This is a genomic window from Kribbella sp. DT2 (assembly GCF_049844575.1).
GTDB lineage: Bacteria > Actinomycetota > Actinomycetes > Propionibacteriales > Kribbellaceae > Kribbella.
On record NZ_JBNCLH010000002.1, the window covers coordinates 56,728 to 166,396 of the forward strand.

General features: G+C 69.6%; 115 protein-coding genes and 1 pseudogene (1 of these 116 cut by a window edge). 75 read left to right on the top strand and 41 right to left on the bottom strand.

What is annotated here, in order from left to right; genetic code table 11:
* The first annotated feature begins 48 nt into the window (after positions 1–48).
* The 4 genes from ACLQ2O_RS09020 to ACLQ2O_RS09035 all read left to right on the top strand — a co-directional run bounded on the left by ACLQ2O_RS09020 (position 49) and on the right by ACLQ2O_RS09035 (position 2,461).
* Positions 49–276, top strand: a complete 228-nt coding sequence (locus ACLQ2O_RS09020; protein WP_425829210.1) for a hypothetical protein — start codon at positions 49–51, stop codon at positions 274–276.
* The gene (locus ACLQ2O_RS09025; protein WP_425829212.1) at positions 273–773 is read left to right on the top strand and encodes a hypothetical protein; all 501 of its coding nucleotides are present in this window, start codon (positions 273–275) and stop codon (positions 771–773) included. The genes ACLQ2O_RS09020 and ACLQ2O_RS09025 overlap by 4 nt, the downstream gene beginning before the upstream one ends.
* A gap of 200 nt (positions 774–973) precedes the next feature.
* Positions 974–1,966 (top strand): oxidoreductase, encoded by a 993-nt coding sequence (locus tag ACLQ2O_RS09030; protein ID WP_425829214.1) that lies wholly within the window; start codon positions 974–976, stop codon positions 1,964–1,966.
* A gap of 3 nt (positions 1,967–1,969) precedes the next feature.
* The gene (locus tag ACLQ2O_RS09035; RefSeq protein WP_425829216.1) at positions 1,970–2,461 is read left to right on the top strand and encodes a metallophosphoesterase family protein; all 492 of its coding nucleotides are present in this window, start codon (positions 1,970–1,972) and stop codon (positions 2,459–2,461) included.
* On the opposite strand, the gene ACLQ2O_RS09040 is transcribed toward ACLQ2O_RS09035, so the two are convergent.
* Positions 2,458–2,613: a hypothetical protein gene (locus tag ACLQ2O_RS09040; RefSeq protein ID WP_425829218.1), complete on the bottom strand. Its 156-nt coding sequence runs from the start codon at positions 2,611–2,613 to the stop codon at positions 2,458–2,460. The two genes, ACLQ2O_RS09035 and ACLQ2O_RS09040, sit on opposite strands and share 4 nt — an antisense overlap.
* Positions 2,614–2,631: 18 nt before the next feature.
* On the opposite strand from ACLQ2O_RS09040, the gene ACLQ2O_RS09045 reads away from it, so the two are divergent.
* The 3 genes from ACLQ2O_RS09045 to pyrE all read left to right on the top strand — a co-directional run bounded on the left by ACLQ2O_RS09045 (position 2,632) and on the right by pyrE (position 5,128).
* Positions 2,632–3,264 carry a hypothetical protein gene (locus tag ACLQ2O_RS09045; RefSeq protein ID WP_425829220.1) on the top strand — a complete coding sequence of 211 codons (633 nt, stop codon included), beginning with the start codon at positions 2,632–2,634 and terminating at the stop codon, positions 3,262–3,264.
* Between the two features lie 85 nt (positions 3,265–3,349).
* Positions 3,350–4,597, top strand: coding sequence for an exonuclease domain-containing protein (locus ACLQ2O_RS09050; RefSeq protein WP_425829222.1), 1,248 nt, complete (start codon positions 3,350–3,352; stop codon positions 4,595–4,597).
* 15 nt (positions 4,598–4,612) lie between these two features.
* Entirely contained in the window at positions 4,613–5,128 is a 516-nt protein-coding gene (pyrE, locus tag ACLQ2O_RS09055; protein ID WP_425829224.1) for an orotate phosphoribosyltransferase, read from the top strand.
* Between the two features lie 247 nt (positions 5,129–5,375).
* On the opposite strand, the gene ACLQ2O_RS09060 is transcribed toward pyrE, so the two are convergent.
* The 3 genes from ACLQ2O_RS09060 to ACLQ2O_RS09070 form a co-directional block, all read right to left on the bottom strand.
* Entirely contained in the window at positions 5,376–6,173 is a 798-nt protein-coding gene (locus ACLQ2O_RS09060; protein WP_425829226.1) for a DUF429 domain-containing protein, read from the bottom strand.
* 115 nt (positions 6,174–6,288) lie between these two features.
* A complete protein-coding gene (locus ACLQ2O_RS09065) occupies positions 6,289–6,543 on the bottom strand; it encodes a hypothetical protein (RefSeq protein ID WP_425829228.1) in 255 nt (84 codons plus the stop codon).
* A gap of 91 nt (positions 6,544–6,634) precedes the next feature.
* Positions 6,635–7,123 carry an FBP domain-containing protein gene (locus ACLQ2O_RS09070; RefSeq protein ID WP_425829230.1) on the bottom strand — a complete coding sequence of 163 codons (489 nt, stop codon included), beginning with the start codon at positions 7,121–7,123 and terminating at the stop codon, positions 6,635–6,637.
* A 201-nt stretch (positions 7,124–7,324) separates the two neighbouring features.
* Between ACLQ2O_RS09070 and ACLQ2O_RS09075 the strand changes: the two genes are divergently transcribed.
* Together ACLQ2O_RS09075 and ACLQ2O_RS09080 are read left to right on the top strand one after the other, a co-directional pair.
* A complete protein-coding gene (locus ACLQ2O_RS09075) occupies positions 7,325–7,879 on the top strand; it encodes a YceI family protein (RefSeq protein ID WP_425829232.1) in 555 nt (184 codons plus the stop codon).
* Between the two features lie 213 nt (positions 7,880–8,092).
* Positions 8,093–8,599 (top strand): hypothetical protein, encoded by a 507-nt coding sequence (locus ACLQ2O_RS09080; protein WP_425829234.1) that lies wholly within the window; start codon positions 8,093–8,095, stop codon positions 8,597–8,599.
* 163 nt (positions 8,600–8,762) lie between these two features.
* On the opposite strand, the gene ACLQ2O_RS09085 is transcribed toward ACLQ2O_RS09080, so the two are convergent.
* Positions 8,763–9,329: a hypothetical protein gene (locus ACLQ2O_RS09085; protein WP_425829236.1), complete on the bottom strand. Its 567-nt coding sequence runs from the start codon at positions 9,327–9,329 to the stop codon at positions 8,763–8,765.
* 215 nt (positions 9,330–9,544) lie between these two features.
* On the opposite strand from ACLQ2O_RS09085, the gene ACLQ2O_RS09090 reads away from it, so the two are divergent.
* The 6 genes from ACLQ2O_RS09090 (at position 9,545) to pgm (ending at position 15,559) form a co-directional block, all read left to right on the top strand.
* Complete coding sequence (locus tag ACLQ2O_RS09090; RefSeq protein ID WP_425829238.1) at positions 9,545–9,973, top strand: hypothetical protein; 429 nt, start codon at positions 9,545–9,547, stop codon at positions 9,971–9,973.
* A 9-nt stretch (positions 9,974–9,982) separates the two neighbouring features.
* Complete coding sequence (locus ACLQ2O_RS09095; protein ID WP_425829240.1) at positions 9,983–11,125, top strand: sensor histidine kinase; 1,143 nt, start codon at positions 9,983–9,985, stop codon at positions 11,123–11,125.
* Positions 11,122–11,781, top strand: a complete 660-nt coding sequence (locus tag ACLQ2O_RS09100; protein WP_425829242.1) for a response regulator — start codon at positions 11,122–11,124, stop codon at positions 11,779–11,781. The genes ACLQ2O_RS09095 and ACLQ2O_RS09100 overlap by 4 nt, the downstream gene beginning before the upstream one ends.
* Positions 11,782–11,792: 11 nt before the next feature.
* A complete protein-coding gene (locus tag ACLQ2O_RS09105; protein ID WP_425829244.1) occupies positions 11,793–12,146 on the top strand; it encodes an MmcQ/YjbR family DNA-binding protein in 354 nt (117 codons plus the stop codon).
* Between the two features lie 232 nt (positions 12,147–12,378).
* On the top strand, positions 12,379–13,869 hold the full coding sequence (locus ACLQ2O_RS09110) for a fused MFS/spermidine synthase (RefSeq protein WP_425829246.1): 1,491 nt from the start codon (positions 12,379–12,381) through the stop codon (positions 13,867–13,869).
* A 64-nt stretch (positions 13,870–13,933) separates the two neighbouring features.
* Positions 13,934–15,559, top strand: a complete 1,626-nt coding sequence (gene pgm / locus ACLQ2O_RS09115) for a phosphoglucomutase (alpha-D-glucose-1,6-bisphosphate-dependent) (protein ID WP_425829248.1) — start codon at positions 13,934–13,936, stop codon at positions 15,557–15,559.
* Here pgm and ACLQ2O_RS09120 read toward each other — a convergent pair.
* Together ACLQ2O_RS09120 and ACLQ2O_RS09125 are read right to left on the bottom strand one after the other, a co-directional pair.
* Positions 15,556–15,942, bottom strand: a complete 387-nt coding sequence (locus ACLQ2O_RS09120; RefSeq protein ID WP_425829250.1) for a DUF3037 domain-containing protein — start codon at positions 15,940–15,942, stop codon at positions 15,556–15,558. The two genes, pgm and ACLQ2O_RS09120, sit on opposite strands and share 4 nt — an antisense overlap.
* A complete protein-coding gene (locus tag ACLQ2O_RS09125; RefSeq protein WP_425829252.1) occupies positions 15,939–16,676 on the bottom strand; it encodes a HipA family kinase in 738 nt (245 codons plus the stop codon). The genes ACLQ2O_RS09120 and ACLQ2O_RS09125 overlap by 4 nt, the downstream gene beginning before the upstream one ends.
* Before the next feature lie 70 nt (positions 16,677–16,746).
* On the opposite strand from ACLQ2O_RS09125, the gene ACLQ2O_RS09130 reads away from it, so the two are divergent.
* On the top strand, positions 16,747–17,787 hold the full coding sequence (locus ACLQ2O_RS09130; RefSeq protein WP_425829254.1) for a carboxylate-amine ligase: 1,041 nt from the start codon (positions 16,747–16,749) through the stop codon (positions 17,785–17,787).
* On the opposite strand, the gene ACLQ2O_RS09135 is transcribed toward ACLQ2O_RS09130, so the two are convergent.
* Both ACLQ2O_RS09135 and ACLQ2O_RS09140 read right to left on the bottom strand, forming a co-directional pair.
* Positions 17,781–18,629, bottom strand: coding sequence for a helix-turn-helix domain-containing protein (locus tag ACLQ2O_RS09135; RefSeq protein ID WP_425829256.1), 849 nt, complete (start codon positions 18,627–18,629; stop codon positions 17,781–17,783). The two genes, ACLQ2O_RS09130 and ACLQ2O_RS09135, sit on opposite strands and share 7 nt — an antisense overlap.
* Positions 18,626–19,480 (bottom strand): phytanoyl-CoA dioxygenase family protein, encoded by an 855-nt coding sequence (locus tag ACLQ2O_RS09140; protein ID WP_425829258.1) that lies wholly within the window; start codon positions 19,478–19,480, stop codon positions 18,626–18,628. Before ACLQ2O_RS09140 ends, ACLQ2O_RS09135 begins: the two co-directional genes overlap by 4 nt.
* 157 nt (positions 19,481–19,637) lie before the next feature.
* Here ACLQ2O_RS09140 and ACLQ2O_RS09145 point away from each other — a divergent pair, with 157 nt between their 5' ends.
* From ACLQ2O_RS09145 to ACLQ2O_RS09195, 11 genes are read left to right on the top strand one after another with little or no spacing between them, the layout of a single operon-like run.
* Positions 19,638–20,699 carry a LacI family DNA-binding transcriptional regulator gene (locus ACLQ2O_RS09145; RefSeq protein WP_425829260.1) on the top strand — a complete coding sequence of 354 codons (1,062 nt, stop codon included), beginning with the start codon at positions 19,638–19,640 and terminating at the stop codon, positions 20,697–20,699.
* Positions 20,696–21,625: an ABC transporter permease gene (locus tag ACLQ2O_RS09150; RefSeq protein ID WP_425829262.1), complete on the top strand. Its 930-nt coding sequence runs from the start codon at positions 20,696–20,698 to the stop codon at positions 21,623–21,625. The genes ACLQ2O_RS09145 and ACLQ2O_RS09150 overlap by 4 nt, the downstream gene beginning before the upstream one ends.
* Positions 21,622–22,494 (top strand): ABC transporter permease, encoded by an 873-nt coding sequence (locus tag ACLQ2O_RS09155; protein ID WP_425829264.1) that lies wholly within the window; start codon positions 21,622–21,624, stop codon positions 22,492–22,494. The genes ACLQ2O_RS09150 and ACLQ2O_RS09155 overlap by 4 nt, the downstream gene beginning before the upstream one ends.
* A gap of 35 nt (positions 22,495–22,529) precedes the next feature.
* Entirely contained in the window at positions 22,530–24,050 is a 1,521-nt protein-coding gene (locus ACLQ2O_RS09160; protein WP_425829266.1) for an ABC transporter substrate-binding protein, read from the top strand.
* Entirely contained in the window at positions 24,047–25,057 is a 1,011-nt protein-coding gene (locus ACLQ2O_RS09165) for an ABC transporter ATP-binding protein (protein WP_425829268.1), read from the top strand. The genes ACLQ2O_RS09160 and ACLQ2O_RS09165 overlap by 4 nt, the downstream gene beginning before the upstream one ends.
* Positions 25,050–25,868, top strand: coding sequence for an ABC transporter ATP-binding protein (locus tag ACLQ2O_RS09170; RefSeq protein WP_425829270.1), 819 nt, complete (start codon positions 25,050–25,052; stop codon positions 25,866–25,868). The genes ACLQ2O_RS09165 and ACLQ2O_RS09170 overlap by 8 nt, the downstream gene beginning before the upstream one ends.
* On the top strand, positions 25,865–27,895 hold the full coding sequence (locus tag ACLQ2O_RS09175) for an MGH1-like glycoside hydrolase domain-containing protein (protein ID WP_425829272.1): 2,031 nt from the start codon (positions 25,865–25,867) through the stop codon (positions 27,893–27,895). Before ACLQ2O_RS09170 ends, ACLQ2O_RS09175 begins: the two co-directional genes overlap by 4 nt.
* Complete coding sequence (locus tag ACLQ2O_RS09180; protein WP_425829274.1) at positions 27,892–29,505, top strand: FAD-dependent oxidoreductase; 1,614 nt, start codon at positions 27,892–27,894, stop codon at positions 29,503–29,505. Before ACLQ2O_RS09175 ends, ACLQ2O_RS09180 begins: the two co-directional genes overlap by 4 nt.
* Positions 29,505–30,410: a dihydrodipicolinate synthase family protein gene (locus ACLQ2O_RS09185; protein WP_425829276.1), complete on the top strand. Its 906-nt coding sequence runs from the start codon at positions 29,505–29,507 to the stop codon at positions 30,408–30,410. The genes ACLQ2O_RS09180 and ACLQ2O_RS09185 overlap by 1 nt, the downstream gene beginning before the upstream one ends.
* A 3-nt stretch (positions 30,411–30,413) precedes the next feature.
* Positions 30,414–32,516 (top strand): exo-alpha-sialidase, encoded by a 2,103-nt coding sequence (locus ACLQ2O_RS09190; protein ID WP_425829278.1) that lies wholly within the window; start codon positions 30,414–30,416, stop codon positions 32,514–32,516.
* Positions 32,517–32,542: 26 nt separating this feature from the next.
* Positions 32,543–33,046 carry a hypothetical protein gene (locus tag ACLQ2O_RS09195; RefSeq protein ID WP_425829280.1) on the top strand — a complete coding sequence of 168 codons (504 nt, stop codon included), beginning with the start codon at positions 32,543–32,545 and terminating at the stop codon, positions 33,044–33,046.
* On the opposite strand, the gene ACLQ2O_RS09200 is transcribed toward ACLQ2O_RS09195, so the two are convergent.
* On the bottom strand, positions 33,036–34,826 hold the full coding sequence (locus tag ACLQ2O_RS09200; protein ID WP_425829282.1) for a glycerophosphodiester phosphodiesterase family protein: 1,791 nt from the start codon (positions 34,824–34,826) through the stop codon (positions 33,036–33,038). The two genes, ACLQ2O_RS09195 and ACLQ2O_RS09200, sit on opposite strands and share 11 nt — an antisense overlap.
* Before the next feature lie 187 nt (positions 34,827–35,013).
* Positions 35,014–35,985: a helix-turn-helix domain-containing protein gene (locus ACLQ2O_RS09205; protein ID WP_425829284.1), complete on the bottom strand. Its 972-nt coding sequence runs from the start codon at positions 35,983–35,985 to the stop codon at positions 35,014–35,016.
* A 160-nt stretch (positions 35,986–36,145) separates the two neighbouring features.
* On the opposite strand from ACLQ2O_RS09205, the gene ACLQ2O_RS09210 reads away from it, so the two are divergent.
* Entirely contained in the window at positions 36,146–39,490 is a 3,345-nt protein-coding gene (locus tag ACLQ2O_RS09210; RefSeq protein WP_425829286.1) for a S8 family serine peptidase, read from the top strand.
* A gap of 269 nt (positions 39,491–39,759) precedes the next feature.
* On the opposite strand, the gene ACLQ2O_RS09215 is transcribed toward ACLQ2O_RS09210, so the two are convergent.
* Positions 39,760–40,368 carry a hypothetical protein gene (locus tag ACLQ2O_RS09215; RefSeq protein ID WP_425829288.1) on the bottom strand — a complete coding sequence of 203 codons (609 nt, stop codon included), beginning with the start codon at positions 40,366–40,368 and terminating at the stop codon, positions 39,760–39,762.
* Positions 40,369–40,667: 299 nt separating this feature from the next.
* Between ACLQ2O_RS09215 and ACLQ2O_RS09220 the strand changes: the two genes are divergently transcribed.
* The 8 genes from ACLQ2O_RS09220 (at position 40,668) to ACLQ2O_RS09255 (ending at position 48,783) form a co-directional block, all read left to right on the top strand.
* On the top strand, positions 40,668–41,072 hold the full coding sequence (locus tag ACLQ2O_RS09220; RefSeq protein ID WP_425829290.1) for a hypothetical protein: 405 nt from the start codon (positions 40,668–40,670) through the stop codon (positions 41,070–41,072).
* Between the two features lie 90 nt (positions 41,073–41,162).
* On the top strand, positions 41,163–42,281 hold the full coding sequence (locus ACLQ2O_RS09225) for a GNAT family N-acetyltransferase (RefSeq protein ID WP_425829293.1): 1,119 nt from the start codon (positions 41,163–41,165) through the stop codon (positions 42,279–42,281).
* Entirely contained in the window at positions 42,253–43,203 is a 951-nt protein-coding gene (locus tag ACLQ2O_RS09230) for a potassium channel family protein (RefSeq protein WP_425830931.1), read from the top strand. The genes ACLQ2O_RS09225 and ACLQ2O_RS09230 overlap by 29 nt, the downstream gene beginning before the upstream one ends.
* Positions 43,204–43,459: 256 nt before the next feature.
* Positions 43,460–44,575, top strand: coding sequence for a LacI family DNA-binding transcriptional regulator (locus ACLQ2O_RS09235; protein ID WP_425829295.1), 1,116 nt, complete (start codon positions 43,460–43,462; stop codon positions 44,573–44,575).
* Positions 44,572–45,510 (top strand): carbohydrate ABC transporter permease, encoded by a 939-nt coding sequence (locus ACLQ2O_RS09240; protein ID WP_425829297.1) that lies wholly within the window; start codon positions 44,572–44,574, stop codon positions 45,508–45,510. Before ACLQ2O_RS09235 ends, ACLQ2O_RS09240 begins: the two co-directional genes overlap by 4 nt.
* Complete coding sequence (locus ACLQ2O_RS09245; protein ID WP_425829299.1) at positions 45,507–46,340, top strand: carbohydrate ABC transporter permease; 834 nt, start codon at positions 45,507–45,509, stop codon at positions 46,338–46,340. The genes ACLQ2O_RS09240 and ACLQ2O_RS09245 overlap by 4 nt, the downstream gene beginning before the upstream one ends.
* A gap of 14 nt (positions 46,341–46,354) precedes the next feature.
* Positions 46,355–47,635 carry an ABC transporter substrate-binding protein gene (locus tag ACLQ2O_RS09250; RefSeq protein WP_425829301.1) on the top strand — a complete coding sequence of 427 codons (1,281 nt, stop codon included), beginning with the start codon at positions 46,355–46,357 and terminating at the stop codon, positions 47,633–47,635.
* On the top strand, positions 47,635–48,783 hold the full coding sequence (locus tag ACLQ2O_RS09255; RefSeq protein WP_425829303.1) for an ADP-ribosylglycohydrolase family protein: 1,149 nt from the start codon (positions 47,635–47,637) through the stop codon (positions 48,781–48,783). The genes ACLQ2O_RS09250 and ACLQ2O_RS09255 overlap by 1 nt, the downstream gene beginning before the upstream one ends.
* A gap of 7 nt (positions 48,784–48,790) precedes the next feature.
* Here ACLQ2O_RS09255 and ACLQ2O_RS09260 read toward each other — a convergent pair whose 3' ends face one another.
* Both ACLQ2O_RS09260 and ACLQ2O_RS09265 read right to left on the bottom strand, forming a co-directional pair.
* Positions 48,791–49,618: a discoidin domain-containing protein gene (locus ACLQ2O_RS09260; protein ID WP_425829305.1), complete on the bottom strand. Its 828-nt coding sequence runs from the start codon at positions 49,616–49,618 to the stop codon at positions 48,791–48,793.
* A 12-nt stretch (positions 49,619–49,630) separates the two neighbouring features.
* A complete protein-coding gene (locus ACLQ2O_RS09265; protein WP_425829307.1) occupies positions 49,631–51,223 on the bottom strand; it encodes an alkaline phosphatase D family protein in 1,593 nt (530 codons plus the stop codon).
* A gap of 74 nt (positions 51,224–51,297) precedes the next feature.
* On the opposite strand from ACLQ2O_RS09265, the gene ACLQ2O_RS09270 reads away from it, so the two are divergent.
* The 6 genes from ACLQ2O_RS09270 (at position 51,298) to ACLQ2O_RS09295 (ending at position 59,348) form a co-directional block, all read left to right on the top strand.
* On the top strand, positions 51,298–52,608 hold the full coding sequence (locus tag ACLQ2O_RS09270) for an ADP-ribosylglycohydrolase family protein (protein ID WP_425829309.1): 1,311 nt from the start codon (positions 51,298–51,300) through the stop codon (positions 52,606–52,608).
* Entirely contained in the window at positions 52,601–53,479 is an 879-nt protein-coding gene (locus ACLQ2O_RS09275) for a ribokinase (protein WP_425829311.1), read from the top strand. The genes ACLQ2O_RS09270 and ACLQ2O_RS09275 overlap by 8 nt, the downstream gene beginning before the upstream one ends.
* Positions 53,476–55,467, top strand: coding sequence for an SUMF1/EgtB/PvdO family nonheme iron enzyme (locus tag ACLQ2O_RS09280; RefSeq protein ID WP_425829313.1), 1,992 nt, complete (start codon positions 53,476–53,478; stop codon positions 55,465–55,467). The genes ACLQ2O_RS09275 and ACLQ2O_RS09280 overlap by 4 nt, the downstream gene beginning before the upstream one ends.
* The gene (locus ACLQ2O_RS09285; RefSeq protein WP_425829315.1) at positions 55,464–56,651 is read left to right on the top strand and encodes a CaiB/BaiF CoA transferase family protein; all 1,188 of its coding nucleotides are present in this window, start codon (positions 55,464–55,466) and stop codon (positions 56,649–56,651) included. The genes ACLQ2O_RS09280 and ACLQ2O_RS09285 overlap by 4 nt, the downstream gene beginning before the upstream one ends.
* Positions 56,652–56,654: 3 nt before the next feature.
* Positions 56,655–57,482, top strand: coding sequence for an HpcH/HpaI aldolase/citrate lyase family protein (locus tag ACLQ2O_RS09290; protein ID WP_425829317.1), 828 nt, complete (start codon positions 56,655–56,657; stop codon positions 57,480–57,482).
* 279 nt (positions 57,483–57,761) lie between these two features.
* Positions 57,762–59,348, top strand: coding sequence for a phytoene desaturase family protein (locus ACLQ2O_RS09295; RefSeq protein WP_425829319.1), 1,587 nt, complete (start codon positions 57,762–57,764; stop codon positions 59,346–59,348).
* 784 nt (positions 59,349–60,132) lie between these two features.
* On the opposite strand, the gene ACLQ2O_RS09300 is transcribed toward ACLQ2O_RS09295, so the two are convergent.
* On the bottom strand, positions 60,133–60,669 hold the full coding sequence (locus tag ACLQ2O_RS09300; protein WP_425829321.1) for a GNAT family N-acetyltransferase: 537 nt from the start codon (positions 60,667–60,669) through the stop codon (positions 60,133–60,135).
* 160 nt (positions 60,670–60,829) lie between these two features.
* Complete coding sequence (locus ACLQ2O_RS09305) at positions 60,830–62,593, bottom strand: ABC transporter ATP-binding protein (protein ID WP_425829324.1); 1,764 nt, start codon at positions 62,591–62,593, stop codon at positions 60,830–60,832.
* A 103-nt stretch (positions 62,594–62,696) separates the two neighbouring features.
* Between ACLQ2O_RS09305 and ACLQ2O_RS09310 the strand changes: the two genes are divergently transcribed.
* From ACLQ2O_RS09310 to ACLQ2O_RS09360, 11 genes are all read left to right on the top strand, one after another.
* A complete protein-coding gene (locus ACLQ2O_RS09310) occupies positions 62,697–63,296 on the top strand; it encodes a TetR/AcrR family transcriptional regulator (protein ID WP_425829326.1) in 600 nt (199 codons plus the stop codon).
* A complete protein-coding gene (locus tag ACLQ2O_RS09315) occupies positions 63,293–64,522 on the top strand; it encodes an RNA polymerase sigma factor (RefSeq protein ID WP_425829328.1) in 1,230 nt (409 codons plus the stop codon). Before ACLQ2O_RS09310 ends, ACLQ2O_RS09315 begins: the two co-directional genes overlap by 4 nt.
* An 86-nt stretch (positions 64,523–64,608) precedes the next feature.
* Positions 64,609–65,184: a winged helix-turn-helix domain-containing protein gene (locus tag ACLQ2O_RS09320; protein WP_425829330.1), complete on the top strand. Its 576-nt coding sequence runs from the start codon at positions 64,609–64,611 to the stop codon at positions 65,182–65,184.
* Complete coding sequence (locus ACLQ2O_RS09325; RefSeq protein WP_425829332.1) at positions 65,174–66,397, top strand: MFS transporter; 1,224 nt, start codon at positions 65,174–65,176, stop codon at positions 66,395–66,397. Before ACLQ2O_RS09320 ends, ACLQ2O_RS09325 begins: the two co-directional genes overlap by 11 nt.
* A gap of 32 nt (positions 66,398–66,429) precedes the next feature.
* Positions 66,430–67,746 (top strand): acyl-CoA dehydrogenase family protein, encoded by a 1,317-nt coding sequence (locus ACLQ2O_RS09330; RefSeq protein WP_425829334.1) that lies wholly within the window; start codon positions 66,430–66,432, stop codon positions 67,744–67,746.
* Positions 67,746–68,957 (top strand): acyl-CoA dehydrogenase family protein, encoded by a 1,212-nt coding sequence (locus ACLQ2O_RS09335; protein ID WP_425829336.1) that lies wholly within the window; start codon positions 67,746–67,748, stop codon positions 68,955–68,957. Before ACLQ2O_RS09330 ends, ACLQ2O_RS09335 begins: the two co-directional genes overlap by 1 nt.
* Positions 68,958–69,102: 145 nt before the next feature.
* Complete coding sequence (locus tag ACLQ2O_RS09340; protein ID WP_425829338.1) at positions 69,103–70,029, top strand: ABC transporter ATP-binding protein; 927 nt, start codon at positions 69,103–69,105, stop codon at positions 70,027–70,029.
* Positions 70,029–71,375: an ABC transporter permease gene (locus tag ACLQ2O_RS09345; protein WP_425829340.1), complete on the top strand. Its 1,347-nt coding sequence runs from the start codon at positions 70,029–70,031 to the stop codon at positions 71,373–71,375. Before ACLQ2O_RS09340 ends, ACLQ2O_RS09345 begins: the two co-directional genes overlap by 1 nt.
* Before the next feature lie 94 nt (positions 71,376–71,469).
* Positions 71,470–74,145 carry a phosphoesterase gene (locus tag ACLQ2O_RS09350; protein WP_425829342.1) on the top strand — a complete coding sequence of 892 codons (2,676 nt, stop codon included), beginning with the start codon at positions 71,470–71,472 and terminating at the stop codon, positions 74,143–74,145.
* Between the two features lie 6 nt (positions 74,146–74,151).
* Positions 74,152–74,526, top strand: a complete 375-nt coding sequence (locus tag ACLQ2O_RS09355; protein ID WP_425829344.1) for a BlaI/MecI/CopY family transcriptional regulator — start codon at positions 74,152–74,154, stop codon at positions 74,524–74,526.
* The gene (locus ACLQ2O_RS09360; protein ID WP_425829346.1) at positions 74,523–75,425 is read left to right on the top strand and encodes a M48 family metalloprotease; all 903 of its coding nucleotides are present in this window, start codon (positions 74,523–74,525) and stop codon (positions 75,423–75,425) included. Before ACLQ2O_RS09355 ends, ACLQ2O_RS09360 begins: the two co-directional genes overlap by 4 nt.
* A gap of 46 nt (positions 75,426–75,471) precedes the next feature.
* Here ACLQ2O_RS09360 and ACLQ2O_RS09365 read toward each other — a convergent pair whose 3' ends face one another.
* From ACLQ2O_RS09365 to ACLQ2O_RS09395, 7 genes and pseudogenes are all read right to left on the bottom strand, one after another.
* Positions 75,472–75,690, bottom strand: coding sequence for a DUF3253 domain-containing protein (locus ACLQ2O_RS09365; protein ID WP_425829348.1), 219 nt, complete (start codon positions 75,688–75,690; stop codon positions 75,472–75,474).
* Complete coding sequence (locus ACLQ2O_RS09370) at positions 75,603–75,992, bottom strand: hypothetical protein (protein ID WP_425830952.1); 390 nt, start codon at positions 75,990–75,992, stop codon at positions 75,603–75,605. Before ACLQ2O_RS09370 ends, ACLQ2O_RS09365 begins: the two co-directional genes overlap by 88 nt.
* On the bottom strand, positions 75,973–77,619 hold the full coding sequence (locus tag ACLQ2O_RS09375) for a cytochrome b (RefSeq protein ID WP_425829350.1): 1,647 nt from the start codon (positions 77,617–77,619) through the stop codon (positions 75,973–75,975). Before ACLQ2O_RS09375 ends, ACLQ2O_RS09370 begins: the two co-directional genes overlap by 20 nt.
* 159 nt (positions 77,620–77,778) lie before the next feature.
* Positions 77,779–79,083 carry an APC family permease gene (locus ACLQ2O_RS09380; RefSeq protein ID WP_425829352.1) on the bottom strand — a complete coding sequence of 435 codons (1,305 nt, stop codon included), beginning with the start codon at positions 79,081–79,083 and terminating at the stop codon, positions 77,779–77,781.
* Between the two features lie 158 nt (positions 79,084–79,241).
* Positions 79,242–80,279, bottom strand: a complete 1,038-nt coding sequence (locus ACLQ2O_RS09385; RefSeq protein ID WP_425830954.1) for a hypothetical protein — start codon at positions 80,277–80,279, stop codon at positions 79,242–79,244.
* A 13-nt stretch (positions 80,280–80,292) separates the two neighbouring features.
* Positions 80,293–80,346: pseudogene (locus tag ACLQ2O_RS09390) on the bottom strand (hypothetical protein); the annotation flags it as partial.
* The gene (locus tag ACLQ2O_RS09395; protein ID WP_425829354.1) at positions 80,346–80,504 is read right to left on the bottom strand and encodes a hypothetical protein; all 159 of its coding nucleotides are present in this window, start codon (positions 80,502–80,504) and stop codon (positions 80,346–80,348) included. The pseudogene ACLQ2O_RS09390 and the gene ACLQ2O_RS09395, both read right to left, overlap by 1 nt.
* Before the next feature lie 30 nt (positions 80,505–80,534).
* Between ACLQ2O_RS09395 and ACLQ2O_RS09400 the strand changes: the two genes are divergently transcribed.
* A complete protein-coding gene (locus tag ACLQ2O_RS09400) occupies positions 80,535–80,963 on the top strand; it encodes a hypothetical protein (RefSeq protein WP_425829356.1) in 429 nt (142 codons plus the stop codon).
* A 260-nt stretch (positions 80,964–81,223) separates the two neighbouring features.
* Positions 81,224–81,820: a hypothetical protein gene (locus ACLQ2O_RS09405; RefSeq protein ID WP_425829358.1), complete on the top strand. Its 597-nt coding sequence runs from the start codon at positions 81,224–81,226 to the stop codon at positions 81,818–81,820.
* On the opposite strand, the gene ACLQ2O_RS09410 is transcribed toward ACLQ2O_RS09405, so the two are convergent.
* Positions 81,817–82,038 (bottom strand): cryptochrome/photolyase family protein, encoded by a 222-nt coding sequence (locus tag ACLQ2O_RS09410; RefSeq protein WP_425829360.1) that lies wholly within the window; start codon positions 82,036–82,038, stop codon positions 81,817–81,819. The two genes, ACLQ2O_RS09405 and ACLQ2O_RS09410, sit on opposite strands and share 4 nt — an antisense overlap.
* A 695-nt stretch (positions 82,039–82,733) precedes the next feature.
* Here ACLQ2O_RS09410 and ACLQ2O_RS09415 point away from each other — a divergent pair.
* Together ACLQ2O_RS09415 and ACLQ2O_RS09420 are read left to right on the top strand one after the other, a co-directional pair.
* Positions 82,734–83,432, top strand: coding sequence for a GAF and ANTAR domain-containing protein (locus tag ACLQ2O_RS09415; protein WP_425829362.1), 699 nt, complete (start codon positions 82,734–82,736; stop codon positions 83,430–83,432).
* Between the two features lie 48 nt (positions 83,433–83,480).
* Positions 83,481–84,209, top strand: a complete 729-nt coding sequence (locus tag ACLQ2O_RS09420) for a GAF and ANTAR domain-containing protein (RefSeq protein ID WP_425829364.1) — start codon at positions 83,481–83,483, stop codon at positions 84,207–84,209.
* A gap of 220 nt (positions 84,210–84,429) precedes the next feature.
* Here ACLQ2O_RS09420 and ACLQ2O_RS09425 read toward each other — a convergent pair whose 3' ends face one another.
* A complete protein-coding gene (locus ACLQ2O_RS09425; RefSeq protein ID WP_425829366.1) occupies positions 84,430–85,101 on the bottom strand; it encodes a GAF and ANTAR domain-containing protein in 672 nt (223 codons plus the stop codon).
* Positions 85,102–85,286: 185 nt separating this feature from the next.
* Between ACLQ2O_RS09425 and ACLQ2O_RS09430 the strand changes: the two genes are divergently transcribed.
* Positions 85,287–86,234: a YihY/virulence factor BrkB family protein gene (locus ACLQ2O_RS09430; RefSeq protein ID WP_425829368.1), complete on the top strand. Its 948-nt coding sequence runs from the start codon at positions 85,287–85,289 to the stop codon at positions 86,232–86,234.
* A gap of 4 nt (positions 86,235–86,238) precedes the next feature.
* On the opposite strand, the gene ACLQ2O_RS09435 is transcribed toward ACLQ2O_RS09430, so the two are convergent.
* Complete coding sequence (locus tag ACLQ2O_RS09435) at positions 86,239–86,985, bottom strand: ANTAR domain-containing protein (RefSeq protein ID WP_425829370.1); 747 nt, start codon at positions 86,983–86,985, stop codon at positions 86,239–86,241.
* A 673-nt stretch (positions 86,986–87,658) separates the two neighbouring features.
* Here ACLQ2O_RS09435 and ACLQ2O_RS09440 point away from each other — a divergent pair.
* The 5 genes from ACLQ2O_RS09440 (at position 87,659) to ACLQ2O_RS09460 (ending at position 90,668) form a co-directional block, all read left to right on the top strand.
* Entirely contained in the window at positions 87,659–88,459 is an 801-nt protein-coding gene (locus ACLQ2O_RS09440) for a sigma-70 family RNA polymerase sigma factor (protein ID WP_425829372.1), read from the top strand.
* A gap of 93 nt (positions 88,460–88,552) precedes the next feature.
* A complete protein-coding gene (locus ACLQ2O_RS09445) occupies positions 88,553–89,314 on the top strand; it encodes a hypothetical protein (RefSeq protein ID WP_425829374.1) in 762 nt (253 codons plus the stop codon).
* Between the two features lies 1 nt (position 89,315).
* Positions 89,316–89,741, top strand: a complete 426-nt coding sequence (locus tag ACLQ2O_RS09450) for a phage holin family protein (protein ID WP_425829376.1) — start codon at positions 89,316–89,318, stop codon at positions 89,739–89,741.
* The gene (locus ACLQ2O_RS09455; RefSeq protein WP_425829378.1) at positions 89,717–90,340 is read left to right on the top strand and encodes a DUF3618 domain-containing protein; all 624 of its coding nucleotides are present in this window, start codon (positions 89,717–89,719) and stop codon (positions 90,338–90,340) included. Before ACLQ2O_RS09450 ends, ACLQ2O_RS09455 begins: the two co-directional genes overlap by 25 nt.
* An 85-nt stretch (positions 90,341–90,425) precedes the next feature.
* Positions 90,426–90,668: a hypothetical protein gene (locus tag ACLQ2O_RS09460; RefSeq protein ID WP_425829380.1), complete on the top strand. Its 243-nt coding sequence runs from the start codon at positions 90,426–90,428 to the stop codon at positions 90,666–90,668.
* A gap of 175 nt (positions 90,669–90,843) precedes the next feature.
* Here ACLQ2O_RS09460 and ACLQ2O_RS09465 read toward each other — a convergent pair whose 3' ends face one another.
* A complete protein-coding gene (locus tag ACLQ2O_RS09465) occupies positions 90,844–91,068 on the bottom strand; it encodes a hypothetical protein (protein ID WP_425829382.1) in 225 nt (74 codons plus the stop codon).
* A 9-nt stretch (positions 91,069–91,077) separates the two neighbouring features.
* Here ACLQ2O_RS09465 and ACLQ2O_RS09470 point away from each other — a divergent pair, with 9 nt between their 5' ends.
* On the top strand, positions 91,078–91,413 hold the full coding sequence (locus ACLQ2O_RS09470; RefSeq protein WP_425829384.1) for a hypothetical protein: 336 nt from the start codon (positions 91,078–91,080) through the stop codon (positions 91,411–91,413).
* 11 nt (positions 91,414–91,424) lie between these two features.
* Here the strand turns inward: ACLQ2O_RS09470 and ACLQ2O_RS09475 are convergent, their stop codons facing one another.
* Positions 91,425–92,012 (bottom strand): hypothetical protein, encoded by a 588-nt coding sequence (locus ACLQ2O_RS09475; RefSeq protein WP_425829386.1) that lies wholly within the window; start codon positions 92,010–92,012, stop codon positions 91,425–91,427.
* Between the two features lie 332 nt (positions 92,013–92,344).
* Here ACLQ2O_RS09475 and ACLQ2O_RS09480 point away from each other — a divergent pair, with 332 nt between their 5' ends.
* From ACLQ2O_RS09480 to ACLQ2O_RS09490, 3 genes are all read left to right on the top strand, one after another.
* Positions 92,345–93,214 carry a manganese catalase family protein gene (locus tag ACLQ2O_RS09480; RefSeq protein ID WP_425829388.1) on the top strand — a complete coding sequence of 290 codons (870 nt, stop codon included), beginning with the start codon at positions 92,345–92,347 and terminating at the stop codon, positions 93,212–93,214.
* Between the two features lie 61 nt (positions 93,215–93,275).
* Entirely contained in the window at positions 93,276–94,340 is a 1,065-nt protein-coding gene (locus tag ACLQ2O_RS09485; protein ID WP_425829390.1) for an NAD-dependent epimerase/dehydratase family protein, read from the top strand.
* Positions 94,337–95,002, top strand: coding sequence for a hypothetical protein (locus ACLQ2O_RS09490; RefSeq protein WP_425829392.1), 666 nt, complete (start codon positions 94,337–94,339; stop codon positions 95,000–95,002). Before ACLQ2O_RS09485 ends, ACLQ2O_RS09490 begins: the two co-directional genes overlap by 4 nt.
* Positions 95,003–95,037: 35 nt before the next feature.
* On the opposite strand, the gene ACLQ2O_RS09495 is transcribed toward ACLQ2O_RS09490, so the two are convergent.
* Positions 95,038–95,865 (bottom strand): SDR family NAD(P)-dependent oxidoreductase, encoded by an 828-nt coding sequence (locus ACLQ2O_RS09495; RefSeq protein WP_425829394.1) that lies wholly within the window; start codon positions 95,863–95,865, stop codon positions 95,038–95,040.
* Positions 95,862–96,299 (bottom strand): SRPBCC family protein, encoded by a 438-nt coding sequence (locus tag ACLQ2O_RS09500; RefSeq protein ID WP_425829396.1) that lies wholly within the window; start codon positions 96,297–96,299, stop codon positions 95,862–95,864. Before ACLQ2O_RS09500 ends, ACLQ2O_RS09495 begins: the two co-directional genes overlap by 4 nt.
* 55 nt (positions 96,300–96,354) lie before the next feature.
* Between ACLQ2O_RS09500 and ACLQ2O_RS09505 the strand changes: the two genes are divergently transcribed.
* Entirely contained in the window at positions 96,355–97,911 is a 1,557-nt protein-coding gene (locus tag ACLQ2O_RS09505; RefSeq protein WP_425829398.1) for a phytoene desaturase family protein, read from the top strand.
* Between the two features lie 79 nt (positions 97,912–97,990).
* Here the strand turns inward: ACLQ2O_RS09505 and ACLQ2O_RS09510 are convergent, their stop codons facing one another.
* On the bottom strand, positions 97,991–98,209 hold the full coding sequence (locus ACLQ2O_RS09510; protein ID WP_425829400.1) for a DUF2945 domain-containing protein: 219 nt from the start codon (positions 98,207–98,209) through the stop codon (positions 97,991–97,993).
* Positions 98,210–98,258: 49 nt separating this feature from the next.
* A complete protein-coding gene (locus ACLQ2O_RS09515) occupies positions 98,259–98,816 on the bottom strand; it encodes a hemerythrin domain-containing protein (RefSeq protein WP_425829402.1) in 558 nt (185 codons plus the stop codon).
* 161 nt (positions 98,817–98,977) lie between these two features.
* Between ACLQ2O_RS09515 and ACLQ2O_RS09520 the strand changes: the two genes are divergently transcribed.
* A complete protein-coding gene (locus ACLQ2O_RS09520) occupies positions 98,978–99,871 on the top strand; it encodes an SDR family oxidoreductase (protein WP_425829404.1) in 894 nt (297 codons plus the stop codon).
* 2 nt (positions 99,872–99,873) lie between these two features.
* Here the strand turns inward: ACLQ2O_RS09520 and ACLQ2O_RS09525 are convergent, their stop codons facing one another.
* From ACLQ2O_RS09525 to ACLQ2O_RS09540, 4 genes are all read right to left on the bottom strand, one after another.
* A complete protein-coding gene (locus ACLQ2O_RS09525; protein WP_425829406.1) occupies positions 99,874–100,077 on the bottom strand; it encodes a hypothetical protein in 204 nt (67 codons plus the stop codon).
* A 97-nt stretch (positions 100,078–100,174) separates the two neighbouring features.
* Positions 100,175–100,318, bottom strand: a complete 144-nt coding sequence (locus ACLQ2O_RS09530) for a hypothetical protein (RefSeq protein ID WP_425829408.1) — start codon at positions 100,316–100,318, stop codon at positions 100,175–100,177.
* Positions 100,319–100,444: 126 nt separating this feature from the next.
* Positions 100,445–101,107: a DUF6766 family protein gene (locus ACLQ2O_RS09535; protein WP_425829410.1), complete on the bottom strand. Its 663-nt coding sequence runs from the start codon at positions 101,105–101,107 to the stop codon at positions 100,445–100,447.
* A 27-nt stretch (positions 101,108–101,134) separates the two neighbouring features.
* Positions 101,135–101,323, bottom strand: coding sequence for a CinA family protein (locus ACLQ2O_RS09540; protein WP_425829412.1), 189 nt, complete (start codon positions 101,321–101,323; stop codon positions 101,135–101,137).
* A gap of 282 nt (positions 101,324–101,605) precedes the next feature.
* Here ACLQ2O_RS09540 and ACLQ2O_RS09545 point away from each other — a divergent pair, with 282 nt between their 5' ends.
* Together ACLQ2O_RS09545 and ACLQ2O_RS09550 are read left to right on the top strand one after the other, a co-directional pair.
* Positions 101,606–101,818 carry a hypothetical protein gene (locus ACLQ2O_RS09545; protein WP_425829414.1) on the top strand — a complete coding sequence of 71 codons (213 nt, stop codon included), beginning with the start codon at positions 101,606–101,608 and terminating at the stop codon, positions 101,816–101,818.
* A 92-nt stretch (positions 101,819–101,910) separates the two neighbouring features.
* The gene (locus tag ACLQ2O_RS09550; RefSeq protein ID WP_425829416.1) at positions 101,911–103,404 is read left to right on the top strand and encodes an FAD-dependent oxidoreductase; all 1,494 of its coding nucleotides are present in this window, start codon (positions 101,911–101,913) and stop codon (positions 103,402–103,404) included.
* Between the two features lie 123 nt (positions 103,405–103,527).
* On the opposite strand, the gene ACLQ2O_RS09555 is transcribed toward ACLQ2O_RS09550, so the two are convergent.
* Positions 103,528–103,737, bottom strand: coding sequence for a hypothetical protein (locus ACLQ2O_RS09555; protein ID WP_425829418.1), 210 nt, complete (start codon positions 103,735–103,737; stop codon positions 103,528–103,530).
* Between the two features lie 468 nt (positions 103,738–104,205).
* On the opposite strand from ACLQ2O_RS09555, the gene ACLQ2O_RS09560 reads away from it, so the two are divergent.
* Both ACLQ2O_RS09560 and ACLQ2O_RS09565 read left to right on the top strand, forming a co-directional pair.
* Positions 104,206–104,841 (top strand): alpha/beta fold hydrolase, encoded by a 636-nt coding sequence (locus ACLQ2O_RS09560; protein ID WP_425829420.1) that lies wholly within the window; start codon positions 104,206–104,208, stop codon positions 104,839–104,841.
* 181 nt (positions 104,842–105,022) lie between these two features.
* Positions 105,023–106,057, top strand: a complete 1,035-nt coding sequence (locus ACLQ2O_RS09565) for an SGNH/GDSL hydrolase family protein (protein ID WP_425829422.1) — start codon at positions 105,023–105,025, stop codon at positions 106,055–106,057.
* Between the two features lie 98 nt (positions 106,058–106,155).
* On the opposite strand, the gene ACLQ2O_RS09570 is transcribed toward ACLQ2O_RS09565, so the two are convergent.
* Both ACLQ2O_RS09570 and ACLQ2O_RS09575 read right to left on the bottom strand, forming a co-directional pair.
* On the bottom strand, positions 106,156–106,614 hold the full coding sequence (locus ACLQ2O_RS09570) for an SRPBCC family protein (RefSeq protein WP_425829424.1): 459 nt from the start codon (positions 106,612–106,614) through the stop codon (positions 106,156–106,158).
* A gap of 34 nt (positions 106,615–106,648) precedes the next feature.
* Entirely contained in the window at positions 106,649–107,164 is a 516-nt protein-coding gene (locus tag ACLQ2O_RS09575; protein ID WP_425829426.1) for a pyridoxamine 5'-phosphate oxidase family protein, read from the bottom strand.
* A gap of 309 nt (positions 107,165–107,473) precedes the next feature.
* Between ACLQ2O_RS09575 and ACLQ2O_RS09580 the strand changes: the two genes are divergently transcribed.
* The gene (locus ACLQ2O_RS09580; RefSeq protein WP_425829428.1) at positions 107,474–108,280 is read left to right on the top strand and encodes an inositol monophosphatase family protein; all 807 of its coding nucleotides are present in this window, start codon (positions 107,474–107,476) and stop codon (positions 108,278–108,280) included.
* Between the two features lie 32 nt (positions 108,281–108,312).
* Here ACLQ2O_RS09580 and ACLQ2O_RS09585 read toward each other — a convergent pair whose 3' ends face one another.
* Both ACLQ2O_RS09585 and ACLQ2O_RS09590 read right to left on the bottom strand, forming a co-directional pair.
* Positions 108,313–108,597 carry an NADPH-dependent FMN reductase gene (locus ACLQ2O_RS09585; protein ID WP_425829430.1) on the bottom strand — a complete coding sequence of 95 codons (285 nt, stop codon included), beginning with the start codon at positions 108,595–108,597 and terminating at the stop codon, positions 108,313–108,315.
* A gap of 158 nt (positions 108,598–108,755) precedes the next feature.
* Positions 108,756–109,013, bottom strand: a complete 258-nt coding sequence (locus tag ACLQ2O_RS09590) for a hypothetical protein (RefSeq protein WP_425829432.1) — start codon at positions 109,011–109,013, stop codon at positions 108,756–108,758.
* A 152-nt stretch (positions 109,014–109,165) separates the two neighbouring features.
* Between ACLQ2O_RS09590 and ACLQ2O_RS09595 the strand changes: the two genes are divergently transcribed.
* Positions 109,166–109,669, top strand: partial view of a TetR/AcrR family transcriptional regulator gene (locus ACLQ2O_RS09595; protein WP_425829434.1) — the 5' portion only. Its footprint extends 177 nt past the window's final position; only the first 504 of its 681 coding nucleotides appear in the window; its start codon is at positions 109,166–109,168; the stop codon falls past the right edge of the window.

The following is a 109,669-nucleotide window of genomic DNA, read 5'->3' on the forward strand; positions in this document are numbered from 1 at the left end:
TAGGTCATGGGGCGGATCTCGCCTCCTGGTTCTGCGTCGGGTGCACTGATGGGCGGGGACCATGCGGGGCCGCAACGGCGGCGGGTGCGGGTCTGGTTCGGGGAGCACGCGGTAGCGGACTACTGCGCTGAGGCGGAGCTGGCGGATCGGTACGCGGCGGCGATGTCGCGGCGGTTCGCGGGGCTTCGGGTGACCAGTGAGCCGGTGTCGGCGGCTGATCCGGGGACCGGGCGGCCGTTGCCGGGGGAGCGGTTGTGGGAGGTCGCGCCGAAATGAGATCTCGACGGTTTCGGTTGATGCGGTACGAGGACGTGTCCGGGGTGAGTGGGACCGGGCCCGTCGCGGAGGGGGTTCAGTTCACCGACGGGTCGGTCGCGCTGCGGTGGTACGGGGACTACCCGACGACCACCGTGTGGGACGGGATCGACTCGGTGATCGCGATCCACGGGCACGCGGGGGCCACCGAGGTCGAGTGGCTCGACCCTGATCCGGGACCCGACCCGGCGGTCACGCGGCGGGAGGACCTGCCGCCGCAGCCCTGGCCGGAGCTGCACCAGGCACCGGAGTCCGAGGACGAGGGGCCCGGGCCGAGTCTCACAAGATCCGAAGGCACGGAGGAGCAGCGAGCGACCAAACCGGTCTTTCCCCCTGAGCACGGCTCGTCGGGGCCGGTGTTTCCGGCCGAGCGGTCCGGGTTCTCGGAGCCGAAAGGGCTGTTCTCCGAGTTCATGGACAACCGGCTGACGGCCGGTACGGCGGTGCGCCGGCTCTGACCAGATGACCACGACCGGGTCCGGCGCCGCGGACCTGGTCCTCCCCCGAGCGGGCCGCGCACCGAACTCCCTCCGGTGCCGGCCCGCTCGTAGCGTCAGGGCTTGTACTTCCTGCGATGACTCGTTGTTGGTGGCAGGCAACCATCTGCTGTCAGCAGAGGTGCTGGGAATCGGTCCAGCGGCCTGCTTGGCTTGGGGGTATGCAGACTCTGGTACTGGGCGGCACAGCCTTTCTAGGGCGGGAAATCTCGGCGCAGGCACTGGCACGGGGACATGCGGTGACCTGTGTGGCGCGGGGCGAGAGCGGTGGGGTGGTGGACGGCGCAACGCTTGTCACGGCCGACAGGAGCAAGCCCAGTGCGTACGACGGCGTACCGGTGCAGGAGTGGGACGCGGTGTTCGAGGTCTCCTGGCAGCCGGGCTTTGTCAGGCAGGCGCTGGAAGCACTCGGCGGCCAGGCCAAGCACTGGACCTACGTGTCCACCGGCAACGTGTACGCCGAGTTCGGTACGCCGAGGGCCGACGAGTCCGCCGCGCTGCGCGAGCCGAGCCAGGGGGACACCGCTGACGGGGACCAGTACGGCGAAGCGAAGGTCGCCTGCGAGCAGGCCTCGCTGGCAGCGGTAGGGGACCGCCTGTTGATCGCACGCGCCGGTCTGATCGGCGGACCGGGCGACAGGAGCGACCGGGCCGGGGCCTGGGTCGCCCGCGCGGCCAGGGCGCCGCAGGAGCCGCTGCTGGTGCCGGACACACCGGAGCTTCCCACGTCGGTCATCGACGTACGGGACCTCGCCGCCTGGTTGCTGGACTGCGCTGAGCAGGGTGTGACCGGCACGTACGACGCTGTCGGGCCGGTAGTGCCGTTCGGTGAGTGGGTCGAGCTGTCGCGCGAGGTCGGTGGCCACGCTGGTCCGGTGGTCAGCGCGCCGAGGGTGTGGCTGGAGGAGCAGAAGGTCGAGCAGTACATGGGGCCGGAGTCACTGGCCATGTGGCTCACCGAGCCGGGCTGGGAGGGCTGGTCGAACCGCAGTGGCCAGGCAGCGCTCCAGGCCGGTCTGCAGCACCGGTCGCGGGAGGAGCTCCTCCGGGACACGCTGCAGTGGGAGCGTGAGCTGGGGCTGGACCGGGAGCGCAAGGCCGGACTCAGTACGGCGCGGGAGCAGGAACTGATCGCGCAGCTCGGCTCAGACTGAGGTATGAAGCTGCTGCTGATCTCCGACACCCACCTGCCGGTCAGGGCGAAGAAGCTGCCGGAGCCGGTCTGGGACGCGGTCGACGTCGCCGACGTGGTGATCCACGCAGGCGACTGGGTGAACGTCGAGCTGCTGGACGAGCTCACCGAGCGCGCGCGGAGGCTCGTCGGCTGCTGGGGGAACAACGACGGGCCGGAGCTGCGGAAGCGGCTGCCGGAGGTCGCCCGGGAGACGCTGGACGGGCTGCGGCTGGCCGTCGTACACGAGACTGGCGGTAAGCAGGGACGTGAGCTGCGGGCCGAGAAGGCCTACCCGGACACGGATCTGCTCGTGTTCGGGCACAGCCACATCCCGTGGGACACGACGTCACCGCGGGGGCTGCGCCTGCTCAACCCCGGGTCGCCGACGGATCGGCGCAGCCAGCCGTACTGCACCTACCAGACGGCCACGATCACCTCGGGCCGGCTGGAAAACGTTGCCTTACACAACCTTTAGGCGTTCGCTGCTTCCTTGACGCGCGCCTTGAGCCGGTCGCGGACCTCTTCAGGCGTGTAGGCGCGCCGCTTGCGCTCGCCCCGCGCGATCACCACACCGGTCGCCGCGACACCCACCAGGCCGGCGACTCCAAGGACCTTCCATACCTTCATGAGCACTAACCTAGCGACGTGGAGACGCGGATAACGCTGGACGACGCTACGGAACTGACACGAACAGGTGACATTTGGCTGTTTCGCGGGGAGTCCGCCGCGGACCGGGCGATTCAGCTGACGACCAACAGCCCGGTGAACCACGTCGGCATGGCGATCGTGATCGAGGACCTGCCGCCGCTGATGTGGCACGCCGAGCTCGGCCGTTCACTGCCCGACGTCTGGACGGGCAACCACCAGCGTGGCGCCCAGCTGCACGACCTGCGCGACGCGGTGACCACCTGGACCCACAAGTACCGCCAGCGGGCCTGGTTGCGGCAGCTGGACCCCGTGGTCGGCAAGGAGATGGAGGACGCCGTACTGCGGGTGGTCGCGCGCCTGGACGGTACGCCGTTCCCGTCGACGGCGCGGCTGGCGTCGCGGTGGGTCCGCGGCCGGGTGCCGGCGTTCCGCCGTGGGGATCGCGAGCTGGTGCTCGAGACGGCGTACTGCGCCGAGGTGGTCGCGCTGACGTACGAGGAGATGGGGCTGCTGCCGGGTGGGCGGCGGCCGAACTGGTACGACCCGGGGCGGTTCTGGAGCGGTGACGATCTGGATCTCGGCCTCGGGGCGACGCTCGGCGAGGAGATCGCGGTCGACGTACCTGCCTGACGTCGGGTGGACCGGAATTGTCGGTGGGCTGTGATTGGCTGGTCGCAGTAGGAAACCACGGACCGATTCCGAGGAGGCGTCGCCGATGTATGCCGTCATCGACACCGAGACGACCGGCCTGCTGCCCGGGCACCGGCACCGGGTGATCGAGATCGCCGTCGTGCTGCTGGACGCGCAGGGCCGGTTCGAGGACGAGTGGGTGACGCTGCTCAACCCGCAGCGTGACCTCGGGCCGCAGCACATTCACGGGATCCTGACCGCCGACGTGCTGGCCGCGCCGGAGTTCGTCGACGTCGCGCGGCGGCTCGGGGAGCTGCTCGCGGGACGGATGGTGGTGGGGCACAACGTCGAGTTCGATCTCGGGTTCCTGCGGGCGGAGTTCGCGCGGCTCGGGCACGTCGTACCGCTGATCACGGAGCGGTCGATGTGCACGATGGCCTTGGCCGGGTACCTGTTTCCCGGATCGCGGCGGACACTCGGGGCGTGTTGCGCGGCGGCCGGGATCACCTTGGAGGGTTGGCATTCCGCGCTTGCGGACACGCGGGCTACGGCCGAGTTGTTCAGTGCGTACTTGCGGTCGTTCCCGTCGCCGCCGCCTTGGCAGTGGGCGTACGACGAGATTCGGGACCTCCCGTGGCCGGAGTTGCCGGGGACTCATCGTGGGCCGACGGTGCGGCCGGTGCACGCGGGCGGGCGGCACGGGTGGATGAGTCGACTCGTCGATCAGTTGCCACGGGTTTCGGAGCCGCCGCAGGCCGATTCGTACCTTGCGGTGCTGGACACGTTGCTGGCGGATCGGGAGATCGACGCTGCCGGTGCTGACCTGTTGGTGCATGTGGCAACGGATCTGGGGTTGTCGCGGTCCCAGGTCGATCTGTTGCACGGGGTCTATCTGGATGAGCTGGCCGCTGCTGTGTGGCTGGACAGTGAGATCAGCGGGGAGCAGCGGGCGGATCTGGATCGGGTGGCGACGATGCTCGGGCGGCAGGCAGGTGACGTGGATGACGCGTTGGTTGCTGTTAGCAACGGGCGGTACGTCGTACCGGCGCGGCCGGGGGCCGGTGGGTTTCCGGCGGGGAGCACGGTGGTGTTCACGGGGGACATGGTGGAGCCGCGGGAGGTGTGGTGGGACCGGGCGGTGGCGGCCGGGTTCAGTCCGCAGGAAGCGGTGCGGGCGGAGACGACTTTTGTGGTGGCGGCCGATGTGGACAGTTTGTCGTTGAAGGCTCGGGCGGCGCGGGAGTTCGGGGTGCCGATCATCGCGGTGGAGGCGTTCCGGCGGTTGCTGCCGGCTGAGGTGCTGCCTGCTGATGACGAGCGGAAGGCGGGGTGAAATAGGGTCAGGGGCGTGGAGAGAGCAGAGCTGGGGCGGCGGATCTACGAGGTGGCGCACCTGACCGGGGAGTTCACTCTGCGGTCGGGGGTGACGACTGATCACTACTTCGACAAGTACCGCTTCGAAGCGGATCCGGTGCTGCTGGATGCGGTCGCGGAGGCGATGGTGCCGTTGGTGCCGGCCGAGGTCGAGGTGCTCGCGGGGCTCGAGATGGGCGGGATTCCGGTGGTGACCGCGTTGGGGCGGCACACCGGGTTGCCGTGTGCGTTCGTGCGGAAAGAGGCGAAGCAGTACGGGACCTGCCGGTTGGCCGAGGGGGCGGAGATCGAGGGGCGGCGGGTGCTGGTCGTCGAAGACGTGGTGACGAGTGGTGGACAGATCGTCTTGTCGACGCGGGAGCTGCGGGCGCTGGGGGCGGACGTGCGTGAGGCGCTGTGCGTGATCGACCGTGAGCAGGGCGGTGCGGAGGCGCTGAAGGAGATCGACCTCGGGCTGCTCTCGTTGCTGAGGGCTGCTGACCTCGGGTAGGCGAGTGCGCGTAGCTCGCGGGTGACCGGGGCGTTGCCGGAGGTGGGTCGAGCGCCTGTCGAAGCGCAAGGAAGGTGATCCGCGCGATTGCCGGGTGCGGGCGTTGGGTTCCGTCGGCTGGGGCCGGGTTGCCTGGGCTGGGATCAGTGGGGCCGCCGGCCTCCGGCGTGCCGAGGTCGCGGACTCGGGCGGGGCTGGTTGTAGCCGGTTGCCTGGGGCTGGGCGGTAGTTGGCTGCCGGGGTGGAGTCAGCGGGGCGGGGCCGGTGTCCGGGGTGGCGAGGTCGCGGGGTCGGGGTGGGTCTCGTCGTAGCGGGTTGCTTGGGCTGGGGTTACTGGGGCGAGGATCTGGCCGGTGTCCGGGGTGCCGAAGTGGCGGACTTGGGTGGGGTGGGTTGAGGCGTAGGCGGCGATGTAGGCGCAGACCACGCTGTCCAGGGCGTCCTCGACGCGTTTGAGGTCGACCTTGCGGGTGGCGGTGGTGAGAGCTTGGCGGAGTTGGTGCCAGGTGGGGCTGGAGTCCACGTGCAGTGGCGGGGTGGCGGTCGCTAGGGACTCGACGTACTGGGCCAGGCGGAGCATCTCGTGGTGGAGATGGGTGAAGTCGCGGCCGGGCTTCGACTTGTACTGCAGGATGCGGGGGAGGTCGAAGAGGGTGACCAGAGCGGGGTGGGGGTAGACCTCGACGGCTCGGCGTTCTGCGGCGGGGGCGAGGTCCAGGTCGAGGGCTTTGATCAGGCGGAGGGCGCGGGAGCCGTTGGTGAAGCTCGGGTTCGTGGTGTTGGCGGCGTGGCAGGACGCGCCGAAGCGCCCGTAGTACTGGGAGATCAGGCGCTCGCAGGGGCGGTGGCCGGTGGCGTTGTTGACGACGATCGGTGTGTCGAACGCCACGAAGCACGGGCCCGCGGTCCAGCGGCTCAGCCAGGTGAGGATCTCGTCGTCGGTCTGCTGGACGGTGACATCCTGCAGGCGGCCCGACGCGTCCAGTACGGCCAGGCCGGTGACGCCGCGTTGACCCCACGCGAGGTCGACCCCGACAAAATTCACTGACTCACCTCGAGCTCACCCGCGCCGGCGAGGGGGTGCGCACTCCGCGACCGGGCGAGGGGAGTGCGCTCCACGAGTGGCGGGGGGATGCGCACCCCACAACGGGAGCAGGGGTTCAGTCTTCTGCTTCCTCGCGTTCGATCTCGAAGCGGAGGCTTTTGCCGGAGCGGATGCGTTCGACCGCGGCCAGGCAGGCTTCGGGGCTCATGTGGACGCCGATCTCGCCGAGGCGGTTGCGCAGGACCAGTGCGGCGTCCTCGGCCGACCGGGCGCTCGACTCGTTGATCGCGTCGATCGTCGCGGTGGTCAGCTTCTCGCGGATGTCCGGGTGGACCTCGTGGATCTCGTGGGTGATTCTGAACTCCGACATCGCGACTTTCTCCTGTCCAGCGCCCGTGACCTGTGGTCAGACTAGTTCCCCGGACCAGTCCGGAGGGAGCATTCTGTCGCTCCCGGCGGTGCTAGGCGAGTACCCGCGCGACGAAACTCTCAAGCCGGTGCGCCAGGCGTTGGATCCGGGCCTCGGGGCCGACGGTCTCGCCCTGGGGGACCTCGGGGTCGCGCAGGCCGCGCAGGTAGAGCGAGCAGGCCAGGTCGGCGCAGATGTAGGTACCGACCGTGTTGCCGGCGCGGCCCGCCGAACCGGCGCGGCGGGCGGCGAAGAGCGCGACGTCGATGACCTTGTGGGCGGTGTGGCAGAGGTCGCACAGCCCGGTGCCGCGGCGGGGCTTGCCGGTGGCGGCGGTGTTGAGGGCGATGCCGAGGACGCCATCCGCACGCGGTACGACGAGGTACGCGCGCGCCGGCGCCTTCGGGTCGCGCCAGCCGAGGAAGTCCAGCGACTCCCACGGCAGCTCGGTCAGCCCGGCCGGCATCGTGACCGCCTTCACCTGGCTCTTGGACGAGTTGACGAACGATCGCCGGATCTCGTCCGCGTTGAGCGCCTGCACCACGAACTCCTCACCTCGACAGCTGACCGACCCACTCAAACCCGCCGCGATCGGTCCCGGCAACCGAATAAGAGGACTCCGGACCGTGACGGCTCGATCGCGATCCGGCAACATGCCGACCGAGGGAGTGGACTTATCAACCTAAATCTGCCACAGTAAGACGTACAAACTTCAACTAAGCGCCCTCGGAGGCCACCAGTTATGAGCACGACCGACTACGCCACCCTCACCGGCGACTACACGATCGACACCGCGCACAGCCGTACGGGCTTCGTCGCCCGGCACGCGATGGTGACCAAGGTCCGCGGGGCGTTCAACGAGTGGGAGGGTTCGGCCCACATCGACGGCGAGAACCCGGCGAACTCCTCGGTCAAGGTGACGATCCAGGCCAAGAGCATCGACACCCGCAACGCCCAGCGCGACGAGCACCTGCGCAGCAACGACTTCTTCGAGATGGACGAGCACCCGGAGATCACCTTCGTCTCGACCTCGGTCGCGGCCAAGGGTGACAGCGTCTTCGCGGTCACCGGTGACCTGACCATCAAGTCCATCACCAAGCCGGTCACGATCGACTTCGAGTACACCGGTACGGCGACCGACCCGTTCGGCAACACCCGGGTCGGCTTCGAAGGCGCGATCGCGATCAACCGCAAGGACTGGAACGTCAACTTCAACGCGGCCCTCGAAGGCGGCGGCGTCCTGGTCAGCGAGAAGATCACGCTCGAGATCGAGGTCTCGGCGATCAAGAACGCCTGAGCGTCGTACCAAGCACAACCGGGGTCACCGCTGGTCGGTCGCCCCGGTTCTGTCTGTCACGGCACCGCCTTTCGATAGGCGGCGCTGTTCTGGGTGTCGGGTTCGTCGCGGTGGGGTCACGATCGGCCTTCGGTGCGGGCGGGAAGGTTTTGCCACCGTCTCGCGCTGGGAAACTCCTGGCTGAGTGACGACCTAGGGCCAGGGGGTCCGCCGATGATCGACACCAGGCTCTACCGATGGTTCCTGCCGCTGATCGGGCGGCGCCGGCCGGTGCGCCGTACGCCGGAATCGTTCCGTCCACGGGGAACGAGTTCGCGGGTGAGCCGGCTCGCGGCCCGGTACGACGCGGACGTGGACGAGGCGCTGCAGCGGCTGTGGCCGAAGGCGCGGGTGTACCACGATCGGGAGTTCGCGCGGGACCGTGCGGACTTCCTGCTGGTGGTGCGTGGGCGGGGCGTGATGGTCGAGACGAAGGTCAAGAGTGATCCGGGGTTGTTCCGCGGATCGACCTTGCCGCCGTTGCTCGACCGGTTGCAGCGGGACGGCAGGCGCCTGGTGGTCCTGCTGAACCAGGGCGATCCGACGCCGGCCCGGGAGCTGGTCGCCGAGAAGCTCGGTGACAAGGCGCGGATCGTGGTGTGGTCCGGGCCGGACCAGGACGCCGAGCTGTGGTCGGCGGTCGAGGAGTTGATCGCGCAGGAGTCCCGGCATCCGTTGTGAGCGAGCCCGGGTGAGTGAGCCGCAGTGAGGTTGGGAAAAGCCGACAGCGCGGAGAGGTGGACTCTCCGCGCTGTCGGCTGACTCCGGGACGCGAGGTGTGCCCGAGGGCGGCGTCCAGGAGTCGTGTTCTCCTCCGGCAAGGCCCGGAGGTTGCTTCAGGTGGTCAGCACTTCTGTGCTGTGGTGCGGCCGCCGTCGACGACCCAGCGGCCGTCGTGCTGCTCGACGCGCATCTCGTCGACCCAGCGGGTCGGCGACTTGGCCGGGATGACGCTGCGGCCCTTGGTGTCGACCGTCCGGGCGGCCAATGTGTCGTAGCAGGCGCGGACGATCACGCCGGACGCGGCGACCGTGCGCTTCGCCCAGATCACCTTGGTCGCGCCGGTGTTGCGCAGCTTGCGGGCGCGGTAGTACTTGGCCTGCTGGCTGTACGCCTTCAACAGTCGCGGGGTCATCACCGGGGGCAGCTGCTTGGTGGCCTTGCCGCCGCTCTTCATCATCGTGTCGAGCGCGGCGCGGTAGTCGTAGTAGGCGTTGACGACCGGGTCGTCGGAGGCCGGCAGGCTTTCTGGCTGGGCGGCGCCGTCCCCGACCGGGACGTCGTTGTGCTTGGACGCCTTCTGGGCGCCGGGGGACGAGGCAGCCACGTCGGCCGACTCGTCGGCGCCGCAACCGGCGAGCATCAGGACCGGGATCAGCGTGGCGGTCACCGCCAGGTCACGAATGCGCATGGAAACGAACCTCCTGTCGAGTGCCGTCGGACGCGGGTTGCCGCTACCACCGGCACTGTTCGTGTAACGCTGCGACACGGACCGTGGTCACTGTGATCTGGGTCACAGCACACCCCCTACCGGGGTAGCTGGAGCGTGTTCGCTCCCTGGCCGGATGTGCCGAGGGCAGGAAATTTCTAGCCTCGATCTCGACCACTGAGACCGAGGAGAACCCGATGACGGACACCAGAACGAGCAGCACGGGCAGCACGGACAGCACGAGCGTCAGGAGCAACCCGTCCACGGCAGCGGTGACCATCCACCGATTCATCAGCGTCGTCCACGGACTGCTGGCGCTCTTCCTGATCGGCGTCTGGGGGCTCGCGATCGTCCGGGGACCGTTCTTCGGCCTGGTCGAGCACGGTCCGTTCGGGCCGGAAACCTGGGGTGGACCGACCCTGGCAGGAGCCTGGGCCGTCCATGCCGCGGTCGCGGTGCCGGTGATCGTGCTGATTCCTCTTGCCCTGTGGGGAATCCGCTCACTGCACGCCACGCTGACCAGAGGCCTGTACGGCGCGCCGCTCAGCTGGTGGGTCCGGCCGCTCGCAGTTCTGATCGCTGTGGCGGGAGCGGCGTTCTTCGTCGCCTGGGTCCGGCAGATCTAGGGTCGCTGGATGACGGGATGGCCGCAGGGCAGGTGGGCGTGGGTAGCCGGCGCCGGTACGGCGGTGCTGCTGGTGCTCACGACCATGGACCTGGGCCAGCACTACCAACTCCCACTGGGCGCGGCGCTCGCGCTGGGCGCCGCACGGGCTCTGAGCCTCGGACTGGCCTGGATCCGCCCCCGCATCAGCCTGCCTGCCTCACTGCTCACCTCAGTCCTGACCGCCGCGGTGAGCCTGCCGGTCTCCAACGACGAGCCGTGGCCGTGGCCGGTGACGAGCGTGTTCGGGCACTCGATCGTCCTGGCGATAACAACTGCACGTGGGGCGTCGCGCAAGCAGATCGCCGCCTGGTGGGTAGCCACGCAGCTCACCGGCGTGGTGGCGATGCTTCTGGCACCGGAGCGGGGCTCGTGGGTCGGACTGCTCACCATGGCCGTGCTGTCGCTGGTCGCTGTGGTCATCGGGGACCTGCAGAGTTCGCGCGCTCAGGCGCGGCAGCAGTTGGTGGAGCAGGAGGAGCTGACCGAGGCCGAGCGGGCGGAGCGGGCGCTGTGGCAGGAGCGGGCGCGGATCGCCCGGGAGCTGCACGACGTCGTGGCGCACCACTTGTCGGTGGTCGTCGTACGGGCTGACAGCGCGCCGCACCGGTTGCAGGCGCTGCCGGAGGAGGTCCAGGTCGAGTTCGCCGGCATCGCTGAGGAGGCCCGGTCGTCGCTGACCGAGATGCGGCGGGTGCTGCGGCTGCTGCGGGCGGAGCCGGGGGAGCTGGAGCCGCAGCCCGGGCTGGAGGATCTGCCGGGTCTGGTCGAGCGGGCTCGACAGGCGGGGGCGTCGATCGAGCTGGACGCGACGACAGCGGAGGTGGACCCAGCGGTGGGCTTGACGGCGTACCGGGTGGTGCAGGAGGGGATCAGCAACGCCGTACGGCATGCGCCGGGTGCACTGATCTCGGTGACAGTACGGCGGCAGGCGACCGAGCTCACGGTCACGGTGTCCAACGGCAGGGGAGCCGGCACCGAGAAGAGTGGATCAGGGCAGGGGCTGTTGGGGATGCGAGAGCGGGTGAGCCTGGTGGATGGGACGGTGAGGGCGGAGAGCACGCCGGACGGCGGGTTCGTGGTGGAGGCGGTTCTGCCGGTGCAGGCTCGATGATCAGGGTGATGGTGGTGGACGACCAGGAGATCGTCCGCGCCGGGTTCAGCGCGCTGCTGGGGGCGCAGGAGGATCTCGAGATCGTCGGGCAGGCCGGCAACGGCGCCGAGGCGGTGGCAACAGCCCGGGAGGTCCGGCCGGACGTGATCCTGATGGATGTGCGGATGCCCGTGCTGGACGGGATCGCGGCGACCCGCCAGATCCTCGAGAGCACCACAGAAGACCAGCCAAAGGTGATCGTGCTGACCACCTTCGACCTCGACGAGTACGTGTACGACGCGTTGCGCGCCGGTGCGAGCGGGTTCCTGCTCAAGCACGTCTCACCCGACGAGCTCGCCGCCGCCGTCCGGGTCGTCGCCGGGGGAGACGCACTGCTCGCGCCGTCGATCACCCGCCGCCTGGTCGAGGACTTCGCGAAGACCCGCCCGGTCCTCAAGGTCGCCGACGCGACGCTCACCCCGCGCGAGACCGACGTACTGCGACAGATCGCCCGCGGCCTGTCGAACCGCGAGATCGCCGCCGAGCTGGTGCTCGCCGAGCAGACGGTGAAGTCGCACGTCAGTCGCATCCTGACCAAGCTCGATCTGAGGGACCGGGCGCAAGCTGTCGTCTACGCGTACGAGGCCGGGGTCGTCGCCCCGGGACCAGCACGCTGAAAGGTGGAGACATGGACGGGTTGGAACGGTTACGGGCCCTGTGCCTGGCGTTGCCGGAGGTGACCGAGCGGCTGAGCCACGGCGAGCCGACCTGGTTCGTCCGGGACAAGAAGACGTTCGTCATGTTCGCCAACCAGCACCACGACGACCGGATCGGTTTCTGGTGCGCGGCCCCCGAAGGCGCCCAGCAGGAGCTGCTCACCACCGACCCGGACCGCTTCTTCCGGCCGCCGTACGTCGGTCACCGCGGCTGGCTCGGCGTCTACCTCGACATCGACGACGTCGACTGGGACCACCTCGCCGAGCTGGTCCGCGACGCCTACCGCCAGATCGCCCCCAAGTCCTTGGCCGCCCTGGTCGACTAGGTCGACCTCGGTCTGCGGAAGGAAGGTGGCCCTCCGGACAGGCCGGTACGACGCGCGCAAGGTCGGCGCGGGAGAAGTCGCGCGCCGCCGCGCAGATGCGGTCGCGCGTCGCGCCGTACAGGGCGGCGCTGGTGGTCGGGTCCATGGCAGATCTCCTTTCTGAGCCTGACGGACGAGAAGCACCGGAATCGACGAAGGCAGGCGGCCTGGAGTCCACCGATAGGGTGGCGCGGTGAGTGAGACTGAGGTCCAGGTGCGCGGCATCGGGGACAAGCTGGCCATCGGAATGTCGTTCGGGAGCTCGGCGGCGGTGATGGTGCTGGAGCTGGTCTCGCTGCGGCTGGTGGCGCCCTACCTGGGGCTGACGCTGGAGACGAACACGGCGATCATCGGCGTCGCGCTGGCGGCGATCGCGACCGGCGCGGCCCTGGGTGGGCGGTTCGCCGACACCGTGTCGCCGACCCGGACGCTGGGGCCGCTGATCCTCCTCGGCGGCGCCCTGGTCCTGCTGGTGCTGCCGGTCGTGCGATGGACGGGCGAAGCGGTGCGCGGTGGCGGCGAGAACGCGGTGTTCCTCGCGGTCGCGGTCGTGATGTTCGTGCCCGCGTCGTTGCTGGCGGCGGTGACGCCGATGGTGACCAAACTGCGGCTGTCGACGCTGGCCCAGACCGGCACGGTGGTCGGCCGGCTGTCGGCGTACGCGACGGTGGGCGGGATCTGCGGGACCGTGCTGACCGGGTTCGTGTTCGTGGCCAAGGTGCCGACGAGCGTGATCGTGCTCTGCCTCGGCGGGGTGCTCGTGGTCACCGGCGCGGTGCTGACGATCTTCCTGCGCGGCTTCCAGGCGGCGGTCAGGCCGCTGGCTCTCGCGCTGGTCGGGACCGGGCTCACGCTGGTCGCGCCGCGGCCGTGCGAGGTCGAGACGGCCTACCACTGCGCCCGGATCGAGGCCGATCCGGCCAGAGCGAACGGCCGGATCCTGTACCTGGACCAGCTGCGGCACTCGTACGTCGATCTCGAGGACCCGACCTACCTGCAGTTCGAGTACATCAAGAACTTCGCGGCCGTGATCGACGCCGAGTTCCCGGCCGGTCAGCGGATCGACGCGCTGCACGTCGGGGGCGGCGGCCTGACCATGCCGCGCTGGCTGACCGCGACCCGGCCGGGCAGTCACAACAAGGTCTACGAGATCGATCCCGGCGTCATCGCGCTGGACAAGGCCGAGCTCGGCGCGAAGGCCGGCCCGGAGCTCGACCTGCAGATCCGCGACGGGCGTCTCGGCGTCCGGTCCGAGCCGACCGACAGCCGCGACCTGGTGGTGATGGACGCGTTCGGCGGCGTCGCCGTGCCGTGGCACCTGACCACCCGCGAGATCGTCGCCGACGTCCACCGGGTGCTGCGCCCGGGCGGGATCTACGCGGCCAACATCATCGACTTCGGCCCGCAGAGCTTCCTCAAGGCGGAGATCCGGACCGTCGCCGAGGAGTTCAAGAACGTCGCGGTCGTCTCGACCCGGGAGGCGCTGGCCGGTGAGCAGGGCGGGAACTTCGTCGTGGTCGCCTCCGACCAGGAGCTGCCCGTCGCCGCGCTGCGGACCCGGCTCGGTGCCCGGGCCGAGGTCCTGGCAGGCCCTGACGACGTACGGCGGTTCGTCGGCGACGCACCGCTGCTGACCGACGACTTCGCGCCGGTCGACCAGCTGCTGACGCCCTTCGCGACCTGACCGGAACTTGGGCAACGGCGGGGGTGGAGTTGTGCTCCGCGCCGCGGGCTTGTTGCATGTGCACATGCACCCACGCGCAGGTCAGCCCGCCCAGCCCGAGGACCTCGTCGACGTCGACGCGCTGCTCGCGGCGTACGACGGGATCACCCCGGACGTCGACAACCCCGCCCAGAAGGTCGTCTTCGGTACGTCGGGCCACCGCGGCTCGAGCCTGGACGGCGCCTTCAACGAGGCCCACATCCTGGCGATCACGCAGGCCGTCTGCGAGTACCGCGCCGGTGAGGGCACCAGCGGACCGCTCCTGGTCGGCCGGGACAGCCACGGCCTGTCCGAGCCCGCCTGGCGGACCGTGCTCGAGGTGCTCGCGGGCAACGGCGTGCAGACCCTGGTCGACAGCGCCGACCGGCTGACCCCGACGCCCGCGGTGTCGCACGCGATCCTGCGCCTCAACCGCGGGGCCGGTGCGGGCGCGGACGGCATCGTCATCACCCCGTCGCACAACCCGCCGCGCGACGGCGGGATCAAGTACAACCCGCCGCACGGCGGCCCCGCCGACTCCGACGCGACCGGCTGGATCGCCACCCGGGCCAACGAGCTGATCGCGGACGGCAACCGCGAAGTACGCCGGACGCCGTTCGCGCAGGCGCGCAGCCAGGCCGGCGACTACGACTTCCTCGGCCACTACGTCGACGACCTGCCGTCGGTGATCAACCTGGACGCGATCCGCGCCTCCGGGCTGCGGATCGGCGCCGACCCGCTCGGCGGCGCGAGCGTCGACTACTGGGCCGCGATCGGTGAACGCCACCAGCTCGACCTGACCGTCGTCAACCCGCGGGTCGACCCGGCCTGGTCGTTCATGACGCTCGACCACGACGGCAAGATCCGGATGGACTGCTCCTCGCCGTACGCGATGGCCTCGCTGGTCGCGCAGAAGGACCGCTACGACCTGGCGACCGGGAACGACGCGGACGCCGACCGGCACGGCATCGTCACACCGGACGCCGGGCTGATGAATCCGAACCACTACCTCGCGGCCGCGATCTCGTACCTGTTCGCGAACCGCCAGTGGGGTCCGGACGTCGCGGTCGGCAAGACGCTGGTCTCGTCGTCGCTGATCGACCGCGTGGTCGCGGATCTCGGCCGGCGGCTGTGGGAGGTGCCGGTCGGGTTCAAGTGGTTCGTGCCGGGGCTGATCGACGGGTCGGTCGGGTTCGGTGGCGAGGAGTCGGCCGGGGCGAGCTTCCTGCGGTTCGACGGCAGCGTCTGGACGACCGACAAGGACGGGATCCTGCTCGCGCTGCTGGCCAGCGAAATCACCGCGGTGACCGGGGAGACGCCGTCGCAGGCCCACGCGAAGCTGGTCGAGCGGTTCGGCGCTTCGGCGTACTCGCGCGTGGACGCGCCCGCCAGCCGGGAGCAGAAGGCGAAGCTGGCCGGGCTGTCGGCCGATGCGGTGACGGCGACCGAGCTCGCGGGTGAGCCGATCCTGGACCGGCTGACCAGCGCGCCGGGCAACGGTGCCGCGGTCGGTGGGCTGAAGGTGACGACGGAGTCGGCATGGTTCGCCGCGCGGCCGTCGGGGACCGAGGACCTGTACAAGATCTACGGCGAGTCGTTCAAGGGCGCCGAACACCTGGAAGAGGTGTTCGTCCAGGCCCGCGAGGTCGTCTCCAACGCCTTGGAGGACTAGCGCACGAAGGCGTCCACCAACCGGTCCAGGTCCGTGGCGGGGCTCGTCGTGAGTCCGCTGTGGATCGGGCCGGGGTGGACGACCGTACTGCGGGGGGCCGCGAGCCAGCGGAAGCGCTCGCCGATCCGCGTGGCCGCGGCCGGTCCGCCCGCCGGGTCGCCCGCGCAGATCGCGCGGATGTGCTCCAGCGAGGCGCACACCACGTCGACGTCCACGGCCGGGTCGAGCGCGCGCAGCCGGGCCGGGTCGACGTCCCAGGCGGCGCCGAGGAAGCCCATCCCACGGCAGTAGATCACCGCGCCGACGTTGACGAACTCGCCGCGGTGGATCCGCGGCGCGGCGCGCAGGATCACGTAGTCGAAGGGGACCAGGTCGTCGGTCATCGCGCACCACCGGGAAGCCACGCGGACCGGTCGGCCAGCCGGGCGGTCAGGTGCCCGAAGTAGCGCTCGCGGTCGCCGTCGGCGATCCACTCGTCGGGGACCAGCGCGATCACCTCGGTCAGCAGCTCCGGCGTGACCTCGGCCGCCAGGGCCGCGTCGATCGCCGGTACGGCGGGCGCGTCGTCGCGGAAGACGTGGTCGTTCGCGTCGTACGGCAGCGCGGCGAAGCGCTCGGCCGACATCCAGGAGTGGTGGAAGTACAGGGCCGCGCCGTGGTCGATCAACCAGAGTTCCTTGTGCCAGACGAGCAGGTTGGGGTTGCGCCACGAGCGGTCGACGTTGGCGATGAACGCGTCCAGCCAGAGGATCCGCGCGCGGGTCGCGGCGTCCGGCGTACCGCTGGAACCGTCGTAGCCGAACGAGCCGGGCAGGAAGTCGACCGCGAGGTTGAGCCCGGCGCTGCGGACGAGCAGGTCCTGGATCTCCTCGTCCGGCTCGGACCTGCCGATCGCCGGGTCGAGCCGGCAGAGCTTGAGCTCGGGGATGCGCAGACCGAGCCGGCGGAACAGCTCGCCGGCGATGATCTCGGCGACCAGCGCCTTCGGGCCCTGGCCGGCGCCGTGGAACTTCAGCACGTAGGTGCCGAGATCGTTGCCTTCGACAACACCTGGCAGCGATCCGCCCTCGCGCAGCGGCAGCACGTAGCGGGTGGCGTTGACGGTCGGCAGACTCACCCGGCAGAGCCTAGAGGGCCGTTTCCGCGCGGATGGTGCCGGGTACCGACTCGGGGTGAAGCATCCGTCCATGGGCGTAGAGGAAGAGTTGCTGCTGGTCTCCGCCACCGGTCAGCCACTACCGAGAAGCAAGGCGGTCAAGGACGAGACCGAAGGGGTCGACGTCGAGCTGGAGCTGACCCGCGCGCAGGTGGAGACCAACTCGCCGGTGTGCGAGACCTCCGACGAACTGCATCGGCAGCTGAACGCGATGCGGGCCAAGCTGGCCGCCGCCGCGGCCGAGCACGGCGGGCGCCTGCTGGCGATCGCGGCGCCGCCGACCGGTGAGGCGGCGCACCTGGTGACGCAGAAGCCGCGGTACGAGGAGATGGAGCAGCGGTACGGCCTGCTCGCCCGCGAGCAGGCCGTCTGCGGGTGCCACGTGCACATCGACGTACCGGACAAGGAGGCTGCGATCCGGGTCAGCAACCACCTGCGTCCGTGGCTGCCGGCGTTGCTCGCGCTCAGCGCCAATTCCGCGATCTACCTCGGCGCCGACACCGGGTTCGCCAGCTGGCGGGCGATCATGTGGTCGCGCTGGCCGTGCGTCGGGCAGCCGCCGTACTTCGAGTCGGCCGCGCACTACGACACGCTGGTGGAGACGCACCTGGCGTCCGGCAGCATCATGGACGAACGCATGGTCTATTGGGACGTCCGGCCGTCGTCGCACCTGCCGACGGTCGAGGTGCGGGTGAGCGATGTACCGCTGACTGTCGCCGAGACCGTGCTGCACGCGACGCTCGTCCGCGCGCTGGTGATGACCGCGCTGGCCGAGGGTGACCTGGGCCCGGAGCTGCAGCCGGAGGTACTGCGGGCGGCGTACTGGCTGTCGGCGAAGAACGGGCTGACGGGGAAGAACCTCGACGTGCTGAACGCCGAGCCGATGCCGGTCGAGCAGGTGATGCGGAAGCTGGTCGATCACGCCCGGCCCGCACTGGAGCAGCTGGACGAGGTCGAGCGGGTCGAGACGACGATCCAGCGCCTGCTCACCGAGGGCAACGGCGCGGTCCGGCAGCGCAAGGCGTTCCAGGACGGCAGCGACCTGATCGACCTGGTCGAGGTCACTCAGTAGAGCGTCGTCGAGAGCGAGGTGAGACCGGCCGCCTCGAGCGGGGACGGTGGCGCGGTCTCGGGTGGGGCCTGGCGGAACGCTGTCGGGGCCAGTCCGTAGATCGCGCTGAAGCGCCGGGAGAAGTGGTAGGCGTCGGCAAATCCACACTGTACGGCGACCGCCTGGATCGACAGGTTGGTGTGCCAGAGCAGCGGTTCGGCGCGGGCCAGGCGCAGCAGCTCGACCGCGGCGACCGGGCCGACCGGGCCGACCGCGAAGTGGCGCCCGAACACGCGGCACAGCGTGCTCGGCGAAACCCCGGCGGCCGAGGCCAGCTCCTCCAGCGGGATCGGCCTCGCGACGCCGTCGGACCAGGCGACCCGGACGGCGTGCAGCATGGCGACGACGGGCTCAGGCAGCGCGACCGGCGGCGTCGCCGGGGTCGCGAGGAAGGTCAGCATCAGCATCCGCAAGGTCTCACGCGCGTGCAGCTCCCAGTCCGCCGGCGCCGTGCTGCCCAGCCAGACCAGATAGTTGCACAGGGCCCCCATCGGGTCCTGCCGTCCGGTCAGGTCGCGCACCAACGGACAGTCGTCCGGTACGGCGCTCTCGAGCGTGAAGTGCACGTACGCGTGCCGCGTCGACGTCCGCGGGTCCCAGTGGAACTCGTCCTGCATCCCCGGCCGGATCAGCAGCAGCTTGCCCGGGACCAAAGGGATCCGCGCGCCGTCGTACAGCCAGGTGGCGCTGCCCTTGAGCAGCCAGACGAACTGGTACCACCTGGCCCGGCGCGGTCCGAAGGTCGAGGCCGGCGGGTACTCCGCGACGGCCGGCCCCAACCGGTGGACGAGCTCGACGCTCACTTCCGGTCGCAGCCACCGTCACGATCGGGGCGGATCCGCGGGCGGCGCACCTCCTCGAGTCCCTTGTAGGCGTAGGGATCCGAGCCGGCCACGAGCACGACGTCGCGGAAGTCGGCCTGCGCGACCGGCGTCCCCTCGGCCGAGACGGCCCACGGCAGCAGGGACTCGGCGCTCATGTAGTGGTTCGCCAGGGCGCGGCGGTACCCGTGCTTGCCGGTGTTGGGCAGCGACTTGTGCAGCAGGTAGCCGTTGAACAGCAGCACCGAGCCGGCCTCCAGCTCGACCGGTACGGCGTCGGCGTCGTCGTACGGGAAGCCGTAGGACTCGACGGTGCAGTCGTACTTCGGGTCGTCGTGCTCGCGGTTGGGGTAGATGACGCCGCGGCGGTGCGATCCGGGCAGCACCCACAGGCAGCCGTTCTCGGTGGTGGCGTCGTCGAGCGCGATCCAGGCCGCGGTCAGCGAGCGGTCCCGGGTCGGGATGAACATCTCGTCCTGGTGCCAGGCCTGGCCCGGTTTGCCCTCGGACTTGATGAACAGCATCGACTGCATCCCCTTGACGTTCTCACCGATCACCGCGGTCAGCGCCGCCACGACCGCCGGATGGCGCATCGTGGCAAGCATCAGCTCGGAGAGCTTGTGCGGGTAGTGGATGCACAGGTAGCGGCGCAGCACGTCCTCGTCGGTCTCACCCGGTACGGCGGGCTGGGCGCCGTCGATCGCGCCGAGCTCGCCGCGGCAGATCCGGACCGCTTCGTCCAGTAGCTTGCCGACCTCGCCGGGACTGAGCGCCTGCTCCAGCACGACGTACCCGTCGCGGTCGAAGGACTTCTTCAGGTCAGTGGTCTCCATCGGTCGATCATCACCTCGCGCTACTGGGTCGGGCCATGGCGTGACGTGGCGTCCGGATGGCGAATCGACGCATCTCGCACGACACCTCTTGACGGCTCCCCGGAGCCGCTGGTTACATCGCTCCACCGCAGTCTAATACGTATAAGTGGGAGTTGACGTGGTTCCGTCCGCACCAGTTCCGCGCCGCCGCCGGGCCACCCAGGTGGACCTCGCCAAGCGGGCCGGCGTCTCGCAGGCGACCGTCTCGCTGGTGCTCAGCGGCGGTCCCGCGGCCGACCAGATCGCCGAGCCGACCCGGCAGGCGGTGCTGTCGGCGGCGGCCGAGCTGGGGTACTCGGTGAACATCGCGGCCCGGAGCCTCAAGGGCGGCCGCAACCACCTGCTCGGGCTCTACACCTTCGAGCCGGTCTTCCCGACCGACCAGCGCGACTTCTACTTCCCGTTCCTGCTCGGTGTCGAGGAGGAGACCGCGCGGCAGGGTTACGACCTGCTCCTGTTCAGCTCGGTCACCTCGGGCGACCGGGCGATCTACTCCAGCGGCGCGAACCGGCTGAAGCTCGCCGACGGCTGCGTCCTGCTCGGTCGCAACGTGCGCCGCGAGGAGCTCGCCGAGCTGGTCCGCGAGGACTTCCCGTTCGTGTTCATCGGCCGCCGCGAGCTCGAAGGCGCCGAACTCTCGTACGTCGGTGCCGACTACGTCACCGCCACCAGCAAGTTGGTCGGCGAGCTGACCGATCTCGGCCACGAGCGGATCCTCTACCTGCGGGCCGTCGAGGACACCGAGCCGACCCGCGACCGCGAGGTCGGCTACCGGCAGGGCCTGGCCGCGGCCGGCCTGACGGTGGACGAGTCCCTGATCCGCGAGCTCGAGGACCCGGCCGAGCTGTCCGCGGCCTTCGTCAAGCAACGGATCGCCGAGGACCGGATCACCGCGATCCTGGTCGAGCCGAGCGAGGACAACCGCCTGACCACGGCCCTCGACGCGGTCAGCGCGGCCGTGAGCTTCCCGGCGGACTGCTCGATCGCCCTGCTCGGTGACCCGCCGGCCTGGACGCCGGAGCTGCGTGACTGGACCCGTTTCTCCTTGCCCCGCGCAGAGATGGGCCGTACGGCGGTGCAACTGCTGATAGAGCTTCTGAAGGAGCCCCACAACAAGGCCCACCACGTGACGGTGCCGTGCGCTTTCGTCGCGGGCGACTCGATCGGCCCAGTCCGATGATCCGCCGAGTCGTTCGCCGCCTCCTGATCGGTGTGTTCGTGATGTGGGGCGCGGCCTCGGTCATCTTCGTCATCGTCCGGGCCGCACCTGGTGACCCGGTGACGGTGTTCCTCGGGTCGGACGCCGGCCCGGAGCAGATCGCCCGCCTGACCGAGTCGCTCGGGCTGAACGAGCCGCTGCACACGCAGTACTTCAAGTACCTCGGCGACGTGCTCCAGCTCGACTTCGGAGACTCCTTCCGGCTCGGTCGGCCGGCGATGGACGCCGTGCTGGAACGATTGCCCGCGACCCTCGACCTGACCGTCGCCGCGACCGTCATCGCCGTGGTCGCCGGCCTGATCCTGGGGCTCGTCGCAGGCAGCCGGCCGGGCGGTCCGGTGGACCGAATCGTGTCGGCCGCGACGATCGGCCTGCAGTCGTTCCCGACGTTCTGGGTCGGAATCATGCTGATCCTGACCTTCGCGCTCGGTCTGCGGCTGCTGCCCAGCGCGGGTGTCGGTACGCCGGCGCACCTGGTCCTGCCGGCCGTCACGCTCGCGCTCCCGTTCACGGCGATCGTCGCCCGGCTGACCCGCAGCAGCATCACCGAGTCGATGCGCGAGCAGTACATCCAGACCGCGCTGTCCAAGGGGCTCACCCAGCGGCAGGTCCTGCTCGGGCACGCGCTGCGTAACTCACTGATCCCGGTGGTCACGATCGTCGGGATGCAGTTCGGCGCGCTGATGGGCGGCGCCGTGATCGTGGAGAACGTCTTCGCCTGGCCGGGCCTCGGCTCGCTGGTCGTCGACTCGGTCGCCAACCGCGACTACGCCGTCGTCCAGGCGGTGACCCTGCTGATCGCCGGGATCGTGATGGTGCTCAACATCGTCGCGGACCTGCTCTACGCCCGGCTCGACCCGCGCATCCGGACGGAGGCCGGAGTATGACCGCGACAGTCCTTCCCCAGCAGGTCGCCACCCGCCGGTGGCGCCGCGGAGCGCTCGCTCGTACGCCGTACGTCGTGATCGGTCTCTACGTCCTGGTCGCGCTGATCGGCCCGCTCGTCATCCACTACGACCCGGTCCACACCCCGTTGACCGATCGCCTGCTCGCCCCGGGCGCCCACACGGAGTCGGGTGGAATCGCCTTGCTGGGCACGGACGCGCTCGGCCGGGATCTGCTCGCCCAGATCGTGTACGGCGCTCGCACGTCGCTCCTGATCGGCCTCACGACCGTGCTGGTCGCGTCGGTGGTCGGTGTGACGATCGGTGTCGTGGTCGGCTACGCCCGCGGCTGGGTGGACGCCGTACTGGCCCGGCTCATCGATGTGCTGCAGGCCTTTCCGGCGATTCTGCTCGCGATCGTGATCGCCGGGGTGCTGGCCCGCAGCGTCCTGGTAGTGGTGCTCGCGCTGTCGGTGACGGCGTGGATCTCCTTCGCCCGGGTGACCCGCGGTGTCGCGCTGTCGCTGCGCGAACGGCCGTGGGTCGACGCCGCCCGGGTGATGGGGGTGCCGGTCCGATCGATCATGGTGCGGCACATCCTGCCGTTCACGATCGGTCCGGTGGTCGCCCTGGCGACGCTCGAGTTCTCGCTCGTCGTCCTGGCCGAGGCGGGTCTGAGCTTCCTCGGCATCGGGCTGCCGACCACGGCCGTGTCGTGGGGGCAGACCATCGCGAACGGCCAGCAGTACCTGGAGACCGCCTGGTGGATCTCCACCCTGCCCGGTCTCGCACTGTCGGTGCTGATCATCAGCATCGGCATCCTCGGCGATCAGCTCACCGCCCGTCACGGGCACCGCGGCCGCCGGCTGTGACACGTCTCGTTCGATCTTCCCCGGGAGGGAACCCCATGACCAAGGTGAGCCCACGCAGGTTGCTCGCGGCAACGATCGCCGTCGGCCTGCTGCTGACCGGCTGCTCCACCACGACCGGTGGCAGCGCCGAGGAGAGCGGAGGTGACCGGGACCTGGTGGCCACGGGCACCTACCCGATCGAGAGCCTCGACCCGCACGGCGCCCAGGGCGCCTCGACCGGTACCCAGCTCGCCGCGAAGGCGATCTTCAGCCGGCTGGTGAAGCTGGAGGCCGACGGCAAGGTCAGCGGCGACCTGGCCGAGAAGTGGGAGCCTGGGGCAACTGCCGCCACCTGGACCTTCACCCTGCGCCAAGGCGTCACGTTCAGCGACGGCAAGCCGGTGACGAGTGCCGATGTCGTTGCCTCGTTCAACCGGATGATGACGCTGGACGGGCCGAACGCGGCGAACTTCCCGGATGCCAAGATGACCGCGCCGTCGGCGTCCGAGGTGGTGCTGACCGCGCCGGCACCCGACGCGTCGATCCCGCGCAAGCTCGGGCTGTTCTACGTGATCCCGGCGTCGGTGAAGGCCGACGACACCGCGTTCTTCAACGACCCGGTTGGCTCGGGGCCGTTCGCCGTGGAGCGGTTCAAGCCGAGCGAGGAGCTCGCGCTCGTCCCGAACGAGAAGTACTCCGGCGACAAGCCGCAGCTCGCGCACCTGCAGCTCCGCAACATCCCGGACCTCTCGGCGCGGCTGACCGCGTTGCGGACCGGCGAGGTGGACGTCGTCTGGGGCATCCCCGACGACCAGCTCGCGGTGCTGCGCGGCGAGAACAGCCTGACCGTGCAGACCGTCCCGAGCACCGCGGTGTTCACGATGTGGTTCAACTCCTCGGTCCCCGCGCTGAAGACCCCGGCGGTCCGCCGCGCGCTGTGGCAGGCCGTCGACTTCGAGAAGATCATCAAGGCCCTGTACGCCGAAACCGGCGCACTCGCCGACGCGCCGGTCGCGCCGTCCGTGCTCGGTTACGCCAAGCAGCAGCCGGTCGGCCACGACGCGCAGGCCGCCAAGGCCGCGCTGCAGAATGCGGGCTTCGACTTCGGCAAGAAGCTCCGGCTGCAGTTCTCCGACGCGGAGTTCCGGCCGTTCGTGCAGGCCGTCGCCTCGGCGCTGGCCGAGATCGGTGTCAAGGCCGACGTGCTGGAGAAGGAGAAGGCGGTCTTCACCAAGGACCTGCTCGCGCTCAACTTCGACCTCAACTTCCAGCAGCTCGCCACCCCGACGTACGACGCGGCGAGCAACCTCGGCCGGCTCTACCCGTGCAAGGCCAAGCGCACCGGCTACTGCAACCCCGAGCTCGACGCCCTGCTGGCCAAGGCGGGCGCGAGCCCGGACGACGCCGGGCGCGGCAAGCTCTACGCGCAGGCGAGCGAGATCATCTGGCGCGACGCGGTCGGCATGTTCCCGATGACCGTGCAGCTCGCCTACTCCTGGAAGAAGGGACTCGAGGGCTTCACGCCGGACCCGAGCGGCCTGCCCGACTTCGCCGGCATCAAGGTCGCCGGCTCGTGATCGACAGCCAACTGTCCGAGCGGTCCCCGGCGCTCACCGACGCGCAGCTGCAGGCTGACGAGCTGGTGGTCGACCTGCCGGGTCCGCGCGGTCCGGTCCGGGTGGTGGACGGCGTCTCCTTCGACGTCCCCGCCGGTACGACGGTGGGCCTGATCGGGGAGTCCGGCAGCGGCAAGACGATGACCGCACTCGCGGTGATCGGGCTGCTGCCGGAGGGCGCCGAGACCGGCGGTGAGCTGCGGTGGCAGGGCGAGGACCTGCTGCGGGTCTCCGACGAGCGGCGGCGCCGGGTGCGCGGTCACGAGATCTCGATGATCTTCCAGGACCCGCTGGCCGCGCTGAACCCGAGCCTCACCATCGGCCGTCAGGTCGGCGAGATCCTGCGCCGCGACGGCCGGTCGCGGGCGGACGTTCGCAGTACGGTGATCGACTTGCTGGACCGCGTCGGCGTACCGGAGCCTGCGCAGCGGATGAACAACTATCCGCACGAGTTCTCCGGCGGTCTGCGGCAGCGCGCGATGATCGCGCTGGCGTTGGCGGGCAGCCCGTCGCTGCTGCTCGCCGACGAGCCGACCACCGCGCTCGACGTCACCGTGCAGGCGCGGATCCTGCGGCTGCTGCGCTCGATCCAGCAGGAGGAGGGCCTGGCGATGCTGCTCGTCAGCCACGACCTCCGGGTGATCGCGCACGTCGCCGACCAGGTCGTCGTCATGTACGCCGGACGTGTGGCCGAGCGCGGCCCGGCCGCCGAGGTGCTGCGTCGCGCGGCGCATCCCTACACGCGTGCGCTGGTGGCGAGCGTTCCCGCCGTACGGACTCGTACGGCGCTGGCCGATCCGTTGCCGGGGGCACCGGCGACGCCGGCCAACCGGCCGTCCGGGTGCGCGTTCCACCCGCGGTGCCCGCGGGCCCAGGACCGGTGCCGGACCGAGGTGCCGCTGACGCGGGAGGTCGCGCCGGGCCGGTGGAGCGCGTGCCACTTCGCGGAGGAGGTGCTGGATGTCTGAGCCGCGCGAAAGCAGCGCCGGGGCAACAGTTGCTACGGGCAACTTGCTCGAGGTGTCCGACCTGCGAGTGAGCTTCGGGGCCAAGCGCCACCGGACGGTGGCCGTCGACGGTGTGAGTCTGCACGTCGCGCCGGAGGAGACCCTCGCGGTGGTGGGGGAGTCCGGTTCCGGGAAGACGACCGTCGCCCGGTGCGTGGTCGGGTTGCAGAAGCCCGACTCCGGGACGGTGACCTTCGAGGGTCAGCCGCTGGGACCGGTCGGACGGCGTCCGCCCGAGCGGCAGCGGGCGATCCAGATGGTCTTCCAGGACCCGCGGTCGTCGCTCAACCTGCGGATGACGGTGGCTCAGCTGATCGGCGAGGCGTGGCGGACGCATCCGGCGGCCGCGCCGCCGGGGGATCGGGACGCCGCGCTGCGCGGCGTACTGGCTGATGTCGGGCTCGATGCGGACGTCGCTGAGCGCACTGCTGGGGACCTGTCCGGTGGTCAGTGCCAGCGGGTCAGCATCGCCCGCGCGCTGGCGGTCGGGCCTCGGCTGCTGGTCTGCGACGAGGCCGTGTCCGCGCTCGACGTCTCCGTGCAGGCGCAGATCCTGCGGCTGCTGGTCGAGCTCCGGCGCAGTCACCACCTGGCGCTGCTGTTCATCTCGCACGACCTCGGAGTGGTGCACCAGATCGCCGATCGGGTGGCCGTGATGCGCAACGGCGCGGTCGTGGAAGAAGGACCTGCCAGTGACGTGCTCGGTGCGCCGCGGCACGAGTACACCCAAGCCCTGCTCGACGCCGCCCTGGATCTGGGAGTTGACGAATGACCGTCGGATGGAACACGTGGGACGTCGACACCCATACCGGGATGGTGCACCTGCCCTCGGGGTTGCGGGTGCGGTTCGGCGTACCGGGGTCTCCGGTCGACGGGTTCACTTGGCGCGACGGGCTCGTCCGGCTCGGCCATCACAGCGTGGACGGGCGCTTTGCGGAGGTCACGGTCGAGGCCGGTGGCGCGCAGTTGCGGCTGGTGATGGCCGGTGGTTCCGGCGAGGCGTTGTACGTGAGTGCCGAGGGGACCGCTGGGGTGGTCGCGGTGCTCGACGGCTGGCGGGACGCGGCGGTCGAGGTCGTGGACGAGTCGATCCGCGTCGACGGACGGCTGTGGCGGATCGAGAGCTCGACGCCTGCGCTGACGGCCGGACTGTCGTTGGAGTTCGCCGGCTCGGTCGACCTGGTGATCGCTCCCGAAGGCGTGCCCACCGAGGACCTGGGGTCTGTGCTCGAAAGCCGACGGGCCGAGGTCGACCGTACGGCGCTGCGCTCGGACGGCTGGCTGGGCGACGCGGCCGCGGCCGCGACCCGTGCGGTCACCTGGAACACGATCTACGCGCCGGACCTCGGCCGGGTTCTGACGCCGACCTCACGGGACTTCGTGTCCGTCCGCCGGAAGGGCTTCTACGGCACCTGGGCCCTGCACGCCTGGGACACGTTCTTCACCGGACTCGTGGCCTCCAGCATCGACCGTGACGAGGCGCGGCGGATCTTCGCGCAGATCCTGCCCTTCGCCGACGACGCGGGCATGATCCCGAACCGGATCTCCGACGAACGGGGCACCACCGCGGACCGGTCGCAACCACCGGTCGGCGCACTGACCGTCTTCAAGGCCTACCTCGCGAGCGGTCTGTCCTCCGCCACCCGCGACCGGGAGTTGCTGGAGGCAACCTTTCCGGCGCTGCTGGCCTGGCACGACTGGTGGCCGGGCGCGCGCCGCGGTCCGCACGGTCTGCTGACCTGGGGATCGGACCCGATCGAGGGCGACGAGGAGTCGGCGACCCTGGACCGGACCAAGCGGGAGTCCGGGCTCGACGACTCCCCGATGTACGACGACGCGCGGTACCTGCCGGCGACCCACACGATGGACCTGACCGATGTCGGCCTGGTCGCGCTGCACATCGCGGACGCGGAGGCACTCGCCGGGATCGCCGACGTACTGGGTGAGACCGCGACGGCCGAACGCCTGCGGGTCGAGGTCGGTGAGGCACGCGCGGCGGCCGAGAAGCTGCTGTGGGACGGCGACGGCTACCGCAACCTTCGGGCTGACGGCACGCACGATCAGCACGTCTCGCCGACGCTGCTCTACCCGCTGCTGGCCGGGCTCCCGGACGCCGAGCGAGCGGCCGAGCTCGCTGCCCGGTTGCTGAAGCCCGAGACCCTCGGCGGCGATCCGCCGTTGCCGAGCGTGGCCCGCGACGACCCGGGGTACGCGGCGACGTACTGGCGTGGACGGATCTGGGCGCCGATGGCGTACCTCGCGATCGAGGGCCTGCGGCGGTACGAACTCACCGATACGAGTCGTCCGTTGGTCACCGCGCTGCTGCGGCTGTTCCTGTCCGAGTGGGACAAGCACAGCCACGTCCGCGAGAACTACCCGGCGACCGTGGGCGAGGACGTTCGCGCCTTCGCGGCGCGCTCCGACGGGCTGATGGCCTGGGGCGGCCTGCTGGCCTACCTCGCGTACGGCGAACTGGCGGACGCGCGCGTGGACGGCTGGCGCTTCGCCCACCCGGGCGAGGCCGCCGAGCTGGTGAACCTGCCGCTGGGCGACGGGCGGCTGGCCGTCGTCGCAGGGGAGCGGCTGACCGTTTCGCTGGGCGACCAGGTGCTGCTCGTGGCCGATCCGGGCGTCGTGGTCACGGCGTACCGGCGTACGGGTGAAGAGGTCAGCGGTACGGCGCACGGCACCGGCGAGCTATTGGTCACGCCACCCGGAGGCGGTGAGCCGGTCCGGCTGACAGTTCAGGGCGCGCCTTGCCCTTTTCGATATGAGACAGACAGGGGAATCTCCGAGTGACAAGGCAATCCGAGACAGAGACCGACATCGTCGTCGCGGGCGGTGGGCTCGGCGGAGTGGCGGCCGCGCTGGCCGCGCTGCGGCGGGGACGGTCGGTGGTGCTCGTCGAGGAGACGGGCTGGATCGGCGGTCAGCTCACCAGTCAGGGCGTGCCGCCGGACGAGCACACCTGGATCGAGCAGTTCGGCTGCACCCGGTCCTACCGCGGGCTGCGGGACAAGATCCGCGACTACTACCGCACCTGGTACCCGCTGACCGACGAGGCGCGCGCCCGGCCGGACCTCAACCCGGGCGAGGGCCGGGTGTCGAGGCTCTGCCACGAGCCCAAGGTCGCCGTCGCGGTGCTGGAGGCGATGGTCGCGCCGTACGTCGGGTCCGGGCGCCTGCGCATCCTGTACGGCTCCCGCGTCGTCGCGGCGGACGTCGACGGGGACACCGTGCGGGCCGTCACCGTTGAAGGACCCGAGGGCGAGCAGCTGGTGGTGTCGGCGTCGTACGTGCTGGATGCGACCGAGCTGGGCGACCTGCTGCCGCTGACCGGCGCCGAGCACGTGACCGGCTTCGAGTCCGGCCGGGAGACCGGGGAGCCGAGTGCGCCCGACGAAGCGCAACCGGACAACATGCAGGCGTTCTCGTGGCTGTTCGCGATCGACCACCGCGCCGGTGAGGACCACACGATCGACCGCCCGGCCGGCTACTCCGACTGGGTGCGCTACCAGCCGCCGAAGTGGCCGAACCCGCTGCTGAGCCTGCACGCGCCGGACCCGCGGACGCTGGAGAACGTCCGCCGTGACTTCATCCCGAACGCCGAGTCGGGGCCCGTGGTCGCCGACCAGCGCGCGGATCCCGGCGACAAGGAGCTGTGGGCGTTCCGGCGGGTGCTGTCGCGCAAGGTGTTCCGGCCGGGCTTCGCGGCCAGCGACGTGACGATCGTGAACTGGCCGATGATCGACTACCTGCCCGGCCCGCTGATCGGAGTGAGCGACGACGAGCGCAACAAGCACCTCGCCGGCGCCCGGGAGCTGAGCCTGAGCATGCTGTACTGGCTGCAGACCGAGGCACCCCGGCTCGACGGCGGGACCGGCTGGCCCGGCCTCAGGCTGCGCGGCGACGTGCTGGGAACGGCCGACGGGTTGGCCAAGGCGCCGTACATCAGGGAATCGCGGCGGATCGAGGCGCGGTACCGGATCGTCGAGCAGGACCTGTCGATGCAGGTTCGCGGTGACCGCGGCGCGGTGAACTACCCGGACTCGATCGGCGTCGGGATGTACCGGATCGACCTGCACCCGTCGACCGGCGGCGACACCTACATCGACGTCGCGAGCTGCCCGTTCCAGATCCCGCTCGGCGCGCTGCTGCCGGTCCGGATGCGCAACCTGTTGGCGGCCGCGAAGAACATCGGGACGACGCACATCACCAACGGGTGCTACCGCCTGCACCCGGTGGAGTGGAACGTCGGCGAGGTGGCCGGCGCGCTCGCCGCGCACTGCCTCGACAACGCGCTGGAGCCCGAGCAGGTCCATGCCGACAGCAACCGGTTGCGCGCGTTCCAGGGCGAACTGGTGGCCGACGGCATCGAGCTCGCCTGGCCCGAGGTCAAGGGGTACTGATGCCGACCGACGGAAGACACCTGCTGTCCGGGGTGATGATCCCGCTCGTCACGCCGATGTCGGCACCGGGCCGGCCGAGCGATGCCGACGACCTGCTCCGGGCGATGGCCGGTACGGGGGCGCGCAGCCTGATGCTGTTCGGCAGCAACGGGGAAGGACCGCTGCTGCCGGTCTCGGCGCTCGCGGAGTTCGCCGTACGGACTGCTGCGTTGTGGCGGGAGCTCACGGGTGGGCCGGTGCTGTGCAACGTCACCGCGGCCGGAACCGCCGAGGTGCTGGAGCGTACGGAGGCCGTGGCCGCCGCGCGACCTGATGCGCTCGTGCTCAGTCCGCCGATCTACTTCCACCACCGCGAGGACGAGATCGCCGGTCACTACGCGGCGCTGGCCTCGGTCGGCGTACCGGTGGTGGCCTACAACGCGCCGCGCTACAGCAATCCGCTCAGCCCGGCCTTGATCGACGCGCTCGTCGCCATGCCGCACGTCGTCGGGATCAAGGACAGTTCGGGCGATCTCGATTTCTTCAAGCACCTGGTGGCTGCCCGCCGGCCGGACTTCGGCGTGAGCCAGGGGGCTGAGACCCAGTTGCTCGACGCGCTGCGGCTGGGTGCCGACGGGGTCGTCCCAGGCATCGCCAACCTCGCGCCCCGGCTGGCGGTCGAGCTCGTGGCGGCCTTCGAGACCGGTCGTGACGCCGACGCCGCCGAGGCCCAACGACGGCTCACCCATCTGCTGGCGCTGCACAAGATCCGGCCGGGGGTGCCGGCGATCAAGGCCGTGCTCGCCGACCGGGGACTCTGCCCGCCGTACGTCGCCGCACCGCTCGCGGCCTGCACCGAGACCGAACAGCGCGACCTGGTCGCGTCGCTCAGCACCGAGGAAGCTCATCTCTTGACCCGGAGGTAAGTCGTGAGGCACACCCCACCGAGCCGTATCGCCCGCAGAACCTTTGGACTCGGCGTCGCTGCCGTCACAGCGGCCGCCGCACTCAACGACCAGGCCCAAGCCGCTCCCGACCAGACCGTCCCGGGACACCGGCCGCACCGCCCGCGCCCGGTCACCTTCGACGACACCACCCTGTGGGACAACACCGTCGACCCGCTCGAGAGCTACCACGTGCACGGACTCGCGGTCCTGCCCGACGACACGATCCTGGTCGCCACCGAAGGCCGGCACGAGGTCTGCGACGCCGGACCGCGCGACCTCCTCGTCCGCCGAAGCTCGGACGGCGGCAACACCTGGGAGGCGACCCAGACCCTGGTCGCCTCGGTCGACGGCCAGTCGTGGGGCAACCCGGCCTTCGTCGTCGACCGGACCACCGGCGGGATCTTCCTGTTCTACATGCTGTCACTGCGGTTGCCCGAGAACACCACCTGCTCGGGCGACATCGGCGACCTCTACATGATCTCCAGCGCGGACGGCGGCCGGACCTGGACCGCGCCGCAGGAGATGTCGGGGCTCTTCGACCACTTCCCGTACGACTGGGCACTGCACGGTCCCGGCCCGGGGCACGGCATCCAGCTCGACAACGGCCGGCTGCTGCTGAACTGCTCGCACCGCCGCGTCATCATCGGCAACACCGTCGAGCAGCGGTTCTACGGCGTCGCCTCGATCTACAGCGACGACCACGGCGCCACCTGGAAGACCACCGGCGAGGTCCCGGTCTCGGTCGACTACCCGATCAACGAGGCCCGGGTCTTCCAGCGGTCCGACGGCACCGTGGTCGTCAACGGCCGGGCGGCGTCCGGCGGCAACCGGCAGCGGATCGTTGCCGTCAGCACCGATCGTGGGCTGACCTGGTCGCCGCCGCGGCTGGACGGTGCCACCGGTACCTTCAACGCGGTCGACGCCAGCCTGCTGCGCTACTCCGGCGGCGGGCACGAGGTCGACCGGTTGCTCTTCAGCCGGCCGGACTCGCCCGTCCGGACCAACATGACGGTGTCGGTGAGCTACGACGAGGGCCACTCGTTCCGCTACAGCAAGGTGATCAACCCGGGCCGGTCCTACTACTCCGAGCTCGCGCGGCTGTCCGACGGCACGATCCTGCTGGTCTACGGCTGCGACGGCGACAACCCGAGCTTCCCGCGCCGGGTCGCGATCTGCCGGTTCTCGCTGGAGTGGCTCACCTCGGGTCGCGACAGCCTGCTGAAGGGACCGGGTCTTACCGAGCAGGTGGTCGACCTCGCGCTCAACGGTTCCCCGTCCGCCGGGACGCTGGCGAGCGTCGCCGATCCGGTCGCCCGGCAGGGGAGCCGGGCCGTGTTCACGCCGAGCAAGGTCGGTGCGTACGTCGAGTACTCCGTCGACGTACGACGGACAGGCACGTACGAGTTGCTGCTCAGGTACTTCCGGGCCGACGCCGGTGGCCTGGTGACCGTCACGGTCGACGGTCAGCGTCCCGACATCGCGGTGCTCGACCTGACGGCGGATCGCTCGGACGGGTACGACGTCGTACAGCTCGGGAAGCTGCACCTGAAGGCCGGCCGGCGCAAGATCAGGTTCACCGCGTCGGGCGCCGGCCGGGGTGGCGGCTCGCTGATCTCGCTGGACGCGCTGAGCCTGATCACGGCGAGGGGTACGGCGGACGTCCGCAACGAGGTGATCGTCGACAACGACGAGCTCGGCTACTCGACCGTCGCCGGTGCGGCCTGGTCAGCGGCCACGGGCGTGGCCGGCTACCGGGGCGGCAACTACCGCTCGGTCCCGGCCGGTACCGGGTTGCGGTCCGTGCGCTGGACGCTGGTGGTCCCGCGCGAGGACGAGTACGAGGTCCAGGTGTCGTACACGATGCACGAGAACCGGGCGTCGAACGCGCCGTACAAGATCACGCACGCCCGGGGGACCACCATGGTGCCGGTCAACCAGCGGCTCGCGGGGACGACGGAGCCGCGCGGTGGGTCGTGGGCGTCGCTCGGGACGTTCCGCTTCCGTGAAGGACTGACCTCGATCGACCTGAGCGACGCCGGGAACGGGTTCGTGATCGCCGACGCGGTCCGGCTGATCCGGCGCTGAGCTCCCGGAGTCGATAGGCTGCCGCGATGTCAACGCGTGAGGCGGTTGAGTGGCGGCAGCCAGGCGACGGTACGTCGAGCCCGCCGCGGGTCAGCGCGGCCGGGCACTTCTTCTTCGGCCTGCTGTGCCTGGCGACGGCCCTGGCGGGCCCGGCCCTGCTCGGCTTCGCGTTCTGGATCGACAACGCGGACGTGGACGGGAAGCGGTGGTTGATCGTCCTGATCGCCGCGGTGCTGACCGTCTTCTTCGGCTGGATGAGCGCGGCCTGGTGGCGCGGCAGCGTGCGCGCGCGGCGGGACACGAAGGTGCTCGACGCGGCCGGCTCCCCGGCGACCGCCGAGATCCTGTCGGTCCGCTCCAGGTCCTGGCACGACGAGGACGGCGTCGAGCTCGGGCTGCGGGTGAGCGGTGACGGGTTCGCGCCGTTCGAGACGACCTGGCACTGGAGGAAGGACCGCGACTTCGTGGTGGGCGGACGGCTCGACGTACTGGTCGAGCCGTCCACCCGCCTGTTCGAGGTCAGGACCTGAGGAAGTCCTCGAGGCCGTGCAGGTCGTCGGTGTTGAGGTGGTCGACGCCAGCCGCGGCCAGCTCGGACCAGAGCGCCTCGCGGGCGGCGCCGCGGGTGTCGGGGGTCTCCCAGAAGCGCACCCGGTAGCCGGCGCGGTGCGCGGTGGTGACGATCTGCCGGAGCTTCTCGCGCTCCACGACCGGGAACGGGCCGACGCCGCGCCAGGTGAAGTTGTTCGACCAGTTGTCGCTGACCAGCGGCATCAGCGACGCCGGCAGCTTCGAGCTCAGGTCGGACAGGCGGCCGTCGTAGCCGGCGTACCGGATCTTCTGGGCCTTCAGCACGTCGAGCGGGCGGTTGCCGCTGATCACCGCGGTGACCGGGCCGCGGAAGGTGCGACCGTCGGCGAAGATCGTGCTGATCCCGCGGTACTTGCGCAGCGCGGCGTCGATCGCGGTGTACGTGGTCGGGCCGTCGCTCTTGATGTCGATCAGCAGCTGGAACTCCCGGCCGCGCTGGTAGACCTCACCGTGGTTGGCGCGGACCCGGTCGGCCAGCGGCTTCAGGTACAGGCTCTCCAGCGTCCGTCCCGGGACGGCGTCGTCCAGGTCGTGCGCGACCCGCAGCTCGCCGTCGATCAGCCAGACGTCGGCCTCGACCGAGTTGAACCCGCGGTCCAGCGCGTCCTGCAGCGGATGCCGGTGCTCGTAGTCGTTGTGCGCGTGCGCCGACGCCAGCGGCCGGATCGCCGGTGCGTCGTACGCCTTGGGCAGGCGGAAACCGTTGTCGCGCGCCACCTGACGCAGGCGGTCGGGGTAGTCGGAGATGATTCCGTCGACACCCTTGCCGATCAGCGACTCCATCGTCGCCGGGTCGTCGACGGTCCACGGAACGACCTTCATCCCGGCCTTGTGCGCAGACTTCACCATCGCCTCGGTCACGTACGGCTTGTACGCCGGGTCGCCGACCTTGCCGTCCTGCGGGAACCCGTGCACCGGGGAGATCGCGCTCGCGCCGAACGACTTGGTTGCCTTGACCAGGTCGCCGCCGAAGTCGTCGATGTCGATCCCGCCCAGCCACGGTGACTTGCCGGGCTGACCGGTCTGCAGGAAGTCGTAGTTGGTCAGCGCGACCAGCGGCAGCTCGGGCGCGACCTGGCGCATCCGCATCAGCGAGCCCCAGTCGAAGCTCTGGATCGTCACCTGCCGGCTGATCCGCGCCTTGCGGACCTCCTGCGAGACGACCTGGACGAACTGCTCGCGCGGCGCGGTCTCGGTCGGCGCGCCGGCCTCGACCTTGGTCTCGATGTTCAGCTTCACGTCGTTCGCGCGGAAACGCTGCACGAGCGCGAACACCTCGCGCAGCTCCGGCATCCGGGCGCCGGCGTCGGGCGTCTGGCCGGGGAAGCCCGCCTGGGGGAGCGAGCCGCAGTCGAGCTGGCGGACCTGGTTCAGCGTCAGCGTGTTGACGTACTTGCCGACGTACGGGTACTCGGGGTCTCCTGCGGTGTAGGGCGCGGTGTCCTTGCACTTGGACCCGGTGACCTTGCGGTCGTGCGTGACGACGGCATGGCCGTCCTCGGTGATCTGGACGTCGAGCTCGAGGGTGCTGACTCCGGTCTCGAGGCCGCGGGTGAACGACGCGATCGTGGACTCGACGGTGAGGCCGAGGCCACCGCGGTGGGCCTGCAGGTCGAGCGTGCGGCCGCGGTAGGCGGACGCCTCGACGGTGACCAGGCCCTGACCCAGCAGGGCGGCGGTGAGGGCGAGCGGGAGCAGCGCGCGGGGGAGGCGGCGCATGAGGGGATCCTGTTCGTCGGCGGAGGGGTCGGGTGGGCCCGATGCTTCAGGGCTTCGGGATACCCGGTGCCACCCGAAGGTAACCAACGAAAGGCCGACTGGTAACCGCCTGGCGCCGGTCACTTACCGTACGCAGCAGGCCGACGGGCCTGTACGGCGTGAGGCGGCGCCGCCGTACGGCCTCGCGTCAGAGCCAGCCGCGGCGGGCGGCGTGGTAGCCGAGCTGGAGGCGGGTGTCGGCCGAGACCAGGTCCATCAGCGCGCGGACCCGGCGCTGGACCGTGCGCATCGACAGGCCCAGCTGGTTCGCGGCGGCCTGGTCGGTGAGCCCGGCGAGCAGCAGCCCGAGGATCTGGGCGTCGAGCTCGGGCAGCCCGTCGGCGGTCGGACTCTCCTCGACGACGCCCTCGCTGCCGAACACCAGCGGCATCGCCTCCCGCCAGACCCGGTCGAACAGCGCCAGCAGGCCGTCGAGCATGCCGCTGCTGTGCACGATCAGCGCCCCGATGTCGCGGCGCGAACCCGACACGAGCGGGACCAGTGCGATCCGCCGGTCCACGATCAGCAGCCGGATCGGCAGCTCGGGCACCACCCGGACCTCTTCGCCGGCCCGCAGCGAGTCCGCGGCGGCGGGGAAGAAGCCGGGCCGGTCGAAGGAGTTGCGCTCGATCACCACGCGGTAGCGCACGCCGCGGGTGACGGCCGCGTCCTCGGCGGTGTTCTCCTCGGCCGCGACCGCCGCGACCTCCGCCTTGACGAAGCAGAGGACCTCCTCGCGGGCGGACATCTGGAGCTGCGTGAACCGCTGACCGACCGCCTTCGTGCCGCGGACCACGTCGACCACGTCGCTGACCGATCGATCGGTGTCGGTCCCGCGGTAGATCTCGGCGAGCGACTCGATCTCCCGCTGGGCCCGCCGGAGCTCCTCCTCGCGCTGCACGGCCAGAGCGGCCAGGGCCACCGACGGCGGCGAGGCGACGTACCGGTCGGTGCCGCTGCTGGAGCGGGCGGCCAGGCCGCCGCTCTCCAGGGCGGCCAGCGAGCGGGCGGCCTCCACCGGGTGACAGCCGAGCCGCTCGGCCAGTTCGTCGGCGTTGTACGACGGCACCTCGACCAGCGCGCGGTAGGCGAGTTCTTCGGTGTTTTCGAGTCCGAGCACGTCGAGCACGATGCCTCCCAGATCACCGGTGTGCGGCGGGCGGCCGCTGGCGGATTCCCGAATTGTCGCAATCCTGCCAGCTCATCGGCTGATTCCGCTGGCGGTTTTGCGATGAACTGACGGCCGACATCACCCTCCCTGCCCTCGAAGGTGGTCCCCGATGCTCTCCCGCTTCCTGGTCGGCGCAGCAGTCACCTCGCTGCTCGCCACCGCCCTCGTTCCCGCTGCGGCCGCTCCCGGCGCGGACCCTCCGAAGGGACTCCCGCTCGGCGTGGACAGCGCCAAGGTCGTCACGCTGCTCACCGGTGACAAGGTTCAGCTCACGCCCGCCGGTGAGGGCCGCAGCAACGTCCGGTTCGTCGCCGCCGATCCCTCCGCCGGCGGCTACGAGACGAGGACGGTCGGCAAGGACCTGTACGTCGTACCGGACAGTGCCGCGAAGCTCGTCCAGAGCGGCAAGGTCGACGACGCGCTGTTCAACGTGAGCGGTCTGATCCGGCAGGGCTTCGACGACGCCGGCACCGACCGCGTCTCGGTCATCACGACGTACAAGTCGACCCTGCGCTCCCAGCCCGCGGTGCCGGCCGGCTCCGTGCGCACCCGTTCGCTGCCGTCGGTCGGCGCCTCGGCGCTGCGCACCGACAAGAACCGGGCCAGGGAGACCTGGCGGGCGCTCACCTCGGCGTCCGACCCGGCCGGGCGCGAGCTGGACAAGATCTGGCTGGACGCGAAGGTCACCAAGACCCTCGACGAGAGCGTCCCGTACGTCGGTGCGCCGCAGGCCTGGCGCGCCGGCTTCGACGGCGCGGGCACGACGGTCGCCGTACTGGACTCCGGCGTGGACGCCGAGCACCCGGACCTGGCCGGTGCCGTCCGGGCGCAGAAGAACTTCACCGACAGCCCCGACGTCGCCGACCACGACGGGCACGGCACCCACACCTCCTCCACGGTCGCCGGACGCGGTACGGCGTCGGGCGGGCGCAACAAAGGGGTCGCGCCGGGCGCCGAACTGCTCTCCGGCAAGGTGCTGAACGACTCCGGCAGCGGTGACCTGTCCTGGATCATCGCCGGGATGGAGTGGGCCGTCGCCGAGGGCGCCGACGTGATCAGCATGAGCATCGGGACCTCCGAGCCGGTCGACTGCACCGATCCGATGGCCGAAGCCGTCGACCGGATCAGCGCCTCCTCCGGCGTCCTGTTCGTCGTCGCCGCGGGCAACCTGTACGGCCCGTCCGAGACGATCACCAGCCCGGGCTGCGCCGCGTCGGCGCTGACCGTGGCCGCGACCGACCTGAGCTCGAAGACCGCCGATTTCTCCAGCCGTGGTCCGGTGCTGACCAACCACGCGGTGAAGCCCGACATCGCCGCTCCCGGCGTCGACATCACCGCCGCGCGGGCCGGCGGACGCGGCGACACGGCGTACACCGACATGAGCGGTACGTCGATGGCGACGCCGCACGTCGCCGGTGCGGCCGCGATCCTCAAGCAGCAGCACCCGAGCTGGACCGGCCAGCAGCTCAAGGCCGCGCTGCAGAGCAGCGTGCGGTCGGCCTCGACCACCGGGGTCTACGACCAGGGCGCCGGTGAGCTGAACGTCGCCAACGCCGTCGCGCAGCAGGTGACCGGACCGGGCACGACCGACCTCGGCACGTTCGCGTGGCCGCACAAGCCGTCGGAGAAGGTCACCAAGCCGCTGACCTACACCAACTCCGGCAAGACGCCGGTGACGCTGCGGTTCTCCGCCGACGTCCGCGGCAACAACGGCAAACCGCTGCCGCGCTCGGCCGTCCAGCTCGGCGTCACGACGCTCAAGGTCCCGGCCGGAAAGTCGGCCGCACTCCCGCTCGAGATCGACCCGTCGGCCAAGATCGACCACGGCCTGTACGGCGCGGTCAGCGCGCGCATCGTTGCCACCAGCAACGACGGGCGGACCGCCGTCACCCCGGTCGGGTTCTACCTCGAGCCGCAGAGCGTCGACCTCACCGTCAAGCTGATCGACCGCACCGGCAAGCCCGCCGCGTCGATCACCGCGCTCGACGTCTTCGACCTCGACAGCATCGCCGCGCAGCGGATCGGCTTCGACGGCGCCGACCAGACCCTGCGCCTGCGCGCCGGGAGCTATTCTCTGGCCGCGACGATCGCGACCGAGGGCGCAGACGGTCAGATCGAGTCCTACGCCTTCCTCGGCGACCCCGAGCTGAAGCTCACGAAGAACACCACGATCACGTACGACGCCCGCAAGGCGGTGCAGACCAAGGTCACCACCGAACGGCCGAGCGAGCGGCGCGGGGGGAGCCTCACCTACGGCCGGGTGGTCGAGGGGTGGGTCCTGTCCAGCAGCCGCAACATCTTCCCGACGGTCAAGGCCGTCTACCTCGCCGACACCTCGACCAAGGCCAAGCGCGGCACCTTCGAGGTCGTCGAGGGCTGGCAGCTGGAGTCACCCGAGTGGGCGCCGGCGCCGTACCTCTACAGCCTGGCCTTCACGCACACCGGGCAGATCAAGGGCAACACAACGCACAAGGTGAAGGACCGTGCGCTGGCCTCGATCGACGCGACCTACTACACGCCGGGCAAGAACTACACCTACTCCGAGTACGTCGACGTCTGGCGGCCGTGGAGCCTGAACCTGATCCCCACCGGCGACCGGGGTCAGGTGGCCGCACCGAACCGGGTCGAGCACCTGGTCACGGCGGAGAAGAACACCAAGGTGAGCCAGATGGTCGGGCACTCCGACGCCATGGCCTGGCCGTTCGCGACGCTGATGACGTCGACCGCGAAGGCGTACAAGGCGGGCAGCCGGCAGCAGGAGAGCTGGTACAAGGCGGGGCTGCGGCCGGGCATGCTCCGGGACCAGGCGAGCGGGCTCGCCGTCGTACCGGCGGCCCGGAACGGGAACGCGATCTGGAGCAACTTCCCGACCTGGTCCGACACCGAGCCGGGGCACTTCTCGATGGGAGGGTTCCTCGACCAGGGGGCCACCGAGCTGCTCGCGGACGGCGTCTCGCTCGGCGACTACCAGTGGTTCGGGCAGGGGAACTGGGACGTCCCGGCGCAGCCGGCCGACCTGGAGCTGGTCTACAAGCTGAACCGCTGGCAGCGCGGCGAGTTCTCCTGGGAGTCGCCGACCGACACCGACACGCGCTGGCGGTTCAGGTCGTCGGCGGCTGACTCCGGCAAGCCGCTGCCGCTGCTGTGGCCCGACTACGACCTGAACGTCGACGTGAACGACCGGGCGCCGAAGGTGGCGAACTACCCGGTCACGATCACGGCCGGCGCGGGGGAGTGGTACCAGCCCGGGCGGATCACGGCGGCGAAGGTCTGGGCGTCGTACGACGACGGGGTGACCTGGGTGGAGGTGCCGGTGAAGAACAACGGCACGAAGGTGACCGCGACGGTCGACAACACTCCGGCGACCGGCAGCGTGTCGCTGAAGACCGAGCTGACCGATGCCGGTGGCAAGAGCGTCACGCAGGTCCTGAAGCGATTCTACGGAATTCGCTAGACGGGCCCGGACAAGAAGCTGCCGGGCATCCCAGGGGGCGCTGGGATGCCCGGCTCAGTCTTTCGAAGATTGTGGTGCCGGACCGGGAAGCGCCTCACGGCGCGTGGCCGCTCGGAGCGGCTATTTTTGGGACCCGGGGCTACCGCGGCCCGACACCTTCACCATTGTAACCGGTGCCCAAATGCCTTGTCCTGTTGAGTTTCCGGGGCAGGGATCGCTTAGCACCAACCCAGGATCTGTGCAAGTAGCGTGGCCGAACTGCCGGTGAACTACCAGAGTTGCCCGGCACGTTCCGAGCGGGCCGCGACCGCCAGCTGGTCGGCCATCTCGACCAGCTTGGACGCCGACCGGACCTGGTCGTGCCCGTCGTCGGCCAGGTGCGCCCGGCCGGTCGCCACGATCCGGGCGAACGCGGCCGCGCGGTCCAGCGTGGTCGCGAAATCGCCCGTCGCGACACCCCGCAGTACGGCGTCGACCATCGCGCGCACCTCGTCCGGGCCCGGCGGGTCGGCCACACCGGCCACCACCGCGTGGACCTCGGCGTACTCGCGGCCGGTCGCGTACTCCCGGGCGACGGCCTCGGCGCTCGAGTGCACCCAGGAGCGCAGCACGTAAAGCCGCCAGAGCGAGCCGGGCAGAGAGTCGGCGGGCGCGTCGGACCAGAGGTCGGCCAGCTCGTCCAGACCGTAGTCGTCGGCGAGCTTGACCACCCGCGCGACCACCTCCGCGTCCTCACTCGACCGGGCCCCCCGAACCAGCAGCTCGGCGGTCCGGTGCGCCACCTCGGCCACCTTCGCCGGGTCGGCCGCCGCACCGGGCAGCGACTCGAACAGCTGGTTACCCGGCAGAATCGGCCGGCGCGGAGTAGGAACGGTCACGCAGCCATGATCCCCGACGCCCGCCCACACCGCATTTCGACCCGACGCCCACCTCGACGCCACCCCCGACCTCGCCCACGACCCGGCCCACCCACGACCCGGCCCACCCCTCGACCCGGCCCACCCCCCGACCTCTCGCCGCCGCCCCCTTCGCCCCGCCCACCCTCCACCCCTCTCCGGCCGCCCCCGGTCGTTCCCGTCCGACTTTGTGCACCGCTCAGTCATGATTCGCACTCCGAGACGGCTGGGTGGTGCTCAAAGTCGCGGTGGGAGTGGGCGGCGGCCAGTACAGTCGACCTATGGCTGCTGCTGGAGCTGGGCGTGGGCGACTGGCGAAGAACCTGGTGAAGTACGGCGTGCGGTACGGGCCGATGGCGTTCGAGGCGGTCAAGCACGGGCGGGAACCGGCGCAGCAGGCGATCCAGGCCGCGCTGGCGAAGCGGTCGGGGCGCAAGAAAGCGGTCGAGCACGCGCTCACCGTGCGGGACGGGTCCTTGCTGAAAGTGATCAAGGACGGCTCGGCGATCTTCTTCGTGTTCAGCGGCGACGCGATCGTCACGACGTACCCGCCGGTGCCGCAGGCGACCTACCCGGAGCTGCTCCGGCACGCCGACCTGGACCGGCGTGAGCAGGCCGCCGTACTGGCTGCCGCGCAGCGCGCGAAGCTCACCGACCGGCTGCCGAAGCCTCGCCGCCGTAGGTGAGGTTTTGACAAACGCGTAACACGGCGGACCCGGCGCGGTCACACCCTCACCGCACAGTGGAGAGCACGATCCACGAGGGAGGGCGTCCGCATGCTCTGGAAGATCAGGACCGAACTCGCCGACCGGCCGGGTGCACTGGCCGAACTCGCCGCACGGTGTGGTGCGGACGACATCAACATCCTCAGCCTGGAGGTGTTCACCGCCGAGAGCGGAGCCGTCGACGAGCTGGTGGTCTCCACCGGCGTCGGCTGGACCTCTGACGACCTGGCCGCCCTCACCGCCGAGGCGGGCTGCGTCCGTACGACGGTCAGCCCGTGCCAGGCCGACGTACTGAGTGATGCCCCGACCAGGTACCTGCGGGCCGTGCTCCGCCTGATCGACGACCCACTGGCCGTCGACGAGGAGCTGGAGGCGCTGCAGGGGTTCGGCGAGTACACGCCGGCCGAGTGGGCTCGCGCCGACGTACTGGTCGAGATCGCCGGCCGCCTGTCCGTCCAGTACGCCGAAGAGGTGCAGGACGTCCCACGGCCCGGCGACGGCGCCCTGGTGGACCTGCGGCGGGCGACCGTCGAGGACGCCGAGGCTGTTGTCGCCATGCACGACCGGTGCTCGTACGAGAGCCGCACCCGGCGGTACCACGTGCCCATGCCGCGGCTGACGGCCCGGACCGCCCGCCACCTGTCCGCTCCGGCCGGAGGGGTGTCGGTGGTCGCGACGGTCGACGGTGCGGTGATCGGCATGGCCACGGCCGCGCCCTGGGAGGAGCTGGACGGCTCGGCGATGGAGATCGCCGTACTGGTCGAGGACGGGTGGCAAGGGCAAGGACTGGGCTCGCAACTGCTGCGCCAGGTGATCCGCGAGTCGCGACTGCTCGGCGCCGACCGGGTGCTCTGCATGGTCCAGCCGGACAACGCCGCGATGCTGCGGACCGTCGAGGGGCTGCGGATGCGGACGCGCGTCGTACCGGACGGCGACAACCTGATGGTGGCCATCGCACTGTCCGACCAGAGCCTGTCGCATTCCGTGGATCGGGGGCCGGTGCCCTATCGTCAGACCCGTGCCATCCCTGCCCACCGGTCGCAATCCGCACGGTCTACTGGTCAACCTGCCCGCGAGCACGCGCTCGCCGGTCCTGGAGCTGTTCCGCCGGCTCCTGATCGCGGTGGGGCTGCTGACCGTGATGGTGCTGATCGTGGTGGTCGACCGTGACGGCTACAAGGACACCTACGACGGTCGCGTCGACCTGATCGACAGCATCTACTACGCGACGGTGACGCTCACCACCACCGGGTACGGCGACATCACTCCGGTGACGCCCGCCGCCCGGCTGGTGAACGCGTTCATCGTCACCCCGCTGCGCATCTCGTTCCTGGTGGTTCTGGTCGGTACGACCCTGGAAGTCCTGGCGAACGAAGGTCGTCGCATCATGCGCGACACGCGGTGGAGGAAGCACATGAAGGACCACGTTGTCGTCGTCGGCTACGGCACCAAAGGCCGGGCGGCCGTACAGACCCTGCTGAGCAACGGGGTCAAGCGCGAGTCCATCGTCGTGATCGACCCGCGCGCCCAGGCGATCGGTGACGCGGGCAACGATCAGATGGCCGCCTTCCACGGCGACGCCACCAACCGCACGGTGCTGCGGCGGGCGGAGGTGTCGCTGGCCCGCGAGGTGATTGTGACCACGGATCGCGACGACTCCGCCGTACTGGTGACGCTGGCGGTCCGGCAGCTCAACCCCGACGCCCACATCGTGGTCGCGGTCCGCGAGGAGGACAACGTCCCGCTGCTGCGGCAGAGCGGCGCGGACGCGGTCGTCACGTCGTCGGAGGCCGTCGGCCGGCTGCTCGGCCTGTCCGCGGTCAGCCCGAACCTGGGTGAGGTGATGGAGGACCTGCTGACGTACGGCGAAGGCCTCGAGGTCGCCGAACGCCCGGTGCTCGGCCGCGAGGTCGGCAAGTCGCCGTCGTCGGTCCCCGACCGCGTCGTCTCGGTCGTCCGCGACGGCAAGGTGCACCGCTACTACGACTCCAACGTCTCGGTCCTGGCCGCGGGCGACAAGCTGATCGTCGTACGGCCGGCGAAGGAAACCCCCTGGGCCGAGCGCCCGGGCGCCGACGACCAGGACGAGTAACCCGCCACCCGCCACCGTCGTCGCCTCGCCACCCGCCAGGGCCGCCCGCCGGGACCTTGAACACCAAGCTGGGACCTCGGACACGTTATTTCGTGTCCTGGGTCCCAGTTTGCTGTTCATGGTGTCCGGTTCCGGCGGTTGGACGGTCGCGGAATGTGCGGACCAGGTGACGGAGTGGTCCGGTCTTGACTCGGCTTGTACGGCGACCTAAGGTCGGTTCTGTAAACGATTACAAGAACGATTACAGGAGCGCCGCGTGAGTCGTCCGACGATTGCCGCCGTGGCTCGGGCCGCGGGGGTTTCGGTGGCCTCGGTGTCGCGCGTGCTGAACGGTCTGCCGGCCACCGAGGAGATGGCCGAGCGCGTACGGCGCGCGGTCGCCGACCTCGCCTACGTGCCGGACTCGCGGGCGCGGTCACTGAAGGTCGGGCGGACCTTCCAGCTGACCCTCGCGGTCGCCGACGTCGGTAACCCCGTCTACGTGACGATGATGCGCGCGGTCGAGGAGGTCGTCTCCGCGGCCGGCTACCGGCTCGTGGTCACCACCACCGGCCCCGACGTCGTCGACGAGGTCGCCCTGGTCCGGGGCATGGCCCGCGGGTACGCCGACGGCCTGGTGATCAGCCCGCTGCGCGTCGACGACGACCTGATCAAGTCCATCCAGGAGTGCGACGTCCCGGTGGTCGTCGCCGGTAACGTCCCCGCGCGGGCCGGCGTCGACACCGTCCGCGCCAACTCCCCGAAGGGCATCCTGCTCGCGGTCGAGCACCTCCTCACCACCAAACGCCACAAGGTTGCCTTCGTCAACGGCCCGGTCGACACCGTCCCCGGCACCGCCCGCGCGAAGGGCTTCACCGACGCCATGAAGACGAACAACCTGAAGCCGGTAGCCCAGGTGGAAGCCGACGACTTCACCTTCGCCGCAGGCCGCGAAGCCGGCCGCCGCCTGCTGGACCAGCTCGGCCTCGGCGCTGCGGCGCCCTCCGGCGCGAGCGCGCCGGGCCAGCAAGCCTTGCCCGGCGCCGAAGGCGCCAGGGCCCCGGGCGAGCAGGCTTCCTCCCCCTCCTCCTTCCCCGCCGCCGCAGGCGGCGGGGTCGACGCGGTGATCGCGGCGAACGACTTGCTCGCGGTGGGCGTGATGCACGAGCTGGCGGCTCGTGGCCTGCGAGTGCCCGACGACGTCGCGGTGATCGGGATGGACGACAGCGAGTTGGCCGAGCAGACCTTCCCGCCGTTGACGAGTGTGAACCTGGGGTCGGCCGAGCGGGGACGCCGGGCGGCTGAGTTGCTGCTGGCAAGGATCGAGGACGACACCCGGACCCCGCGCCGGATCGTGGTGCAGCCGTCCCTGAGTGTGCGGAGATCTTCATGACCACCCAAGCTGTTCTCGCGCCGGAGAGCGCGGCCGGGAAACCGCCGGGCCGCGGCACCGGCCGCCCGAAGCAGAACCGGGAAGCGATCTTCCTGTTCCTGCCCGCGCTGCTCCCGGTGCTGCTGCTCAGCGTGTACCCCCTGGTGAGGGGTATCGCGCTCGGCTTCACCGACGCCCGCGCGGGCCTCAACGTCGACACGAACTTCATCGGCTTCGGCAACTTCGGCAAGCTGCTGCACAACGACCTGTTCTGGGACTCCTTCCGGATCGGCCTGATCTGGACCGTCTCGGTCACCGTCCTGCAGTTCGTCGCCGCGCTCGGTCTGGCCCTGCTGCTCAACACCAACATCAGGTTCCGCGGCATCGCGCGCACCCTCGCGCTGATCCCGTGGGCGATGCCACCGGTGGTCGTCGCGATCATGTGGCGCCTGCTGCTGGACCCGACCAAGGGCCCGGTCAACGACATCCTGCAGACCACCCACCTGACCGACCACCCGATCAACTTCCTCGGCGACTTCAGTACGGCGTTGCCCGCGGTGATCGTGGTCGGTATCTGGGTCGGCATGCCGATGACGACGGTCACGTTGCTGGCCGGCCTGCAGGGCATCGACCGTTCCCTGTACGAGGCGGCCGCGGTCGACGGCGCCGGCGCCTGGAGCCAGTTCCGCTACATCACGCTGCCGCAGCTGAAGACGGTGATCGTCGCGATCACCAGCCTGGACATGATCTGGAACTTCAACTCGTTCGGCCTGGTCTACGTGCTGACCGCGGGCGGCCCGGGCGGCAAGACGATGCTGCCGATGCTGTTCGCCTACAACGAGGCGTTCCGGTACGGAAACTTCGGGATGGCCGCCGCGATGGGCGACGTGATGGTCGTGATCATCATCGTGTTCCTGGCGTTCTACCTGCGCAACCGGCTGAGGAGCGAAGCATGAGAACGCGTCCGGTCACCCGCGCCGCCCAGTACGTCGCCGTACTGGCCTACCTGATCTTCCTCGGCTTCCCGCTGGTCTGGCTGATCTCCAGCTCGCTGAAGTCGCCGCGGGAGTTCGCCACCATCAACCCGACCTTCCTGCCCCAGACCCCGACGCTGTCGAACTTCACCGACGCGCTGGAGGAGCAGGGCCTGGTCCGCTCGATGCTGAACAGCCTGCAGATCTCGGTCGCGACGACGGTGCTGGTGCTGATCGTCTCGCTCCCGGTCGCGTACGCGCTGGCGCGGTTCCGCAGCCGGCTGCGGCCGATCACCAACGGCTGGATCCTGGTCAGCCAGGTCTTCCCGGTGATCCTGATCGTGATCCCGCTGTTCATGATCCTGCGCCCGCTGCACCTGACCAACACGATCCCCGGCGTGGTGATCGTGTACATGGTCTGGTCGATGCCGTTCGCCCTGTGGATGCTGCAGGGGTACGTCGCCGCCGTACCGCGGGAGCTGGAGGAAGCGGCGTCCGTGGACGGCGCGAGCCGGCTGCGCACGATCGTCTCGATCGTGATGCCGCTGCTGCGGCCGGGGCTGATCGCGACCGCGATGTTCACCTTCATCTCGGCGTGGAACGAGTTCTTCTTCGCCCTGGTCCTGCTGCAGGACCCCCAGCTCAAGACGCTGCCGCTGGTGCTCGCCCGCTTCGTCGGGGCCGAGGGCCAGGTCCAGTTCGGGCCGCTCGCGGCCGCGTCCGTCCTGGCCACCGTGCCAAGCCTCGTGTTCTTCGCTTTCCTGCAGCGCCGGCTCACGTCCGGCCTGCTGTCCGGCGCTGTCAAAGGTTAGAAGGAGTACTTCGCATGAAAAAGCTACTTGTAGGTTTCCTGGCGGCGGGCGCGCTGGTGGCGCTCGCGGCCTGTGGCAGCGGGAACGACAGCTCGGGCGATCCCGCGCCGGGCGAGAAGGTCACCCTGAAGTTCCAGAGCCTCGCCTTCCAGAAGACCACGGTCGCGGCGACCAAGAAGATCGTCGCCGACTGGAACGCCGCGCACCCCGACATCCAGGTCGAGTACGTGCAGGGCAGCTGGGACTCGGTGCACGACCAGTTGGTCACCCAGTTCCAGGGTTCGACCGCGCCGGACATCATCCACGACGAGTCGGCCGACATCACCGGCTTCGCGAACCAGGGCTACCTGGCCGACCTCACGCCGTACCTGAGCCAGGAGACGAAGGACGCCGTACCGGCCGGGGTCTGGGACACCGTGAAGTCGGGCGACGGCAAGATCATCGCCGCGCCGACCCTGCTGCAGTCGTACGTCGTGTTCGGCAACTCCGCGCTGCTCAAGCAGGCAGGCGTTTCCGCGACCGGTGACTCGCTCACCTGGGACCAGCTGCAGGCGGACGCGAAGAAGCTCACCACCGGCGGCAAGTTCGGGCTCGGCTGGGGCCTGAAGAGCCCGACCGCGACCGTGCTGAACCTCGGCATGAACTTCGACGCCGCGTTCTTCGACGGCACCGGCCGCGACGCCAAGGCCAAGATCGGCGACGCCGAGCTCGAGGTGCCGAAGCGGATCAACGCGATGGCCTACACCGACAAGTCGATCGACCCGACGTCGATGACCCAGAGCGGTTCGGACGTGCTGCCGGGCTTCTTCGGCGGCAAGTACGCGATGGTGGTCGCGGGCAACTACACCGCGCAGCAGATCGTCGAGCAGGCGCCGAAGGGCTTCCAGTGGGAGGTGCTGCCGCCGCTGAAGGGCACGTCGGAGAAGCAGGCCGCGAACCCGCAGACCCTGTCGGTCCCGGCCGAGGGCAAGCACGTCAAGCAGTCGGCGGAGTTCATCGACTTCTTCATGAAGGCCGAGAACCTGGCCGCGGTCGGTCAGGGCGACTGGCTGATCCCGACCACGCAGCCGGCCCGGGACGCGATCCAGAAGGCGACCGGTGGCAAGAACGGCTGGCAGCAGACGCTGGCCAGCGGTACCGAGCTGACCAAGGCGCCGTTCCAGAGCGTGGAGAACTACCCGAAGTGGAAGGACCAGATCGCCACTCCCGCGCTGCAGGAGTTCCTGGCGAACAAGATCGACCTCGCGACGCTCGGCCAGAAGCTGAACGACGGGTGGGGCCAGGTCAACAGCTGATGCCTGACCAAACGAAGTCACTGCTGGAGGACAAGTCGGTCGGGGCCCTGCTGGGCTCCGCCGCCGGCGACGCGATCGGCGGCGCGGTCGAGGGCTGGACGCCGGAGGCGATCCGGGAACGGCACGGCGGCTGGGTGACCGGCATCGTCGGCCCCTGGTACGACGACTGGCGCAACGCGCGCCCGATCGCGCCGTACCACAAGGGCGACGGGCACATCACCGACGACACCTTGATGACGCACGCGCTGGTCGAGGTGTACGACGAAAGCCGCGCGCACCTCGATGCCTACGCGATCGCCGAGCGGCTGGTGCCGAAGATGCTGGCCGGCAAGCGCTGGGTGCCGGAGCTCGAGGCGGACGCGTTGCTGCTGCAGCGGGTTTTCCTGGCCGAGAAGTGGCTGGTGGCCCGGTTGCACTACGGGCACATCGACCCGCGCGAGGCCGGCGTCGGCAACATCGTGAACTGCGGGGCGGCGATGTACGCCGCGCCGGTCGGGATCGCCAACGCCGGGGACCCGGCCGGCGCGTACGCCGAGGCGATCGACCTGGCCGGTGCGCACCAGTCGAGCTACGGACGGGAGGCGGCCGGGGTGTTCGCGGCCGCCGTCGCCGCGGCAATGGTGCCTGAGGCAACAGCTTCGTCGGCGGTCGAGGCGGCGCTGGAGCTGGCCAAGGACGGGACCCGGCTCGCAGTGGCCGCGGTCGCCGAGGTGGCCGAAGGTCTGGACGACTGGGAGCAGGCGATTCCCCTGCTGCGGAAGGCGATCGAGCCGTTCGACACGGTCGGCCCGGACTACCGCGACCAGTCGCTCGACGCGCGGCGCCCGAGCCGGACGAAAGCCATCGAGGAGCTGCCGGTCGCGCTAGGGTTCGTGCTCGTGTCCGGTGGAGATGTACGGCAGGCGGTGCTCGGTGGGACGAACTACGGCCGCGACGCCGACTCGATCGCGTCGATGGCCGGTGCCGTGACCGGCGCGCTGAGCGGGTGGGCCGGCGTACCGGAGGAGTGGACGACGCGGATCGCGGAGGCGAGCAAGACCGACCTGGTCGCGCCCGGCCTGGTGATGGCGTCGGTCGCACGGGACCTGCGCGCGGCCGACGCCGAGCGGTGGGCCCGGCGTACGGCCGCACTGGATGCGCTGGCCTGAGTCGATGTCAGCTGTCGAAGGCCTCGAGCTCGATGATCCGGGAGTAGCCGTGGTCGTTGGAGTCGAGGACCACCACCTGGACGGCGTCGGCCGGGACCGGGGCGAAGGACACCTCAACGTGTCCCTGCACGTTGCCCCGGAACTCGCGGACGGTCGTCCAGGTGCCGCCGGTGCGGACCTGGAGGTCGAAGTCGCGGATCCCCATCACGGCCGCCGGGTAGCGGGCCGAGTCGAGGGTCTGCAGCGTGATCCGGCCGACCGTGGTCGGCGCGGTGAAGTCGACGCCGTACGTGTCGGGGAAGACGCCCTTGGTCGCGTCGTGCCAGCCGCTGGCCCCCCACTGCTCGGAGTCGGCGTTGCCGTCGACCCCGCCGCAGAGCTTCATGTTGCCGTGGGTGCTGGAGGCAACGGCCTGCTCGCCGAGCAGGAGGTTGTCCCCGGCCCCCTTCGGCGGGACAGGCTTGACGACGACCGGCGCTTTGAGCTTCTCGCGACCGACGGTGAGGTCGACGGTGAACGTGCCCGGCGCGGTACCGCGGGGAACGGTGACGTCGAGCGGCGCCGTGACGAGCTGGTCGACGGGCAGGTAGCTGGAGAACTGGTGACGGGACAGCACGAGCGGGCTCGCGGCGCTGACGCGCAGGTCGGCGATGGTCGGTTTGCGACCGGTGTTGGTCATGCCCAGCGTGAGCCGGCCGGACGGGAAGCAGGGCAGCGGCACGACCTCGACGGGTTGCGGAGTGGCGCTGACGTCGACCGAGTCTTTGCCATGGGCAACAGCCGGTACGGCGGCGAGCAGCGGGACGACAGCGAGCAGAGCGAGGCTGCGTTTCATCGTGGGTTCCGTTCAGGCCTGGTGGATTCCGGGACGGCCGCTCTCGACGACCAGGGTGGTGCGGGTGCTCGGCGTCCCGCCGCGCGTCGTCACCTTGTCGACGACGCGGTACTCCGAGGTCCAGCGCCGCGCGTCGAGGTGGCAGCTGAGGTAGCCGCGCTGGACGTTCTGGAACTTGACGTGCGGGTTCTCGGCGAGCAGTGCCTTGCCGGTGGTGTCGACGTCGACACCGTCCTTGCCGGACGAGATCGACGTGGTGACGAACTCGCTGCCGACGACCGGGCTCGCCGGGTCGGCGAAGTCGGTCTTCAGGTCGGCGGCGACGCTGCGGTGCAGGTCCCCGGTCAGGACGACGAAGTTGTCGACGCCGCGGTCGCGGACGCCGGTGAGCACGCGGTTGCGCGAGGCGGCGTACCCGTTCCAGGTGTCCATCGGGAGCTCGAGGTCCGGGCCGGTCTTGCGGTCGAGCTGGGTCATCGCGACCTGCTGGGCGACCACGTTCCAGCGGCTGGGGGAGCGGCGCAGCGTGTCGAGCAGCCAGCGTTCCTGCTCGGCACCGGTGATCGTGCGGGCCGGGTCCTGGGAGACGGCGTCCGGCGGGAGCCAACTGCCGTCGCCGGGCTGGTCGTCCCGGAACTGCCGGGTGTCGAGCACGCTCAGGTCGGCGGTGCGGCCGAAGCGCAGGTGGCGGTGCAGGCGGATCGACGGGCCGTCGGCGGACTGGTCGAGGCGCAGCGGCATGTGCTCCCAGTACGCGCGGAAGCCGTTCGCCCGGCGCACGAGGAACTCGGCCTTGGGCAGTCCGTCCTCGGAGATGTCACCGGACCAGTTGCCCTCGACCTCGTGGTCGTCGAGCGTGACGACCCAGGCCGACGCGGCGTGGGCGGCCTGGAGGTCGGGATCGGTCTTGTGCAGGGCGTAGCGGGCGCGGTACTCGTCGAGCGTGAAGATCTCCCCGGCGAAGTCGACCCGGACCGGCTGGTTGCGGATGCCGGCGGTCGGGCCGACACCGACCTCGTAGATGTAGTCGCCGAGGAACACCACCACGTCGTGGTCGCGCCGGGCGACGTCCTGGTACGCCGTGTAGAAGCCGTCGTAGAAGGCCTGGCAGGACGCGACCGCCATCGTCATGGCCGGCAGGTCGTGCGGCGCCGGGGCGGTGCGGGTGCGGCCGGTCGGGCTGATCTGGCCGTTCGCGCGGAAGCGGTAGAAGTAGTGCCGCCACGACCGCAGACCGCGGACGTCGACGTGCACCGAATGGGCGTACTCAGGCCGCGCGGTGGCCTTGCCACGGCGCACGACGCGGCGGAAGTGCTCGTCCTCGGCGACCTCCCAGTCGACCGTGATCGGCCGGTCGTCGAGACCGCCGAACGGTTCGAGCGGGCCCGGCGCGAGGCGGGTCCAGATCACCACGGCGTCCGGCAGCGGATCGCCCGAGGCGACGCCGAGCGTGAACAGCGGACGGTTCGTGGGTTTGGGCGCACCGATCGGGAGGAGCCCAGGCAGCGTGCCGGAGAGCGCGAGCGCGGCAGCCGCGCCGGTCGCGCTGAGGAACGTACGACGAGTGGCTGTGGCGGCAGCGAGACCACGGGCGGCGGAGAGCATGGCACGGAGTATCGGGCTGTGAGGACAACACGAACCAGGCAGCTGTTTCACCTGGTGCAACAGGAGGATGAACGATGAGACTGACCTGGGTGCAGCCGGAAGACCTGCTGCCGCACCAGCTGGTCCAGTCCGCGGCCGAAGGCGCCGACGTCGAGGACGTCACCACCCGCTGGCTGACCGCCGGCGGGTCGGTGGAGGCCCCGGTCTCCGGAGCTTCAGCTACACCGGCAACACCTGAACTGCGGACCCTCGCCCGCCAACTGCTCGAAGAGTTGGACGAGCGGACTCCTGCATGGACCGCACCGGAGATCCCTGACCTTCCTCTGCTTTCCGGCGATTCGTTCCGCGGGGTGGAACGAAGGGTTCTGGATGGTTGGGTCGGGCGGGCGGCGGGCAATCTGCTCGGGAAGCCGGTGGAGAAGATTCCTCGGGTGGGGATTCGGGAGATCTTGGGGAGTTCGGGGCAGTGGCCTTTGCGGCAGTACGTGACGGCGGTGGGGGTGCCTGACGAGGTGCAGGCGCGCTGGCCGTGGAACCGGCGGTCCAAGCCCACGAGTCTGCGGGAAGTGATCTCCGGCATGCCCGAGGACGACGACCTGAACTTCGCGATCCTCGCCCTGCAGCTGGTCGAGAAGCACGGTGACGACCTGACCACCGAGGATGTCGCCCAGGCCTGGTTGAACGACCTGCCGGCCGGACGCGTGTTCACCGCCGAGCGCGTCGCCTACCGCAACCTGCTCGACGGCGTACCGCCGGAGAGCGCGGCTCTCGTCCGCAACCCGTTCCGCTGGTGGATCGGCGCCCAGATCCGGACCGACGTCTACGGCTGGGTCCACCCCGGAGACCGTACGGCGGCCGCCCGCCTCGCGTTGACCGACGCACGCCTGAGTCACACCGGCGCCGGTGTCGACGGTGCGATCTGGGTCGCCGCGATGTCCGCCGCCGCGCTCGTGCTCGACGACCCGCGGGAGATCGCCCTGGCCGGCCTCGAGGCGATCGCCGCCGACAGCGAGATCGCCCGCGCGGTCCACCTCGGTCTGTCCCTGGCCGACAAGGAGCTCGACGACGCGCTCGACGTACTGCACGCCGAGTACGGCCACCTGCACTGGGTCCACGCGATCAACAACAGCGCGCTCACGGCGTACGCGCTGACCGCCTCCGACTTCGCGACCGGTGTCGGCCGCGCGGTGATGGGCGGGTGGGACACCGACTCCGTCGGCGCGACGGTCGGGGCCGTGCTCGGCGCCGTACTGGGTGTTCCGGCAGAGTGGTCGGAACCGCTGGACAATCGGCTGGCCACCAGCCTGCCCGGGATGAACCAGGTCTCGTTCGACGAGCTCGCCGCGAGAACTCTGGCTGTGGTGAAGGAGGACCGGCGTGGCTGACGTCGTGGTCGTGGGCAGCGCGAACGTGGACCTGGTCCTCCCGGTCCAGCGGATCCCGCGCCCCGGCGAGACCGTGCTCGCGTCGGGTCTGACCCGCGGCCCGGGCGGCAAGGGCGCGAACCAGGCGGTCGCGTCGGCGCGCGCGGGTGCGTCGACCGCGTTCGTCGCGGCGCTCGGCGCGGACGACGGGGGAGCGCTGCTGCGGGAGGCCCTGGAGGGCGTCGACCTCTCGCTGGTGCGGACCGTCGACGCACCGACCGGTACGGCGATCATCACCGTCGACGCCGACGGTGAGAACGCGATCACGGTGGCGCCCTCCGCGAACGCTGAGCTGCGGTTGACGCCTGAAGCGCGCGCCGCCGTGGCCGAGGCGAAAATAGTGCTTTCCCAACTGGAGATTCCGTTCGGTACGGTGCAGGCGGCGGCCGAGGCGAGCAGGTACTTCATCCTGAACGCAGCGCCGGCCGCCGAGCTGTCCGACGAGTTGCTGGGGCACGTCGACCTGCTGGTCGTGAACGAGACGGAGGCCGAAGCGGTGGCTGGTGCGAAGCTGTCCGCCCTGCTGGACCGGGTGCCGGCCGCGGTGGTGACGCTGGGCGCCGAGGGCGCCGTGATCCTGACCCGCGGGGCGGACGAGGTCCGCGTCCCGGCGGTGCGGGTCGAGGTGGTCGACACGACCGCCGCGGGCGACACCTTCTGCGGAGTCCTTGCCGCGACACTTGCTGCGACGTCAACTACAGTGAGCGACCTGACGAATGCGGTCCGACGCGCTACCGTTGCTGCTTCATTGAGTGTCCAGACCGCGGGGGCGATCCCCTCGGTGCCTCACGGGGAAGCTATCGACGCACGCGCTGCGGAGGTGTACCTGTGAACCCGCTGGAGCCGAGGCCCATCGATCTGCCCGCGAAGGTCGATCTCGGCCTCCGGGCCGACCTGAGTTTCCTCGACGACGCCAAGATCCTCGGCGCGCCCGAGGACCCGTCCGACCTGCCGCGCTGGCGGGGCAAGCTCGCCGAGTGGCTGATGGGCGCCTACGGGCGCACGTCGTACGACGGTGGCTCGCACTACGAGGAGCCCGGTCGCGAGTGGACCCAGACGGCGTACTCGGTGGCGCTGGTCTGGCTGTGGGACGACCAGCTGTACGACGTCGCGACCGGGTCCTTCACCCCCGCGAAGTTCGTGCGGCACGGTGTCGAGGACTTCGGCGGGTACGACGCGGTCGTGCTCTGGCACGCCTACCCGGTGATCGGGATCGACGCGCGCAACCAGTTCGACTTCTACCGGGACGTTCCGGGCCTGAAGCAACTGGTCGACGACCTGCACGAGCTCGGCGTGAAGGTCTTCTTCGACTACAACCCGTGGGACGTCGGCACCCGGCGCGCGGACGGGCCGGACGCCGACGAGTTCGCCTCGCTGGTCGCCGAGTTCGGTGCCGACGGCGCCTTTCTCGACACGTTGAAGGAAGGCGACCCGAGGTTCACCCGGGCGCTGAACAAGGTCAACCCGGCGATCGCCTTCGAAGGCGAGTCACGGTTGCCGCTGGCAAGGATCTCGGACCACGCGCTGTCCTGGGCGCAGTGGTTCGCCGACACCCGGGCGCCCGGCGTACTGCGGGCGCACCTGTTCGAGCGCCGGCACATGATGCATCACACCCGCCGCTGGAACCGCGACCACAGCGACGAGTTGCAGTCGGCCTGGGTCAACGGCGTCGGCATCCTGGTCTGGGAGAGCGTGTTCGGGGCCTGGGTCGGGTGGAACGCCCGCGACCGGGCCACGCTGCGGCGGATGGTCGCGGCGCAGCGAGCGTTCTCCCCGGTGCTGATCAACGGCGACTGGATCCCGCTGACGCCGGAGATCCCGGACAAGGCCCGCGAGCACGGGGTTTTCGGATCGCGTTTCGAGCTGGCCGACGTCACGTTCTGGACGCTGATCAACCGCGACGACGAGGACTTCGACGGCGTCGTGCTGAAGTCGGAGGACCAGGTCGGCGACTGGTACGACGTGACCTCGGGCGTGCCGATCACGGCGGACGACGACGGCGTGCGGCTCGTCGTACCGGGGCGTGGTGTGGCTGGGATCGTGCGGGTCGGAGCGACCGCGGGCGCGACCTGCCGGGCGACCGCGCGGCGGCTCGGGACGATGTCGCGGCCGCACGTGAAGGACTCGGCGTTCCCCGTCGCTCCTGGGCGACGTGTGCCTGCTCCGATGCCGGTGGGCGAGGCGTCGTTCGGGCCTGTTGTCGTGGTGCCTGCTGGGGATCGCTCTCTGGTGGTGCGGCACCGGCGGCGTGAGACCGGGCTGTACGACACCGCGCCGTACGTGGAGGAATGGAAGCCGTTGCCTCCGCGTCTGCACGACCAGCAGACGCTGCAGCGGGACGTGTCGCTGGCGGAGGTTTCTGTTGCCGTGCGCGAGGTGACGAACGGTGAGTACTTCGACTTCGTGAAGGCCAGTGGGTATCGGCCGCTGGTGGCGAACCGCTTCCTGGCGCACTGGGTCGACGGCGCTCCGGTGCCGGGTACTGAGGACCAGCCGGTGACGTACGTCGAACTGGCCGATGCTCGCGCCTATGCCGAGTGGGCCGGCGGCCGGCTGCCGACCGAGGACGAGTGGCAGGTCGCTGCTTCGCTGGACGGGTTCACGCGGGCGGAGCCGCTGGTGTGGAACTGGACGGAGTCCGAGCACCGCGACGGGCGCAGCCGGTTCGCGATCCTGAAGGGTGGGTCCTTCTATCGTGCGGAAGGCTCCGACTGGTACGCCGACGGCGGGCCGCAGGAGCCGGAGGTCAGCTTCAAGCTGGTGCTGACCGGCGGCGGCCTCGACCGCTCGGAGACCATCGGCTTCCGGTGTGCCCGATGAGAAATGCACCTCTCACAGGGGTGAAGGTGGTAGAGGCTGCCACTCTCTTCGCCGGCCCTCTCGCAGCCACTTTCCTCGGCGACTTCGGCGCCGACGTCACCAAGATCGAGCACCCCGCCCGCCCCGACGCCGCCCGCGGGCACGGTGCTTCGAAAGACGGCATCGGGCTCTGGTTCAAGACGCTGGGTCGGAACAAGCGACTCGCCACCCTCGACCTGTCCCGCGGCCGCGAGGTCTTCCTCGACCTCATCCGCGACCAGGACGTCCTGGTCGAGAACTTCCGGCCCGGCACGCTGGAGCGCTGGGGCCTCGGCCCCGACGTACTGCTCGAGGCCAACCCGCGCCTCGTCATCGCCCGGGTGACAGCGTTCGGCCAGGTCGGCCCGTGGTCGAGCCGCCCCGGCTTCGGCTCCCTCGCCGAGGCGATGAGCGGTTTCGCCGCGGTCACCGGCGAACCCGACGGCCCGCCCACGCTCCCACCCTTCGGCCTGGCCGACGGCATCACCGCGCTCGCCACGGCGTACGCCGTACTGGTGGCTCTCCGCGAACGCGATCAGTCCGGCCAAGGCCAGGTGATCGACATGGCGATCATCGAGCCGATCCTGATGATGCTCGGCGGTGGCATCACGGCGTACCAGCAGACCGGCTACGTCCAGCCGCGCCTGGGCAACCGCTCGTCGAACAACGCGCCGCGCAACGTGTACCAGACCGCGGACGGCCGCTGGGTCGCCGTCTCGACCAGCTCCCAGAGCATCGCCGAACGCGTCGTCACGCTCGTCGGTCGTCCTGACCTGGTCGCCCAACCGTGGTTCGGCACCGGCCGCGAACGCGCCGAGCACGCCGACGAGCTCGACGACGCCGTCGGCACCTGGATCGCGGACCGCTCTCTCGACGAGGTCATGCTCGCCTTCGAGAAGGCCGAGGCCGCCGTCGGTCCCGTGCACGACGTCCGCGGCATCGTCGAGGACCCGCAGTACGCCGCGCTGAACACGATCACCACCATCGAGGACGAGGAGCTCGGCGGCCCGGTCGCCATGCAGAACGTGCTCTTCCGCCTCTCGGAGACACCAGGCGAAATCCGCTGGGCCGGCCGCCCCCACGGCGCCGACACCGACGCGGTCCTGTCCGAGATCGGCGTGACCCCGGAACAACTGGCCGCGCTACGCGCGTCGGGCGTGGTGTAGCCGATGCTCACTGCACTCTACGTACCGGCGAACCGGCCGGACCGTTTCGCCAAAGCTGTTGCCGCAGGCCCCGATCTGGTGGTGTTCGACCTCGAGGACGCCGTACCGGTGGACGACAAGGCCGACGCGCGCGGTTGGGCTGTCGCGTGGATCGCGGCGCGGGCGTCGGCGGGGTTCGAGGTGCGGGTGAACGCGCCGGGGACGCCGTGGATCGAGGACGACCTCGCCGCCCTGGCAGCAGTCCCCGACGTCCGCGTCCGCCTGCCCAAGGTCGAGAGCGCGTCCGACGTTCACGCCGTACTGGATCAGGTGCCCTCGGCAAGGATCACCGCACTCATCGAATCCCCCCTCGGCCTGGAGCGCGCCTTCGACATCGCCTCCGCCGACCCCCGCGTCACCGCGATCGCCCTGGGCGAAGCAGACCTCGCCAGCTCCCTGGGCGTAGACGGCCCCGCCGGCCTGTCCTGGGCTCGGGGCCGCCTGGTCTCCGCCTCCCGAGCAGCAGGCCTGGGCGCGCCGATGATGTCGGTCTACCCGCACGTCAACGACGAGGAAGGCCTACGCCGTACAAGCCTCGAAGGCCGAGCCCTGGGCTTCGTAGGCCGCACAGCGATCCACCCCCGCCAACTGGCCCCCATCGTCGAGTCCTTCACCCCCACGGCCACCCAGTTGGCCGACGCCGCCGACCTCCTCGCCGCCGTCGAAAAGGCCGGAGTAGCCGAAGGCGGCGTCATCGTCCTCCCCGACGGCCGCATGGTAGACCCCGCCATGCTCGGCCGAGCCCGAGAACTCACCACCCTCATGCAACAAATAGAATCCCGCCAAAGCTGACCTCCGTACGACGGACCTGCGCTACCGTCACCCGCCGCTGAAGGGCGCCAGCCACTCTGTCCCCGACTGCTGCTCTTAGCCACGCGTCGACGCCCACCACTGATCAACCGGGCTCCACCAGAGCTCGCGCCGCCTGGCGGCGGCCCGTGGTCGCGCTCAAACGGAGGTGATCAGTGCTGGGCGTCGACGGCTCGGCTGGTGCGGCCGACTGCTCGACGTACAGGGCTGAGGTGAGCGGCGTACGCGGTGTGACGGGCGGCATGCTTTAGGGTCGTAGGCATGCTTCCTCGCAGGGTGGACGCCGTGGTGATCGGCTCGGGGCCTAACGGGCTGGTGAGTGCGGTTGAGCTGGCTGATGCCGGCTGGGACGTGCTGGTGCTGGAGGCGGAGGAGACGTTCGGCGGGGCGGTGCGGTCGACCACCGAGGACGGGTGGGTGAGCGATCGGTACAGCTCGAACTACCCGTTGGGGATGGCGTCGCCGGTGTTTCGGGCGATGGAGCTGGAGAAGTTCGGGCTGAAGTGGGCGCACGCGCCGCTCGCGCTCGCGCACCTGCTCGATCCGGAGAGCTCCGTGGCGATCCACCCGGATCCCAACGACACCGCCGCCTCGATCTCCAAGGACCACCCGGCCGACGGCGATGCGTGGCTGGAGCTGTACTCCAAGTACGTGCAGATCCGCGAGCCGTTCCTGCAATCGCTGCTCACCACCTGGCCGCCCGTCCTGCCCGCGGCGCGGCTGACCCGCAAGCTCGGGTCGGCGGGGGAGCTGATCAGGTTCGCGCGGTTCATGGCGATGCCGATGCACCGGATGGCGCAGGAGCTGTTCGAAGGCCCCGGTGGTCGCGCGCTGCTTGCCGGGAACTCGTTCCACGCCGACGCTCCGCTCAGCGGCTCGGTCAGCGGCACGATGGGCTGGATGCTCGCGATGCTCGCGCAGGACGTCGGGTACCCGGTCGCCGAAGGCGGATCGAGCGCTCTGTCGAACGCGCTCCGCCGCCGCGCCGAGCGTGCCGGCGCCCTCTTCGTCTCCGGCACTCCGGTCACCGAGATCGAGCTGTCCGCCGGTCGCGCGTCCGCTGTCCGTACGGCGTCGGGGGAGCGGATCACGGTCAGTCGGGCGGTGATCGGCGACGTCTCCGCGACCACCCTGTACGACGTACTGTTGCCGGAGGCAAGCGTCCCGGCCGGGCTGCGGCGGGACCTGGCGCGGTTCGAGTGGGACTACCCGACGGTGAAGGTCAACTACCGGCTGCGTGGCCCGATCCCGTGGAACTCCGACGAGGCGCGCCGGGCCGGCGTCGTTCACCTCGGCGGTACGGCGGACGACCTGATCCACCTCTCGGCCGACCTGGAGACCGGACGGTTGCCCTCGGCACCGTTCATGCTGATCGGCCAGACCACGAAGGCCGACCCGAGCCGTTCACCGGAAGGCACCGAGGCGGTCTGGGCCTACTCGCACCTGCCGCGCGGCATCGCCGACGACGCCGCCGCCGAGAAGCTCGGCGACCGGATGGACCGGCACATCGAGCAGTACGCACCCGGCTTCTCCGAACTGGTGATCGACCGCGACCTGCAGCGCCCACTCGACTTCGCCGGCGAGAACGCGTCCCTAGGCCTCGGCGCCCTCGGCGGCGGCACCGCCCAGCTCCACCAGCAACTCATCTTCCGCCCGACGGTCGGCCTGGGCAGCCCCCGCACCTACGTCACCGGCCTGTACCTCGGCAGCTCCGCCATCCACCCCGGCCCCGGCGTCCACGGCGCCTGCGGCCACCTAGCAGCCCGCACAGCCCTCCGTGACGCCTCCCTGCTGGGCCCGATTACCCGGGCTTTCCCCACCGCCGCCCTCCGCCGCCTCCAACGCTGAGCCGTCCGCTGCCGAGGACGCCTCCGCGCTAGGCCCGCTCACCGGGCTTGCCGCTGAACCACCCGCTGGCCTCGGTCCGCGCGCCCCCACTGCAGGCCTCCGCCGCATTCGGCGCTGAGGCCTCTGCCGCTGCGTGCCTGGAACTGGAGTTGACCCGGGGGCTCCGGATCTATCTGGTGCCGGCCGACTGATCCGATCGAGGTCGCTGTCGGATGCGACCGGCAAGCCCGGCCGCCGCCAGTTGCCAGAGTCGGTGCCAGCTGGCGCCGGAGCACGTAGGTGCAGGTCGCGTGCATGCTGCCGAACTAGAGCACACCTCCGCGCTGGCTCCGCTCACCGAGCGCGGCGCACGACTAGGCGGGGCCGGAGCGCCGCCTGCCTCACCGCAGCGCTCCGTCGTCTCCAGTGCTGAGGCCGCCGCCGGAGGCGCCTACGTGCTCGGCCCGCTCACCGGGCTTCCCCACCGCAGCCGTCCTGCCTCCGGCGTCTCCAGCGCTGAGGTTTCCGCCGGACCTCAGGCGCGACGGCTGGTGCTCGCTGGCTCGTTCAGCAGTCGTTGGGCTTGGCTTGGCTGTGAAGCGGTGCTCCTGCCACAGCTCTTGGCTCGCTTCGAGCGCTGGTGGGCTGTCGACCAGGGCTGACTTGATGTTCTGGTGTGCTGGCGGCTCTGCGGTGAGCGAACCGCGCAGCGGGTGGGTGGCGTGCAGTTGGTTGCCGGCGAGCCCGTCTGCCGGGCTGGAGTTGGGGAGAGACCCGCTCCGACCCGACCGTCCGGCGTACGGCGTCAAGCGGGCGGGGTGGGTGGCGGCCGCAGGCCGAGCCACTGGTCGGCGTCCCAGGCGTAGAAGCGCTCCAGCTCAGCGAAACCCAGCTTGGCTGCTAAGCGCATCGAGCTGGTGTTGGCGGTTTGAGTGGCGAGTACGACCGGCTCGCCGGGGAGGACGTTGTCGAACCAGGCGAGGGCCGCAGCGCACGCCTCGGTGGCGTAGCCGTGGCCCCACGCGTGCGGCAGGAACAGGTAGCCGAGATCGACCTTGCCCACGGCAGCCGGGCGGTGCTCCGTCGGTCTCCTGAGCAGGATCAGGCCGATCATCGCGTCGTTGAGCTCGACGACGAAACTGCCGGGCGACTGGCCGGGGGCCTCCGGCAGTTCGCGCTCGAGCTCGTCGCGTGGCCGAGGGCCGCCGAGATAGGTGTGGACGTCCGACGACGCCAGTAGTTCGACGAACGCCGGACGGTCCCGGGCCTCGGACTCGCGCAGCACGAGGCGCTCGGTCCGAATCGGTTCAGGCGGCCAAGTGACAGGTCCGAGCTCATTCACGCCCGCCAGCCAATCAGCCGCCGCGACGGCGATCAAGCCGCGCCCACAGATCGAACCCATCTGCTCCGGTGTGCCGTGCACGCCGACTCGCAGAGGACGGGGGTCGACCTCGGAGGTCAGGCGCAGATCCGGCGGTCAGACGCAGGCGCAGGTCCGGCGGTCAGACGCTAGAGGCCGGGGATGGCACAGAGCTGATGCGGAGGGCGGCGATCAGGTCCTGGTAGAGGGTGTCCTCGGCGAGCAGTTCGTGGTGGTTGCCTCGGGCTCTTACCTGGCCGGCTTCGAGCACGAGGATCTGGTCGGCGTCGATGACGGTGCTGAGGCGGTGGGCGATGGTGAGCACGGCGCCGGAACGGGCGATCCGGTCGATGACCTCGTGCACGGCGGCTTCGGTGAGGCCGTCGAGCTGGGCGGTGGCTTCGTCCAGGAGCAGGATCTCGGGGTCGCCGACCAGCGCGCGGGCCAGTGCGATGCGTTGGCGTTCGCCGCCGGAGATGACGGCGGTGGACAACGAGGTGTCCAGACCGTCGGGCAACTCGCGGACCCGATCGTCCAGGCGGACGGCCCGTAGCGCCTCCCAGATCGCGTCCTCGTCGGCGGACTCGTGCGTGTACAGCAGGTTCTCTCGCAGGGTGCCGGGGACGAGCGGGGTGTCCTGCTCGACGTACACGACTCGGCGGCGGAGATCCTCCAAAGACCAGTCCTGCAAGGGAACGCCGTCGAGGATCAGGCGTCCGGTGTCGGGGTTCAGGAAGCGCAGCAGCAGCGAGAAGATCGTGGTTTTGCCCGCGCCCGACGGGCCGACGATCGCGGTGTGGCCGAGGCGGGGGATCTCCAGCGAGACGTCCTGGACGGCAGGTGAAGCGCCCGGCGCGTACCGGGCGGTGACGTTCTCGAAGACCAGCGTCGAGGTCGTGAGATCAGGGCGCCGTACAGACGCCGACCCTGCCGACTCGCTCGGCTCCAGCTCCAGGGCGTCGATCTCGCGGATGCGCTTCGCGGCCGCGATCCCGGTCTGCAGGCTGCTGAAGGTCGTCGCCAGCGTGCTGACCGGCTCCATCAGCTGGAAGGCGTACAGCAGGAAGGCGACCAGTGCCGACACCGTCAGCAGACCTTGGTCGACGCGCCAGGCGCCGAGCCCGAGGATCAGCATGATCGCCAGCCCGACCCCGAACCCCGCGGCGGTGAACGCGGCCGCCTGGTACCCGACGGCCCGGATCGCCTGCCGCGCCGACTCCTCCGCCTCGACGATCACCCGCTGACTCTCCCGACCCTCGGCCCGGCTGGCCTTCACCGTCCGGATCGCGCGCAAAGCACCTTCCAGTACGCCGCCCAGGCGGCCCACGGCGCCCTGGGCCCGCTCCTGCGCCTTGGCCATCTTCGGCATCAGCACCCCGACGACCGCACCGACCACGGCGAGCGCGGCGACCGTGGTCAGCAGCAGCATCCCGTCGAGCATCGCCATCAGGACCAGCGCACCGAACAGCCCGATGACTCCGTTCACCAACGAGACCAGGCTGGACGCCGCGGCCTCCCGCAGCAGCACCGTGTCCGACGTGACCCGGGTGACCAGCTCACCGGGGGAGCGGGACGCCAGTTCACCGATCCGTAGCCGGAACAGCCGGCGCACCATCGAGCTGCGCGCGTCGAGCACCACCCGCTCACCCATCCGGCCGAGCAGGATCCACTGCACCATCCCGATCAGCGAGCCCGCGACCAGCAGGACGACGAGCACTGCGACCGCCGGCGCGATCGACCGCGACGACGACAGCCCGTCGAGCACCGACTTGGTCACCAACGGCGTCGCCAGCGAGGCGCCGGTCGCCACCAGACCGAGCGCGACACCGATCCACAACGTTCGTCGATACGGCCGGACGAACGACCAGAGCAGACTCAGGTTCTGCCAACGCTTGCGATCACTCACGGGGTCCCCTCCCAGACTTGCGGCGAACCATCACTGTAGCGTAATCGGACATCACTGTCCTATTAATATACACAGCGGCCCCAGGCGTATAGGCTCGGAATCTATGACTGACACGGTCGAATCGGGCAGCCGCAGCCGCACCCGACGAGCGATCCTGGACGCCGCCGTACGGGTCTTCGCGCAGCGCCGGGCCGCGTCGTTGGCCGACGTCGCCGCCGAGGCGCAGGTCGCCCGCAGCACGCTGCACCGCTACTTCCCGGATCGCGCCGAGCTCGTCCAGGCCTTGGCCGACGACCTGCTGGCCGCCTTCGACCGGGTCATCACCGAGGCCGAGACCGCCAAGGGGCCGGCTCGCGAGGCGCTGCAGCGGTTGATCGGCGGCTACCTCGAGCTCGGGCAGCGGATCTACTTCCTGTACAGCGAACCGAGCTTCAACCAGCCCGACCCGGACTCCGAGGTGGCGAAGTTCTTCCTGAAGCTCGACAAGGTCTGCAAGCCGGTCGAGGCGTTGATCGTGCGCGGCCAGGACGAAGGCGTGATCGCCCGCAACATGACCGTCGACTGGATCATGCGGATGCTGCTCTGGATGGTGTTCATCGGCTGGGACGCGGTCGAGGACAAGGCGCTGTCACGGCTCCAGGCGCAGGCCACGGTGCTCCAGACGATCGAGTCCGGCATCCTCGCGCCGCAGGACAACCCGTGAGCGAGATCGAGCCGCTGCTGCGCGAGCTGACCCCTCAGGTCCTGGGCTTCCTCGCAAGGCGGTACGGGCAGTTCGACCTGTGCGAGGACGCCGTACAGGAGGCTCTGCTGGCCGCGGCGACGCAGTGGCCGACCGACGGCGTACCGGCGAACCCGCGCGGCTGGCTGATCACTGTCGCGTCCCGGCGGCTGACCGACCAGTTCCGGAGCGAGAGCGCTCGGCGCAAGCGCGAGGACTCGGTCGCGTTGATGGAGGAGGTGGTGTCGCCCGGTGCCGACCAGGACCAGCCGGCGGAGGCCGACGACACGCTGACGCTGCTGTTCCTGTGCTGCCACCCGGCGGTCACGCCCGCCTCGCAGGTCGCGTTGACGTTGCGTGCGGTCGGCGGTCTCGGTACGGCGGAGATCGCGCGCGCGTTCATGGTGCCCGAGGCAACGATGGCGCCGCGGATCAGCCGGGCCAAGAAGAGCATCAAGGCGGCCGGCAGCCGGTTCGTGCTGCCGCCGGAGGAGGAGCGCGCGGACCGGCTGCGCGTCGTGCTGCAAGTGCTCTACCTGATCTTCAACGAGGGCTACACGGCCAGTTCCGGCGAGGAGTTGCAGCGCGTCGAGCTGACCGCGGAGGCGATCCGGCTGACCCGGATGTTGCGCGAGTCGCTGCCGGACGAGGGTGAGGTCGCCGGGCTGCTCGCGCTGATGCTGCTCACCGACGCGCGGCGCGCCGCCCGGGCGACCGAGGGTGGCGAGCTGATCCCGATCGACGAGCAGGACCGGACGCTGTGGAACCGGAAGTCCATCGAAGAGGGCGCGGCGCTGACCCTGGAGACGCTGGCCGGCGGCGACGTCGGGTCGTACCAGCTGCAGGCCGCGATCGCCGCCGTTCACGCGGAGGCGCCGACGGCCGACGAGACCGACTGGCGGCAGATCCTCGGGCTGTACGTGCTGCTGGAGAAGCTCGCGCCGAACCCGATGGTCACGCTCAACCGCGCGATCGCGCTCGCCCAGGTCGAGGGACCGCAGGCCGGGCTCGACCTGCTTGCCACGCTGGACGACGACAAGCACCTGGCCGACAACCACCGGCTCGACGCCGTACGGGCTCACCTGCTGCAGCGGGCCGGTGATCCGGAGGCCGCACGGGAGCACTTCCTCGCGGCAGCACGCCGTACGACGAGCCTGCCGGAACAGCGCTACCTCACCGCGAAAGCCGCCGCGATCCCCGCCGGCTGATCCGCTTTCGCACCATGGGGCCGTCAGCTGCGACCAAAAGCAGAAGAGTTCTTCGCGAAGAACTCTTCTGGGTTACGCTGTGCCCCATGAGTGATCAGACACCGGCGGGCGACATCGTTCTGGACGTAACTGCTCTGCGGGTGCTCGCTCACCCGATGCGGCTGACTTTGCTGGAGCACCTGCGGCAGCGTGGTCCAGCGACGGCGCGACAGCTTGCGGAGCACTACGAGATCGACTCTGGTGCGGCGAGCTACCACCTGCGGCAGCTGGCGCACGGAGGTCTGATCGAGGAAGACACCCAGCGTGGCACCAAGCGCGACCGCTGGTGGCAGGCTCGGCACCAGTCATCAGTGCACGATCCTGCTAGCGGTGCTCCTGACGAGCGAGAGGACAGTCGCGGTTACCTGCATGCGGTGCTGCTCGCGTACAGCGAGCAGCTGCGACGGTTGGCGTACGCCGCGCCGCTGCTGCCCGACGAGTGGTACGAAGCGTCGACGTTCAGCAACTACACGCTGCGCTTGACCCCGGCCGAGCTCACCGCACTGAAGTCAGAGCTGGCTGCAGTCATCAAGAAGCACCGCCACGGCCACGACGAAGCTGGAACGCCGGTAGCCCTTCAGCTGCACGGGTTCCCACTGCTCGAGCCGGACGATGACGTATAGCGGCACCACCCCCACGGCTGCCTACCGGGACGGCAATGTTCTGCGCTGGGCGACGGCGTACGCCGCATCGGTCAGCGGTGACGTCGTCTTCTTCTTGACCCTGTCCTGGGCGGTGACCCGGGTTGCCGGGCCGGCTCAGGTCGGCGCGGTACTGGCCGTCGGAGCCGTTCCTCGGGCGCTGCTGATGCTGGTCGGCGGAGTGGTCGCCGACCGGTACGGACCGCGCCGAGTGGTGATCGGCAGCGACTTCGCCCGATGCGTGATCATCGCCTGCGCTGCCGCGCTGACGCAGTTCACCGCGGGCGGGCTGCCACTGCTGTACGCCGTCGCGCTGGTCTTCGGCGTGATCGACGCGCTGTTCATGCCGGCCGTGGGGGCTCTGGCGGCCCGCCTCACCGACCCAGGACAACTCGGCAGGGTGCAGGGACTGCGGGTGCTGGCGGTCCGGGTCAGCAACGCGGTCGGCCCGATGATCGCCGCGATCGTGCTGACCGCCGCCGGAGTCGCCGCGGGCTTCGGTCTGGCCGGGCTGCTGTTCAGCCTGTCCTTCGGTCTCCTCCTGGCCGTCCGCCTGAACAGGGGACAGGCCGCCGAGCGTTCGACCGGCTCACCGTTGGACGATCTGCGGGACGGGCTGCGGTACCTCCGGAGAAACCGGCAGCTGGCCCGCCTGGTCGTGGTGGTCGGGCTGAGCGAGCTGTGTTTCAGCGGTCCGTTAGGAATCGGTCTGGTCCTCCTGACCGCCGAACGGCATTGGGGTCCGGCCATCCTCGGCTGGGCCCTGAGCGTGTTCAGCATCGGCGGTGCGGTCAGCGGAATTCTGCTCACCGTTCTGCCCCGCATCCCGCGAGCGGGGGTCGCGCTCGTGGGTGCCCTGACAGCTACCGCCGTACTGGTTGGCGCCCTGGGCCAGGTCACGACCGCCGGCGCCCTGATCGTCGGTGCCGCCGCGCTCGGAACGATCAGCGGCCTGGCCATGGCTCTCGGCAACGCCTTGCTCCAACGCGCGACCGAACCTCGGTATCTCGGCAGAGTCGGCTCGGTGACTTCCCTGTGCACCATCGGCCTCAGCCCCCTGCTCTACCCGGTCGCAGGCCTGGTCGCGGCCGCGTGGGGAACAGGAGTCTTCTTCGCCGGATGCGCCGTGGTGTGCCTGCTGGCCGCGGTCACCGCCGCGACGTCGCATCCGGTCCGCGACAGTCGGCTCGCGTGACTTGGGTTGTAACTTCGGTTTACAGTTGCGGCATGAGTGACCAGGCGGTGCGCACCGGGCGGGACGCGATCGGGTACGGCGTCGCGCTGCTCAACAAGCTGGCCAGGTCACGGGCGATCGATCGGCTCGGGTTGCGAAAGCGGACCGAGAGGGTGGTGTTCGAGGCGACCCGGACCGGGTTCCGCACAGCCGGGGCGCTGACCAGGAGCTTCACCGCCGCGACCAAGCTGGGCAGGCCGGCGCGGCTGCCGTCGGCGCGGGGGACCGGGCGGTTCGACCTGACGCCGACCGAGGATCAGCAGATGGTGGTCGGCGTCGTCGCCGAGTTCGCCGCCGAGGTGCTGCGGCCGGCCGCGGCCGACGCCGACACAGCCGGTACGACGGACGCGAAGGTCCTGGAGCAGTCCGCCGAGCTCGGGTTGAGCCTGATCGAGGTCCCGGAGGAGCTCGGCGGGATCGTCACCGAGCGCTCCGCGATGACCGGCGTACTGGTCGCCGAGGCGATGGCGTACGGCGACATGGGCCAGGCGGTCGCGTGCCTCGCGCCGGCCGCGGTCAGTACGGCGATCTCGCTGTGGGGCGACGAGATCCAGCAGGCGACGTACCTTCCGCACTTCACCGTCGAGAACGTGCCGGCTGCCGCGCTGGCGATCGTGGAGCCGCGGCCGCTGTTCGACCCGTTCACGCTGAAGACCCGCGCGATTCGGCAACGCACCGGGTACCTGCTGAACGGGGTCAAGTCGCTCGTCCCGCGCGGCGCCGAGGCCGAGGTGTTCGTGATCGCGGCGCAACTGGAGGACCAGGGACCGGCGCTGTTCCTGATCGAGTCCGACCACCCCGGCGTGACGATCGAGGCCGAGCCGTCGATGGGACTGCGGGCCGCGTCGCTCAGCCGCGTGATCCTCCAGGACGTGCCGGCCACTCAGCTCGGGACCTTGGAGGACTACGCCGAGTGCGTGCGGCTGTCGCGCCTCGGCTGGTGCGCGTTGAGCCTCGGTACGGCGAAAGCGGTGCTCGACCACGTCACGCCGTACGTGAACGAACGGACCGCGTTCGGTGAGCCGATCAGCCACCGGCAGTCGGTCGCGTTCATGGTCGCGAACATCGCGATCGAGCTGGAAGGGATGCGGCTCGTCACGTACCGGGCCGGATCGCGCGCCGAACAAGGGCTTTCGTACGCCCGCGAGGTCGCGCTGGCGCGGCGGCTGTGCACGGACAAGGGTATGCGGATCGGCACCGACGGCGTCCAGCTGCTCGGCGGGCACGGCTTCGTCAAGGAACACCCGGTCGAGCGGTGGTACCGCGACCTGCGGGCCGTCGGCGTGATGGAAGGCGCGGTGCTGGTCTGATGATCAACCTGGAGACACCCCGCAAGTTCCGTGCCTTCGTCAACCAGGCGCACCAGGTCGCGGCCGAGATGCTGCGGCCGAACTCGCGGCGCTACGACCTGGCCGAGCACGAGTACCCGAAGGAGCTCGACCTGCTGGCCGCGCTTGTCGACGGGCTCGGTGCGAGCGGGACCGGTTCGGGTGCGGGAGCCGGCGGCGTACGGCGTACTGAAGGTGACGATGACGGCAAGGTGAAGAACGGCTCCAACCTGTCGTCGGTGCTCTCGATCATGGAGATGTGCTGGGGCGACGTCGGCCTGCTGCTGTCGATGCCGCGGCAGGGCCTGGGCAACTCGGCGATCGCGTCGGTCGCCTCGGACGAGCAGCTGCGCCGCTTCGACGGGGTGTGGGCCGCGATGGCGATCACCGAGCCCGGCTGCGGGTCGGACTCGGCGAGCATCCGGACCACCGCGCGGCGCGACGGCGACCACTACGTGATCGACGGCGAGAAGATCTTCGTCACCGCCGGCGCCCGCTGCGACGCGGTCGTGGTCTGGGCGACCGTCGACAAGTCGCTCGGCCGGGCCGCGATCAAGTCGTTCGTCATCCCGAAGGACACGCCGGGCCTGACGGTCGAACGCGTCGAGCACAAGCTCGGCATCCGTTCCTCCGACACCGCCACGATCCGCCTGACCGACTGCCGCGTCCCCGTCGAGAACCTGCTCGGCTCCCCGGACGTCGACCCCGACAAGGGTTTCGCGGGCGTCATGCAGACCTTCGACAACACGCGCCCCTTGGTCGCCGCGATGGCCGTCGGCTGCGCCCGAGCGTCCCTCGAACTCACCAAAGAGCTGCTCAAAGAGGCCGGCGTAGAGATCGACTACGACCGGTCGGTCCACCTGCAGACCTCGGCCGCCGCCACCTTCCTCCAGCTGGAAGCCGACTGGGAGGCCGCCTACCTGCTCACCCTGCAGGCCGCCTGGATGGCCGACAACGCCCGGCCCAACTCGCTGCAGGCCTCGATGGCCAAAGCCAAAGCAGGCCGTACGGCGAACGACGTCACCCTCCGCTGCGTGGAGCTGGCCGGCTCCGTCGGCTACTCCGAGCACGAGCTCCTGGAGAAGTGGGCCCGCGACTCCAAGATCCTCGACATCTTCGAGGGCACTCAGCAGATCCAGCAGCTGATCGTGGCACGCCGGCTGTTGGGGAAGACCTCGGCCGAGCTCAAATAGGTTGTTGTGTGGGCCGGCTGTTCGCCGAGCGCGGCCGACTCCTACATGGTGTAGGTCTGTTCCTCAGTTGTTCAACTGGCCGTCCTCGGCGGGGGATGTATTCGCGCCTAATGTTTCCTGGTCAACGGCCGCCAGGAAGGGAACCATGGACGCTCCACTCGCTGTCCGTGCTCGTGGGATCAAACAGACCTTCGGCGAGGTCGTCGCGCTCGATGGCGTCGAGTTGACCGTGCCCGCCGGGCAGATCCACGGCCTGGTCGGACCGAACGGTGCGGGAAAGACGACCTTGCTGGGGCTGCTGCTCGGGCTGGCCGTCGCCGACGACGGCAGTCTCGAGATTCTCGGTACGCCGGTCGGGCGTGCGCTCGCGGTCCCCGAAGGCGTCGCGGGCTTCGTCGACGGGCCAGGGCTCTACCCGTCGCTCACGGCGCGCCAGAACCTCGCCGCACTCGCCGCACTCCGTGGTGACGACGCCATGGCGAAGGGCATCGACGACGTCCTGGCGCAGGTCGGGCTCACCGATGTCGCCGACGACCGGACCCGCGGGTTCTCGCTCGGCATGCGCCAGCGCCTCGGGCTCGCGGCGGCGTTGCTCACCCGGCCGCGGTTGCTGATCCTCGACGAGCCGTCGAACGGTCTCGACCCGGCCGGCAAGAAGCACGTGTACGACGTACTGAAGCGGCTCGCCGCGGACGGGACCGCCGTGGTGCTGTCCAGCCACCGGATGGACGACGTCGAGGCGCTCTGCCACGAGGTCACGATCTTGTCGACCGGCCGGGTCGCGTTCTCCGGGCCGCTCAGCAAGCTCGCCGCGGAGAACAGCGAACTCGACTACCGGATCGTCACGTCCGACCAGGACGCCGCGAGGAAGGTGGCCGGCGACACCGACGGGCTCAGGGTCGGTGGCGAGCCGGGCGACGACGTGCTGGTGGTGTCCGGTCCGGTGCCTGTGCTCGACGAGCTGGTGAAACGACTTGTCCACGCGGACGTCGCAGTGCGGGAGCTGGCGCCGGTGATGTCGCCGCTCGAGGCCGCGTTCCTCGCCCTGACCTCCGAAGGGGAGACCAACTGATGGCCGCCGGAGTTGCCGAAGCGCCAGTCGTGTACCGGGTCTCGGTCGCTCGGGGCTACCGGTTCGAGCTGGTCAAGCTGTTGTCGCAGTGGCGGGTGCGCCTGCTGATCGTCGCCTGCTGGATCGCGCCCGCGGTGTTCGTCGCCGTGGTGAGCCGGCAGGCTTCGCTTCCGGTCGACACGTTGTTCGGCCGGTGGATGCACGCGACCGGGTGGGCCGGACCTCTTGTCCTGCTGGGATTCTCGGGCTCGTGGGCGCTGCCCCTGCTGACCTCGCTGGTCGCTGGGGACGTGTTCGCGTCCGAGGACCGGCTGGGGACCTGGCGGCACCTGCTGGTCGCCGTACGGTCGCCGCGGCGGATCTTCGTCTCCAAGGCGCTGGCGAGCCTCACCGTCATCCTGCTGCTCGTCGTCGGTCTGGTCGCGTCGAGCGCGCTCAGCGGGATCGTCGTCGTCGGCAACCGGACGCTGACCGGGCTCGACGGGCACCTGCTGTCACCCGGTGACGCGGCGGGCAAGGTCCTGCTGGCGTGGCTCTGCGCGCTCGCGCCGACGCTGGCGCTGGCCGCGATCGGTCTGCTCGGGTCGGTCGCGCTCGGCCGGTCCCCGATGGGTCTGCTACTGCCGGCCCTGGTTGCGTTGGCGATGCAGATCATCCAGATGCTGCCGGTGCCGGTCGCCGTGCGGCTTGCTCTGCCCGGCTACGGGTTCATCAGCTGGAACGGGCTGTTCACGAGTCCGGGGCAACTGAAACCACTCCTGATCGGCATCGTCGTCAGCCTGGTCTGGGCTGTGGTCGCGACGGGCCTGGCGTACTTCCTCTTCGTACGACGGGACTTCACCAACCCGACCCACGACGGCTCGGGCCGCCTGGCGCTCGTCGCCGGTGCGCTGCCGCTCGTCGTCCTGTTCGGGCTGACCGCGGCGGTCGTCGTACCGGCGACCGGGGCGACCGGCTCCGGCGTCGACCAGGACAAGGTCCAGCGCGCGCTCGCCACGGAGTTCGCGCACCTCTACCGCCTGCAGACCCAGCAGCTGAACCGTCCGGCCGTCACCGAGGAGCAGTTGCAGACCTCGGCGGCCTGCACCAAGGGCGGCGACCAGGTCGCCGCGGAAGGCCCCGGCAACGACTGGCGCTGCGTCGTGTCCTGGCACGTGCCGGATGTCGAGGCCGCCGGCTCGGCCATCTATCAGCTCGACATCAATCCGGTCGGGCGGTACGTCGCCGACGGGGACGGGCCGAAGGAAGTCAACGGCTACTTCCTGGTCCGCACCCCGAACGGCGACGAACCGAACCCGCTCTGGCAGTTCGACGGCTTGGTCGAACTGCTTCCGTCCACCCCCTGAAGGGACCAAACTCATGCAGGTAACACGCCGCAGGCGTGACAAGGAGGGCCGGTCAGGCCTCCTTGGCCGGCGATTCAGCCGGCGAGCGACCGTCGTGACGGCAGGGACGACGGCACTCGCCGCCGCCCTGGCCGGGACGGCCGTCGCCTCGACCCAGCAGTTCGGCACCGACCGCGTCGGTCAGGTGACCGGCGACGGCCAGGTCCTGTCCAGCGATCAGTACGTCGCGCCGTACGGCGACCGCCTGCTGCTGCAGAAGGGCAAGATCATGTCGTCGACGGTCAGCCCCGACGGCAGTCACCTGGCCGCGTCGATCACCGACGGCGGGATGGCCCTGACGGTCGTCGACCTGAAGAACTGGAAGGTGCAGCAGTACGTCGGCAACAACGCCGCCGCCGACCTGAAGATCCCGGGCAACGACATCGGTCAGGAAGGCCCGACGTACTCGCCCGACGGCACGCAGCTGTGGCTCGGCCAGACCGACGGTTACCGCCGGTTCACCGTGCAGCCGGACGGCTCGCTCGCCGACCCGACGTTCGTGACGATCGCCGCGGACGGCGCGCAGCACGCGCTGGTCGGCGAGGCGGTCTTCTCGGCCGACAGCGCGACCGTGTACTCGGCGGTGAACGGCCAGAACCGCGTCGTCGCCATCGACACCGCGACCGGCACGATCAAGCAGAGCTGGACGGTCGGCAACGCGCCGCGCGACCTGATCCAGGTCGGCTCGAAGCTGTACGTCAGCAACGAGGGCGGCCGCCCGGCCAGGCCGGGGGAGCCGACGATCAACTCGTACGGCACCCAGGTGCCGGCCTCGCAGATCACCGCGGCCACCACCACCGGTACGGTCAGCGTAATCGACCTGGCCAAGCCCACTGCGGCTCCGGCGAGCATCGCTGTCGGACTGCACCCGACCGCGCTCTACACCCGGAACGGCGCGGTGTTCGTCACGAACACGGCGACGAACTCCGTGTCGGTGATCGACACCAAGCGCGGCAAGGTGACGCAGACCATCGCGACGCAGCCGTGGACGGAGGCGTCCGTCGGCTACGAGCCCAACGGCGTCACCCTGACCGACGACGGTCACCTGCTGGTGACGCTGGGCCGCGCGAACGCGGTCGCCGTCTACAAGTACCGCAACGCTCTCGAGCCGGTCAGCTACGTCGGACTGCTGCCGACGGACTACTTCCCGGCCGAGATCACCACTGTCGGCAAGGACGTCGTGGTCTCCAACACCCGTGGTGTCGACGCCCGGCGGGACACCACCGCTGCCGGCCACGGTACGCACGACACGACCTCCAGCCTGACCAAGTTCCAGCTGCCCGACGACCACACGATCCGCGCGAGCACCGACAAGGTGTTCCAGCAGAACGGCTGGACGAAGAACGCGGCGCAGACGGCGAACAAGGGCCAGGGCAAGAAGAAGCCGGTCCCGGTCCCGGTGCGGATCGGCGACCCGTCGACGATCAAGCACGTCTTCCTGATCGTCAAGGAGAACCGCACGTACGACCAGCTGTTCGGTGACATTGCCGAGGGCAACGGTGACCCGGCGCTGGCGCAGTACGGCGAGAACGTCACGCCGAACCAGCACGCGATGACCGAGCAGTTCGGCCTGTACGACAACACCTACGACGTCGGCACGAACTCCGCCGAAGGGCACAACTGGCTGATGCAGGCGGACAACCCGGAGTACACCGAGTCGTCGGCCGGTGAGTACCTGCGCAGCTACGACACCGAGGACGATGCCCTCGGCCACCAGCGGACCGGGTTCATCTGGACCGGCGCGCAGGCGGCCGGCAAGACCGTGCGCGACTTCGGTGAGTTCCAGCAGTTCCTGACCAAGCCGGCCGACGCGACCTGGCAGAACCTGTACTGCGACACGAAGAACATGGCCGCGACCGGTCAGAACACGGCGTACCCGATGGTGTCGTCGTCGCCGATCCCGTCGCTGAACGACGTTTCCCTGCCCGGCTTCCCGAAGTTCGACACCGCCGTCCCGGACCTGTACCGCTACGAGATCTGGAAGCGGGAGTTCGAGAAGAAGGGCCCCGCCAGCCTGAACATGTTCTGGCTGTCCAGCGACCACACCGGTGGGCCGCCGAGCGGCGCCGCGCAGGTAGCAGACAACGACCTGGCCACCGGCAAGATCGTCGACGAGATCTCGCACAGCAAGTACTGGAAGGACTCGGCGATCTTCGTGGTCGAGGACGACTCCCAGGCCGGCACGGACCACGTCGACGGTCACCGGGCGCCGATCCAGATCATCAGCCCGTACGCGCGGCACGGTGTCGTGGACAGCCGGTACTACACGCAGATCACGATGATCCGCACGATCGAGCAGATCCTCGGGATCAAGCCGATGAACCAGAAGGACACCGCGGCCACGCCGATGGCCACGGCGTTCACCCAGACGCCCGACTTCACGCCGTTCCGGGCGGTGCCGAACCGGACGTCGCTGACCGCCGGCCTGCCGGCGCCGCCGCCGTGCGGTGCCGACGTGCCTGCCGCCCAGAACCCGAACGCGGCGCCCGCGCCGAAGGCCGTCGTACCGGCTTCTCAGCAGACGGTCGCGGCGCAGTGGGACAGCTGGAAGACGCAGCAGAAGCTCACCGGGCCCGACGCCCGGGCCGACTTCGCCAACCCGGCCCAGCTGAACCACTTCGACTGGTACCAGGCGCACGACTGGTCGACGCCGTACCCGGGGGAGAGCAGGATCTTCACCCCGGCCGACGTACCGGGTGCTGTGATCCCGTCGGCTGAGAACGACGGCTGACTCCTGATGACCGACAGGGGTGTGCGGAGAGGCGCCGGGGAGCTGGAGGCGCAGGTGATGGCCGCGCTCTGGGCCTCCCGCACGCCCTTGACGACGTCGGAGGTCCAGACGGAGACCGGCGGCGGGCTGGCGTACAACACGCTGCAGACCATCCTGACCCGGCTGACGGTGAAGGGGCTGGTGGAACGGGCCGAGCGCGGCCGGGCACACACCTACTGGCCGACGAAGGACGGGGCCGCTTCGGTCGCCGGGCAACTGCGGACGACGCTGAGCGGTGTCGAGGACCGGGCGGAGGTGCTCCGCGAATTCGCATCGGTTCTCGATGACGACGAGGCGCGGATCCTGCGGCAGTGGCTGTCGAGCAGGACGGAGGAGTCGTGAGGGTCTGGGTCTACCTGCCGCTGCTGCTGAGCATGCTGGTCCCGGTGGCCGCGGCGCGGATGGCCAGGTTGCTCCGCCCCACCGCGGCCGTCCGCATCGCGACGACCGGAGTGACGGTGGCCGCGCTGGCGTGCACGTGCAGCCTGACCCTGCTGTCGTTGACGTTGTTCGACGACCTGCCGCCGCTGTCCGCCTTCGACGACCGACCGGAGCTCGGCCTTCCTGAGCCGGTGCCCGACTGGTTGGGGTTGATCGCGGTCTCGCTTCTGGTGACCGGCCTGATCCGTCTGGTCCGTGAGCTCGTACGCCGTCGTCGGGTCGTCCACGAGCTGCAGGCGATCGGATCCCCGTACGCCGGACTGGCCGTCGCCGACCTGCCCGAACCGTTCGCTGCCGCGATCCCGGGCCGGCCGGGGCACGTGCTGGTCACCTCCGGAATGCTGCGCCTGCTCACCAGTGCCGAGCGACAGGTCCTGCTCGCGCACGAACAGTCCCACCTCGAGCGGCGCCACCACCGCGTCGTGGCGATCGCGGCCTGCTCGGCGGCGATGAACCCGCTGCTGTCCAAGCTCAGCACCCTGGTCACCTACCTCGTCGAGCGAGCGGCCGACGAGGACGCCGCCGCCAAGGTCGGCGACCGCACGGTCGTCGCCCGCGCGGTCGCCAAGGCTTCCCTGGCCGGGCCCGGCGGACCCGCGCCGGCGCTGGGGCTGCACGGCTCGAACGCGGTCGAAAGGGTCACGGCGATCGCGGCGCCGCAAGCCCCGAACCGCTGGCGGGCGACGACCGGGGTGGTGGGCTTGAGCGTCGTACAGCTCCTGGTCTGTGCTGTGGCGATCGAGAAGTTCACCACCCTCGCCGGCACCTGGCTGGGTCAGCTCGTTGACGCCGGCAGGTGAAGGTCGGCGGCGTGGTCCTCTGCGCGCCGGAGCGTTCGAGGCTGATCTACCATCGCGGGCCGCGTGCAAGACGGATCGGTCCGACCGCGGTGCCTACGTCGACATCAGCCCCCTGTTGACGAGCCACGATCAATCCCTCCCGAGACAGTTCGGCCGTCACTTCTCGTGTCGTGTCCATCAGCTCACGCCACGACTCACCTCCGACGACCCGGGCGGCATCGCTGGGGCAGATGGTGGCGTCGGGAGACCGATGGCGCAGCAACACGCGGATGGCCGCCGCCAGACGTGAACGTCGGCCATCGGGAGTGGGCGACCACCAGGGTCGCCTCGTTCCCCCAGCGCCACCTTCGCGTCCTGAACCCGAGGACGGGCCACCTCCGGATCGTCACGGACGAGCCGACGGGCGGCCATCAGCTCGCTCACCAACTCGCGGCGCAACGACTCCGGGATGGCCGGGTCCGCAGCGCGCCACCGCCGACCGGACACGATCAGGTACCGGCCGTCCTCGGTCTTCTCGCCGTCATCACTCACCACCGGGCCATCGTCCTCATCGATCGATCGTGCCATCCACCGAAGCTCTGCCGACCTCGACGTCGTCGTCGGGGACGTCATCGTGCCGGGACGCCTCCACCTCGTCGCGGGTCGGTGTCGGTACGACGTCCGCGAAGTAGAAACGAGCGAGCGCGGCGCGGAACCCGTCGCGGCGGCGTCGGGGTGCGGGCAGTCCGTTGCCGTCGGTCGCCGGTCCGAGTTCGAAGGGTGGTGGCTGCTCGTGGGCGGTCAAGGCGTAGGCCTCGTACGGCGAGATCGGGGTGTGCTTCTCGGCGTACCCACCATCCGGCGAGCGCGTGATCACGCCGCTTTCCAGCCCGTGCAGCACGCGATCGCGATCGGCGCGTTGCAGGGACAGTGCGATCCGGCGCGTGATCCAGAAGGCGGTCACCGGACCGAGGAAGATCAGGACGCGGCAGGCCCAGGTAATGGCGTTGATCGAGAGGTGGAACTGGGTGGCGACGATGTCGTTGCCGCTGTTGAGCCACAGGACGCCGTAGAAGGTGACGATGCCGGCGCCGATGCCGGTCCGCGTCGGGGCGTTGCGGGGCCGGTCGAGCAGGTGGTGCTCGCGCTTGTCGCCGGTGATCCACTGCTCGAGAAAGGGGTAGAGGGCAACGAATCCGATGAACAGCGGTGGCATCAGCAGGGCCGGTACGACGACGTTCCAGCTGATCGTGACGCCCCAGAAGTGCGACTCGACACCCGGCATCAGACGGACGGCGCCGTCCAGCCAGGCCATGTACCAATCGGGTTGCGAGCCGGCGGTGACTTCGGCGGGGTTGTAGGGGCCGTAGAGCCAGACCGGGTTGATCTGCAGGAGTGCGCCCATCAGGGCGAGGACGCCGAAGACCACGAAGAAGAAGCCGCCGGCCTTGGCGGCGTACACGGGCAGCAGCGGGTAGCCGACCACGTTCTTCTCGGTCCGGCCGGGGCCGGGGAACTGGGTGTGCTTGTGGTAGACGACCAGCATCAGGTGGACGGTGATCAGCGCGAGCAGAATCCCTGGGACGAGCAGGACGTGCACGGTGAAGAAGCGGGAGACGAACTCGTCGCCGGGGAACTCGCCGCCGAAGATGAAGAAGCTCATCCAGGTCCCAACCACGGGCGCGGCGAGGATCAGCCCCTCGGTGATCCGCAGGCCGGTGCCGGACAGCAGGTCGTCGGGCAGGCCGTACCCGATGAAGCCCTCGATGATGCCGAGGAACAGCATCACGACACCGATCAGCCAGTTGAGCTCGCGCGGCTTGCGGAACGCGCCGGTGAAGAAGATCCGGAGCAGGTGGACACTCATCGCCGCGACGAACAGGACGGCGGCCCAGTGGTGGATCTGGCGCATCAGCAGCCCGCCGCGGATGTCGAACGAAATGCGCAGCGTCGACTCGTAGGCCTCCGACATCGGCAGGCCCTTGAGCAGGCTGTACGAGCCCTGGTACTCGACCTCGGCCATCGACGGCCTGAACCACAGCGTGAGGAAGACCCCGGTCAGGATCAGGATCACGAAGCTGTAGAGCGCGATCTCACCGAGCATGAACGACCAGTGGTCGGGAAAGACCTTGCGCAGGTTCTTCTTGCCCAGCTTGGCGATCCCGGTCCGCTCGTCGACCCAGCGCACCGCTGTGGGCAGTTCTTGCCGGACCATTGATCGACCTCGAATCTGGGACCCCGGTTCGCTGGGAGCCCCGCCGAGAACTTATGCATAAGTGATGCAGTGCCTCGTGGCTACTGTAAGGCCGAATGCGGAGCCGAAGCGTCGTTGCACAACTTTCGGCCGGTTTCAGGGTCGCTGCGAATCAACCGGTCAGCGGCCTGCTCCATGACTGTTGCCAAACCGGCCCACCTGATGGACCCGGTTGGATTTGCGGGCGGCGACCACGCCGAGGATCAGGCCTGCGGCGACGAGGGCGCCGCCGCGGAGCCAGACGCCGGCTTCGATCTGGGTGAACAGCAGGAGGCAGGAGGCGATGCCGAGGACGGGGACGATGGTCGGCGCGCGGAAGTGGTCCTCGTCGACTGGTTCGCGTCGGAGTACGAGGACAGCAAGGTTGACCGAGGTGAAGACGACCAGCAGGAGCAGGACGAGGGTGGAGGCGAGCTGTGCGACCTCGCCGGTGAGGGCGAGCAGGAGTGAGAGCGCGCTGGTGATGGCGATGGCGACCCACGGTGTACCGCGGCCAGGGAGCAGCCTGGTGAGGGTGTGGGGGAGTAGCCCGTCGCGGGCCATTCCGTAGGCGAGTCTGGAGGACATGATGCCGGTGAGCAGGGCGCCGTTGGCGACTGCGACGAGGGCGATGGCGCTGAAGATCCAGGTCGGTACGCCGCCTGCGACGCGGACGACCTCCAGGAGAGGGCCGCTGGACTCCACGAGCTGGTTGGTCGGTACGGCGGCGCTCGCGACGATGCCGACCAGGAGGTAGACCAGGCCTGCGGTCGCGAGGGCGCCGAAGAGTGCGCGCGGGTAGGAACGGCGCGGATTCTTGGTCTCCTCGGCGATGTTGACGGAGGTCTCGAAGCCCACGAAGGAGTAGTAGGCGAGAACGGCGCCGCTGAGCGTCGCGGTGATCACCCCTCCGCTCGACGTACCGACTTCCGTGAGCCGACCGAGGTCCGAGTCGCCGCGGGCGATGACCCAGGCGCCGAGACCGATGACGAGCAGCAGGCCCGACACCTCGATGGCTGTTGCGACCACGTTGGCGCGGAGTGAGTCTTTGATGCCGTACGCGTTGAGCAAGGCGAGGGCGGCGAGGAAGATCAGGGCGACGAGTGCCGGCGGCGAGGTGACGAACTCGGCCAGGTACTCACCGCCGAAGGCACGGGCCAGCGCGGCGACCGAGACGATGCCTCCGGCAAGCATGCAGAATCCGGTGACGAATCCGACGAACGGGCCGAAGGCACGGTGAGCGTAGTACGAGGCACCGCCGGCGCGGGGGTACTTGGTCACCAGTTCGGCGTACGACGTCGCGGTGAGCAGCGCGAGGACGAGGGCGAGGACGAGTGGAAGCCAGACCGCGCCGCCGGATTCGGCTGCCACTTGGCCGACCAGGACGTAGACCCCGGCGCCGAGGATGTCGCCCAGGATGAACAGGTAGAGCAGCGGAGTGGTCACTTCTCGTCGCAGAGCCATACGTTCCTGTACCCAGTGCTTCACCGCCGAGTGCTGGCCGGGAAGACCTGTTTCAGGCGGGGCGAAGGTCACGTCCGCGGGGAGGCCGCCGCCTACGCTCGGGCCAAGGCCACCCGCGCTGTGCTCGTCCAGCTGCAGCGTCACCAGCAGGGGAGCGTCACGGGATGCTGTTTCCACGGGCTTCTTCCTGGTGGACGAGTTCGGGGAGGTCTTTGAGACGGGTGCGGGCGGTCAACTGCCGGGCGATGCGCTGGTTGCCCTGGAGGCGGTCGGCGTTGCGGTCGAGGAACCACCAGTAGCCTGCGGTGAAAAGGGCAGGCGTCGGGGCCGACGCGGAGACGGGGGTTGTAGCGGCAGTCGCCGCAGAAGTCGCTCATCTTGTCGATGTAGGCGCCGCCGGCGGCGTACGGCTTGGTCGCGAGCAGGCCGCCGTCGGCGTACTGGGACATCCCGACGACGTTGGCGACCATGACCCAGTCGTAGCCGTCGACGAAACTGCGGTGGAACCAGTCGGTGACTTCGTCGGGGCGCCAGCCGCGTTGCATGGCGTAGTTGCCGAGGACCATGAGCCGGGGGATGTGATGCACCCAGCCGTGTTCCCGTACGCCGCGCAGGACCTCGGACAGGCAGCGGGCCTCGACGGTGCCGTCGGCGTCGAGGGTCGTGAACCAGTCGGGCAGGTGCCGGCGGGCCTGCAACTTGTTGCTCTGGCGGTAGTCGTGGCCGAAGTGCCAGTACAGGTGCCACATGTAGTCGCGCCAGCCGATCAGTTGGCGGACGAATCCCTCGACGGACGCCAGTGGTGCGTCGCCGTTGCGGTAGGCGTCCTCGGCGCGCTCTACGACCTCCACCGGGTCGAGCAGCCCGAGGTTGATCGGTGCCGACAGCAACGAGTGGGCCATCCAGTCGTCCGCGGTGAGCATCGCGTCCTCGTGCGGACCGAACCCTGGTAGGCGGTTGGCCACGAAGTCGCGCAGGGCGTGCAGCGCTTCCCGCCGGGTCACGGCGAACCGGCGGGGACCGTCGTCACCGACGAAGCTGACGTCGCCGTCGCGCTCCCAGCGGTCCAGATCGGCTCGGACCTCCTCGTCGATCTCGTCCTCGGCCGGCCACCACGGCTCCGCCGTACCGAGCATCGGCTGCTTCGCGGTTGTCGTGGTCGAAGTTCCACCGGCCACCGACCGGGTTGCTGCCTTCCATCAGTACGTCGAGCCGGACGCGGGCCTCGCGGTAGAAGTCCTCCATCAGCAACCGTTCGAACCTCGTCGGCCGGCCCAGTCCTCGAAGTCCTCGCGGCTGGTGGCGAACCCCCGGGCCGGGAGCACCTCGACGCCGTCCAGGCCGCGTACGAACCGGTCGGCGGCGTACGAGGTGGGTTGGCAGACGCTGAGTTCTTCGGACACCTGGCTCAACGCCTCCCGGTAGGTGCCGGTGTGAACGAACGTGACGCGGTCACCTTCACTGAACTTGGCAAGTGCGCGCGGCCGGACCGCGTTCCGAACCATGGCGATCCCGCCATCTCATCGTTTGGCCGTGAGACCGATGATCGTTCCTTGCCCAATTCGGTGTCGATATCCCATCGCGGACTCCGACGTGCCCGATGTCAGGCGCCCGGATCGGGCGCCTCCGAGATGGGAGACCTGCTGATGGAACCGCTGATCATGATGGCGTCCCTGCGCCACACTGCGACCGATGTGGAGCAGTCCAACCCGCGCTATCCGATCGATCCCTGGCACCCCAGCCGCTGGCCCCTCCCGGAACGCCCCCGCGAACCAAGCGTTCAGGGTCGAGACCGTCGCCTTCCCCTGCTGACCTGGACGGCGTTCCTGCGGCGGTGCAGCAGGCCGTTCATGACCAGATGACTACAAGCTGCGCCAAACGCGGCGGAAGTCGACCATGCCGCCATGGTGGCGGTGGCATCCGAGCTGCTGGAACGACGAGCTTCGCTGAACCACTTGAGGCATACGCTGCGGTGGTGTCCCAGGCTTCCGGAACAGTTGACGCCCAACCAGTCCGAACTGTCCGGCAACTGGTCGCAGCGCAGTGCTCGAGAACCTTGGGTACTCGGGCCCTGGCTCGATGTCTGGGATTCGTCGTCTTGCTTTCTGCAGGTTCCACGGCTTTGAGCGTGGTCATGGACGGCAGCGAGGGGTTTGACCGGATTTACGACGAGATGACCTACGGCCCCGGATGGGCGAATGGGCTTGTTCCCCGGGCGATCCTGGCGATCTGGGCCGTGACTGTCGTCGCCGAGCGGCCGGCTGGCCGGGCGACGCGTGCGGAACTGTCGACTCGAGTGGGGATTGTCGCAGTATTCTCCGGAGTCGTCGCGCTCGTCGTGGCCGCCGCCGGATTCGGGTTCACGACCATGGTCGCAAGTCTGAACAGCGACTGGCTGCCATATGTCCTGCCGGCCGACCATCTACGTCAGTTCGCCGAGTACTCGCTGATCACCGTGTGGGTGTGCGTGGCCTCGGCCTTGATCGGAAGCGTGGTCCGGCACCGAGGCAGTGCCATCGCGGTGGCCATTGGGTGGCCCATCGTGTGGTACTGGCTGGTCATCACCTTCACCGAGCCCTACACGAAGCGCCACGAGTTCGTGAGCGACCTCGCATTGCCGTTGCAGATCGGCTGCACGATCGCACTGCTGATTGCCGCCATGCTGTCGGCCCGGAAGCCGAAGAATCAGCCCGGCTCACAGCAGAGTTCAGTCAACTAGTCGAGTTCGGCTGCGCGGTGCCGCAGCGCGGACAGCACCAGATGAGCCTTCTGACGATGGAACCGCCGCCGGGCGAAGACCGCTCTCGATTCGATCAGCAGGACCGGCTGGTCCCGCGAGTCCACGAAATGTGGTCCCAGCTGGTCTGCGAACAGCCACCGTGGCTTCACGAAGGGGAAGTACCCAATCGTCAGCGTCAGTGTCCGGCGCGGTTTCATGGTGTCGCGGACGGGTACCGCGTGGTGACAGCAGTCGCTGCCCCAGCCCCCGGCGGCGCTCCGAGGAGTGCCTGTCTGGGGGTCCCATGCTCCAATCAATCCATTCCGATGGTGACCCCCGATCGGGAACGGACGGTGTCGGCGAGTTGGCGGCGGAGCGCGGCGCCCTGCTGGAGGCTGCGGGCGACGGAAATCCACACGCCGTCGGTCAACTGTGTGATCGTCACGGCGCTGCGCTGATTTCCGTGGCTCGTGCGATCCTGGGCGACTCCGTGCGGGCCGAAACTGTCGTCGTCGAAGTCATCGCTCGTGCGTGTACCGATTCGGGGTCGACCGCTGCCGCCGCGGCAGCCTGCGGCGTGAGTTGGCCCGTCTGACCTACCTGCACGCGACCGGCTGTCTTGGCGGAACAGAACCGCCGGAGCGCGACTCGGCGATCGCGCTGGTGCGGTGCGGGGATCACACGCTCGCCGATGTCGCCGAAGTACTTGGTCGGCCCGAGCACGTTGTCGCGGCCCTGTTGTGCTCCGGTCTGAAGGACCTGGAAGACACGGACCGGCGCTCGTCGGAGAGCGCTTCTGCGAGTGCGCGACGCCGGAGCGGTGTCGCGGCGTGGCGTTCCCGGCGCGCGAGTCCCGGCACAGGGCGGTTGTGAGGCAGTGTCGTCACTTCGCGTACGGCAGATTCTGCTCGAGGTGCTGGAGGGCGATCAGCCTGATCCTCCGGGGCTCGACGGAGACACCGTTTGGCGTCGGTTGTGCGTATCGGCCGCCAGGGCGGTGCCGATCAGCGGTGCCGGAGTGGCGTTGATGACCGCGACCGGCCACGGCGGCACCCTTGCGGCGACCGACGGACCGGCCGCGGTGATGGAGAACCTCCAGCAGACCCTTGGTGAAGGTCCGTGCCTGAACGCGTTTCGTGACCGGAGACCGGTGCTGGAGCACGATCTGGCCCGGGCGGCAGCGCGCTGGCCCGGGTTTGCACCTGCTGCCGCCGAGTCGGGGATTGCGGCGGTCTTCGCGTTCCCGCTCCAGGTGGGCGCCATCCGGCTCGGCGTACTCGATCTCTCCCGCGACGTCCCCGGGCCGCTGGACAGTCTGCAGCTGGCCGAAGCACTCGATCATGCGGCCGCGGCGACGACCATGCTGCTCGATCTGCAGTACGACGTGTCGTCGGGTGGGCTGCATCCTCAGGTCGCCGAGGCGGCCGACAGCCACCGGGAGATCCATCAAGCCACCGGCATCATCACCGTCCAGGCGTCAGCGGGCCTCAACGAAGCCCTACTGCTCTTGCGCGCTCGCGCCTACGCGGAGGGACGCCCCATCCACGAACTCGCCGCGGATGTGGTGGCCCGACGAGTGACGTTCCGAGCCGAGGACGACCATCATGAATGAAGACCTCAAGTCCACAGGGCACCTCCGGGTCCGGAAAGGCGGTAGCAGATGAGCAGGGAGCAACGCCTCGCGGAGGTGTTCATCGAGCTCGCCGACACGCTCGTCGACGACTACGACGTCCTCGACCTTCTCCACACCCTGTGCGAGCGCAGTGTGGAACTCCTGCAGGCTGATGCGGCCGGCCTGATCCTGGCCGACCAGCGCAGCGTCCTGCACGTGATGGCCTCCACCACCGAGCAGGCCAACCTGCTGGAGCTGTTCGTCCTGCAGAACGACGAAGGACCGTGCCTGGACTGCTACTCGACCGGCGAACAGATGGTGAACATCGACCTGGGCGAGGTCGAGGAACGCTGGCCGAAGTTCCGCGCCGCGACCACCGCGGCAGGTTACCGCTCCACGCACGCCGTCCCACTGCGCCTTCGCGGGCAGGTGATTGGCGCGCTGAACCTGTTCTGCACCGACCGCGTTACCCTCACTGACGCCGACATCGCGCTGGCTCAGGCGCTCTGCGACATCGCGACTGTTGGCCTGTTGCAGGAGCGCACGGTACGCCGGAGTGAAGTGCTGGCCGAGCAGCTCCAGTCGGCGCTGAACAGCCGCATTCTGCTCGAGCAGGCCAAGGGGGTGCTGTCCGAGCGCGCCGGAATCGGTGTCGACGATGCGTTCGTCCTGATGCGGGCCCACGCCCGACGCAACCACCAACAACTCGGCGCTGTCGCACGCGGCGTCATCGACGGCAGCCTCCCGTCCTCCGAACTCACCGCCGACGGTCACTGACCCCGGCGCCCTCGCCAGGCGCTGACGCGGTCGGTCATGGGCCGTACAGGTGTTCAGCTGAGATCCAGGAGCGGTTGTGCCTGCGGTGGACGTCCAACGCAGGCACAACCCTCGGCAACCCGCTGGTCGCGCTACTTGGCAGAACGTCTCCAGACTCCGTGCGTGCCGCGTGCTCATTGTGCACCCTGCACAACTCTGCGCGGATGACCCCGTCAAGGTGCTACTGGGGGAGCGCGCCGGTGTCCATGACGCGGCGGGCGACCACGTTCAGACGTTGGTTGCTGTCCTGGGAGTAGCGCCGCAGGACGGCGAACGCCTGGACGGCGTCGAGGCCGTAGCGCTCCATCAGGCGGCCGACGGCCTGGCCGACTTCCTTGCGGGAGTCGACGGCCTGGTTGAGCGAGGCCTCCATGCGCGCCGAGGCGACCGCGATCGACGCGTGCAGCGATAGCAGCCGGGCGAGTTCGGCGTCGCCTTCGCTGAAGACGTAGGGCTGGGTCGACACCAGGTTCAGTACGCCGCTGGTCGAGTGCTCGGTGAAGAGGCGGATCGACAGTGCGCTGCGAATGCCGTTGGCTGCCGCGGTCGGTGCCCATTTGGGCCAGCGGTCGTCGGTGAGGGTGTCCTTGACGAGAACATCCTCGTGCTCGGCGATGGCCAGCAGGCTGGGGCCCTCGCCGAGATCGATCTGCAGCTGATCGGCGACGGAGACCAATTGGTCCGTGGCCGCGATCGCTTGGGGTTGCCGGCGGTGCATCAGCAGCACTGACGCGTGGTCGTAGTGCAACGTCTCGACGGCGAACTCCAGCACACCCTCGACTGTGGCCAGGACCCCGCTTTGATTGTGCAGGTTCATGGCCAGGTACCCGAAGCCGCCGGCTGTTTCAGTCATTGGTCCTCCCTCGCGCAGGCATGAAAAATTGCCCGGGCGCCGGTCTCTGGACGCTGACAGTGACGACCAGAATAGACCGATGAACAACTTCCGATCGCGCAGGTGGCCATCGGCACCGCCGGGTTTCGGGCGCGAACATGGTGCCAGAACCGTCAGCGGTGGCGCCAGGTGGGTACCGGCGCCCGATGAGTGCAGAGCGAGTACCGGGTGTAGAGGCCGAGAAGCCGACAGAGATCCCCGCGGCCGGGTGGTGGCAGGTCGTCCGGCGGGCCTGGAAGGAAGCGAAGGCCGACCAGGTCCCGTTGATGGCGGCGGGCGTGGCGTTCTTCGGGTTCCTGGCGCTGTTCCCGGCAGTCGCCGCCGCGGTGCTGACGTACGGGCTGGTCGCGGACCCGTCACAGATCCGGAACCAGGCGAACGAGCTCGGCTCCGCGATGCCGGCGGCAGGGCGGGACCTGTTGCTGCAGCAGATCGACGCGTTGGTGTCGGCGCCGCGGCAGAGTCTGGGGATCGGCCTGGTGATCGCGGTCGTGGCCGCGTTGTGGAGCGCGTCGGGCGGGGTCGGGAACCTGTTGACCGCGGTGAACCTGGCCTACGACGAGGAGGAGACCCGCGGCTTCGTACGCCGTAAGGGCCTGGCGCTGCTGCTGACGTTGGGCTCGATTGTCTTCGTGCTGCTCGCGGTCGCGTTGTTCTCGGTCGGTGCCGCGATCGGGGACGACGTGGCGACGCCGGTCCGGATCGCGCTGGGTGCCGGACGGCTCGTGCTCGCGGTCGTGCTGATCACGGTCGCGCTGGCCGTGATCTACCGGGTCGGCGCCGACCGGGACGCGCCGCGGATGCGGTGGGTGTCGACGGGCGCGATCGTGGCCACGATCATCTGGCTGGCCGCGTCGATCGGGTTCTCGCTGTACGTCGAGACGTTCGGCAACTACGCCAAGACGTACGGGAGTCTGGCGGCGATCGTGATCCTGATCCTGATGCTGTGGTTGTGGATCAGCGCGTACGTCGTACTGCTCGGCGCGGAGATCAACGCCGAGGCGGAACAGCAGACGGCCAAGGACACCACGAAGGGAGCGCCCGAGCCGCTGGGCCGGCGCGGCGCGGTCAAGGCCGACTCGACGCCCGAGTAGCGGGTCACTCCGGCAACTGACCGGTGTCGAGGACGTGCTGGGCGACGTCGCGCAGCTTGGTGTTGGTGTCCTGGGAGTAACGCCGCAGGACCTCGAAAGCGCCGGCTTCGTCGACGTGGAACCGTTGCCGGACGATGCCGATCGCCTGGCCGGTACGCCGGGCGGCCCGGACTCCTTCACGCAGCGAATCACGCTCCTGCGCGGAAGCGATGCCCACCGCGCCGTACGTCGCGAGGCGGGTGGCCTTGATGTCGCCGGCGTCGAACGTGTGGGGGTGCTCGCCGGTCAGCGTCAGCGCGCCCAGGGTCGCGCCGGACACCGTCAGCGGAATGCTGAAGATCGAGCGTCCGCGAGAGGTGACCTGGCGAGTCCATTCCGGCCACCGGGTTTCGGCAACGGTGTCGGGGACCAGAACGCTCAGACCGGTCCGGATCGCCGTGATAGAGGGCCCGTCACCGATCGCGAGCTGGGCAGCCAACGCGGCACGGGAGGTGTCATCGGTGGCCCCCGCGACCACGAGCGCCCGGCCCCGCCGCAGCGCGACGGTGGCGTGATCGCAGTCGAGGAAGTCAGCAGCGAACGCCACGAAGCGGTCGACGGCCTGCGCGGTGTCGACAGCCTCGTACAACTGCACAACGAGAGTCTCGAAGCGGTCCTCGTCGGGTACGTGGGCCGAACTGGCGACCGAGTGCGCCGCTGACGGAGCAGCTGCCACCTGCCCGTTCTCGGGAATACCTTCGGGAAAGGTCAACTGCCGGCTCCTTGCCGGAACCCTGTGGTTCCGTAGCGCTCGATGCCCATTCTGCACACACCGTCGGTGTCTGATGTGCCCGGGTCAGACGAGGCCAGAAGGCTCCGGCTGCCGATCGACTGACGTGGATCGGAAGACCCTTCCTTTGTACGCTCGATCGGTGCCGGAGTCGAGCATGTACTGCCCGGGTCGCTCCTGGGTACCAGGACCGTAGACAGCCGAAGGTCGATCGGAGCGGAACTGATGGCTGACCGTACGGCGTGGCTGGCCCGCCTGGCCGGTCTGCTGAGCCAGGGCGACCCGGGAGTGGTCAGCGTCTATCTGACCGCGACGTGACCGTTGTCCGAACCGGTGGAGCAGGCGCAGCTGATGACCGATGTGATCGGCTACGCGGCGGACACTACCCTCAGGGCCGCCGCCCGCCGGGTCCTGGACCGAAAGATCGACTTGCGGCACCAGTAGGGAACCTTCGCAGAACCTATGCAAACAGCCGTTCCGCGTGCGCTGGGCGTACGGTGAGTCCAATGGGTTGTCGAAGGACGGACAGCCTGGTTGCCCCAGACCTCGGCAGCGAAGTGGTCCTAGACCGCGGTCCGGAAAAGCGGCCGCGCCGTGACTTACTCCTCGAGAGGTCACGCTCGTGCGCACTGTTCAAGAACTCGATTCACCCGCTGTGCCCGTCAACTGTTCGTCGCCGCGCCAACGCGCAGAGCGCGAGGCGGCGACGCAAGAACTGCTGAGAGCCAGAGTTGTTGCCGTTGACAACGATGAACGGCAGCAGCTGCTGGAGAAGGTCGTGGAGCTCAATCTCGAGGTTGCCCGTGGAATCGCGCGGCGCTTCCGCGGCCGCGGTGCCGAGGACGACGATCTGGAACAGGTCGCCTGCCTCGGGCTGATGAAGGCCGCGACCAACTATCGCCCGGAGACCGGGGTGCCGTTCATCGGGTACGCCGTACCGACGATCCGTGGCGAGGTGAAGCGCTACTTCCGCGACTGCAGCTGGACGGTTCGCATCCCTCGCCGGCTGCAGGAGCTGCAGGGCCGAATCGCCCGGGTCCTGCCGTTACTGGTGCAGGAGCTGGGCCGTGAGCCCACCCCGATGGAAATCGCCGACCGGCTCGGTGTGGACTGCAGCGAAGTGCGCGAAGCCGATGCCGCCAGGGGATGCTTCAACGTGCTGTCGCTGGACCGGCCGGTTGGGGCCGGCGACGGCGACCTGCTGCTGGCCGACACGGTCGCGGACGACGAAGATCCCCATCTCAGCCGGATCGACACGATCGATCAGCTCGGCCCGTTGATCAGCGCCCTGGCCCCGCGCGATCAGCGCATTCTCGAACTCGCCTTCGTCGAGAACTGGCGCCAAGCCGACATCGGGGCCGACCTCGGCATCAGTCAGATGCAGGTTTCGCGACTGCTCACCAGAATTTTGGCCGGTCTACGGCAGCGTCTCGAGCCGATCGACATCGCGGCCTGATTCCGGAATCGTCCGAAATCCACGCAGCTGAAGGGGTTTCCCGCGCTGCGGAATGGCTACCGGGGCCTCTCCGAACGCACGAAGGAGCTGAGGATGACATCGACGACGAATCATCAGGCGGGCCTCGAAGGTTCGTCCGGTGCGGGGCAGGACGGCGTGGCCGGTACGGCGAAGGCCGAGGCGGGGCACGTGGCAGAGACGGCCGGCGAAGCCGCCCGTGACGTTGCGGGAACGGCGAAGGACAAGGCGTCCGAGGTGACGTCCGACGTCCGGGAGCAGACGGCCAAGCTGGTGGGGGAAACCCGGGATCAGCTGGCGGAGCAGGCCGGTCAGCAGAAGGACCGTGCGGCCGAGGGGCTGCGTTCGGTTGCCGGTGAGCTGCGAGGGATGGCCGAGCACGGCCAGTCCGGCTGGGGTGCGCAGCTTGCGGGCCACGGCGCGCAGTTCGGTGACCAGGCGGCGGACTTCCTGCAGAAGCACGAGCCTGCCGAGATTCTTGACGAGGTACGCCGGTACGCCCGGCGCAAGCCGGGGACCTTCCTCCTGGGCGCTGCGGTGCTTGGTGTTGTGGCGGGCCGGATGACGCGTGCGCTGGCCGGTGCGGCGCCGAGCTCGTCCGGTGAGCGGATGACTCCGGTCTCGACGGCGTACCCGACGCAGACCGATGACTACCTGGTGCCGCCGCCGGACGCGGCCGTGCAGGGATCGGCCGTGCGGAGGTCACCGATCGAGAGTGCGGGATCGAGCGCTCTGGACGGGCCGACGTCGGCGCCGCCGGTGCCGACTCCGTCCGTACCGGATCTCGACCCGGGTGCGCCCGTGACGCCGAGGTTCGAGCCTGGGGCGGAGCGCTGAGATGACGGCGAGTGGACCGCCGGTCGGGACGGATCCTGGTCGGCCGACGCCTGATGACTCGGTCGGAGCTCTGGTCTCGCACCTGACGAACGACTTCGGCAAGTTGACCCGCCAAGAGCTGGCGCTGGCGAAGGCCGAGCTGCGGGACGAGGCGAAGAAGGCCGGCAAGGGCGCGGGGCTGCTCGGCGGCGCGGCGCTGGCCGGCTGGATGGTCGCGCTGTTCCTGTCGTTGACGGTGATGTGGGCGCTGGGTGAGGCCATGGATCTCGTCTGGGCAGCGCTGATCGTGACCGCGCTGTGGGGCATCGCCGCCGCAGTGATGGCGGCCCGTGGCCGCAAGGAGCTGCAGGACGTGAGTCCGAAGCCCGATCAGACGATCGAATCTGTCAAGGAGGACGCGAAATGGCTGAAGACACAGAACAACTGAAGCGCGACATCGAGAACACCCGGCACGATCTCGGCCGTGACGTGAACGCCCTGACCGAGAAGGTCAGTCCCAGTGCGGCGGTAGGACGCCGGGTCGACCGCGTCCGTGGTGGCCTCGGCCAGTTGAAGGAGAACCTGATGGGCTCGGCGGATTCGGCCGGTACGACGATGAGTGACGCGGCAGGGTCGGCGGCCTCGTCGGTCTCCGACGCGGGCAGCGCGGTCGGGGAAGCGGTGACCTCGGCACCGGAGCGGGCTCGGTCGCAGACGCGTGGCGCTCCGCTCGCTGCCGGCTTGGTGGCTTTTGCCGCCGGCTGGATGGTCGCTGCCGCACTGCCGGCGTCGACGAAGGAGCGCGAGCTGGCGCACGAGGCGAAGGACAAGGCGGCCGGGCCCGTGAAGGAGCAGGCGACGCACCTGATGCAGGAGGCCAAGGACAACCTCCAGGAGCCTGCTCAGGAGGCCGTTGCCCACGTGCGCGACACGGCGCAAGAGGCAGTTTCGACCGTCAGCGAAGACGGTCGTGAAGCGGCACAGCACGTCGCGGACGAGTCCAAGGGCTCGGCCGACACCGTGAAGCAAGCCGGCTCGCAGAACTGAGCCGAGCGACGGAGTTGCGGCCGGCAACCAGCCGCAACTCCGTCGGCCTGCCAGATCCCGATCGAAGGGAACCAGCGTGTCTGTCATGGATCGCCTGAAAAGGTGGCGCCAGTCGCACCAACTGAACGAGGCGGATGCCCCCGCCGACACCGATGTCGCGATGACGCGCGAAACCGGCGGTAACCCGGACGGCGGTACCCGGTCCACGACCGGAACCGGCGAGAACGGGACCTTCGTCGGCCGAACCGCCGGCCAGGACGAGGGGTACGCGGGCGAGACCGGGGCAGAGGCCCGATCCGAAGCAGCAAGGCGGGACCACAAGGACTAGCCGGCAGGGGTCCTGGCACACCGCGGAGCGAGACCGGGCGTCAGCCTGCGGCCGTTCCCAGTTCGACGGTCTCGCCACGGGCGAGAGTCGCGAGCTGCCACGGCTCAGGGTTGTTCTTCACCCGCCGCATCGATGGGCGGGCAGCGCTCGCGGATCGTGTCGAGGTGGTCGCCGGTCAGAGCAGCGAGCCCATCACCGGGGGCAGCAAGGTCCGCAGGAGCCCGCGACCGTGAATGCCGGGCATCGACTCGATCGTCAGTGTCTCGTCGGCGTTCGTCAGCTTCCAGGACTCCCAGGTCGCCAGAGCGCAGGTGTCGAAGCCCGATCGCGCCGGCCTGCGCGCGGCATGCTGCGTGGTCAGCACCGCAACCAAGCGCATCTGGTCGGTCGTTTCGTTCATCAACTGTCCGTGCTCGCCGGTACGCCGGTGAGTGCCCGCCGGATTCCCGGGATCGGCGTCGACTGGCAGATCGCCTGGTCCGACGGGCCGGCGGTCGCCACGTTGCGGGCACGCGCCGAGGACCTCGGGGGGGCAGCGATCGATCACCCCGAACGAGGTGAGGCGGCGGACCTGGAACTCGCTGCACGCCTGATTCGCTTCACCGGGGATGACGAGACCGCGATGCTCGAGTTCCTGCTCAGCTACGGACTGACTGGACTGCGACAGGACCACCGTGGCGCCGACGTCATCGAGCTCCGTCCGCACCGCCCAGCATCACACGGCCCGGAGGTCGAGGTCTCCTGACCGGGGAACGGCTAGTCGGCTCTCGGTGCGAACCTTCGCAGGACGGCCTGGACCCCGCGGAGCAGAAGGTGGGGCAGGCGCAGGAAGCGCCCGGTCGCCGGACGGTCGGAGGTGCGGTCCGAGGTGAGCGCCTCGACTTGGCGGTGAGACAGGTCGCGCTCGAGCCGGCGCCCCCGTGGCCGCCCCGCCGGCCGCTCGCGCCGGCGGCGGGATCCGAGCGGTTGGTACGCCGTACCGGACGAGTGACGGACCACGACCCGGGCAGTCGCTGGCTCAGCGGGCTCTCGCGTCGTCCGCCGAAGACCGTAGTACGCCTCGAGGCGATCCTGGTCCGACGACGGCAGGGCGCCGTCGATCGTTAGCGTCGGCGCCCGCCGGACGAGACGGCGCAGAATGGCCAGGTGGACGCCGTCCTCCGCGATCCGGGCCCCGGCCAACGGGACCAGCGCCTCCGACGTCTTCGCGATCCCGCGAACCACTGTGGCCCACTCGATCGCGCCGGTGGCGGCACAACTGTGCAGAGCCATGATCACGCCGATCTTCGCGCCGTGCGCGTCGTACGCGGTCAACCCGAGCACCCGCTCGATGTCGTGCACCATGGCCTGCCCCGTTTCGCTCGCTCGACCGGCCGGTGCCCCGAGTCACGCTCCGCAAACGGAACGTGACTGTGCGGATTGCTGGGAACCTGGCGAGCGTGATGGCGATGTGGTTCAGAAGGTGTTCCACACAACGGCGCCTGGCGGGTGCTCCGCCAAGCGACGTCTCGGTGATGTCTACCGAGCGGTGTGAGCAGTCCTGGTACTGCGGAGGTCGCGGGACAGGGCGACGCCGAGGCCGATCATGCCGACGCCGAGGAAGAAGTGCAGCGTAGTTGCGGTCATGCTGTTCGTGCTGGGTACAGGGCCGCCTCCCCGAGGAAGTGGAGACAGTGATGTTTCGTCATACCAAGCGGTTGCAGTTCGAGGCGAAGCCGGAGAAGCCGGATCCTCTGTACGCGCGGAAGTTGCAGGAGTTGATCGGTGGTGCGTACGGCGAGATGTCGGTGACGATGCAGTACTTGTTCCAGGGGTGGAACTGCCGGGTCGAGGGCAAGTACAAGGATCTGATCATGGATACGGCGACCGAGGAGATCGGTCACGTGGAGATGCTGGCCACGATGGTGGCGCGGCTGCTCGAGGGCGCGCCGGCGACGATGACCGCCGAGGCCGTGAAGGATCCGATGACGGCGGCGATCATCGGCGGAATGGATCCCCAGCAGGCGATCGTCGCCGGCGGCGGAGCACTGTTGGCCGACAGTCAGGGCGTGCCCTGGAACGGCCGGTACATCGTTGCTAGTGGCAACCTGTTGGCCGATTTCCGGGCCAATGCGGCGGCCGAGGCGCAGGGCCGTCTTCAGACCGCGCGGCTGTACAACATGACCGATGACCCCGGTGTGAAGGCGATGCTGCAGTTCAACCTGGCGCGCGACACCGTGCACCAGAAGCAGTGGCTGAAGGCGATCGAGGAGCTGGAGACCGACGGGCTGGAAGGCCCGATCGTGCCGGACGCGTTGTTCGACGAGGAGGACCAGGAGCACAACCACACGATCTGGCGCCTGTCGGACGGGACCGACGGCAAGAAGGGCGGCTGGACCAAGGGCGACGACCCGTTGGACTACTTGGCCGATCCCGAACCGCTCGGCGGCCCGGGCACCGCTCCCGCGCCGGATCCGTTGCTGTACGGCACGTACTCGATGGTCCAGGACGTCAAGGGGACCGTGAAGGGCAAGGCGCAAGCCGCGGCGAAGAACGCCAAGAAGTAGAACTTCTCGGTCGCGCCGAGCGGGGCGGCGCGACCGGCGTGTGCACCGAGAGGAAGGACCCATGAGAGTAGTCATCACCGGTGCGAGCGGTAGCGTCGGGACAGCGCTGACCAGGCGGCTGCGCAGAGCCGGCGGGTACGACGTGGTCGGGGTCGCGCGACGAGTGCCCGACACCGTTCTCGGCGACGAAGTCGAATGGGTGTCGGCCGACCTGTCCAGCCCGGACTGTGGGTCCTCGCTGCGGCGGGCGATGCGGGGAGCGGACGCGGTGGTGCACCTGGCCTGGGCGTTCCAGCCGTCGCACCAGATCGGGTACCTCGAGGCGGTAGGCGTCGGTGGCACGCAACGGGTCCTTGACGCGGTCGCGAAGGAAGGCGTCGGGCAGCTGGTGCACATGTCGTCGGTCGGCGCGTACGCGCCGAAGGTCGACGGCGCTCCCGTGGACGAGAGTTGGCCGGTCGCGGCAGTGCCGACGTCGTCGTACAGCCGGCACAAGGTCGCGGCCGAGCGGCTGCTCGACAGCTTCGAGGACTCGGCGGATGCTCCCGTGGTCGCGCGGTTGCGGCCGGGCATCATCGGACAGGCTTCGGCGGGCAGCGCGCTGCTGCGGTACGGGCTGCCCGCGTTCGTCCCCGCCGCCGCGGTGAAGGGCCTGCCGGTGCTTCCGCTGCCGGACGGGATGACCGTGTCCATGGTCCATGCGGACGATGTCGCCGACGCGATCGCTGGGATCCTGGAGGCCGGGTCGACGGGTGCGTTGAACCTTGCGGCCGCCGTACCGGCTTCTGCGGAGATGATCGCCGAGGTGCTCGGAGCGCGACGGATTCCCGTGCCGTTCCAGGCACTGCGGACGGCGATGGCGGCGGCCTGGCACGCGCGGTTGCAGCCGGTCTCGCCCGGCTGGCTGGACCTCGGGTACGCCGTACCGTCGCTCGACTGCTCCCGCGCCCGCGACGAGCTCGGCTGGAAACCCACCAAGGACGCCCGAGCGGTGCTCGAGGAAACCGTCGCGGGACTGCGTCGCGGCGACTCCGGCACAACCGAGGTGTTGCGTCGCCGGACGATCCTGAGCGAGTTGTCGGAACTGGTCCGCCGCGGTCCTGTGAGCCATCGGCGGGAGCCGTGACCGGTCTGGTTCGCCTGCCTGGCTTCGGCGTCTCGTCCTTCTTCTCCGTGGTGGCCGTGCTGCGGCAGGCTCCGGGCGTCCATCCGCAGCGTGTCGGTTTCGCCGGCCGAGTCGTAGTCGGCAAGGTCAACGCGCTGCTGCCGAAAGGCGTCTACGCGGCCGACGTACAGCTGTCGAAGGGCGCCGGTACGCCGGGCCGCTGGCCCGACGTCCTCGGCGTCGCGCTCCGGATCCGGCCGACGGGTGACCCGTGGGACTTCCTGTTCTCCACCGCGGGACATGGGCGCCTGACCCGGTGGATCCCGATCCCGTCGCCGGACTGGAACGCCGTTCGCTACAACACGCTCGCGCCGTACGACGTCTCAGGCGCGCCGTGGTGGCTGATGCTCACACCGGAGACCGGGCGGGCCGGCCACGCCTCGTTGGCGGAGCTGGCCACGCGGGCGCCGTCGGGTTTCGTGCTGTCGATCGGTGGCGAACGGTCGGAATGGTTCGAGATCGGGACGGTGGAGGTGCTCTCGCCGGGGAGCGAGGTCCTGACCTTCGACCCCGTGCTCAACCATCCGGGGCACGCGATCCCGGGGCCGGCGTGGCTGCGGCAGTTGCGCGAACTCGCCTACCAGGGCAGTCGGCGGGGGCGCGGAGACGATGATGCTCCGTGAGGGCAGCGCCTCCGCACTGACCGTTGCCCGTGGCATCAGCTGGGGTCGAAGACGTTGCCCGGAGTGGGGTCGGTGCGGGTGCGGGACAGGCCGAGCCGCTTCATCAGCGGGACGACCAGGACGTCGTACGCGGCAGGGACGAAGCGGAAGCCGAAGACCATCAGCGCGTTGGCCGGGCCTACCGAGAGATCCCGGCGGGGGCGCTCGATCACGGACAGGATCGCCTTCGTGACCTTGTCGACGTCGCTGACCGGCGGCGGTGGCTGGCCGACGTGGCCGATGTAGTTGCCGGCGCGTTGGTAGACGGGAGTGTCGATGCTGCCGGGGGAGACCAGGCTGACGTCGACGCCGGGGACGGACCGGATTTCGGCCTGCAGGGCGCGGGCCAGGCCGTGGACGGCCCACTTGCTCATCACGTACGAGCTCATGAACGGCGGCGCCATCTTGCCGATGACCGAGCCGAGGAGGATCAGGTGTCCCGCGCCTTGCTCGGTGAAGCGCTGGAGCGCCGTACGGGCGACGTTGACGGTGCCGTCGATGTCGACTCGCAGGACGCGGTCGAAGACCTCGGGCGGGACTTGCGTGAACTCGCCGTACGCCATCACGGCCGCGCAGTGCAGCAGTACGTCGATGCGACCGCAGCGCGCGACGGTCAGGTCCACCAGTACCTCGACCTGCTTGGGGTCCGACACGTCCGTCGGCGCAACGACGGCGTCGCCGCCGAGGTCGCGGCACTCGGCGGCGACACGGTCGAGGCTGGTGCGGGACCGCCCGGCCAGTACGACGGTGTCGCCGCGCGCGGCGAGCGCGAGGGCAGCGGCTCGGCCGATGCCGCTCGAAGCACCGGTGATCGTGACGATCACGTCTGGCGTCCCTCGACGATGAGTCGCAGCCGGCGCAGGGTCTCGGTGTTCCGCAGACTCAGCACCGGGTCGATCACCACCTGGGGGATCAGCGCGGCAGGTCCCTTCACGGCGTGCTCGCGGATCACCAGGTGGCAGCCGCCGTCCTTCTCGGTCGCCTCGAACTCGACCTGGCCCTCGCCGGTCGGCCAGGCGCGGACCCGGAGCCGCAGGAAGGCCCCCGGGACGTACTCCTCGACGGTGGTGGTGTCGTCGATGAGCAGCGGCCAGGTCCCGACCGAGTGGTGGATGCTGAAGCCGGGCTGCGGCCAGCCCTCCTCCACGTCGCGCACGCGGGACGCGCCGACCACCCACCCGGCGTACGACCAGCCATCGGTCAGGACGGCGAACACGTCGTCGACGGACGCGTGGATCATGCACTCGTTCTCGCTCATCCCTGACCAGTACCCATCGCGCATGAGTCGACCACTTCGTGGACACCGGGCGGCCATGACAGACGCGATCGTGATCGGCGGCGGCCCGAACGGGCTGGTCGCGGCCAACCTGCTCGCCGACCAGGGCTGGGAGGTGGTGCTGCTCGAGGCCAACGACCAGGTCGGGGGCGCGGTCCGCAGCGCCGAGGACGTCGCGGACGGGTTCGTCCACGACACGTTCAGCTCGTTCTACCCGCTGGCCGCGGTCTCGCCGACGATCCAGGCGCTGGACCTTGGCCGATGGGGGCTGGAGTGGTCGAACGCGCCCGCTCCGGTCGGTAACCCGATGACCGACGGTGGCTGGGCGATCGTGCACAACGACCCCTTCGACACCGCCGCCGCGCTGGATCGGATGGCGCCCGGTGACGGCGAGAGCTGGTTGAAGATGTACGACGACTGGCGGCGGATCGAGCGCGGGATGGTCGGGCTGTTGCTCGATCCGTTTCCGCCGGTGCGTTCCGGGGCCGCGCTCGTGCGGCATCTGGTCGGACGGCGCGGGCTGGAGCGGATCCGGCTGCTTGCGTCGTCGGTGCGGTCGCTGGGGGACCGGACCTTCCAGGGCGATGCGGCGAAGATGCTGTTGGCAACGAACGCGCAGCACGCGGACATCAGTCCTGAGGGTGCCGGCTCCGGGCTGATGGGGTGGTTGCTGGTGATGCTCGGGCAGCAGTTCGGGTATCCGGTGCCGCGGGGTGGGGCCGGGCAGCTCAGTCTGGCGCTGGCTCGGCGGTTCGAGGCGCGCGGTGGGGTGATTCGTTGTGGCGAGCGTGTCACCGGGCTGGAGGTCAGCGGTGGGCGCGTCATCGGCGTACGGACGGCGGACGAACTGCTGTCCGTACGACGTGCTGTGCTGGCTGATGTCTCGGCACCTGCCCTGTACGGCGAACTGCTGCCGGCCGACGCGGTCCCGGCGAAGGTGAAACGGGCGATGCGTGGGTTCGAGTGGGATCCGGGGACGGTGAAGGTCGACTGGGCGCTCGACGGGTTGATCCCGTGGAAGGAGACGCCTTCGGCGTCCCCGGGAACCGTGCACCTGGCCGACTCGGTGGACTCGCTGAGCCTCGCGGCCGCGCAGATCGCTGCCGGGCAGGTGCCGGACGAGCCGTTCCTGCTGATGGGACAGATGACGACGGCCGATCCCACGCGGTCCCCGGCCGGGACCGAGTCGGTCTGGGCGTACACGCACGTGCCCCAACAGATCCGCGGCGACGCGGACTTCACCGGAGCCTGGACCCCCGACGAGGTCGAACGTTTCGCCGACCGCATCCAGGACCAGGTCGAACGCGCGGCGCCCGGCTTCACCAGCCGGATCATCCATCGGCGAATTCTTGCGCCGGCCGATCTGGAGTCCCGCAATGCCAACCTCGTGGGTGGCGCGGTCAACGGCGGGACCGCGGCTCTCCACCAGCAGCTCGTCTTCCGCCCGATCCCGGGACTCGGCCGCGCGGAAACCCCGGTCAAGGGTTTGTACCTGGCGTCGGCCTCCGCGCATCCCGGCGGCGGAGTCCACGGCGCCTGCGGGTCCAACGCTGCCCGTGCGGCGCTCGGCCACGCCCGTTTCGCTCGTCGCTGAGCCCAGCAGCAGGTGCTGCGGCTCGAAAGAGCCGCCGCCGACGGGGGATGAGGTCGGCGGCGGCTGCTCGGACGGTGGTTCAGTCGCTGAAGTGGCGGAGGGCCGACGGCTTGTGGACCGCGGTCCGCCCGGACTTCTCGCTCCGGACCAGGTACTGCGGTTCCTCGGGTGAGGCATCAACAGTGCGTTTGCCGGCGTACGTCCGTTCGGTGAGCTTCTTCTCGACAGTTCCCCGCGCCGTACCGCCGTGACTGTCCCACTCGACCTTGTCGCCCTGGTGGAACGTTGTGTCAGCCATGTCAGGTACCTCTCCTCGCGGCGGTCCTCTGTTCGAGGCCGTCCGTCGGCTACTCCTCGGACTCTTCCTGAAGCTTCTTCTTCAGGTCTTCCTTACCGAGGGACGAGACTCCGGTGACGTCGGCGTTACGGGCCTGCTGCAACAACTCCTCACGGGTGATGTCCTCGGGCTGGTCGCCGAGGTGCTCCTTGCGGCTGGCGGCGAAGGCTTCGCCGAGCTGGGCACGGCGTTCGTCGGTGAGGTTCTTGCGCATACCGGGCAGGACCTTGGTCTCTTCCTCCTCGACGTGGTGGGTGACCGCGTCGATGAGGTTCTGGAGGACCTTGTCGAAGGCTGCCGAGGTGGGGTCGGTCTTGCCGAGTTTCTCCAGCAGCTGGTCGGCCTCGACGTGCTCCTGCTGGCTGTGCGCGACGTCGTCGGCCTCGTCGGCTTCTTCGGCGGCGGCCGGGTAGACGGCGGACTCCTCGGCGCGGCTGTGGGCTGACAGGAGGGTGGTCAGCACCGGTACGAGGTTGGGCCGCTTCTCCGGGCTGTCCTTCAGCTCGTCGAACAGCCGCTCGACCTCGCGGTGGTCCTGCATGATCAGATCGACGACATCGCCCGCCATGGGGGTGATCCCTTCTCGCTCGTGTCTTCGGCGCGACAGCACCGAACGTGAGGCTCAGGTACCCCCCGAACCAGCCCGGTACGCGTCCTGCGGGACTACAGGGTGATCGCCTGGGTACCGCGTGGCTGGACCATTGCGCCGTACGTCGAAGGAGCCTGACGATGTCTGACCAGCACCAGCCGGACGACCCGACCACCCAGCACCCCGGTGCCGAGGCTCAGGGGCCGGAGCAGATCGCGCATCCCGGCCGGACCGGGGAGATGGACCAGCAGCCGGATCATGGCGAGGAGAGCTACCGGGGCTCAGGGAAGCTGACCGGGAAACGCGCGGTGATCACGGGTGGGGACTCCGGGATCGGCCGCGCGGTGGCGCTCGCGTTCGCGCGGGAAGGCGCCGACGTGCTGGTCTCGTACCTGGAGTCGGAGGAGGCGGACGCGCAGGAGACCCGCAAGCTGGTCGAGGCCGAGGGGCGCAAGGCGGTCCTGGTCCCGGGGGACATCTGCGAGGAGCCGCACTGCCAGGAGATCATCACCCGGGCTGTCGACGAGCTCGGTGGCCTCGACATCCTGGTCAACAACGCGGCGTACCAGATGGCGCAGGACGGCATCGAGGAGATCAGCACCGAGCAGTTCGATCGGGTGCTGAAGACCAACCTGTACGCGATGTTCTGGCTCTGCAAGGCGGCCGTACCGCACTTGAAGCCGGGCAGCAGCATCATCAACACCTCGTCGATCCAGGCCTACCAGCCGTCGCCGAACCTGCTCGACTACGCCACCACCAAGGCCGGCATCGTGAACTTCACGAAGGGGCTGGCCCAGGAGCTGGCGCCGAAGGGCGTCCGGGTGAACACTGTCGCGCCGGGCCCGATCTGGACTCCGTTGATCCCGGCCACGATGCCGGCGGAGAAGGTGGACGAGTTCGGGGCGGACACCCCGCTGGGCCGCGCCGGGCAGCCGGCCGAGCTGGCGCCGGCGTACGTGTTCCTGGCCTCGCAGGAGTCGAGCTATATCACCGGTGAACGGATCGGCGTCACCGGCGGGCAGCCGTTGCCCTAGGGTTACCGGCGGAGGTCGCGGACCGTGAGTGCGGCGAGGCCGGCGACGGCGCAGGCCGCGGCCGAGATCGCGAGGATCACCGAAGGAGAGAGGTGATCGATGCCCAAGGCACCGACCGCGGCTCCCAAGGGCGCGGCGATCGCGAGCAGAGCCCGCTGGGTGCCGAAGATCCGGCCGTGGTCGGCGCCTTGGGCAGCGATCGTCACGACGTGTCGACCGCGCAGCTGGGGCAGGCCGACCAGTCGCACAGGCGGCAGGTCGCGTCGGTGTCCACGCGCAGACGGTCCGGTCCGGCTGGAAGAGTCAGCCGTACGGCGCGACCTGCTCGTGCGCGGGGCCGAGGCCCTCGAGTCGATCGATCAACCGGGCCGTCCCCGACAGGGTCAGTCCGATCCGCGCGAGCAACCAGTCCACTGAGCGGTCCGGGTGACTCTCGATCAGCGTCAACGCGGTAGCATCCCGAAGCACGTGGCCGTTCGGCAGCGCCGCCGTCAGGACGTCGTGACTGCGCAGCGGCCAGGCATCCAGAGATTGCTCTCCTGCAGAGGTGTTACCGCAACGGTCCGGCTGGGTTCAGTCGCCGGTCTCGGCGTGCGGCGCGTGAACGGGTTTCGACTGGGACGATGAGCGCTGGCGCAGATAGATGGACCCGCCGATGATCGCGGCGACGGCGAGGAACTCGCTCTGCCAGTTCTGGAACGACTCGAACCAGAACTGGGAGGTGCCGAGGTACTGCGCCGCGGTGACGGCCTCGCCGCCGTGGAGTTGCTGGTCCTGGCTGTAGGCGCGGGCGCCGGTGACGGCGTGCAGCCAGATGGAGAGCAGGAAACAGAGACCGAAGGCGATCGCGAGGGAGTTCTCGTACAGCTTGAGGACGAGCGGTGAGCCGCGGCGGACCGGCCAGGGTGCGTCGGGATCGTTGCGGTGGGCCCGCGGATCCTCGTCCTGGCGAGCGGGCTTGTCGAGCGGCCGGGACTCCGACGAGCCCTTCTGGACCAGGAAGACCGTCAGCAGGACGTACATGCCCATCTGGAGGAACTCCGACTCCCAGTTCTCGAAGACGGTCTCCCCGAAGGACGACGAGCCGGCGTACTGGACGAGGGTCTGGGTCGGTTGGCCGTGCTCGGACAGCTCGTCGTTCTCGTGAGCGTGACCGGTCAGCAGGACACCGATGAAGAACAGGCCGAACAGCAGGAGGTTGGCCAGCAGCAGAGCTCGTAACCGGATCCATCGCATGCCGTCATCATGCACTCTCTGCAGCTGTCAGGCGGTCACGACGGGGCCGGGATCGACGCCGAGGACGCCGACCTTGACTGCCGTGGTGTAGGCAACGACACCGCCGGCGAACCAGTCGCTCGCGTCCGTGGCCGCGCCCAGTTGGCAGGCGAGGCTCCCGCTGGTCAACGACTCCGCGACCGCGACGGTGAGTTGTTCGGAGTACGACCACACCATGCTTCCCGGAGGTTGTGCGGTCTATACGCACCTGATGTCACGGTCCTCGGTGAAGTGGGTTGCGGCCGGGCTGCGGTCGTGCGTCCACCCAGACGCGGCAGTTCGGCGATCGTGTTGCGCTGTGACCTTGCAGGCGTGGGAAGGTCACGGTGGACTGGCAGGTCGTTGCCATTGGCATCTAGTGGCAGTTGCCGGTGCTCGCCGGGTCGGAACTACTGAGGGTGGCGAATCGAGCCGGAGCAGTTGGAGGCGGCCGAGTTCGGCGGAACCCGGGAGGGTGGTGTGGGCCTGTTGCGCGATCTGCAGGATCTGTACGCGCTGGCGTCGTTCGTCGACATCACCTGGACCGTTGTCGAGCAGGCCGCTCAAGCCCTCAGGGATCGGGAACTGCTGGACGTCGTCGACGCCTGCGAGCAGGAGACGACGCAGCAGCTGACCTGGCTGAAGACCCGGATCAAGCAAGCGGCACCACAAGCGCTGATCGCGGCCCGGTGAACGTCAGACGCTGACCGCGCCCGCTGGTTCGGCCTGGGTACCTGCCAGGTATGGATGACACAGCCCGCAGTGTCTGGCTCGCGACTGCGCACATGCCTCGCTTCGGACCAGCGGCCGGTGCTCTCACGGCCGATGTGGTGGTGATCGGCGCCGGCCTGGTCGGGTTGTCGACCGCGTTGATGCTGGCCGACGACGGCGCGGACGTGATCGTGCTCGAAGCGCACGGGGTCGGGGCCCGGACCAGTGGACACACGACGGGCAAGGTGACGTCGCAGCACGGTGCGATCTACACCGAGCTGGTCAGCAAGCACGGACGGGACAAGGCTGCTCTGTACGGCGCCGCCAATGAAGCGGCCATGCTGCAGATCGCCGGCCTGGTGGAAGCGCTGGCGATCGACTGCGAGCTGACCACGGCGCCGTCGTACGTGTACAGCACCGATCCCGGTCGGCTCGAGTCGCTGAAGAAGGAGGTCACGACCGCTGCCGACCTCGGTCTGCCGGCCACGCTGGCCGGCCCGAACGAGATCGGTGTTCCGGGTGCGGCAGCTGGGGTGCGGTTCGCCGAGCAGTTGCATCTCCATCCGGCGAAGTACCTGGCGGGTCTGGCCGCGGCGTTCGTGGAGCGCGGTGGCCGGATCTTCGATCGGTCACGGGCGGTGGACGTCGCGTCCGGCGCCGACACGGTGGCGGTGAGCACCGCGGACGGAGCGACCGTCATCGCGGGCCACGCGGTGATGGCGACCCTTTCGCCGGTCGGCGTCACCGGTGGATTCTTCGCGCGGGTCCGACCGCGTCGATCGTCGGGAATCGCCGTACGGCTGCCCGTCCAGGCGCCGGCCGGGATGGCGATCACTGTCGACGACCCGGTCCGCTCGACCCGGCCTTGGCCCGGCGGGGGACCGAACGGCCTGATCGTGGTCGGCTCCGGCCCTGCCACCACAAGCCCGAGCGATGCCGGCAGCAACGCGCAAGCCGACACCGGCGCGAACGAAGAGGCCCTGCTGAACTGGGTCCGCTCCACGTGGGACACCGGCGACATCGCCGCGGAGTACTTCTGGTCTGCCCACGACTACAGCACTCCCGACCTTCTCCCGTACGTGGGAAGGGTTCCCGGCAGCGACCGCATCCTCGTCGCCACCGGGATGAACAAATGGGGCCTCACCCAGGGGACGGTCGCCGCGGAGATCCTCTCCGACCACATCGCCGGCCATGCCAACCCCTACGCCGACCTGTACAGCTCAACCAGAATCGGCGGACCGGCCGCGGTCGCGGAGTTGATCAAGGGCAACCTGAGCGTCGGAAAGGACTTCGCCACCGGCCACGCCAAACGCCTCGCCGGCGGCGCTGACCATCTCGAGCCCGGCGACGGTGGCCTCCTCGACCACGAAGGCGCCACGGTCGGCGCCTACCGCGACTCGACCGGTGAGCTGCATCTGGTGAAACCCGTCTGCACCCACCTGGGCTGTGCGTTGATCTGGAACCGCGCCGAAACCACCTGGGACTGCTCCTGCCACGGCTCCCGCTTCACTCCTGACGGCGACGTACTCGACGGACCTGCCACCACGCCGCTGCATCGACCCAACTAATGGCTCGTCCATCGCTTGCCCCTCCTCGGAGCGGACCAGTACGTCGAGAGGCGCCGGCTCGACTCCTCGCACTCGCCGTCCTGCTCCCGGCCGCCGAAACGGCAGCACGCCTCCGGGAGGCGCTCACGGATTCGGCGTCATGAGCGAGTCGACCGACCAGATCTCCTCCAGCAGCTCGGGGTAGCGCTCGCCGTACGTGTTGATTGCTGCCCACACCGAGTCCAGGGAGGCCTTCAGCGGATCGGGGTCTGCGGCCGCGAAGATCGCGGGAAGGGCCATGTTCGGCTGGAGGACCTCGCCGGGGACGTTCGGGGCGGCGGGCGTGACCAGCACTGGTTCGGACCGAACGCCGGGGGGCGCTGTCGCCGGGCGGTACGGCGGTCGCTCGGGAGGGACTGCCTCGACGACGGTCCGGGACCCGCGGGTCGGAGCGCAGAGTTGCGTAGGTCAAGTCCCAGTCGTCGAACGGTGGCGGCAGCGGACGGCTCTCCGTCAACGCGGTGAGCGCCTCGTCGACCCACGGCACGCCGGTCAGACCGGACACCTCGCAGGCTCGCCGCGCGGCAAGCTGGGCCACCGCCCGCTGCACGTCGGGATCCGCGGCACCGAGGGTGTGCGCCAGAGCGCTGTCGAAGGTCCGGTTCTCGCGTCCTGCGGCGGGTGAGTTCGTAGCCGGGAGTGCGATGGATGGGTGGCTGGCCGGATCTGCACAGATAGCGAACTTTCGTGGTCCGGCCGCGTCCGGGCGCGGTGGCGGGGGTACCGGCGCGCCACTGGGGTCGTTCGCGAAATGCACGAGGAGTGCTGACGTCTGAAGTGAAGGTCAACTCACGACTGCTCGGTCTGAAGGACGTGAAGGTTCACGTCGACGACCACGGTGGCTCCGGCCGGCCGGTGGTGCTGATCCACGGGTGGCCGCTGTCGGGGGAGTCCTGGAGCGAGCAGATCGCCGCGCTGAGTGGCGCCGGCCTTCGGGTGATCACCTACGACCGTCGTGGTTTCGGGCGGAGTGACAAACCCAAGGCCGGCTACGGCTACGACACGCTCGCCGACGACCTGGCCGGCCTGCTGGAGGAGCTCGACCTGCGGGACGTCTCGCTGGTGGGGTTCTCGATGGGAGGCGGCGAGGTCGCCCGGTACGTCGCCAAGTACGGCGAGGAACGGCTGCACAGCGTGGTGTTCGCCGCGGCGGTGACGCCGATGATGATGAACACGCCGGGCAACCCCGATGGACCGCTGGACAAGTCGAAGGCGGCGCAGATGACGACGCAGCTGACCGCGGACCAGGACAAGTTCTACGACCAGTTCGTCACCGACTTCTTCTCAGCTGATGCCGACGGCAACGTCCTGGTCGCGGAGGAGCAGCGGCAGGACGCCGTACGGATGTGTCATCAGGCCGACAAGGCGGCGGCGCTGGAAGCGATGCAGGGTTTCTGAAGTGCCCTGTTGTGCGTCAGGTAAACGAGCTGTCCTGAATTGCCGGAGAACAGCTACAGATCGGCGACATTGTTGATCAGGCTGTAGCGGAACTCTTCTGATCGCTTGGCGAAAAGCGCTCTACAGTTGCAGGCGACATCGTCGGTGGGCCGCCTCCCGCCACCAGCGAACGGAGGCCCTGATGAATGTCCTGCGCTTGATCGCCCCACTCACGGTGGTGGCCCTGATCTCTTCCGGTACGGCGAGTGCGTCCGCGCGCGAGGCGGCACCGACGTTCAAGGAGTACGTCGCGCTCGGCGACTCCTACACCGCAGCACCGCTCGTCCCACCGCTCGACCTCGCCAATCTCGGGTGTCTGCGGTCGGGTGGCGGGAACTACCCGGCGCTGGCCGCACCCAAGCTGAAGGTCCCGAAGGTGACCGACGTCAGCTGCGGTGGCGCCGACACAACTCACGTGAAGACCGCGCAGGCGACGTCGACCGGGTTCGTGCCGCCGCAGATGAACGCGCTGACCAAGAAGACGGACCTGGTCACCATCGGGCTCGGCGCGAACGACTTCGGGCTGTTCGCCGATCTGCTCGCCGTGTGCCCGGGCCTGCAGAAGTCGGACCCGGACGGGGCGCCGTGCAAGAAACAGTTCACCGCCGGCGGCAAGGACCAACTGAAGGAGAACGTCGCCAAGACCAAGACGCGGTTGACCGAGCTGCTCAAGACTGTCAAGGCCAAGATCGCGCCCAAGGCAACGATCGTGCTGGTCGGTTACCCGCGGATCGCGCCGGCGAAGGGCAACTGTCCTGATCTCCCGCTGGCCAAGGGCGACTACGCCTACCTCAACTCCACCGAGACCGAGCTGAACACGGCGATCCAGGCCGCTGCCAAGGCCGGCGGCGCGAAGTACCTCGACCTCTTCAAGCCTTCCGAAGGCCATGACGTCTGCGCCAAGGACAAGGCCTGGATCCAGGGCGCCGAGGTCGACCTCATGAAGGCGGCCAGCTACCACCCGCGCGCCGAGGAGCAGACCGCTGTCGCCGACCTGCTGGTCAAGCTGGTCTCCGGCAGCAAGCAGACCGTCACCGCAGCCGATCAGGAGTCCTGGACGCCGACGCTGGCAACGCTTCACCAGCGCTCGGTCGCCACGCTCGCCGACCCGGCCTCGCGCCGGAGCATCACCGACCGCCTGGCGAAGGGCAACCTGTTCCCGCGCCAGTCGCAGTAACCCGTACGCCGTACTGCCGGCTGCGAGAACCGCAGGCGGCGACTAGCGGTCGTGCCAGCGGAGGTCGCAGCCGGCGGCGGCTGCCTGGGTGGTCAGGCTCAGCTGTCGTGGCTGACGTCTCCGCGCCAGCTGCCGGTCTCGCTGCCGCGGGCTTCGATGAAGGTCTTGAAGCGCTGCATGTCGCCCTTGATCCGGTGGGAGATGACGCCGGTCTTGTCGGCGACGGTCTCGGCGATGCCTTCGGGATCGACGTCGATCTGAGCGGTGACGCGGGTCTGCTGGTCGCTGAGCCGGTGAAAGGTGATCACGCCCGCGTGGCTGGTGCCGTCGACGGACTTCCAGGCGACTCGCTCGTCGGGGTGCTGCTCGGTGATGGTGGCGTCGAACTCCCGCGTCACCCCGCCGATGCTCGTCTTCCAGTGGGTGCTGGTGTCGTCGAGCTGACGGATCTCGTCGACACCGTCCATGAACTGCGGGAAGGACTCGAACTGCGTCCACTGGTTGTAGGCGGTGGACACGTCGACATCGACGTCGACCGACTCGGTGGTGTTGCTCATCAGGGCCTCTCTTCCAAGAGTGTGGATGGGTGGGTCACGGGTTCGTGGTCTTGCCGCGAAGGTCGACCGTCTCGTTGTCGGCCGGGAACTTGTCCGGGTCCTTGGAGATCAGGGCGCGGGCGGCGCCGAAGACCTGGGCGACCTTGCTGCTCGGGGCGTCCCAGTACTCGGCGGTCTCGGCGCGGACCTTGAGCAGGACCAGCTCGGGGGTGTCGAGGCCGTCAGGGAACCAGGTCTTCAGGGGCGCCGACCACAGCTCTTCGGCTTTCTGGCGGTCCTCGACGACTTCGGCGGTGCCGGCGATCGAGGTCCACTCGCTGGCCTTGTCGTTGGAGAAGCTCACGTTCACCTGACGGTTGGCCATGATCTCGGCCACCTTCGCCGAGTCCGACGAGGCGAAGAACCACAGGTCACCGTCGAACTCGACGTCCTGCACGGCCATCGGCCGCGCGACGTGCCGCCCGTCGAGCGTCATCGTGGTCAGCATGCAGATTCTGGCCCGCTCGACCAGCTCGGCGATCCGGGTCACGGGGTCGGTCTGTTCGGTCATCTCAGGTGCACACCTTTGCGCTCAGCGGACTCTTGCTCCGTCCGCCCGGTACCCCCGAAGCAGTGCCGGCGACGGTGCAGAACTTATGCAAAAGTCACTCGGACCTGTAGTCGTGGCCGATGTGTCGCTGTGACCCTCAGTCTGCGCCGGGGACACCCGGCAGGTCGAACACGAACCACGTACTCGTCACCCGACCGGTAGGCGTCCATCGGCATCGGGTTCGGCTTCGACCAGGTCCCCGGGCGAGCTACCTCCTCCCGTACGGTGGCTGTGCTTCGATTCCGATTGCGATTCCGGGGAGTGGATGCAGTGACGTCAGATCTGTCGGACAGCGTGCTGGCGCTGGTGCAGGAGGCCGGTGAACGGTTCGTCCGGCCGAGGTTTCGTGCGCTTGCCGACGCGGAGATGGCGGAGAAGTCGCCGGGGGACTGGGTGACGATCGCCGATCGGGAGGCAGAGACGTTCCTGGAGTCCGCGTTGCGCGCCGTACGGCCTGACCTGCCGGTGGTCGGTGAAGAGGCCGTGGCGGCCGACCCGTCGGTGCTGGACGTGCTGTACCCCGGTGGGTCCTGCTGGTTGGTGGACCCGGTCGACGGCACGGGCAACTTCGTGCGCGGTGATCCGGCGTACGGGATGGCGGTCGCTCTGGTCGAGCGCGGTGAGGCGGTGGCGAGCTGGATCTGGCAGCCGGAGTTCGGCGTCGCCTGGCAGGCCGAGGCCGGGGCGGGGACGTTCCGCAACGGCGAGCGGGTCCGCGTCGGTACGACGGCGGCAGCGATCTCGGACCTGCGCGGTGTCTTCCACACCCGCTTCTTCCCGGCCGAGCAGCACGCCTCGATGGAGTCGCGACCGGTTCCGTACCAGCGGACGCCCGGGAGCCTGAACTCGGCGTGCGACTACCCGGCCCTGATCGAGGGATCCATCGACTTCATCTGCTGGGGACGGATCCTTCCCTGGGACCATGCCCCGGGATCGCTGCTCCTGGCCGAAGCCGGCGGGGTGAGCCGCCGGCTGGACGGCACGAACTACCGGGCCGATGCCACCGGCCTCGGGACGCTCGCCGCGACAACGCACCAGGCCTGGGAGCTCGCCCGGAGCACCTGGCCTTTCGACTAGTCCACCCGCGGACGAGCCGCGATCCCCATCATTCAGGAAGCGACCGCGGGGACGGTGCCGCGGACGTGGGTCAGGGCGGTGGTCAAGGACAGCAGGCGGTCGAGAAGGACCGTCAGGGCTTGGTCCTGATGTTCGCCGGGGGAGAAGAAGGCGCCGAAGTCGCTGAAGTCGGTGCGGAGGTTCAAGGCGACCGGGGCGGGGACGTGCGCGAGCTGCAGAGCGCTGAAGACCGGTCGCAGTGCATCGACGGCACGGACTCCGCCGTCGATGCCGTAGGAGACCACACCGACGGCCTTGTTGTTCCACTCGGCGTACACACGGTCCAGAGCGTTCTTGAGAACGCCGGGAGAGGAGTAGTTGTACTCGGCGCCTGCTCCAGCACTCAGTCGGCGACTGCGGCGCCGGCCCGTCCGGTGCGGGTGCTTCCGAGAATGATGGCGATCTTTGTCATTTCAGCTCCTGAAGGCGGTGGGGGTCAGGGCGTGACCGGCGCGGGCGCGGCGGGCTTGCCGCGAAGCGGTGTCTCTTCGATGAACGCGGCGGCGGCGAGCGCGACCAGGGCGATGCACACACCGGTCAGGAAGATGAGGTGGGTGGCGTGGGCGACTTCCTGGACGTAGAGGTCGCGGGCTGCTGACGGCAGGTGACCGGTGGCGTCACCAGCGCTCGATCCTTCGCCGGCGGTCTGCTGGACGCGGCCGGCCAAGCTGCCGCTGAGCCTGGAGGCGTTCACCGAAGCGGCTCTTGTCCGGCACCCCGGCCGCCCCGCACGCCTGGGCTTTCGACGTGCTGCTGGCGGGGATCGTCGGCGCTGGAGAACCGGACGTTTCACCGAGCTGATCCGAACACGTTCGCGCCGAACATGTTCGCCCGTATGCTCGTGGCGTGCCTACCCCGCAGAGCCGCCGCGAGCGTCCCGCCAAGCCGGCCCTCACCCGTGAGGGCATCGTCGACACCGCTGTCGCGCTGATGGAGCACGAGGGCCTGCAGCGCGTCACCATGCGCCGTCTTGCTCAGGCGCTGGACACCGGACCGGCCTCGCTGTACGTGTACGTCGCCAACACCGCTGAGCTGCACGCGGCGATCCTGGATCGACTCCTGGGCCGCGTCGATCTGCAGGTGGCCCGTGCTGGGGCTGACTGGCGCGAGCGGTTGGACGCCGTACTGGCCAGCTACGAGGAGGTCCTCTTCGCCCACCCGGCGCTCGCCCAGTCGGCACTCACCGCACGCCCGGCGGGCGAGAACTACTTGGCCCTGCTCGAAGCTCTGCTGGCCTTGCTCGCCGAGGGCGCCGTACCCGATCTTCAGGCCGCATGGGGCGTCGACATCCTGCTGCTGACCGCCACTGCCTCTGCGGCGGAGCACTCCGCCCGCGGCGAGGACAGCAAT

What these genes read in the sequence shown, in the direction of transcription:
- ACLQ2O_RS09540 (WP_425829412.1), bottom strand. Translation starts at nt 101,323, where the DNA reads ATGGTGTGGTCGTACTCCGAACAACTCACCGTCGCGGTCGCGGAGTCG.
- ACLQ2O_RS09500 (WP_425829396.1), bottom strand. Translation starts at nt 96,299, where the DNA reads ATGAGCGAGAACGAGTGCATGATCCACGCGTCCGTCGACGACGTGTTC.
- ACLQ2O_RS09270 (WP_425829309.1), top strand. Translation starts at nt 51,298, where the DNA reads ATGAGACTGACCTGGGTGCAGCCGGAAGACCTGCTGCCGCACCAGCTG.
- ACLQ2O_RS09515 (WP_425829402.1), bottom strand. Translation starts at nt 98,816, where the DNA reads ATGGCGGGCGATGTCGTCGATCTGATCATGCAGGACCACCGCGAGGTC.
- ACLQ2O_RS09480 (WP_425829388.1), top strand. Translation starts at nt 92,345, where the DNA reads ATGTTTCGTCATACCAAGCGGTTGCAGTTCGAGGCGAAGCCGGAGAAG.
- ACLQ2O_RS09065 (WP_425829228.1), bottom strand. Translation starts at nt 6,543, where the DNA reads ATGTCGGAGTTCAGAATCACCCACGAGATCCACGAGGTCCACCCGGAC.
- ACLQ2O_RS09175 (WP_425829272.1), top strand. Translation starts at nt 25,865, where the DNA reads ATGACCGTCGGATGGAACACGTGGGACGTCGACACCCATACCGGGATG.
- ACLQ2O_RS09450 (WP_425829376.1), top strand. Translation starts at nt 89,316, where the DNA reads ATGACGGCGAGTGGACCGCCGGTCGGGACGGATCCTGGTCGGCCGACG.
- ACLQ2O_RS09325 (WP_425829332.1), top strand. Translation starts at nt 65,174, where the DNA reads ATGACGTATAGCGGCACCACCCCCACGGCTGCCTACCGGGACGGCAAT.
- ACLQ2O_RS09245 (WP_425829299.1), top strand. Translation starts at nt 45,507, where the DNA reads ATGAGAACGCGTCCGGTCACCCGCGCCGCCCAGTACGTCGCCGTACTG.
- ACLQ2O_RS09085 (WP_425829236.1), bottom strand. Translation starts at nt 9,329, where the DNA reads ATGCGCATTCGTGACCTGGCGGTGACCGCCACGCTGATCCCGGTCCTG.
- ACLQ2O_RS09425 (WP_425829366.1), bottom strand. Translation starts at nt 85,101, where the DNA reads ATGACTGAAACAGCCGGCGGCTTCGGGTACCTGGCCATGAACCTGCAC.
- ACLQ2O_RS09030 (WP_425829214.1), top strand. Translation starts at nt 974, where the DNA reads ATGCAGACTCTGGTACTGGGCGGCACAGCCTTTCTAGGGCGGGAAATC.
- ACLQ2O_RS09475 (WP_425829386.1), bottom strand. Translation starts at nt 92,012, where the DNA reads ATGGTGCACGACATCGAGCGGGTGCTCGGGTTGACCGCGTACGACGCG.
- ACLQ2O_RS09485 (WP_425829390.1), top strand. Translation starts at nt 93,276, where the DNA reads ATGAGAGTAGTCATCACCGGTGCGAGCGGTAGCGTCGGGACAGCGCTG.
- ACLQ2O_RS09225 (WP_425829293.1), top strand. Translation starts at nt 41,163, where the DNA reads ATGCTCTGGAAGATCAGGACCGAACTCGCCGACCGGCCGGGTGCACTG.
- ACLQ2O_RS09130 (WP_425829254.1), top strand. Translation starts at nt 16,747, where the DNA reads ATGGGCGTAGAGGAAGAGTTGCTGCTGGTCTCCGCCACCGGTCAGCCA.
- ACLQ2O_RS09090 (WP_425829238.1), top strand. Translation starts at nt 9,545, where the DNA reads ATGACGGACACCAGAACGAGCAGCACGGGCAGCACGGACAGCACGAGC.
- ACLQ2O_RS09505 (WP_425829398.1), top strand. Translation starts at nt 96,355, where the DNA reads ATGACAGACGCGATCGTGATCGGCGGCGGCCCGAACGGGCTGGTCGCG.
- ACLQ2O_RS09370 (WP_425830952.1), bottom strand. Translation starts at nt 75,992, where the DNA reads ATGGCACGATCGATCGATGAGGACGATGGCCCGGTGGTGAGTGATGAC.
- ACLQ2O_RS09170 (WP_425829270.1), top strand. Translation starts at nt 25,050, where the DNA reads ATGTCTGAGCCGCGCGAAAGCAGCGCCGGGGCAACAGTTGCTACGGGC.
- ACLQ2O_RS09150 (WP_425829262.1), top strand. Translation starts at nt 20,696, where the DNA reads ATGATCCGCCGAGTCGTTCGCCGCCTCCTGATCGGTGTGTTCGTGATG.
- ACLQ2O_RS09355 (WP_425829344.1), top strand. Translation starts at nt 74,152, where the DNA reads ATGACCGACAGGGGTGTGCGGAGAGGCGCCGGGGAGCTGGAGGCGCAG.
- ACLQ2O_RS09160 (WP_425829266.1), top strand. Translation starts at nt 22,530, where the DNA reads ATGACCAAGGTGAGCCCACGCAGGTTGCTCGCGGCAACGATCGCCGTC.
- ACLQ2O_RS09320 (WP_425829330.1), top strand. Translation starts at nt 64,609, where the DNA reads ATGAGTGATCAGACACCGGCGGGCGACATCGTTCTGGACGTAACTGCT.
- ACLQ2O_RS09230 (WP_425830931.1), top strand. Translation starts at nt 42,253, where the DNA reads ATGGTGCTGATCGTGGTGGTCGACCGTGACGGCTACAAGGACACCTAC.
- ACLQ2O_RS09080 (WP_425829234.1), top strand. Translation starts at nt 8,093, where the DNA reads ATGATCGACACCAGGCTCTACCGATGGTTCCTGCCGCTGATCGGGCGG.
- ACLQ2O_RS09195 (WP_425829280.1), top strand. Translation starts at nt 32,543, where the DNA reads ATGTCAACGCGTGAGGCGGTTGAGTGGCGGCAGCCAGGCGACGGTACG.
- ACLQ2O_RS09100 (WP_425829242.1), top strand. Translation starts at nt 11,122, where the DNA reads ATGATCAGGGTGATGGTGGTGGACGACCAGGAGATCGTCCGCGCCGGG.
- ACLQ2O_RS09460 (WP_425829380.1), top strand. Translation starts at nt 90,426, where the DNA reads ATGGATCGCCTGAAAAGGTGGCGCCAGTCGCACCAACTGAACGAGGCG.
- ACLQ2O_RS09120 (WP_425829250.1), bottom strand. Translation starts at nt 15,942, where the DNA reads ATGACCGACGACCTGGTCCCCTTCGACTACGTGATCCTGCGCGCCGCG.
- ACLQ2O_RS09375 (WP_425829350.1), bottom strand. Translation starts at nt 77,619, where the DNA reads ATGGTCCGGCAAGAACTGCCCACAGCGGTGCGCTGGGTCGACGAGCGG.
- ACLQ2O_RS09335 (WP_425829336.1), top strand. Translation starts at nt 67,746, where the DNA reads ATGATCAACCTGGAGACACCCCGCAAGTTCCGTGCCTTCGTCAACCAG.
- ACLQ2O_RS09510 (WP_425829400.1), bottom strand. Translation starts at nt 98,209, where the DNA reads ATGGCTGACACAACGTTCCACCAGGGCGACAAGGTCGAGTGGGACAGT.
- ACLQ2O_RS09105 (WP_425829244.1), top strand. Translation starts at nt 11,793, where the DNA reads ATGGACGGGTTGGAACGGTTACGGGCCCTGTGCCTGGCGTTGCCGGAG.
- ACLQ2O_RS09265 (WP_425829307.1), bottom strand. Translation starts at nt 51,223, where the DNA reads ATGCTCTCCGCCGCCCGTGGTCTCGCTGCCGCCACAGCCACTCGTCGT.
- ACLQ2O_RS09075 (WP_425829232.1), top strand. Translation starts at nt 7,325, where the DNA reads ATGAGCACGACCGACTACGCCACCCTCACCGGCGACTACACGATCGAC.
- pgm (WP_425829248.1), top strand. Translation starts at nt 13,934, where the DNA reads ATGCACCCACGCGCAGGTCAGCCCGCCCAGCCCGAGGACCTCGTCGAC.
- ACLQ2O_RS09410 (WP_425829360.1), bottom strand. Translation starts at nt 82,038, where the DNA reads ATGAAACCGCGCCGGACACTGACGCTGACGATTGGGTACTTCCCCTTC.
- ACLQ2O_RS09250 (WP_425829301.1), top strand. Translation starts at nt 46,355, where the DNA reads ATGAAAAAGCTACTTGTAGGTTTCCTGGCGGCGGGCGCGCTGGTGGCG.
- ACLQ2O_RS09330 (WP_425829334.1), top strand. Translation starts at nt 66,430, where the DNA reads ATGAGTGACCAGGCGGTGCGCACCGGGCGGGACGCGATCGGGTACGGC.
- ACLQ2O_RS09340 (WP_425829338.1), top strand. Translation starts at nt 69,103, where the DNA reads ATGGACGCTCCACTCGCTGTCCGTGCTCGTGGGATCAAACAGACCTTC.
- ACLQ2O_RS09200 (WP_425829282.1), bottom strand. Translation starts at nt 34,826, where the DNA reads ATGCGCCGCCTCCCCCGCGCGCTGCTCCCGCTCGCCCTCACCGCCGCC.
- ACLQ2O_RS09220 (WP_425829290.1), top strand. Translation starts at nt 40,668, where the DNA reads ATGGCTGCTGCTGGAGCTGGGCGTGGGCGACTGGCGAAGAACCTGGTG.
- ACLQ2O_RS09210 (WP_425829286.1), top strand. Translation starts at nt 36,146, where the DNA reads ATGCTCTCCCGCTTCCTGGTCGGCGCAGCAGTCACCTCGCTGCTCGCC.
- ACLQ2O_RS09040 (WP_425829218.1), bottom strand. Translation starts at nt 2,613, where the DNA reads ATGAAGGTATGGAAGGTCCTTGGAGTCGCCGGCCTGGTGGGTGTCGCG.
- ACLQ2O_RS09535 (WP_425829410.1), bottom strand. Translation starts at nt 101,107, where the DNA reads ATGCGATGGATCCGGTTACGAGCTCTGCTGCTGGCCAACCTCCTGCTG.
- ACLQ2O_RS09035 (WP_425829216.1), top strand. Translation starts at nt 1,970, where the DNA reads ATGAAGCTGCTGCTGATCTCCGACACCCACCTGCCGGTCAGGGCGAAG.
- ACLQ2O_RS09550 (WP_425829416.1), top strand. Translation starts at nt 101,911, where the DNA reads ATGCCTCGCTTCGGACCAGCGGCCGGTGCTCTCACGGCCGATGTGGTG.
- ACLQ2O_RS09285 (WP_425829315.1), top strand. Translation starts at nt 55,464, where the DNA reads ATGAGAAATGCACCTCTCACAGGGGTGAAGGTGGTAGAGGCTGCCACT.
- ACLQ2O_RS09565 (WP_425829422.1), top strand. Translation starts at nt 105,023, where the DNA reads ATGAATGTCCTGCGCTTGATCGCCCCACTCACGGTGGTGGCCCTGATC.
- ACLQ2O_RS09345 (WP_425829340.1), top strand. Translation starts at nt 70,029, where the DNA reads ATGGCCGCCGGAGTTGCCGAAGCGCCAGTCGTGTACCGGGTCTCGGTC.
- ACLQ2O_RS09520 (WP_425829404.1), top strand. Translation starts at nt 98,978, where the DNA reads ATGTCTGACCAGCACCAGCCGGACGACCCGACCACCCAGCACCCCGGT.
- ACLQ2O_RS09025 (WP_425829212.1), top strand. Translation starts at nt 273, where the DNA reads ATGAGATCTCGACGGTTTCGGTTGATGCGGTACGAGGACGTGTCCGGG.
- ACLQ2O_RS09575 (WP_425829426.1), bottom strand. Translation starts at nt 107,164, where the DNA reads ATGACCGAACAGACCGACCCCGTGACCCGGATCGCCGAGCTGGTCGAG.
- ACLQ2O_RS09260 (WP_425829305.1), bottom strand. Translation starts at nt 49,618, where the DNA reads ATGAAACGCAGCCTCGCTCTGCTCGCTGTCGTCCCGCTGCTCGCCGCC.
- ACLQ2O_RS09420 (WP_425829364.1), top strand. Translation starts at nt 83,481, where the DNA reads ATGAGCAGGGAGCAACGCCTCGCGGAGGTGTTCATCGAGCTCGCCGAC.
- ACLQ2O_RS09020 (WP_425829210.1), top strand. Translation starts at nt 49, where the DNA reads ATGGGCGGGGACCATGCGGGGCCGCAACGGCGGCGGGTGCGGGTCTGG.
- ACLQ2O_RS09455 (WP_425829378.1), top strand. Translation starts at nt 89,717, where the DNA reads ATGGCTGAAGACACAGAACAACTGAAGCGCGACATCGAGAACACCCGG.
- ACLQ2O_RS09140 (WP_425829258.1), bottom strand. Translation starts at nt 19,480, where the DNA reads ATGGAGACCACTGACCTGAAGAAGTCCTTCGACCGCGACGGGTACGTC.
- ACLQ2O_RS09050 (WP_425829222.1), top strand. Translation starts at nt 3,350, where the DNA reads ATGTATGCCGTCATCGACACCGAGACGACCGGCCTGCTGCCCGGGCAC.
- ACLQ2O_RS09570 (WP_425829424.1), bottom strand. Translation starts at nt 106,614, where the DNA reads ATGAGCAACACCACCGAGTCGGTCGACGTCGATGTCGACGTGTCCACC.
- ACLQ2O_RS09295 (WP_425829319.1), top strand. Translation starts at nt 57,762, where the DNA reads ATGCTTCCTCGCAGGGTGGACGCCGTGGTGATCGGCTCGGGGCCTAAC.
- ACLQ2O_RS09430 (WP_425829368.1), top strand. Translation starts at nt 85,287, where the DNA reads ATGAGTGCAGAGCGAGTACCGGGTGTAGAGGCCGAGAAGCCGACAGAG.
- ACLQ2O_RS09465 (WP_425829382.1), bottom strand. Translation starts at nt 91,068, where the DNA reads ATGAACGAAACGACCGACCAGATGCGCTTGGTTGCGGTGCTGACCACG.
- ACLQ2O_RS09095 (WP_425829240.1), top strand. Translation starts at nt 9,983, where the DNA reads ATGACGGGATGGCCGCAGGGCAGGTGGGCGTGGGTAGCCGGCGCCGGT.
- ACLQ2O_RS09445 (WP_425829374.1), top strand. Translation starts at nt 88,553, where the DNA reads ATGACATCGACGACGAATCATCAGGCGGGCCTCGAAGGTTCGTCCGGT.
- ACLQ2O_RS09155 (WP_425829264.1), top strand. Translation starts at nt 21,622, where the DNA reads ATGACCGCGACAGTCCTTCCCCAGCAGGTCGCCACCCGCCGGTGGCGC.
- ACLQ2O_RS09185 (WP_425829276.1), top strand. Translation starts at nt 29,505, where the DNA reads ATGCCGACCGACGGAAGACACCTGCTGTCCGGGGTGATGATCCCGCTC.
- ACLQ2O_RS09310 (WP_425829326.1), top strand. Translation starts at nt 62,697, where the DNA reads ATGACTGACACGGTCGAATCGGGCAGCCGCAGCCGCACCCGACGAGCG.
- ACLQ2O_RS09290 (WP_425829317.1), top strand. Translation starts at nt 56,655, where the DNA reads ATGCTCACTGCACTCTACGTACCGGCGAACCGGCCGGACCGTTTCGCC.
- ACLQ2O_RS09255 (WP_425829303.1), top strand. Translation starts at nt 47,635, where the DNA reads ATGCCTGACCAAACGAAGTCACTGCTGGAGGACAAGTCGGTCGGGGCC.
- ACLQ2O_RS09240 (WP_425829297.1), top strand. Translation starts at nt 44,572, where the DNA reads ATGACCACCCAAGCTGTTCTCGCGCCGGAGAGCGCGGCCGGGAAACCG.